A 115,343-nucleotide genomic window follows, 5' to 3' on the forward strand; every position below is an offset into this window, starting at 1 on the left:
AAGGACAGCAAGGCGGATATCGGAGTCGGTTGTGTCATAGTCAGAACGGCGATGCGATCAGGAAGAAGCGTTGCAGCCAGCCCATGGTCTGGACTTCGTCCATGACGCCCTTGCTGCGGTACTCGATGCGGGCGTCGGCCACCTGGGTGGACGACACGGTATTCGTGCCAGTGATGGAACGCGGATCCACCACGCCGGCAAAGCGCACATATTCGCTGCCACGGTTGATGGCGATCTGCTTTTCGCCGGCCACTTGCAGGTTGCCGTTGGACATCACGCCCACGACCGTCGTGGTGATGGTGCCGGTAAAGGCGTTGTTGGCCGTGCTGTCGCCCTTGCCCTGCGACACGTTGCCGCCCTTGGCATCCGTATTCAGGTTCGCGCCCGCCCAACTGTCCATGAAGGACGGCGCTGCGGCGATGCCGAGCGTGGCCGATCCGGTGCGGTTGGTGTTCGTCGCCACGTTCTTGGAGGCATTCGTCCGTTCGTTCAGCACGACGGTGACGATGTCGCCCACGTTGCGCGGACGGCGATCCTCGAACAAGGGGTAATTGCCGTAGGTGGTGGGCTGATAGATCGAGCCCGTGGGCTGGGCCATGGGCATCGGCGGCGGCGGCGGAGCCGCCGTGGTCGGCCCGGTCACGATGGGCTCGGGCGGAATCATGGCGCAACCGGCCACAAGCATAGCCAGGGCCGCACTGAAAACCAGGCGCAGGACAGACATGGGCATCACAGTTGCGTCAGGCGGGCCAACATCTCGTCAGACGTCTTGACGGCCTTGCTGTTCATTTCATAGGCGCGTTGAGTGGTGATCATGTTGACCAGCTCTTCCGCGACGTTCACGTTCGACGTTTCGACGTAGTTCTGCAAGATGGAGCCCGCCCCATCCACACCCGGTTGCAGCAGGTTCGCCGGACCCGATGCATCGGTTTCCAGGTAGAGGTTCTCGCCGATGCTTTGCAGGCCGGTCGGGTTGATGAACGTGGCGATCTGCAATTGCCCGATCTGCACGTTCACGCCAGCCGCACCGGGCTGCGTCACGGAAACGATGCCGTCCTTGCCGATGGAGATCGACAGCGCATTGTCCGGCACGTTCATCGGCGGCTGGATCACGTAGCCGCTGACGGTCGTCAACTGGCCGTTCTGGTCGCGTTGCAGCGCGCCGTCGCGGGTGTAACCCTGGGTGCCGTCAGGCAATTCAATTTGCAGGAAACCACGGCCCTGGATGGCGATATCCATTTCGCCGCCGGTATTGTTCAGGTTGCCTTCGGTGTGGATGCGCTCGGTGGCGGCAACGCGCGCACCCGTGCCCAATTGCAGGCCGGACGGCAGTTGCGTGGCATCGCCCACTTGCGCACCGGGTTGGCGCAAGGTCTGGTACATCAGGTCCTGGAACACGGCGCGGCCGCGCTTGAACCCGTTGGTGGAGACGTTGGCCAAGTTGTTGGAAATCACGTCCATGGAGGTCTGTTGACCTTCCAGGCCCGTTTTGGCAATCCACAACGAACGCATCATGATGAAGTACTCCTGGTGCGGCGGACTGGCCGCACGCGAAAATTGTTTAAATCAGCTTTTGAATCAAGCGCTGATGGCCAGAATGCCATTGGCGCGTTCGGCATTGCGATCCGACTGCTGAATCACCTGCATCTGCTGCTCGAAGCGGCGCGCGTTCTCGATCATGCCCACCATCGCCTTCATGGGATTGGTGTTGCTGCCTTCCAGCACGCCGGACAGCACGCGCAAGCTGGGGTCGGCGGGCGCGGGCGGCGCAGGCTGGCCGTTCACCGGCGCCAGGCGGAACACGCCATCATCGCCATGCACCAGTTGCGCATTGTTCGGATTGGCCAGCTTGATGCGGCCCAGATTCAAGATATTGTTCGGGCCGTCGCCGGCGCCGATGGCGGTGATCGTGCCGTCCGACGTGATCGTCAGCGCGGCCTGATCCGGCACGTCAATAGGGCCGCCCTGGTCGGACAGCACCGGCTGGCCCAGCGAGGTCTGCAACAAACCATTGATGCCAACCTGCAAGCTGCCTCCTCGCGTGTAGGCCTCGCCCTGCGGGGTCTGGACCGCGATCCAGCCATTCTCGCTGGACAGCGCCACGTCGAGGTCGCGGCCCGTGGTTTGCATGTTGCCCATCTCGAAACTGTTGCCGGGCGTGGACGCCACCGTCGAAACGCGCGTAGGCAGACTCACCCCGTCCGTCACCGGAACCGACCGGTACAGCGCGATCTGCTCGCGAAAGCCCGTCGTGTTCACGTTGGCCATGTTGTTGGAGAGCGCGGCCTGATGCTCAGTGATCCGCGCTGCGCCATTCATGGCGGTGTAGATGATTCTATCCATTGCCTATTCCGTCGGTGTCGTCGCTAGCCTGTACGGCTTTACTTCAGGTTCATCAGGACTTGCATGATTTCGTCCTGGGTCTTGATGGTTTGCGAATTGGCCTGATAGGTGCGCTGGGCGATGATCATGTTGACCAGCTCCTTGCTCATGTCGACGTTGGACGCTTCCGTCGCCTGGCCCACGACCTTGGACATACCGTTGGTGCCCGGCTGGCCCAGGATGGGCTGGCCGGAGGCCGCCGTCTCGGTCCAGGCGTTGTTGCCCACCGGCTGCAAGCCTTGCAGGTTGGAGAAGTCGGCCAGCACGATCGTGCCGACGATCTGCGTTTCACCGTTGGTGTAGCTGGCCACCAGGCTGCCGTCGCCGCCGATGTTGATGCCGCTGAATTCGCCGGACGTGTAGCCGTCGGGCTTGGCCACCAGCTTGTAGTTGCTGCCGTACTGGGTCGTGCCGGTGTAGTTCATGGCGATGCTCAGCGGGTCGGCCGGCGTGGTCGTGCCGCCAGGCTGGGCGAAGGTCAGCGTCACGACCGGGGCGCTGGTCAGCGCGCCTGCGTTGTTGAACGTGAACTTCTGCGGGTTGCCCCAGACGCCGCCGACTTCGGTGCTCGGCGCCATGGCTTGGCCGTCCATCGTGTAGTACACGTCATAGACGCTGCCCGACGCATCCGCCGGACGCTTGACGAAGTACTGCATGACCTGGTGCGAGTTGCCCAGCGAATCAAACACCGTCATCGGCGATGCATTCGTATAGCTGCCCGAGATCGTCGGGTCGAACGGCTTGCCGATTTCCGTGACCGCGGCCGTGTAATTCTGGTAGCCCGGGACTTGGGTGATGTCGCCCGTCGTCACGGCGCCTGCCGCGTCAACGGTGATCAGATTGGGCGCGGCGCCATAGGTGCCGGCCGGCGGCGGCGTCACCCAGGTGAGCGTGCCGGTCGCGTCGCGCGTGAAGGTGTATGGCGTGGCGGGCGAAGGCGGCGTGGTGCCGGTCAGCGTGACCGAGCCATTCACTGCCGGCGACGTGATCGTGTCGGTGGTGTAGATGACCTTGGCGTTGGCATCCAGGTTGGCGACGGTCGTGCCCGTGCCGGTTGCCTTGGGCGCCACGTTGGCGGTGGGCAGTTGCAGCTCGGTCGGATTCGCGCCGATGGCGCCGGCGGGATAACCCGTCATGCGGTAGCCCTGGGCGTTCACGATGAAGTTGTTCTTGTCGACCAGGAATTCGCCGTTGCGGGTGTACATCACCGCGCCGCTCTGGTCGGTCACGCGGAACATGCCCTTGGCGCCGTCGATCGCAATATCGTATTCACCGCCGCCGCCCTGCACGGTACCCACCGTGAAGCGCTGGCTGATTGCCGCCACCTTGACGCCCAGACCCACGCGCGAGCTGGCGTAGACGTCAGCGAACGACGCGGTTGCCGATTTGAAGCCGACAGTACCGGAGTTGGCGATGTTGTTGCCGATCACGTCCAGGTTCTGCGATGCGGCGTTCAAGCCGCTCAATCCTTGTCCGAAGCCCATGTTTTCTCTCGCTAATCTTTATCTAGTGAAGCCGTCGCGCGTGCGCCGGCGCCGATTCAAGTTCGCCCGGTTCAGGCGCCGATAACCTTACGCACGTCCAGCATGCTGGTCTGGCCGTCCAGGCCCAGATCCAGACGCAAGCCGTTAGTGGAATACGCCACGCTCTTGACCTGGCCGTAGCTCAGCACTTCCGCATTCACCTTCTTGCCGTCGCCATCGGTCGCCAGGACAGACACGGTGTACGCACCCGCTTCCATCGCCACGCCGCTGTCGTTCTTGCCGTCCCAGTTCAGGGTGTATACGCCCGTCTTCTGTTCGCCCATTTCGATCGTGCGCACGACCGCGCCATTCGCATCCGAAATACGCACCTGCACCTTCTGCGCATCGGCTTGCAGATCCAGACCGTACGGCGTGACCACGCGCTCGGCTGCGTTCTCGCCGTCCACGCCAACCTTGACCTTGGAGCCGGGGATCAGCACGCCCTTGCCGATCATCGCCACGGCGTTCATCGATTGGGACACATCGATCTGGCCGCTGATGGCCAGCATGGTGTTCTTCAGATTGTTGATGCCTTCCACCGTGGAGATCTGCGCCAGTTGCGAGGTCAGCTCGGCGTTCTGCATCGGGTTCAGCGGATCCTGGTTCTGCAACTGCGTCACCAGCAGCTTCAGGAACTGGTCCTGCAAGCCCTGCGCCGTGCTGGAGCCATTGGCGCCGGTTTGCGCGAGGCCCAGGCCGGTGGTGCTCGTGTTTTGATCGACGGTGGTCATGAGTTCACTCTGTCAAGAAATTAGGATTGACCGATGGTCAGCGTCTTCTGCATCAACGCCTTGGCGGTGTTGAGCACCTCGACGTTCGCCTGGTAGGACCGCGATGCCGCGATCATGTTGACCGTCTCGGCCACCGGATCGACGTTCGGCATGCTGACGTAGCCCTGCGCATCCGCCTGCGGATGCTTGGGGTCGTAGATCTGCTTCAAGGGCGACGGATCCTGGATGACGCCGGCCACCCGGACGCCACCGATTTCCTGCCCCAGCGCCTGACCGGCAGGCGGGTTGACCTGGAACACGACCTGGCGGGCGCGATAAGGCTGGCCGTCCGGACCCACGACGCTATCGGCGTTGGCCAGATTGCTGGCCGACACGTTCATGCGCTGCGACTGTGCGCTGAGCGCCGAACCGGCGATATCAAAAATGCTCAACAAGGACATTGCCTGTTGCTCCCTTTATGGATCAATCCTGAATGGCGGCCATCATGGTCCGGATGCGGCCGGACAGCATTTGCATGGTGCTCTGGTAATGCAAGGTGTTGTCGGCGAACTGCACGCGCTCGGTATCCATGTCCACCGTGTTGCCGTCCATGCTGGGCTGGTACGGCAGGCGATACAGCAACTCCGTCGGCCCCTGCGACACGGCCTTGGCGGGTATATGGCGTGCCGAGGTCAGCGTCAGCGACGTGTCCGACAAACGCTTGGACCCTTCCATGGCGGTCTGCATCGCGGTCTTGAAGTCAAAGTCGCGAGCCTTGTAGTTAGGCGTGTCGGCGTTGGCGATGTTCGACGACAGCACTTCCTGACGCTGCGCACGCAGCCCCAGAGCCTGCTGGTAGAACCGGAAATCTTCATTAAGCCTGTCTAGCATCGTGGCGCCTTCGTGCGTTGCAATACGGATAGAGCACGGGAATTCGGACACACCGTTATCCCATTGGATGACGGCATCATAGGGGTCGGCGGCCAAACACAATCAGCCAAATAACCCGCCATTTCTCATCCAATTCACGTATTGCCAACTGCCGCGGACTTCTACAATTCAATCATCATGAAAATCTTCGCACGCTCCCTCCGCGCGCGCGCCAGCTGCCTGATCGCCCTGGTCCTGGCCTTGCCGGGAATCGCGCAGGCCCAGGCGCAGGACGCCACCAGCCAAGCGCCCGAGGCGATTGCCGTCGTGGCGCAAAGCTATTTGCTGGACCAACTTGCCGGGCTGCCCGGGCAAGCCACGGTGGCCATCGACCCGCCGCGCGCCGAACGCCTGGCGCCCTGCGATGCCATGTCCCCATTTATGCCCTCAGGCGTGAAGATGCGTTCGAGGATGACGGTCGGCGTGCGCTGCAATGCCCCCAAACCGTGGACGACGTATGTGCAGGCCACCGTGCGGGTTCCCGGCTACTATTACGTGGCTTCGCGGATGATCGCAGCTGGCCAGGCACTGACGCCGGACGACCTTTCCCCCCGTGACGGCGATCTGGTCGCCCTTCCCCCTGGCGCCATCACCGATCCGCAGACCGTCGTCGGCATGACGGCCGCCTATCGGATCAATGCCGGCCAACCGGTGCGGGGATCGTCGTTGCGCAATGCGCAATCCGTCCTCCGGGGCTCCAACGTCCGGATCAACGCGCGCGGCAATGGCTTCGTGGTCAGCAGTGAAGGCCAGGCGCTGGACAATGCGGCACCCGGCGCCATGGTCCAGGTGCGTACGGCAAACGGCCAGGTGATCAGCGGCGTGGTGAAGAATGCGGGGCTGGTTGAAATGCAACTGTAGGCAATGTTACAAATCGCGCCACAGCATCGGACGACTTGGCCTAAAGTTCGTTCCTGCCCTGCCGTTACAGAGACATAAGTAGGCGGATCCGTCGCAAACCGACCCAGGACGCCCTGCGGAGAAAACCTTGAAAATCAATTCGACCACCAACCGGCCCATTTCGCCCGACGCCGTTGCCCAACGCCCGGATTCCGCGGTTGCGCAAGCCTATGGCGCCAGCAATGGAGGCGGCTCCAGTAGCTCGCAGGTCGCGCTGAGTTCGGCTTCGCGCAAGATGCTTGCCCTGCAAGACGGCTCGAATGACATCAACGTCGAGCGCGTGGCAGCCATTCGCGCCGCGATTGCTTCGGGCCAGTTGAAGATCGATACCGGGCGCATTGCCGACAGCCTGATCGCCAGCGCCCGCGATCTGTTGAAGTAATCCTTTCCTTTCACCGCCCTACCGCCGTAGAAGCCTGACCATGAACCCCGTTGATTCCCTCCAGTCCTGCATGCGGCAGGAAGACGCCCTGATCACCGAGTTCTCGACCGTTCTGGAAGAAGAAACCGAAGTGCTCGTGGGCCCGGGGAACGTCGGTGCGCTACAGGCCATCACCGAGCGCAAGGGGCGCATCGCCCAACAATTGGTCGATCTGAGCGAAACCCGCGATGGCCTGCTGTCCGACATCGGCTTGCCCATCGGGCACGCCGGCACCGAACAGGCCGCCGTGCTGCACCCGCAATTGTCGGGCATCTGGCAAGCGCTGCTGACCAAATCGGCATCGGCCAACGAAATCAATATGCGCAATGGCGCCTTGATCGATGTGCATCTGCGCTATACCCAGCAATCGCTGGACGCGCTGCGCAACATCAACGGCGTGGGCGTTACGTCCACCTATGACGCACAGGGCCGCGGCGCACGCGGCGCTCCGGGCCGCAAGCCGATCGTGGCGGGCTGAATCCGCTCTTCTTATAGTTATAGAGAACACCATAAAAGAAAGGCGGCGCCAAAGCGCCGCCTTTTTCTTGCCTGGCATGCTGTCGTGCAATCACGCGCCGCCGGTCATCTCCAACATTGCGAACATCTTCAGTATCGCCACGGGCAACATGCGGCCCGTCAGTTTCCGCTCTGATCCCACGATGCCCGATAAGGGGCCCCGCACCACATCCGCGGATGGCGAATGCGCCATCTGCCAGCAGGCCGCACCCAGCTGACCGGCCATCAAGGACTGACGTGCCAGCGTATGCGCGCCATCCACCGCCGGCAACGCCTGCCAGGCGTTGGCCATGTAGCGGAAGCCCGCTCGCGCCTCATCCTGCAAGACCAGCCAGCGCGCCACGGTCGCAGCGTCCGCCTGCGATGCGGGCAGATTGGTCAGACCGAACCATTGCGCGGCGATCTCGCCACTGTCCGTGTCGATCACACGAGCGCACACCAAGCGGATGGGCGCACCATTGCCCTTGCCCGGCAAGGTGATTTCCGTGCCCGACGCCCACAGCGCCAGCGGTACCCGCTTGCCGGTCTTCTCGGCCAGCAGACCTGGCATGTCGCCGGGTTGGCCCACCGGCAGATAGCCCACGCTTTTGCCGACCGCGTTCAGATTGGTCGGGCATTCGTCCTGGATCACGCGCATGCCACCCGGGCAGCGCGCCACCCACGACGCGCCTTGTCCGGTCAGCGACTGCCACAAGGCAGCCGTGCCAGCCTCCAGCATGTGGACCAGCGGCAGGCGCGGCAATTGCTCGCCCAGCCAGCGCACGCGAGCCTCCAGCGCCAAGCCGGCATCCGGCTGACCCGGCGCCGCAGGCGCGAACGAGGTCAGCATGCCGTGCGCCAACGCCAGTTGCTGCGCGGGCGCGGCCAACGCGGCGCCGCGATCGCTCATCAACAAGGAGCCCAACAACGTGCCGCCGGGCAGGCCTTCGCCCTTCATGGCAGTCTTGCCGTGCATGGCCAGCAAGTGGCGGTTGCAGGTGGCGGAGAACTCGCGGCGGACCATTGCCAGCGGCTCATCGCCCAGCGCCGACAGGCTTGCGCCCGCGCCGTCGCCGACATACTCGCGCCAGGACGCTCGGGCTTGTGCGCACGCCGGATCGTTATCCAGCATGGCGATCGTGTCATCCAGATTCTGCGCAGCCGTAATCGACGCCGACCCGCCCTGCGGACGCAGGATCGCCGAGGCCAGCAATTGGCGCCGGCGTGCCGGATCCACGGCATCAGGATCGCGCGAGGACGACACCAGCGAGGCCAGATCCGCCTCGCTGGGCGTATACAGCGCGCGCGCACGCTCGACCATAGAGAAAGCGCGGTCGATCAGCACATCGGCGCGGGCCAATTCCATGTGTTCGGGCACCTTCTGCCCGACAGACATGTAGTGGATGGGCAAGCGATGACGAATCGCCGTATCCAGCGCCGCACCCAGCCGCGTGGCTTCGTCCAGCTTGGTGATGATGCAACCAGCCACGTCCTCACCCACCCCGTTGCGGTAAGCGTGTGCCACTTCGTCCAGCGTATCGCCTTGGCTGGCGGCGTTCAGCACCAGCAGGCGCCGTACCGGCTTGCCCGCGTTGCACAGCATGGCGGCCTGCTCCGCCACCAAGCGGTCGCGCTGGCTGATGCCGGTGGTGTCGATCAGCACGATCTTGCGGTTGCCCAGCTCGGTCAGAATGCGGCGCAACTCGCCCGCATCGCGCACCGAGTGCGCCGGCACGCCCATCAGGCGGCCGTAGATCTGCAATTGTTCCAGCGCGCCGATCCGGAACAGGTCCGTCGTCAGCATCGCGACCTGATCGCGACCTTCGCGCGCCACGCACCGGGCCGCCAACTTGGCCAACGTGGTGGTCTTGCCCACCCCGGTGGGGCCGACCAGCGCGTACACGCCACCGGCCAGAAATTCGTCTTCGGACGCCACCACGGGCAAATGCGTCACCAGCTCGTTGCGCGCCCAAGCCTGGGCGGCTTCCGCCGTCATGCCGGCCGGAAGCCGTTCAACCAGCGCACGCACCAGCTTCGTGCTGAAGCCCGCATCCAATAGTCCTCGGAATAGCGCGGCGGCAGCGGGTTCACGGCCCGCCCCCTGACGGCCGCCCCACAACAGGCCGTCCATGCGGGTTTCCATGGCGCCGCGCAAGGCGCTGATCGCGTCTTGCAGACCCGCGGCGGTATCCGTGGGCAGCGCGGCGGCCGGCATCGCCGGCGGCTGGCGCAATGGCGCATCCGGCATGCGGGCCATCGACGGCGCAGCAGCGGCAGACGGGGAAACAGGCGGTGCGTAGGAGACCGGGGCCGGGGCTGCCGCCGCGTGGGCCGGCGGCACGTGGGCCGCAGGCGCGATCGGCGCGGCGTAGCCGGCAGGCGCGGGCGTGGGCGCTGGGACCACGGCGGGCGCCTGCGGAACAGACGGCCGTGCGGGTGGCAACGCGGGCAATTCCACGCGCGTCGCCACGGCGGCGGGTTGCGGCGCCGCAGGCTGAAGCGCGGTGGGATACGGCACGGCCGGCTGGGACACCGCGCTGGCGGCCGGCTCCGTCACCGTCTCGTCTTCGGGCGATGCCGACGACGCATAGGCAGATTGATAGGCCGCGATCGAGCGCGACGGCGCGTAGCCTGTTTGCGCCATGGCGGCCGGCGCCGGATGCGGTCGCTCGACGGGAATCGGAGCACCGAACGGCGAACTCGCTGGCGAACTGACCGACAACGGCGGGCGCGGCTCGGAGGCAGGCAGCGCGTGCGAGGCGGATTCTCGTTGCGGCGTCTCCGACGCCACATCGTCAAACGCGCCTTCGACAGTTGCCAGCACCTCGACACCGCCATCCACGCTGCGGTTCGACACAATCAGCGCATCCGGCCCCAACACCTGGCGCACCTGGCGCATCACTTCACGGCTATTGACGCCAAAAAAGCGGCTTATCTTCATGGCCCATTGCTCCCGCCGATCAACGCGGTCACGCGGACCATGCGTTCATCGGGTATTTCAGTATTCGACAACACGCCCAACTGCGGCAGATGGTGCCGCAAGAAACGCGACAACGGCGCACGCAGCACCGGTGATACCAGCAGCACCGGTGCGTTGCCCTGCGATTCCTGGCGCTCGACCGCGGCCTGCGTCTCGCGCAGCAAGGTGTCCGCCAAGCCGGGCTCCAGCCCGCCGCTGGTGGTCATGGCCTGCGACAGCACGCGCTCCAGCTTCACATCCAGGCCAATCACCCGTAGCTCGCCCTCGCCCGGGAACCATTGCTGTGTGATCGCACGGCCCAGCGAACGGCGGGTCAGCATGATCAATTCGTTGATATCGGGTTGCCCGCCCGCACCGGCCGCCTGCGCCGCCAGGCGCGGGCCGTGCTCGGACAGCGTATCGATGATGGTCCGCATGTCGCGGATCGGCACTTCTTCCGACAGCAAGCCTTGCAGCACCTTTTGCAGCGCGGTCAGGGACAAGGTCTTGGGCACCAGATCCTCGACCAGCTTGGGCGCATCGCGGCCGATGCGGTCCAGCAGCTGCTGCACTTCCTGGCGGCCCAGCAGGTTCGAGCCGTGGCGGTGCATCAAGTGGTTCAAGTGCGTCGCCACCACCGTGCCGGCATCCACCACGGTATAGCCCGCCACCTGGGCCTGATCACGCAGGCCGCCGTCGATCCACAGCGCGGGCAGGCCAAACGCGGGATCGGTGGTGGGGGTGCCCTTGATCTGAATGGTGACGCCGCCCGGGTCGATGGCCAGCCATTGACCCGGCATCGCCACACCGTGGCCCACTTCCACGCCCGACAACAGAATGCGGTAATCGTTGGGCTTGAGTTCCAGGTTGTCGCGGATATGCACGACGGGCGGCAAAAAGCCCACGTCCTGCGCGAATTTCTTGCGCAGGCTGCGGATGCGGTGCAGCAGTTCGCCGTTCTGGGCGTGGTCCACCAGCGGAATCAGCCGATACCCCACTTCCAGCCCCAACTGATCCACCATGGACACGTCGTCCCAACTGGCCTCGGCCGCGGCGGCTTGCGCCTGTGTGATCGCTTGAGGGGGAACCTGTTCGGCGGCCTGCGTCGCAGCCCGCCTCCGCTTGTGCAGTACCCAGCCACCCCAGCCAAGCGCGCCGGCCAGCGTCAGGAACGCGACGTGCGGCATGTTGGGGATCAAGCCCATGATGCCGATGATGCCGGCCGTCAGGAACAGCACGGCCGGGTTCGAGAACAGTTGGCTGATGATCTGCTGGCCAATGTCCTGATCGGTGGACACCCGCGACACGACCACGCCCGCAGCGGTCGAGATCACCAGTGCCGGAATCTGCGCAACCAGGCCATCGCCGATCGTCAGCAAGGTATAGACACGGGCCGATTCGCCCATCGACATGTCGTGTTGGGCCACGCCCACGATCAGACCGCCGATGATGTTGATCGCCATGATCAACAGGCCGGCGATGGCATCACCGCGCACGAACTTGCTGGCACCGTCCATCGAACCAAAGAAGTCCGATTCCTGCGAGACTTCCGCGCGGCGGCGCCGTGCCTCGTCTTCACCGATCAAGCCCGCGTTCAGATCGGCGTCAATCGCCATCTGCTTGCCGGGCATGGCGTCCAGGGTGAACCGCGCGCCCACTTCGGCGATACGGCCCGCACCCTTGGTGATGACGATGAAGTTGATGATGGTCAGGATCACGAAAACGATGATCCCCACGGCGAAATTGCCACCCACCAGGAAGTGGCCGAAGGCCTCAATCACCTTACCCGCCGCGTCCGGGCCCGTATGGCCGTTCAGCAACACCACGCGGGTCGACGCCACGTTAAGCGACAGGCGCAGCAACGTGGCAAACAGCAGCACGGCCGGAAAGGCGGCGAAGTCCAGCGGCTTGCGCGTGAACATGGCCACCAACAGAATCATCACGGACAACGCAATGTTGAAGGTGAACAGCAGGTCAAGCAGGAACGTGGGCAGGGGCAGCACCATCATGCCCAGCACCATCACGATCAGGATGGGGCCTGCCAGCAGCCGCGCATGGCCGGCCCCGCTACTCTTCAACATGGTGAGCAAAGCGCTCATTCCTTAAACTCCTTGTGCTGCGGTTGTTGCTTGCGGGTCCAGTGCGGCGGGCACGGCCAGTCTGGTCGGGGCCGTCGGTTCGACCCCCCATCCTGAACGCCACGAACGCAGCTGGAAGACCCACGCCAGCACTTCCGCCACCGCGGTATATAGCTCGCCCGGGATTTCTTGCCCGAGTTCGACGTGTTGATGCAATGCGCGCGCCAGCGGCGGCGCTTCCAATGTGGGGATGCGGTTCTCGGCGGCCAACTCGCGGATCTTGGCGGCGATCAGCCCGGTGCCCTTGGCCACCACGCGCGGAGCGCCACTCTTTTCCTCGTCGTACTTCAACGCCACGGCGTAATGCGTGGGGTTGGTCACCACGACGTCCGCCTTCGGCACTTCCGACATCATCCGGCGCCGCGCCGCCTGGCGCTGCTGCTGCCGGATCCGAGCCTTCACGTGCGGATCCCCTTCACTTTCTTTGTGTTCCTGGCGCACGTCTTCTTTCGACATGCGCAGCTTCTTCAAATGGCTCCAGATCTGCCACGGCACGTCCAGCAGCACAATCACCAGCAAGGACGCCACGATGAAGGCGCAGCAAAGCGCCACCAGCGACAGCGCCTTGATCAGCGCGGCTGACGGCGCCACGTGCATCAGGCTGAGCATGTCGTCGTGATAGCGCCAGATGACCCAGACGCCCACGCCGCCCACCAGCAGGGCCTTGGCCAGCGCCTTGACCAGTTCCACCACGGTTTGCGACGAGAACATCCGCTTCAGGCCGCCGAAGAGGCTGAGCTTGGAGAAATTCGCCTGCAAGGGCTTGCCCGAGATCACGAAGCCGCCCAGCAGCACGCTGGACAGCACGGCCACCACCGCCAACACCCCGAAAATCGGCAGAATCACCAGCAAGGCATGCCCGAAGCCATTCACGGCGACCTCAACCATCACGCCCGGATCCGTCACGATGCGTTGGTCGAATGCCAGGCCGTTATGCAGCACGCCGCTCAGGCCCTGATAAAGCGACCCTCCGCCCATCCAGATCGCCCCGACACCGGCGGCCAGCATCATGAACGTGCCCAATTCCCGGGAACGCGCAATCTGCCCCTCTTCGCGCGCCTTTTCCAGGCGCCTGGGAGAGGCGGCTTCGGATTTTTCGAGGTCGCTTTCTTCGGCCATGCTCTGCGGTGTCGTTGGGGCTCGCGGATTTTCGGATTACGAGCCGCCCGCCGAGATTCTAGGAGGCGCCGGGGCTTGGCGATAAGCCAAGAAAAGGGGGGAAAGCGGCGCTATTCCCGGATGCGCATCAGGCCGAACCGTTCGTCCCCGCCCGGTTGGCGGCCGCCGCCCCTTCCCGCGCGCCTTCAGCCCGCAGCCGCAAAGGGCTGATGCGAAGGCTGTGCGCCCTCGAGTTCGGCCTGGAATCGCATGTAGTCCAGGCCGATACGCACGGCGCCCCAGTGTTCCGGCCCTAAATACAACGGAATCGAAATATCGTTGACGATTTCGCCGGTGTCCCGCGAATAGGTCTGGAACAGCATCGATCCGGTGTTGGCCGCCAGCCGGGCACCCACGGGGTCGTTGAAGATCCGCTTGTGCCGCACTCGGGCAACATCCAGCGCGACGTCGCCCGTCGGCGCGTGGGAATACCGGCTGTTGTGCGCGGGCGCATACCCCCGGCTATCCACCAGGATCGTATAGATCGCGCCGGGCACCGCCATCAGCACACTATCCAGCAAGCGGGTCAGTGATTCGTCAATCGCCTGGTCATACCGCGTGTGGAATCGCGGCGGTTCGCTGCCAGGAATACGTTGGTAGTGCCGGTCGAACACATCCACCCCACGGCGGCGGGCATCCTCCAGCAGGTGGACGGCTGCGGCCCGGAAATCGTCGACCGCCTCGGACAGTTGATCGAACGCCGTGTCACCAGTGCGCATGTCGGCCAGCACTTCCTGCACACTTTCAGTTTGCCGTCGAATCCGGTCAATTTCGGCCGACATGCTGCCCATGCGAGCCTGGACGTCGGCGCTCAGCGCCGCGATGCGCCCGACCTCCTGGCTCATGCCGTGGTTGGTGACATCGACTTCACCAATCGCCCGCACCACCTCAGTCACCTGACCATTCATGCTGCCGAAGTCGCGCACAAAACGCTGAAAGTCGGCGCACGTCCGGTCCAACACCACCCCGGAGGCCTCCACGTCGTCGCGCAACGTGCCCGTCTGGCGTTGCGTGGTGTCCACCAGTTCCAGCATGTCGGTCGTGTGCCGGCCTATGTCGTTGGTGGCGGCGTTCACGCGCTCGGCCAGGCGGCCGACTTCGCTGGCGACCACCGCAAAGCCCCTGCCCGCGTCCCCTGCCCTTGCTGCCTCAACGCCCGCGTTCAACGCCAGCAACTGAGTCTGCAAGGCGATGTCCTTGATCAGCTTGCTGATGTCGCCCACGGAACGCGCGCGCCCGGTCAATTGGTCCACGACGTCGGTAAAGGCGGCCATTTCGCGCGTCATGCGGTCCACGCGCGCCTTCACGTCCGACAGCTCAGCCAGCGCGTGCTCCGCCGCCAGCAAATTCTGGCCCGACACCGCTGCGATCTCGCGAGCGTGGCTAGACGTGGACGTGGATAAGGCCGCGATCTGTGCGCCGCTGTCGGCCAGTGCGCCGGCCGCCCGCGCCTGCTCCTGCGCCAACAGCGAACAACGATCCGCCTGAAACTGCGTGCGCGCCGCATTCAGTGCGATTTCAATGCTGGATTGCCGCACGGTCATGATTCGCTGGCGGATCTGCCCCAGGAAGCGATGCAGCGGAAAGACTGCGGGACTGACCGACAGGGTGCGTTCCGACAGCGTGGCGTCACCACGGTTAAGCCGGCGCAACAACCCCCACATACCGCCCAGGCGGAATACGAGTCTGGCCAAGATGGAACTCCTTGTGCTGGCCCGGATCGCCTTCTATGGGCATCCGTTGCCGGGCGCGCAAGGCGCGCGCCGTGTCTCCTGCTGCAAGGCCCCGATTTTTCTTATGGCGGAAGTCTATCGATCAGGCGCCGCTTTCGCCCTTAGGGAATACGTTCATGCACAGCGACCACACCGCTGGCGCAAGATCCTGGAGGAATCCTCGCCAGCGATGTGCGGGCCGGGTCAGAAACCCAGGCTGGCCAGCAGGTCATCGACCTGATCCTGGCTGGTCACGACATCCATCTTGCCCTGCGGACTGATCTGCGGCCCGTTGAGCAGGCTGTTGGCCTCATCGCGGCGCTCTTGCGGGACGTTGTCCAGCAACACTTGCAGCAGTTCGCGTTCGATCGCGCCCACCACGTCCATCATGCGCATGATGACCTGGCCCGTCAGATCCTGGAAATCCTGCGCCATGATGATTTCCATCAGCTTGGACTGGGTCTGCTGGGTCTGCTTGGGCACATCCGCCAGGAACGCGCGCGTGTCCTCCACCAATTCGCGCGCTTCGGGCACGTCCAGCGGTTGGTCATACCATTGCTGCCAGCGGCCATCCAACTTCTGCGCGGAGCGCGACATTTGATCCTGGATCGGACCTGCCTGCTCGGTCGCGTTCAGCACCCGGTTGGCGGCCTGCTCGGTCATCTGTGCCACATACCGCAGACGATCACGCGCGTCCGGGATCGCATTGGCGGCATCCTTGATCGCCTGGTCCAGGCCCAGTTCGCGCATGCTATCGCGCAACATGCGCGTCAGCGACGCGATGCGATGGATCAGATCGGGATTTTCCGCTGCGGGTTCAACGTTTTGCGTTGTGCTCATTGCACACCTCAGCCGGCAATTTTCTCGAAGATCTTGGTGAGCTTTTCTTCCAGCGTCGCCGCAGTGAAAGGCTTGACCACGTAACCGTTCGCACCGGCCTGAGCCGCCGCGACGATGTTCTCTTTCTTGGCCTCGGCCGTCACCATCAGCACCGGCAACGACGCCAGGGCGGCGTCGGCACGGATCTGCTTGAGCATTTCCAGGCCATCAAGATTGGGCATGTTCCAGTCGGAAACGACGAATTGGAAGCCGCCGTTACGCAGCTTCTCCAACCCGATCGCGCCATCCTCGGCCTCATCCACGTTCTCGAAACCCAGCTCTTTGAGCAGGTTGCGGATAATTCGCCGCATCGTGGGGAAGTCATCCACCACCAGAATCTTCAGGCCCTTGTCTACCATCTTTCACTCCAGAAAAAATTTGCTTGAGACCGATCGAGGAATCATCCGCGTTAAACGCGGTGTCCTCGGTCGCCCAGGCGAGTCAGAATGCGTTCGCTAATCGCCGACAGCGCTACCACTTCATCCGCGGCGCCCATGGCGATGGCCTCACGGGGCATGCCGAACACCACGCAGCTGGCTTCGTCTTGCGCGATCGTGTGCGCCCCGGCCCGGTGCATGGCCAGCATGCCGGAGGCGCCGTCCTTGCCCATGCCCGTCAGAATGACGCCAATGGCGTTCTTGCCTGCGGCGACGGCGGCGGAATTGAACAACACGTCCACCGAAGGACGGTGGCGGTTGACGGGTTCACTGGCTTCAAGCTCGATCACATAGTTGGCGCCGCTACGGCCCAGACGCATGTGGGTGTCGCCACCCGGCGCCAGGTAAACGTGGCCCGGCAGCACCCGGTCACCGTGGACCGCCTCACGCACCGTCACGGCGCACAGGGCATCCAGGCGCTGCGCGAACGACCGCGTGAAACCCGCAGGCATGTGCTGCGTGATCAGAATGGCCGGGCTGTCCGGCGGCAACGGTTGCAGGACTTCGCGGATGGCCTCGGTGCCGCCCGTGGAGGCGCCCACGATTACCAGCTTTTCCGAACTGGACAGCGGCCGGCGCAGCATTGGCGCGGGCGCCGACTGCGGCGCATGCGGCGTGGGTGCACGCAGCTTGGCGCGCGCGGCGGCACGGATCTTGTCCGCGATGATTTCGGTGTATTCCAGCAAGCCATCGCGAATGCCCAGCTTGGGCTTGGTCACGAAATCGATGGCGCCCAATTCCAGCGCGCGCAAGGTGATTTCACCGCCACGCTCGGTCAAGGACGACACCATCACGACCGGCATCGGCCGCAGGCGCATCAGCTTTTCCAGAAAATCCAGCCCGTCCATGCGGGGCATTTCCACGTCCAGCGTCAGCACGTCAGGATTGTGGCGCTTGATCAGTTCGCGCGCCACCAATGGGTCCGGCGCGGTCGCGACCACTTCCATGTCCGGCTGGCTATTGATGATCTCCGTCATCAGTCCGCGCACCAGCGCGGAGTCGTCCACACACAAAACGCTTATTTTTTTCATTGCTTGCTGCCTCGGCCTGTTCAGGCCTTACTCGCGCATTCGTAAACCGTCTGCCCGCGCAGACGAAAATCCCTGCTGATGTAGGTGAAGTTCTCGGAGTGCCCGGCAAACAGCAGGCCGCCCGGCTTGAGCAGCGGCACAAAGCGCTCCAGAATCTTCGCCTGCGTCGGCTTGTCGAAATAGATCATGACGTTGCGGCAGAAGATCACGTCGAACTTCTCGTTGATCGCCCAGGAAGGCGCCAACAAATTCAAGGTGTCGTACCGCACCATGTCGGCGATTTCGGGACGCACCCGGACCTGGCCCGCATTCGCGCCACGGCCCTTGAGGAAGAAGCGGCGCAGGCGCTCGTCTTCCATCTTCGCCACGCGCTCGGCCGGATACACCGCCGCCCGCGCCCGGTTCAACACATTGGTGTCGATATCGGTTGCGAACACCGTGCTGGTATTGGCGCGCGGACCCAGTGCCTCGACAAGCGTCATGGCGATCGAATACGGCTCTTCCCCAGTGGAAGCGGCACAGCACCACACCGATACCGGTCCACCGCGCTTTTGCGCAAAATCGGCCAGAATCGGAAAGTGGTGCGACTCTCGGAAAAACGCCGTCAGGTTGGTCGTCAGCGCGTTGACAAAGTCTTCCCACTCGGCCGCGTCAGGTTCATTTTCCAGCTGATCCAGATAGCTGCCGAAATCCTGCCGGCCCAATGCCCGCAGCCGCCTGGCCAGGCGGCTGTAGACCATCTCACGCTTGTGCGTACCCAGCGAAATGCCGGCGCGCGCGTGGATCATCTTGCGCACGCGGGAAAAGTCCGCGTCGCGAAAGTCGAATTGGCGGTCCACCGGAATGGACGGCGCCGAAGTTGCCGCGGTTGCCACAGCGATCCTCAGTGCCCAAGCGCAAACGCATCAGGCGCTTGCAATCGGGAGTCGTCATCGGACGAACGCACGGAAGACAGGCGATGCGCCGGCACTTCGATGACTTCGCCCGCATTGATCTTGAAGACAGCGACGGCTTCGGCCAGACGCTGCGCCTGTTCTTGCAGGGAGCCCGCGGCAGCGGCCGCTTCTTCCACCAACGCCGCGTTCTGCTGCGTCACCTCATCCATCTGCGACACGGCGCGATTGACTTGATCGATGCCGCTGGACTGTTCTTCGGACGCCGCCGAGATCTCGCCCATGATGTCCGTCACGCGCTTCACCGATGCCACGATTTCCTGCATCGTCGCGCCGGCGCGTTCCACTTGTTGCGAACCCGCGCCCACCTTCGTCACCGAGTCTTCGATCAGGCCCTTGATTTCCTTGGCCGCTTGCGCGCTGCGCTGCGCCAGCGAACGCACTTCGCCCGCCACCACCGCAAAGCCCTTGCCCTGCTCGCCCGCACGCGCCGCTTCCACGGCCGCGTTCAGCGCCAGGATGTTCGTCTGGAAGGCGATGCCGTCGATCACGGACACGATTTCGGAAATCTTGCGCGAACTGGTGGAAATGCCGTGCATGGTGTTGACCACTTCCGACACCGCTGAACCACCACGCTCGGCCACGTCCGATGCACTGGCCGCCAATTGATTCGCCTGGCGCGCATTGTCGGCGTTCTGCTTCACCGTGGACGCCAGTTGTTCCATCGACGCAGCCGTTTCCTCCAGGGAAGCCGCCTGCTGCTCGGTTCGACTGGACAGATCCGTGTTGCCTGCCGCGATTTCATGCGACCCGACATTGATTTCGTCCACGCCGCGACGCACCGTCGCCACCGTGCGCGTCAAGCTTTCCTGCATGCGCTTGAGCGCCGCGAACAGCTGGCCAATTTCGTTGGTGTTGCGCACGTCCACACGGGCGGTCAGGTCACCCCCAGCGATGCGGTCAAAGTGGTGGCCGGCTTCCTTCAGCGGCAGCAGCACGCGGCGACGCAGGAAGACATAGGTCGCGAACACCAGCAGCGCGGCGATCAAGCCGCCCGCGCCAACGGCGATCAACACGAACTGGTAGCGCACCTGGGCGACCTCATGCGCATCCAGCATCTTGCTGGCACGCCAGAAATCGAAGCCTTCGACGGCCCGGGCAAATCGGCCTTCCAGCGCGTCCTGCACCGTCTGGACTTGCTTTTGGAAGGCCGGCATGTCGGCCTTTTCCAGCGCGGCGGCAAGCGGCGTCAGCCCTTGCTGCACCAGCGCGCCATACGACGCTTCGATCTCTTTCAGCGCCTCGACCGCCTCCGCAGGCTGCGGCAGGGTCTTGTAGTACTCAAACTCAGCCTGGCCCTTGTTCATGGACGCCTTGGCGCGCTCCAGCAGGCCGGTCGCCTCTGAAGACAGCCCTTGCGTCAGCAAGGTTGCCTGGCCGACGTTGTTCACGATGTCCGCGTAGTTGGCGGCCGCAGCCCGGCCCAGGCCGTTCATGGAATCCTTGTAGCTGGACACCACGCGGCCCACCGCGTCGTCCAGTTCCTGGGATTGCTTGATTTCAGCCAGAGTCCCGTTGCTGATCCGCAGGGACAGCACGCCGAGCGCCGCCCCGATCACCAACATGAATGAGAAGAACGCCAGCACCCACAACAGGCTGCTGCGTATCGTCATGTTCGCGAAAAACTTGCGCATCACAAGAACCATCCCTTGACTGCAATCGTTAAAGGAAAGCGCCACATCGGATTGAATATGGCGCCTCTACCCCGCTTTCCGGCCAAACTCCGATCAGGAGGCGGCCTTCTCCACCAGCGCCATTTCATCGCTGGTCATCATTTTTTCGATATCCACCAGGATCAGCATGCGCTCATCCACCGTGCCCAGCCCGGTCAGGTATTCGGTGGACAGCGTGGCGCCGAACTCAGGCGCCGGACGGATCTGGCCCGCGTTGAGCATCAGCACGTCAGACACGCCGTCAACCACGATGCCCACCACGCGGCGGTCCAGGTTCAGGATGATCACAACGGTCTGTTCGTTGTATTCAACACGGTTCAGGTTGAACTTGATGCGCAGGTCGACGATCGGAACGATGATGCCGCGCAGATTCGTCACGCCCTTGATGAACGACGGGACGTTGGCGATGCGGGTCACCGCGTCGGCGTCGTAGCCACGGATTTCCTGCACTTTCAGGATGTCGATGCCGTACTCTTCGTCGCCCAGCGTGAAGACGAGGAATTCGCTGCCGACATCTTCATTGCGCGCGGATTGCGCTTGCGGTTTGGCTGCCATGATTTTTTAGTGCTCCATCAATTCAGAACGGCTTCGGGCTGCGACCAACGCTCACGGTTGGCGCGCGCAAGCGCAAATACATCGACAATCAACGCAACGCTGCCATCACCCAGGATGGTGGCGGCGGAGATGCCGGGGACCTTGCGGTAATTCGACTCAAGATTCTTGACCACCACCTGGTGCTGCCCGATCAGGTGATCGACCAACAGCGCGAAGCGGCGGTCTTCGGCCTGCATGATCACCGCGATGGCCTGCGTGGGATCGGCCTGCGCCCCGCCCACCGAGAACACGCGGTGCATTTCAACCAGCGGCAGGTATTCGCCGCGCACGTGCATCACGCGCTCGTTGCCCGCCACCGAATAGATCTGGTCGTTGGTGGGCTGAAGCGATTCCGTCACATGATTCAGCGGCAGGATGAAGGTTTCTTCGCCCACGCGCACCGACATGCCGTCCAGAATGGCCAGCGTCAGCGGCAACACGATGCGCGTCGTGGTGCCGTTGCCCGGTTCGCACGACAACTGCACGTGGCCGCCCATGTCCTGGATGTTCCGGCGCACCACGTCCATGCCAACCCCGCGGCCGGAAATGTCCGTGACCTTTTCGGCCGTGGAGAAGCCCGGCGCGAAAATCAGCTGCCAGATTTCGTCGTCCGGCGAATTCTCGTTGACCGGCAAGCCCTGGGCGATCGCCTTCTTCAGGATCTTGTCCCGATTCAGGCCGCCGCCATCGTCGCTGACCTCGATCACGATGTTGCCGCCATTGTGCTGGGCGGACAACACCAACTGGCCCACCGGATCCTTGCCCGCGGCCACGCGCTTTTCGGGCGTTTCGATGCCATGGTCCAGGCTGTTGCGCACCAGGTGCGTCAGCGGGTCGATGATGCGTTCGATCAGGCTCTTGTCCAGCTCGGTCGCACGGCCGTAGGTTTGCAGTTCGATCTGCTTGCCCATCTTGCTGGCGATGTCGCGCACCAGACGGGGAAAGCGGCTGAACACGTAGTCCATCGGCATCATGCGGATGGACATCACCGCTTCTTGCAGATCGCGGGCGTTGCGTTCCAGCTGTTCCATGCCGTTCAGCAGACGGTCGTGCAGAACCGGGTCCAGCGTGGAGGCCGTCTGCGCCAGCATGGCTTGCGTAATGACCAGCTCGCCCACCAGGTTGATGACCTGATCGACTTTCTCCACGCCCACGCGAATCGAGGTGGACTCCTTGTCGGCATGCGCAGGCGCCGCCGGACGGGAGGCACGGGCCGCCGCCTGAGTGATCGCTTCGGCGGCAGCCGCCGATTCCGCCACCACGGGCGCAGGCGCCACAGGGGCCACCACCGGGGCAGGCTCGGCCGCGACCGGTGCCGGGGCTTCGCCCGCCGGTGCCGCTTCGCGGCTGATGTTCAGTTGGTCACCGTCAACGATGAAGCAGCACACGGCCTCGATGTCGTCCGGCGTGCAGGTGCTATCCACCCACACCGTCAGGACGCCATCGGCGCGTTCGCTGGCCTTGACCGTACCCAGGTTGCCCATTTCCTCAAGCAAGGACGCCGCGTCCTTGTCGGACACCTTGGTGATCCGGACCTTGAGCGGCAGATTGCCGGCGTCGGCCGCCTGTTGCACGGGCGCGGGCGCCGGAACGGGCGCCGCCACCACCGGCGCGGGGGCCGGCGCCGCGGCGGCAGGATCCTTATGCTCCAGCGCCAACTGCCTCAATACCGCGCAGATACGCTCAAACACGGCTTCATCGGGCTCTTCGGAGGCCCGATAGGCATCCAGTTGGCTTTTGAGCACGTCTTTCGTTTCCAAGAAGATATCAATCATGTCCGTGCGCAGCGCCATTTCGCCGCGACGGATTGCGTCCAGAAGGTTTTCAAGCAAGTGGGTGGTGCCGGCCAACTGCGTGAAACAGCCGAATGTCGCCGCGCCCCCCTTGATCGAGTGGGCGGCACGGAAGATGGCGTTGAGCTGTTCGATGTCGGGCGCACCCACATCCAGCTCAAGCAGCAACTGCTCCATCTGCGCGAGCAGCTCATCCGCCTCGTCGAAAAAGGTCTCGTAAAACTGACTGAGGTCCAAACCAGCACTCATGACCCGTACGCCTTCTTAAATGAACCTGCTTTAAGCACCGGCCTGCTCGTCGAGCAGCTCGGTCGCCAATTCCACCAGCACATCGGGGTCGACCGGCTTGGACAGCCAGCCACAAACGCCCAAATCCCGAGCGGCCATCTTGCTATCCACATCGTCCTCGGTCGTCAGCACCAGCACCGGCACATCCAAGTACTGATCCTGCTCGCGCAGGCCTTGAATCAATTCCAGCCCGCCCATGACCGGCATGTTCCAGTCGCTCACCACGAGATCCACCGGGTGGTTCTTGGCCACTTCCAGCGCTTCCTGGCCATTGCCAGCCGTCAGTACCTTCCATCCCGCGCCCGTCAGCGTCGCCTGCACGATCATCCGCATCGTCGCCGAATCGTCCGCCACCAGAATCGTTGCCGCCATTGCTATCGAACCCCTTCAGCGGGCGGCGCATTCGCCGCTTCGCCTTGTTTGGTTGCCGTCCCGGCCTGGGCGGCGGCTTGCACCGCCTCCACGGCCGTCCCCACCTCGCGGGCATCCTTCGCGCTTACGTCCGCAGCGGCGGCGTTCTCGTTTTCGATGCGCCGCTGGGTGCTCTGATTGAGCACCACGAGGCTGATACGTCTATTAACGGCTGCATACGGATCATCTTTAACCAGGCTCATGCTGGAAGACAGGCCCTGGATGCGCATGACCTTGCTTTCGCTCATGCCACCGGCCACCAATTCCTGGCGGGAAGCGTTCGCGCGGTCGGCCGAGAGCTCCCAATTGCTATAGGCGCGTTCGCCGCGCGCGTACTGCGAGGCGTCCGTGTGACCCGAAATGCTGACCTTGTTCGGCAGTTCATTCAGCACCGGCCCCAATTCCCGCAGGATGTCGCGCATATAGGGCTGCACTTCCGCACGGCCGGTCGCGAACATCGGGCGGTTCTGATTGTCGATGATCTGGATGCGCAGGCCTTCGGTCGTCAGGTCAATCAGCAATTGCGGCCTGAAACTCTTCAGGACCGGGCTGGTATCGATGACGTTCTCGAGGCGCTTCTTCAGGTTTTCCAGGCGGTGCTGCTCGCGGCGTTCCGCGTCGCCCATGGGCTGGGCTTCCACCCGATTGCCCTGTGCGCGTCGCACATCGCCTTCGCTGCGCAGGGGGTCGCGACCGCCGCCCGGCACCGCACTGGTTTCCGCCGAACTGCTGGGCCCGCCCGTGATCGCCACGCGCAACGGCATGCGGAAATACTCTGCGATGCCCTTGAGTTCTTCGCGCGGCACGATGCTGATCAGCCACATCACCAGGAAGAACGCCATCATCGCCGTGATGAAGTCGGCGTAGGCAATTTTCCAGCTGCCGCCGTGGTGCCCGCCGCCCTTGACCTTCTTGCGGCGGATCACCACACGGTGGTTGTTTACCGTGCTCATGGCCCGCTCCGTCAGGCCTTGCCGGTTGCTGTCGACTTGGTTTGCCGGACGTGTTCTTCCAGTTCACCGAAGGTCGGACGCACGGACGAGAACAGCACCTTGCGGCCGAACTCCACCGCCAATTGGGGCGGGTAGCCGTTCATGCTGGCCAGCAACGTGGTCTTGATGCATTCCAGCACCTTCATGGCTTCATCCGTGCGGCGCTCGACACGCGAAGCCAGCGGCCCCACGAAACCGTAGGCCAGCAAAATGCCCAGGAAGGTACCGACCATGGCCTTGGAAATCAGGTCGCCCAGGATCGCCGGCGGCTGGTCAACGGCGGCCAGCGCCTTGATCACGCCCAGCACCGCGGCGACGATGCCGAAAGCCGGCAGGCCGTCGGCCATCTGGTGCAAGGCATGCGCCGGCACTTCGCGTTCATGGCGGTAGGTTTCGATTTCCTCGTCCATGAGCGTTTCGATTTCAAACGAGCTCATGTTGCCGCTAATCATGATGCGCAGGTAGTCCGTGATGAACTCCATGAGCTTCGCGTCTTTGGCGATGCGGGGATATTCGCTGAAGATCGGGCTGGAGGCCGGATCCTCGATATGCGATTCGATGGCCATCAGGCCTTCGCGGCGCGCTTTGTTCAGCAGTACATACAGGAGCGCCATCAGCTCCATATAGACGTCCTTGCCGTAACGCGAGCTTTTCAGCGCGTCAGGCAAGGCCTTCTTCACCAGCAGCAGCGACTTTTTGCTGTTGCCGGCAAGGAAAGCCCCAAAGGCCGCACCGAAAATCAGCGTCAGCTCGAAGGGCTGGTAAAGCGCGCCCAAATGGCCGCCCAGCGCTATGAAGCTACCGACGACCGACACGATCACCACGAGAAAACCGATAACAATCAACACATCAGGCCCCTGCCAACGAAGTCTAAAACTGGCGTCAATGATCCCCTGTCCCCCCCAACCCAAAAAGGCGGGTTACGGGGAGTTTTCCAGGGCTATTGATGTATTTGGATGTAGCCGGCCAAGCGCGGCCGGGCTAGGCGCGAACCGCCGGGCGCGACCGAGTCGCCGCAGCCGGCAGGACGAATCGATCAAGGCCGGGCAGCGTCGACGGCGGGCGCCGGACGGTTGCCTGCGCGTGCCTTGGCCGCCGCGCGCGTCTTGCCGGCGCGAGGTGGCGGACGGCAGATCGCGCACACGAAGTCCGATTGCGGATCGTGGGCGTGGGCAATGAAATGGCCGCCGCACTGGCGGCAGGCGGAGAGTTGCAGCATGCCGCTATCGAAAAAGCGCACCAGCATCCAGGCCCGGGTGAAGCTCAGGACGGGCTCGGTGCTTTCCGCGGCATCCAGGCCCGCGTTCTCAAGATAGAGGCGGTAAGCGTCAATGATGGCGCGTATGCCCTTGCTGCTGGTACGCGCATTCAGGAACGAATACACGTTGTAAAACAGCGAGGAATGGATATTCGGCAGCCAGGTCATGAACCAATCGACCGAAAAAGGCAGCATGCCCTTGGGTGGCGAGCAACCGCGAATTTCGCGATACAAGCGTGCCAGACGGTCGTGGCTAAGGCTGGTTTCAGCCTCAAGCACCTGCAACCGTGCCCCTAGAGTGATCATGGAGCTGGCAAGCAAGATGTCGTCCGCTTCCTGAGAAACGCTTTTCGAGGCCATTGCGCATTATCCGATGTAGGTGCGAGCGGCCGTCAGGCCAGTTCTTCGACAGGTTGCTTGGCCAGCAGGATTGTTGCGTGGGCTTGTTGCAACGCACCACCCAATACGTCATGGGTCAGCGCCGACAACAGGCTGTAATCGTCAAAGCGGAACCGGCACAGCAGCGAGCTGGAGCTGGCCAGCTTCACCAATTGAGCTGGCGACAGTCGCATCAGGATGTCAGCAACTTCGTTGCTGAACCCCAAACGGAACATCGATGCAGCATAGTCATCACGCAACATACGTTGCGCAAGTAACAGATATGACAGATTCACTTCGCGAATATCTGCCAGCAATGAATTTTCGACTTGTTGCACGCCCTACTCCCTATCCCTATCCCACCCACGGGGCTCGATAACCAAAAGCGCCGGCAACCCGAATTGCCTGGCGGCTTGCTGCATCCTGTTTTAATGCGAAATGTATCATTTGTTCGCAATTTAAGTAAAATTTACCACAGGTGATGTCATTTTCTATGACTTATATGACAAATCTTTGTTGATATTGCGCAACTTGTTAAAACAGACACACATTGACATAGAAATTCGTGAGGAATTTACGTCAATTTGCCAAATAAGCATTCAAAACATTGCGTACTTCGAGGAATGAAATGTTGCGCAGTCCCGACAATGACACCTTGCCGATCACTTAATTGCTAGCTTTAGCGAAGCCGCGCGTTTGTCGACAATGTCGCAAATTGACAACGTCCGACAATGCGTCACGATGGACACCGCCTGACATTCCCGCAATGCCCCACGCAGATGACAGCTTGGTCGAATATGCCCCGCTAGTGCGGAAGCTGGCCCTGCAATTGCTCGCCCGGCTACCCGCCAGCGTTGAGCTTGACGACCTGATACAGGCCGGCATGATCGGTCTGCTCGACGCCGTAAGGCGCTATCAGGAAACGGCAGACGCCCAATTCGAGACCTACGCCACGACCCGGATTCGTGGCGCGATGCTGGACGAACTCCGCGGCCAGGATTGGCTGCCGCGCAGCGTCCGGGCCAAGGCACGCAAGATTGAACAAGCCATCCAGCAACTGGAGCAGCGGCTGATGCGCGCGCCCAGCGAGGCCGAGATCGCCCATCAGCTGGATATTCCGCTGAACGAATATCAGACGCTGCTGCATGACGCCCAGGGCGTGCAGATCGTGCATTACGAGGATTTCACGACTGAACCCGATTCAGCCTCCGGGCAGTCCGACTGGACCGCAACCCTGAATCACGGCTCGGCAGGCGGCAATCCGCTGGACGCGCTGCTGGCAGGCGACTTCCGTCAAGCGCTGATCCATGCCATCGATACCCTGCCCGACCGCGAAAAGCTGTTGCTGTCGCTTTGTTACGAGCAGGGCCTGAACCTGAAGGAAATCGGCGCGATCATGAATGTGACCGAAGCGCGGGTGTGCCAGCTGCGTTCACAGGCCACGGCGCGCATCCGCGCCAAGCTGAAGGACCAGGCCTGGCAGGAACTGCCGCAAGAGGGGCAGATTGCGCAGATCATCTAGCCTACCTATATAGAGATCACCCGAGAGGGATCTTTTCAAGCAGTGAAGAGAACGGGCGCCCAGGGCGCCCGTTCTCATTTCCACGCCCAAACGCGGCGCTCGCAGCCGTAACGATGCCCCCGTTGGAGTTCTCGCCGGATACAACAATAAATACGACTTTCGTGAAATAGGGCTAAAGAATGATTTGGGACTGCCGTAATCCTGGCAACGGAGAGATTCCTAGACACCAAGTCGACGAACTTTCCCGTTAACACCAGTGGGCGGCGTCGCTGCCCGGTTTGAAGAAGCCTTTCTCTCTTGGGAGCACCAACATGGCTGCCGTTATCAATACCAACTACCTCTCGATGGTTGCTCAAAACAACCTGAACAAGTCGCAATCGAGCCTGGGCAGCGCTATTGAGCGCCTGTCGTCGGGCCTGCGCATCAACAGCGCCAAGGACGACGCCGCTGGCCAAGCCATCGCCAACCGCTTCACCGCGAACGTCAAGGGCCTGACCCAAGCCGCCCGTAACGCCAACGACGGCATCTCGATCGCTCAAACGACCGAAGGCGCGCTGAACGAAATCAACAACAACCTGCAACGTGTTCGCCAACTGTCGGTTCAAGCCGCCAGCGGCACGAACTCGCCGACCGACCTGGATTCGATCCAATCGGAAATCAAGCAGCGCCTGGACGAAATCGACCGCGTGTCGGCTCAAACCCAGTTCAACGGCGTGAACGTTCTGGCCAAGGACAACAAGCTGACGATCCAAGTTGGCGCCAACGACGGCGAAACCATCACGATCGACCTGAAGGAAGTCACCGCTGACACCCTGGGTTTGACGGGCTTCAATGTATCAGGCCCGAAGGGCACGACTCTCGGCGCCGTCAACGGCGCAGCCCTTCAAAAAGCCTACGGTTCGAGCACCTCCGTTACCAGCACGTCCGTTACGGAAGGCTCGGCTGGTGATTTGGCGGGCCGTCTGGGCGTTAACACAGCAAACGTGACGATCGCCAGCAGCGCCGTTCAGGATGACAATGGCAACTGGTTTGTCGGTGTTCAGGTCAACGCGACGGACGCAACCGAGTCGAGCAACCTCAAGGCAAAGGGCTTCGATGTCGCCAGCGGCGCGACCGGCCAATACTATGTTGCATTGAATCCGAAGGACGCTGACACCTCCACCGCCGCAGCAACCTTCACGCTGGATCCTGCAGATCTGCCGCTTACGAGCCTGACCAAGGGTTCGACCGCTGACCCGCTGGCCAAGCTCGACGCCGCTCTGCAGAACATCGACTCGCAGCGTAGCTCGCTGGGTGCGATTCAGAACCGCTTTGAATCGACCGTTGCCAACCTGAACAACACGATCAACAACCTGTCCGCCGCTCGTTCGCGCATCGAAGATGCCGACTACGCAACGGAAGTGTCGAACATGACCAAGGCACAGATCCTGCAACAGGCTGGTACCTCGGTTCTGGCCCAAGCCAACCAAGTGCCGCAAACGGTTCTGTCGCTGCTGCGTTAATTCCAGCACGCAGGCCATCGGCGTGGAGACGGAAAGCCGTATCTTCCTTCTCCACCGCCGACGCAGTATCGAAAACCAGCCCTCGGGCTGGTTTTTTTTCATCCTTCCCCCATACCTCGGCCTGCCTGCCGAGCAGGCATGAAAAAGGGGCGAAAATCATTCCGCCCCGCTTGGCCTCGCCCTCTTGCCGCATGCTTGATGCGGCGGAACAGTTAGACCGTTGCTGCCACCACCCCCTGCGCCACCAGCGCGGCAACCGCCGCAGGATTGTCATTGATCAGGTCATGCCCACCGCGCACGCGCTCAACGCGGCATCCCAGATCCTTCAAGCGCGCCAGGTCGCCATCATCCAGGCAACACGGAACCGGCGGTAGCTTGCGTTGTGGCGCCATCGGCACATCGCCCGTCACGACCAGAACCGGTTGATCGATGCCATCCAGCAAATGCCAGTACTCCCGCTCGACCGCGGCTGTTGGCGTAACGCCGTAGATGTCCAACGCAAAACTGCGCAGATAGCGGTCATCAGGCCGGCCAGCGATGGCACCACGCAGGAATGCGTGGTTGTGCCAAAGCTTCTGGGCGCTGAATGGCGTATCCAGCAACACCAGCGCCTTGCACAGTGGAGTGCGCCGTGCAAGGGCCAGGCCGACGCTGCCACCAAAAGACGCGCCGATCACGCCGAACCCCTCGGGCAAGGCGGTCAGCAACGCGGGCAACAGCTCATCAGCGAAGCTTTCCACCGACATGTGCGTCGGTGCCGTGCTATTGCCGCAACCCGGCAGATCGACAAATAGCAGATTCGCATCCGGCAGGTGTTTTTCGATGCCTTGCACCGTTGCAATGCTGCCCAGCGATCCGTGCAATACCACCCAGGCAGGACGGCCCGCGCTCCAGTTCGCCGAACGGCGGGCTCGCACCAGGCCTGTACGACCTTGCAGCATCTCGAACGGCGCGCTGACTTCGCCACGCAAACGCGCGTGCCAGGCATCGCGGCCATGCTCCAGCGCATCCAGGGCTTCCGGCGTGCCGCGCATGATGTCGCGCGCGTGACGCTCGATGATGTCCTTGGGCCAATCCCACCACCGCAAGGCCAGCAGGCGCTCCGAGACGGCCTCGTCAAAGCGGCGGCGGCGAAATTGCGCGGGGTTTCCTGCCCAGATTTCATAGTGGCCGACATCGCGTGATACGACCGCGCCCGCGCCGATCACCGCGCCGGTGCCAATCGTGACGCCGGACATGATCTTGGCGCCAGCGCCGATCCAGACATCATGCCCAATGGACACACCACCGCGGGTGCTAGAGTAATCAGAGATATCTTTGGTTGCCGCAAACAGAGTGCCGAAATGCGGTGCCGAAAACGGATAAATCGTATAGGTATCCTGTCGGTGGTAGGCACCCAGAATGATCTCCACCTCGTGCCCAATCGTGCAAAAGTTGCCAATGGACAAGCGTGCCGGTTCGTGCGGCTGATTGTGGGGAAAGACGGAAGGAACGCCATAGGAATAATCGCCGATACTGTAGACCTCAGGGTCTGACAAGCCCAGCGCAGTAAACATCAGCCCGCGCACGCCATGCTCCAGCGCCATGCTGAGATGGCGCGCGCCCTGGTGGGCTGGCCGCGCAGCGTATATCTGGCGGCTGATGTGCTCCGCCTCGGCGCGCCTACCCTCACTCCAATGCCGCACGGCCAGCACAAACGCTTCGTTCAGGCCCATAATTTTAGAACTGGCAGCCCCTTGGCCACCCTTCGCCGACGATGTCATGCAATCACTCCAGGATTATTTAGTGCACTTATTCTTACGATATCGCAACACCGCAGCCGGGTTGCCGCCGATCACCGCGTATTCAGGCCAGGCGCCGCGCAGGACCGTGCCGGCCGCCACGACGCAGCCGCGCCGCAGGATGCAACCATCCAATAGCACGCAGTTGGCGCCGATCCAGCAATCGTCTTCGATGAGGATTCCGCCCTTGCTGGGCATGAAGCGCTGTTCGATGATGGTCTTGTCGCGGTTGCGGTATTCGTGATTGGTTGGCGCCAGAGTCGTGTTGGCCGCAATCAGCGTGCCGCGGCCGATACGAATTCCATTGCCCGAATAGATCACGACGCCCGAGTTCAGATAGACCTGATCGCCGACATGCACATCGCCGTCGCCCCCCGCGAATTTGATCTTCACGAAGCTATCGATGGTGACGTGGTCGCCAATCACCACGGCATTGCCGCGCACCGAGCGTTCGATGTCGGCCAACGGAGAGATCTTGGCCAGCGTGGAAATCCGGTTCATGCCTTGTGCTCCATCAGATGCGCCAACGTCTGGCTCAAGAACGCAGCCATCGCGGCAAGCTCGTCTCCTCGGCGAGGGGGCAAGGATAGGGATTGGAACTGATAGTTTGGCGCCGGGACTTCCTTGGCATCGCCGCATTGCACCGGAACATGCCGGCCCAAGAGCGCGCCAGCCTGGGCCGCCGCCAATTCCGCCACATCCCGAATGCGCCAGTCGGCACCCGCCACATGCACCACGCCGCTTGCCTGTTCCTGCAAGCGTGCGGCCACCACGCTGGCGAAATGCGCCACGTCCAGATAGTTGCGCACGGCCAACCCCTGGCCGTGCAAGACGATCTGGCCATTGGCCACGGCTTGGCGGCAGAAATCGAAGGGAGCCAGCGTCCAGCGGTCGAAACCGTTCCAGGACGCCGGTGCGCCATACAGATTGGCAGGCCGCAGGATATCGACCGATGCGCCCGTGGCGCGCGCCGCCCACTCAAACAGTTGTTCGGCCTGAAGATGGGTCAATCCATAGTCATTGGCAGGCACCGGTGGCGTGGACTCGTCCAGCAGCCCGGCCGGGCTGCCGTACACATGAAACGTGGACACGTAGGCCAGGCGGCGCACACCGGCCCGCTCGCAGGCCTGCAACAAGGCCCGCGTGCCAGCAACGTTGACGACGTATGCGGCTTGCGGGTCGGCTCGGCAACCCACCTCGTGCATGGCGGCGGCATGCACGCAGGCATCGATACCGGCCGGCAGGATCAGGTCCGCCACGCGCCGCGGGTCTGACAGATCCAGCTTCAGGTCATTGACGCCCGATCTGCCAGCGGTAATCACCTGCATGCCACGGGCGCGCAAGCACGCTGCAATCGCGCCGCCCGCGTAGCCATTCGCGCCCGTGACCAGTACGCGCTGGCTCATGCTGCCCCGCCCTGGCTGAAAGGCGAATCAAACTCCGCGAATCGCGGCAACGCGGCATCCCGGGGCGACATCAGGGGTTCACCTATACCAGCCTCGCCCACCCACCAGTCGATGCCCGCGCTTTCCGCATGCACGCCGGCGTCCCGCGCGGGGTCATGGACCGATGTCGTGTAGTACAGCAACGCCGTGCCGTCGCGATGGGCGGCAAATCCGTGCGCCACGCCCCGGGGCACATACACAGCCTGGGGTTCTGCGCCGTCCAGCATCAGGGACAGCGACTGGCCGTATGTCGGCGACCCTCGGCGCAAGTCCAGCAAGCCGTCGCGCGCGCGCCCCGTCAAGCAGGAAACCAGCTTGGCGTGATCGGACGGCGGCAACTGGAAATGCAGGCCGCGCAACACGCCACGGTGCGAGACCGACACATAGGACTCGACGAAATCGGTCTCCAGGCCCAGCGCCTGCAACGACGGCGCATGCAACAGCTTGCGAAATTCGCCGCGCGCATCCGGAAAACAAGGAAGCGTCAGCAGATAGCAGCCTGGAATCGCCAAGGCCTCGGCACGCATGTCAGAAGCCCGCGCCGAAGAACAGTTCAATCCGGCTGGCGGCGTAGTCCAGCATCTCGGGCGTCAACGCGGGCTGCACGCCGATCCAGAAGGTGTTTTGCATGACGATTTCGGTGTTGGTCAGTTCGCCCGACACGCGGTAGTTCTGGCCCACCATGGAAGGCTGCCGTGTCAGGTTGCCGGCAAACAGCAAGCGCGTGCCAACCTTGTCCTGATCCAGGTACGTGAGCAGATCGACGCGGCGCGCGTCGGCTTCCGGTCGCAACGTGATGGGGAAGCCAAACCACGATGGGTCCGACCCGGGCGTGGCCTCCGGCAAGATCAGGAATTCCTCGCACGAGGCCAGCCGTTCCTTCAGGAACCGGAAATTCGCCTTGCGCTGCGCCACGAACTCTTCCACCCGGTCCAACTGCGCCAGCCCGCAGGCGGCCTGCATGTCGGTGATCTTCAGGTTGTAGCCGATGTGCGAATACGTGTATTTGTGGTCGTAGCCTTCAGGCAGGCTGCCCAGCTTCTGACAGAAACGACGGCCGCAGGTATTGTCCTTGCCCGGTGCGCAATAGCAATCGCGGCCCCAGTCGCGGAACGACTCGGCAATCAGCTTCAGATGCGGATCATTCGTGAAGACCGCCCCTCCCTCGCCCATCGTGATGTGGTGCGCGGGATAGAAGCTGAGCGTACCGATGTCGCCAAAGGTACCGACCATGCGGCCGTTGTAGGTCGACCCCAGCGCATCGCAACAGTCTTCGATCAGCCACAGTCCGTGCTTCTTGCACAGCGCCGTGACCACATCCAGGTTGTACGGGTTGCCCAGCGTGTGGGCCAGCATGATGGCCTTGGTGCGCGGGGTGATCGCGGCTTCCAGGCGGCTGGCATCCACGTTGTAGGTGCCAAGTTCCACGTCCACGAACACCGGCACCGCACCAAATTGCAGAATGGGATTCACGGTGGTGGGGAACCCCGCCGCGACGCCGATCACTTCGTCGCCACGGCGGATCGCGCGTTCGCCCAATTTCGGCGACGTGAGCGTCGAAAACGCCACCAGGTTGGCGGACGAGCCCGAATTGACGGTGATCAGATGCTTGACGCCCAGATACTGCGCCAGCCGCCGCTCGAACTCATCATTGAAGCGGCCGGTCGTGAGCCAGCCGTCCAGCGACGCTTCGACCATTGCCTTCAGCTCGGCCGCGCCGATCAGCTTGCCCGAGGGCGGCACCGCCATCTTGCCCGGCACAAAGGCCGCGCGATCGCGTTCCTGGGCCTCGTGATACTGATCGACCAATTGGGCGATCTGCGCCCGGATTTCGTTAGGATTCATTGCTTATCTCTAAAACCGTTATGTTCTTGACGCGGCTGGCGGTCTGTTCAGACCGGGCCGTAGGCCGCGATTTGCGCATCGCACAGCGCGCGGGCGTCCGCGCCCTCATGCCAGGCGCGATACCACTGCATGGTTTCGGCGACCCCTTGCGCCAGCGTCCAGCGCGCCTGCACGCCCAGTACGGCACGCGCACGGGAGGTATCCAGGGCCAGCAAACCTGCTTCATGCGGGCCGTTGCCGGATTGGCCGTAGCTCACGTCACCCGACCCGTAGGCGGCGCGCGCCAGCTCGACCACGTCGTGCACCGTCGCCGTGTCTTGCGATGGCGGCCCGAAATTGTAGGGACCCGCCAGTTCCGGACGTGTCCACAGCGACTGAGCCAGACGCAGGTAGCCCGCCAGGGGTTCCAGGACATGTTGCCAGGGCCGCACCGAATCCGGACTGCGTATCTCCAGCGTCCGCCCGCCCTGCCAGGCCCGAACCGCGTCGGGCAACAGCCGATCGTCCGACCAGTCCCCGCCGCCAATGACATTGCCCGCCCGCGCCGTGGCCAGCGCCACGCCCTGCTGCTTCAGAAAGGCGTCCCGATAGCTCGCGGACACCAGCTCGGCGGCCGCCTTGCTGGCGCTGTAGGGATCGTGCCCGCCCAAAGCATCGCTCTCACGATAGGGGTGCGGCCACTCTTCGTTGCGATATACCTTGTCCGTCGTGATGCTCAGCGCCACACGGACGTCTTGCAAGCCGCGCAACCCATCCAGCAGATTCGCGGTGCCCATCACATTGGTCTCGAAGGTCAGCAAGGGCTCGCGGTAGCTGGCACGCACCAGCGGCTGCGCTGCCAGATGCAGCACGATCTCGGGACGCGCGCGGCGCACAATGGCGGCCAGGGCTTGCGCGTCGCGGATATCGCAGAAATGGCTGTCGGCAACGCCTGCGATCGCGGCCGCCTGGAACAGGCTCGGGCGATCCGTGGCGGGCGGCAACGCCACGCCCGTCACCTGCGCGCCCAGCTTATGCAGCCACAAGGCAAGCCAACCGCCTTTGAAGCCCGTATGGCCGGTCAGCAGTACACGCTTGCCGTGCCAGAAGGCGCCGGACCCGTCGTTCACCACATTCTCCAGGGCGCCTTGTTGGTTTCCCACAAGGATTCAAGCATGCGCTTTTCCCGCAACGTGTCCATGGGCTGCCAGAAGCCCATGTGCTTGTAGGCCATCAGATCGCCACCGCGCGCCAACGATTCCAGCGGCTCCATTTCCCAGGAAATATGGTCGGCCTCGATCAGGGGCAGCACCTTGGGCGACAGCACAAAAAAGCCGCCGTTGATGAGCCCGCCGTCGCCGCGCGGCTTCTCCGTGAAGCCGGCCACCAGATCGTCTTCCATCTTCAAGGCGCCGTAGCGGCCGGGGGGTTGGACCGCCGTCACCGTCGCCAGCTTGCCGTGCTGGCGATGGAAGGCGATCAATGCCGAGATATCCACGTCCGCGACCCCGTCGCCATAGGTGAAGCAAAACGCCTCTTCGTCCTTGACGTAACTGGCGACACGTTTCAGGCGGCCGCCGGTCATGGTGTCGTCGCCCGTGTCCACCAGCGTCACGCGCCAGGGCTCGGCGTGACGTTGATGTACTTCCATCTGGTTATTCGCCATATCGAACGTCACGTCCGACATATGCAGGAAGTAGTTGGCGAAGTACTCCTTGATGACATAGCCCTTGTAGCCGCAGCAAATGATGAAATCATTGACGCCGTGGGCCGAATACATCTTCATGATGTGCCACAGGATCGGCCGTCCGCCGATCTCGACCATGGGCTTGGGCTTGACGTGGGTTTCTTCGGAGATGCGGGTGCCCAGGCCCCCGGCAAGAATGACGGCTTTCATACGGATCCTTCGCACCACTTCTTGAACATGTCGCGGTAAGCCTGCTCGACCTTGCGGGCAAAGCCTGGCTCATCCATCAAGGCGCTGGCCTGCATTTCCTGGCGCAAGCCGGCGCGGATGCGCGCCAGCTCGGGAATATCCGTTGCTAAGGCAACGATTTTCTCGATGTATTGCGACTCAGTCTGCGCAACCCAATCCGGGCGCCCCAATCCTGTAAGAATCGACATTCCAATCCGCCCCACCCCTGGATTTCCAGCAAGAGTAATTGCCGGAAGCCCCATATATAGACTCTCAAAAATTGTCGTGCCAGAATTGTGTGGGAAGCAATCCAAGGCAATATCGGCGCTCCTAAGCAAGTCCCAGGGCGGAGAATGGTAGCCCATCTCAATACGTGCCGCGTCTACACCTTGATGCGCAAAGCGTGCAATGATGTCGGCTCGAATCCGGAGGTCAACATAGCTCGAACTGTCCAATACTAGGCGAGATCCAGGCACACGCCGAAGCAACTCCGACCAAACTCGAATGAGTTGGTCGTTAAGACGAATTGCTCTGGATAGAGACACATACCGGATGTAACCATTCCGCAATGCAGGAAGAGTATTTACATCGCCCATCGGCAACATGGGCCTGTAAACAAAATTAGTTTTTGATAAGCGCCACGGCACCTCAGTCAACAAATGCTCGCGGCCGATCGGAGCCATCGAGCTGTCGGTAAGGATATAATCCATTTCGGGCACACCAGTTGTTGTGCCAAATCCCAACCAAGTCAATTGCACTGGGGCCGCTCTACGGGCGAAAACTTGCAAGCGATTTCGGCCTGTATGACCTGCCAAATCAATCAGAATATCAATACCATCTTCTCGAATTCGATTGGCCAAAATCTCATCCGACATTCCATTAGTCAATTGCCAGTGATCAATATACACACGTAGTTCTTCGGTCGCATCATCGGCGCGGTCAAGCTCTGCATATGCGAAAACTTCTACGGCCGCTCGATCATGGTTTGCCAACAGTGGCAAGAGAAATAAACTGACAGGATGTCGCCGGAGGTCCGGAGATACGTAGCCTACTCGCAAGCGCCGTTCAGGATCTCTATTATTCAGGAACCGTCTTTCAAGTCGCCTGACCGACGATGCAAGCGTTGCTCCGTATTCCAAATAGGCGGCGTGAATCTCCTCTGCGGAGCGTCCCGGAAAATAATTCATAGTAAAAAATCGGTTGCTACGCGCTGCCGAGTGGTTTGGATCACGCTCTAGCACATCACGATACACGACCTCGGCAGCCTCAAAATGTCCCAAATCACCTAAGCAACTCCCTAGGTTGACACGGGCGTCATTACTCTCGGGATCCAACTTAAGCGCACGACGGAACCGAACCTCTGCTTCATGAAAACGAGCGGCTTTCTGCAAGAGGACGCCCATAAGGTTCAACATAGGAACATAGTCACTTTCTAGTCGGCGAACGTAGCGATCACATGATTCAACTTCATCCCAGCGACGACCGAGAAAACGAAACGACCCAACCAATGATGTATAGCGATCCGGTGAATGGGGATCAAGCACAATCCCTTTCAATAGATATTCCAACGATTCTTGAGCTTTACCACGCCGCCGCGCAGCCATCGCCAGCAAATCCCAGGCTGATGGGTGGTTTGGCGCACGTTTAGTCAGTTTTTTTGCACGTGCTTCAAGATCAACTGCGGCATTTGTGTTGATCATTCTTACTAGCTCTCTACCTTCTTTCAAAACGGCATCGTTTGTGGAGCTCGATGCACGCCAAGAGGGAATCGACGAATCGGATTCTGAGTCTACCCGCATGAGCGAGTCTATATAGAGAGCCCAAAAAGGGGCAATTCCACGTGAGGCAACCAAACCATCTTGCAGATAGTCTCGCCAATCTCTAGCTCTACTTCGAAGCAAGCCCGCATGTTTTAGCCGCCCCAAAACACATGCCAACCTGCTGCCAGGAATCCCATCTTCGACATCCCGCTTTCCTTCCATGGCAACCAAGGAAATCTGCTCGATGCTAATTTTTCGATCCACTTGTTCTAGGTATTCAAGATCAACTTCATTCAACGGGCAATCGACAGCCTCGTGCCACAAGTTGAATTGCGTCTGGAACCCTGAAAGATATGAAGGCACCCGTGCACCGATGACTGCCCCCCATTGGTTCGGTGCTAAATCGTCATAAGGGCTGCTATCAAGGCAAAAGCGCGCCGCACCCAACAGAAATAGCGTTTCGATAACCTTCTTTACCGAATCCGCTGGGGTCATACCGCGGAGCTTCGACCCGCTCGCTTTGCCAAGCTTCACCAGATTTTTATAAGATAGCGACGCAGGCCAAACACAACCAAGCGCATCCAAAATGCGCTCCATGACTTCTGAGTCCGCAACCACCATGTTGCCATGATGATTCAAATAGTAGGATTTCTCGGGATCAGCGGCCCCACAAGGAACACGCTCGAACATTCCGGCCCAACGCAACGAAGTCAATACGTCAAGGTTTGGCTTGAGGTTTAACTCCGACTGTCGCTCATGGTGCGTCAAAAGAGCGTGACGCCTCTCCCTACCAGTCGCAAAATCCAAATATTGTTGCCTCAACTCTGCTGGCTTTCCAAGCGCAAGCATGCTATGCGACAGAGCTACTGATGTCCCGAACGTCGTCGCCAGTTCGCTTTGAGGATTAGCATCCCCAGCACATACCATTCCATACTGACCCGCAAAGTCGGCAAATTCGGCATAATAATAAGGCTGCCGTTGCAACGATCGAAGCGCATATATACCCCTACGGTCGAGATCTCTCGCCACCTGCCTCGCCGCCACACGCAGCGCAGGCGCCATAGGATTTACCGTCGAAACTCCATCACCAAAGAGTTCAAGCGCCGCCCTAGCAGCGGCGATTTTATCAACTTCATTAGTGATCGAAAGAGTATGCAAGAGTACTGCATCGCGCACAATTTCAGCGGATTTTGCCCCGGGGTAAGTGTCGTATTCCACATACGCCACGCCCTCGTAAGCCAAATTTAAACGACAGATCCTTAACACCTCTGCGGCAGCATCCCTGTCCAGAAAACTAAACGAATCTGCGACGATTACATAGTCAAACTCACCGAAATCCTGAGTAATCTCGGAAAAATCGCTATTAACAAACTTAATGTTGGCTATACCCCAAGCATCCCTGGATTGACAAGCCGTTTCGATTTTCGTCGGATCAGGATCAATACCGACTATTTTCGCTTCCGGATAGGCAGCTGCAAAAGGAAAAAGATTGGTGCCGCTACCGCATGCAAGATACAGAACGCGTGCAGTCTCCAACGGCACAGTAGTCAAGCCATACAACTGTGCCACCGCCCGAAGATGAATTGGGGACGATTGATAACTGAGGGCCAGATCAGTCACTGGGCAAGCGACGTCAATGGCAATGGTGTCCTCAGGGACTCGATCAGGCGCGTTCAAACCAACCTCCACGGGCACGGTAAATACGAAGGAGCATAGCAGCGGGTTTCACGGCGGAAATGGGCGAAATGACGGCCTTTTTTACCGGTTCTTGAGTGATGAATGAAAACCTGCCTTTGGAGACGTAAGGGGAGTGACGGCTTTTTGCACGCTTATTCCTTTTTTTGACCGCCCCGTCTCGCGGTCATAATGGCGGCGCAGATTTTGTATCATTTTCTTTCAGCACTATGACCGCCACGCCCCCAGATCCACTCGCTATGCAGCACGACGGCACTCCGGATCCAGACTCTCAGGCGCCGGTGGATCCACAGACCCTGCGTCTGCGTGAAGAAAACCGCGCCTTGCGCGAGTTGTTGGCCGCCCAGGTGCAGGCCACGCATCCCCCTCCCCAACCGGGCTGCCTACGCCGGTTCGGTTGGTGGTTGATCTCTGCCCCGGGCGCCGCAGTTGTCAGCTGGCGCACCTTGCTGGGCCGCGACGATGCGCCCCCCATCACCGGGCGGCGCGTGGGTTCGGCCACGTTGACCGTGCTCTATACCCTGGCCATCTATGGTGCGCTGGTGTTGCTGGTCGTCTCCTGGAACGCGCCGAACAACGGGATCACCGGAAACACCGCGGCCAGCCCGATCCGCGTACCGCTGCTGCCCTTGCCCGCGCTCACGCCCGAAGACGAGCCATCCGACTGGGAGCATGACCCAGACGACAAGGCCGCATCGCCTCCCGCTCAGCCTGAACCCGCCGCGACGCCAGAGGCCGAGCCTACCGTCGCGCAGGAGCCCACGGCCGACACGCCCCGCACAACGCATCCTGAAACGGCAACGGCGCCGCCCCCACCCGCGACTGCGGGGGCCGTGGAACCCGCGCCCGTCACCACCGGGCCGCAGTCCACGCTGCGCATCACTGAAATCCCGGCTCAGAATCCAATGGCGTGGGTGGATTCGCTGAAGGACGAATTGGCCCGCTGCGCCCAGTTGGGCTTTTTCGAGCGGCCGGATTGCGCCTGGGCGGCGCGCAAGCAGTTCTGCGAGCCGAATCATGGCTGGGGCATCGTCAAGGAATGTCCGGCACAACCTTGAACCAACGGCCATGCCTGTCACGGGATGGCCACGAAAGCGGGTAACAATGCTTTGCATCGAACCCAGAACCTGCGCAATAATGCGATGACTTTGGGCTTGGCCCGACCTTTTCCTGCTTAGGACACCGCGACATGGACTCCGTCAATAACACCGTCAATACCGCCCTGGCCCTGAAAGACGCAAACGTCATGCAGGAAGTCCAGGCCCGGGTATTGAAGAAAGCCTTGAATGCCCAAGCGGACACCATTGCGACGCTGATGCAGTCCGTGCCTCCGATGGCCATCGACAGCACGCTGGGTTCGCGCATCAATACGCAAGCCTGATATCCAGACGCCGCGCGTTGCGGCATGGGATAAAAAAAGCGCCGGCCCCTGATCAGGGCCGGCGCTTTTGTTTGGGAAGCAGGCGGCAGAAACCGCCCGGCAACCTTACTTCTTCTTCATCGGCGGCAAGTCGGTGCAGACGCCTTCAGCCACTTCGGCTGCCATGCCCACCGATTCACCCAAGGTCGGATGCGGGTGGATGGTCTTGGCGATGTCGACGACATCCGCGCCCATTTCCACGGCCAGGGCCAGTTCGCTGATCAGGTCGCCAGCGTGGGTGCCCACGATGCTGCCGCCCAGGATGCGATGCGTTTCCGCGTCGAAAATCAGCTTGGTGAAGCCCTCGTCGCGGCCATTGGCGATGGCGCGGCCGGAGGCGGCCCACGGGAACACGCCCTTCTCGATCTTGATGCCTTGCTTCTTGGCTTCGTCTTCGGTCAGGCCCACCCACGCCACTTCCGGATCGGTGTAGGCCACCGACGGAATGACGCGCGCGTCGAAGAACGACTTCTGGCCGGCTGCGGCTTCCGCCGCGACGTGGCCTTCATGCACCGCCTTGTGCGCCAGCATCGGCTGGCCGACGATGTCGCCAATGGCGTAGATGTGCGGCACGTTGGTGCGCATCTGGCGATCGACCTCGATGAATCCGCGGTCGGTCACGGCGATGCCAGCGCGGTCGGCGCCGATCTTCTTGCCGTTGGGGCTACGGCCCACGGCTTGCAGCACCAGATCGTAGCGTTGCGGCTCTTTGGGAGCGCCCTCGCCTTCAAAGGTGACGTAGATGCCGTCCTTCTTGGCTTCGGCGCCCACGGTCTTGGTCTTCAACATGATGTTGTCGAAGCGGTAGGCGTTCTTCTTCTGCCATACCTTGACCAGATCGCGGTCGGCGCCCTGCATCAGGCCATCCAGCATTTCCACGACATCCAGGCGCGCGCCCAAGGTCGAATACACCGTGCCCATTTCCAGGCCGATGATGCCGCCGCCGACGATCAGCATCTTCTTGGGCACTTCACGCAGCAGCAACGCGCCGGTGGAGTCGACGACACGGTCGTCGGCAGGCATGAACGGCAGCTTCACTGACTGGCTGCCAGCGGCGATGATCGCCTGCTTGAAGCGCAGCGTCTGGGTCTTGCCGTCGGCCGCTTTCACGGTCAGGTGATAGGGGTCGGCGAACTCGCCCACGCCATGCACCACGGTGACCTTGCGGGCTTTGGCCATGCCGGCCAGGCCGCCGGTCAGCTTGGCAACCACGCTGTCCTTGTAGCCGCGCAGCTTGTCCAGGTCGATCTTGGGCTCACCGAAGCTGATGCCGTGTGCGGCCAGCTCGCGCGCTTCATCGATGACCGCGGCGTTGTGCAGCAGCGCCTTGGACGGAATGCAGCCCACGTTCAGGCAGACGCCGCCCAGCGTTTGGTAGCGTTCGACCAGGACCACGGACAGGCCCAGATCGGCGGCACGGAAGGCGGCGGAATAGCCGCCAGGGCCGGCGCCCAGCACCAGTACGTCATATTCGCCATCGGCCGAACCCTTGAAGCTCGACGCGGCAGGAGCCGCTGCGGCTTGCTTGGGCGCTTCGGCAGCCTTGGGGGCTTCCTTGGCAGAGGCTTCCTTGGCAGGCGCTTCCTTGGCGGCGGGCGCGGCAGCGGCGCCCGAGGCGGCCGCTTCCACTTCCAGCACCACGGCGCCTTCGGCCACCTTGTCGCCGACCTTCACGGCGATGGACTTCACCACGCCGCCTTGCGACGCGGGGATTTCCATCGAAGCCTTGTCGGATTCCACGGTGATCAGGCTTTGCTCGGCCTTGATCGTGTCGCCCACTGCCACCAGCACTTCAATGACTTCCACTTCCTTGAAGTCACCGATGTCCGGCACTTTGATTTGAACGGTATTGCTCATAGGGCTCCCCGTTTACAGCGCGATGCGGCGGAAGTCGGCCAGCAAGGCGCCCAGATAGGCGTTGAAACGCGCGGCGGAAGCACCATCGATGACGCGGTGGTCATATGACAGCGACAGCGGCACGATCAGGCGCGGCACGAATTGCTTGCCGTCCCAGACCGGCTTGTGAGCCGAACGGGACACACCCAGGATGGCCACTTCAGGCGCGTTGATGATCGGCGTGAACGAGGTGCCGCCGATGCCGCCCAGGGACGAAATCGAGAAGCAGCCGCCCTGCATGTCAGCGGGCGAGATCTTGCCGTCGCGCGCCTTCTTGGACAGGTCCGTCATTTCCTGCGCGATCTGCAAAATGCCCTTCTTATCGGCATCGCGAATCACCGGCACCACCAGCCCGTTGGGCGTATCGGCGGCGAAACCGATGTGGTAGTACTGCTTGAGCACCAGGTTGTCGCCATCCAGCGACGCATTGAACTCGGGGAACTTCTTCAGGGCCGCAACCACGGCCTTGATCAAGAACGCCAGCATCGTGACCTTGATGCCCGACTTCTCGTTTTCCTTGTTCAGCGTGACGCGCAGCGCTTCCAGATCGGTGATGTCCGCTTCGTCATTGTTGGTGACGTGCGGGATCATGACCCAGTTGCGGTGCAGGTTCGCGCCGGAAATCTTCTTGATGCGCGACAGCGGCTTCGCTTCGATCGGACCAAACTTGGTGAAGTCGATCTTCGGCCACGGCAACAGACCCAACGCGGCGCCATCGCCCGAACCGCCTGCGGCGGCAACGGGACCGGCGGCCAGCGCCTGCTTCACGAAACCGCGCACGTCGTCGGCAGTGATGCGATCCTTCGGACCCGAGCCCTTGACCTTGCTCAGGTTCACGCCCAGTTCGCGAGCGAACTTGCGCACCGACGGCGAGGCGTGCGGCAACTGGCCGGGCTTCAGGTTGGCGTCTTCCAGCGCGACGGCGGGAGCCGGACGCGAAGCCGGTGCCGCGGCAGCAGCGGGCGCTTCAGCCTTGGCTTCCGCTTTCGCGGCCGGAGCAGCGGCGGCTTCAGTCTTGGCGGCAGGAGCCGCCGCACCCGCGGCGCCTTCCACCACGACCACGACCGAACCCTTGGCGACCTTATCGCCAACCTTGACCTTCACTTCCTTGACCACGCCACCTTGCGAGGCCGGGATTTCCATCGAGGCCTTGTCGGACTCGACGGTAATCAGGCTTTGCTCGGCCGTGATGGTGTCGCCCACGGCGACCAGGACCTCGATGACTTCCACTTCCTTGAAGTCGCCGATGTCCGGCACTTCCACATTGACCGGACCACTTGCCGCAGCGGCCGGCGCGGCAGCTTCGGCCTTGGCGGCGGGGGCAGCGGCAGCGGCTTGCTTGGGGGCTTCCTTGGCAGCGGCCTTGGGGGCCTCTTCCTTGGCGGCGGGTGCAGCGGCGTCGGCGGCTTCCAATTCAAGCACCACGGCGCCCTCGGCGATCTTGTCGCCGACCTTGACGGTGATCGACTTCACCACGCCGCCTTGCGACGCGGGGATTTCCATCGATGCCTTGTCGGACTCCACGGTAATCAGGCTTTGTTCGGCCTTGATCGTGTCCCCCACTGCCACCAGCACTTCAATGACTTCCACTTCCTTGAAGTCACCAATATCAGGAACCTTGATTTGCACGATGTTGCTCATGTCTCTTTACCCTCAGGCGTATTGCGGGTTGGCTTTGTTCGGGTTGATGCCGTATTTCTTGATGGCTTCCACCACCTTGGCAACCGGAACCTTGCCTTCGTCTGCCAGCGCGCGCAGGGCGGCAACCACGACAAAGTGACGGTCCACTTCAAAGTGCTCACGCAGCTTCGAGCGGAAGTCCGAGCGGCCGAAACCGTCGGTGCCCAGCACCTTGTATTCGCGGCCCTTGGGCACGAACGGACGGATCTGGTCCGCAAACAACTTCATGTAGTCGGTCGACGCGATGATCGGGCCTTCCGTCTTGGCCAACTGCTCGGTGACGTAGGCCACTTGCGGGGCCTTTTCCTCGGGGTGCAGCATGTTGTGGCGTTCGGCGTCCAGACCGTTGCGGCGCAGTTCGGTGAAGCTGGTGACGCTCCACAGATCCGATGCCACGCCCCAGTCGGCTTCCAGCAGTTCTTGCGCAGCCATGACTTCGCGCAGGATCGTGCCCGAGCCCATCAGTTGCACGCGGTTCTTGCCCTTGCCGTGCGACTTCAGCTTGTACATGCCCTTGATGATGCCTTCCTCGTCGCCCTGGGTCAGACCGGGCTGCGGGTAGTTTTCGTTCATCACCGTCAGGTAGTAATAGACGTTTTCCTGATTTTCCACCATGCGCTTCAAGCCATGCTGGATGATCACGGCCAGCTCATGGCCGAACGTCGGGTCGTAGGACACGCAGTTCGGGATGGTGGAGGCCAGGATGTGGCTGTGGCCGTCTTCGTGCTGCAAGCCCTCGCCGTTCAGCGTCGTGCGGCCGGCGGTGCCGCCCAACAGGAAGCCGCGCGCCTGCATGTCACCCGCTGCCCAGGCCAGATCGCCAATGCGCTGGAACCCGAACATCGAGTAGTAGATGAAGAACGGAATCATGATGCGGTTGTTCGAGGAATACGACGTGGCCGCCGCGATCCACGAGCTCATGGCGCCCGCTTCGTTGATGCCTTCTTGCAGAAGCTGGCCGTCGGCCGCTTCCTTGTAGTACATCACCTGGTCCTTATCGACCGGGGTGTACTTCTGGCCTTCCGGCGCGTAGATGCCGATCTGGCGGAACAGGCCTTCCATGCCGAACGTGCGCGATTCATCGGCCAGGATCGGCACGACGCGCGGACCCAGTTCCTTGTCGCGCAGCACCTGGTTCAGGATGCGCACGAAGGCTTGGGTGGTCGAGATTTCGCGGCCTTCGGCGGTGGGCTCCAGGACGGCCTTGAAGGCGTCCAGCGCCGGGGCCTTCAGGTGCTCATCGGCCTTGGCGCGGCGACGCGGCAGATAGCCGCCCAGTTCAGCGCGACGCTCGTGCAGGTACTTCATTTCCGGCGAATCTTCGGCCGGCTTGAAGTACGGCAGGTCTTCCAGCTGGTCGTCGGGAATCGGGATGCCGAAACGGTCGCGGAATTCGCGGATCGAGTCCAGCTCCAGCTTCTTTTGCTGGTGGGTCGGGTTCTTGGCCTGGCCCACGTGGCCCATGCCGTAGCCCTTGATGGTCTTGGCCAGGATGACGGTGGGTTGACCGGTGTGGGTGGTCGCGGCGTTGAACGCGGCGTACACCTTGTGGGGATCGTGGCCGCCACGGTTCAGGCGCCAGATGTCCTCGTCGCTCATGCGCGACACGGCTTCCAGCAGCTTCGGATGCTTGCCGAAGAAGTGTTCACGGACGAACTTGCCGTCGTTGGCCTTGTACGCTTGGTACTCGCCATCAACCGTGTCTTCCATGATCTGACGCAGGATGCCTTCCTTGTCGTGCGCCAGCAGCGGATCCCAGTAACCGCCCCAGATCAGCTTGATCACGTTCCAGCCGGAACCACGGAAGTCGCCTTCCAGTTCCTGGATGATCTTGCCGTTGCCGCGCACCGGGCCGTCCAGGCGTTGCAGGTTGCAATTGACCACGAAGATCAGGTTGTCGAGCTTTTCACGAGCCGCCAGGGCGATGGCGCCCAGCGATTCGGGTTCGTCCATTTCGCCGTCGCCGCAGAATACCCAGACCTTGCGGTTGCTGGTGTCGGCAATGCCACGGGCGTGCAGGTACTTCAGGAAGCGAGCCTGGTAAATGGCCATCAGCGGGCCCAGACCCATCGACACCGTCGGGAACTGCCAGAAATCCGGCATCAGCTTCGGGTGGGGATAGGACGACAGGCCCTTGCCGTCCACTTCCTGGCGGAAGTGGTTCAGCTGTTCTTCGGTCAGGCGGCCTTCAAGATAGGCGCGGCCGTACATGCCGGGCGAGGTGTGGCCCTGGAAATACACCAGGTCGCCGCCGTGGCCTTCATCTTCCGCGTGCCAGAAGTGGTTTTGGCCGCAGCCGATCATGGTGGCCAGCGAGGCGAACGACGCGATGTGGCCGCCCAGGTCGCCACCGTCCGGCGGATTGTGCTTGTTGGCGCGAACAACCATCGCCATGGCGTTCCAGCGCACATACGAGCGAATGCGCGATTCCAGCTCCAGGTTGCCCGGATGCGCCGGCTCCAGACCGGGGGGAATCGTGTTGACGTAAGCGGTATTCGGCGAAAACGGGATGTGGGCACCCGAACGACGGGCTTCGTCGATCAAGCGTTCCAGCAGGTAGTGCGCGCGCTGCGGCCCTTCGCGATCAAGGACTGCCGCCAGGGCTTCGAGCCACTCCTGGGTTTCAAGGGTGTCTTCGTCGTTGGCAGCCTGCGGGGCGCCAGCCTGGGCGAAAGAGGACATCGTGTGTCTCCTGTTGGGGTTCGTTCGTGACCACACCCGCTTGATTGTCTACTCGCGGACTCTGCATGGTAGCCGGGATCATCCGGGCTACCATGTCAGGCATGGGTCGGGGCGTTTTTCTAGAGACCTGCTTTGGGTCGGTTCCCTATCAGCCGGCATTCTAAGAAAGAAGATTAACCGGTCGCAAGGAAAATTTCATGTTGCGGTACGGCATTTCATAATATGAAATTATGAATGCAAGCTGAACGCCTCCTGACCGTACTTTTTAGGCCATCCGCCAAAAGCAGGCGTTGATTCCCGGCAATTCCCTTCCAACACGCACTAAAATGCGCGGTCTATCTGGCCCGAATTCCATGTCCAGCGCGCCCAAGTCCAATATTCCTACGCCGTTCCACGATCACGCCCGCACCCGCCGCCGCGGCGTGTACTGGGTCACGCCTGCGATGGTGCTGATCCTCTACATCTGTGTGATGGCGGTGTTCTTCTGGCTGCAACGCATTCATGACGATAGCGTCATGTTTGTCACGATCGACCAGGAAATGCGTCAGCAACGCCTGATATGGGTGGTGCTGGCCTTGTCCTGCGTGATCGTCATCAGCCTGTTGATGCTGTGGCGCTATACCCGCTTCCGCTCCGCCGCCGAGGCCGCCCTGATCGCCGAAACCGGTTTTCGCCGTGCCATGGAGAATTCCATGTCCACCGGCATGCGCGTATTGGATATGGAAGGACGCATTGCCTACGTGAATCCAGCGTTCTGCCGCATGATCGGCTGGAACGAGGCCGACCTGATCGGCCGCAGCCCCCCCTTCCCCTATTGGGTGCCTGGCCGCCACGAACAGCACCAGCACACGCTGGACGTGCTGATGTCGGGCAAGACGCCCAGCAGCGGCCTGGAAGTGGAAGCCCAGCGCCGCGATGGCTCGCGCTTCACGGCGCGCATGTATGTGTCCCCGCTGCTGGATCCCAACGGCAACCAGATTGGCTGGATGACGTCGATGACCGACATCACCGAGCCCAAGCGCATCCGCGAGGCCCTGACCGCCGCGCACGAACGCTTCATGACGGTGCTGGAAGGCCTGGACGACGCCATTTCCGTCACGGCCGACACCCATGACGGCCTGGAACTGCTGTTCGCCAACCGCACCTACCGCCGGGTTTTCGGCGCGCAGACGGGCGGCCACGACGAACTGCTGGCGGGCCGCCGCGGCCGCTTCACCGACGAATCGGTGGAAGTGTTCGCGCCGTCCGTGCAGCGCTGGTTTGAAGTCCATCACCGGATGCTGGCCTGGACCGATGGCCGTCGCGTGCGCATGCAGGTGGCGCGCGACATCACCGAGCGCCGTGGCCACGAAGAGGCATCCCGCGTGCAGCAGGAAAAGATCCAGCTGACCAGCCGCCTGACGACGATGGGCGAAATGGCCTCGTCGCTGGCGCACGAACTGAACCAGCCGCTGACCGCCATCGCCAACTACAGCATGGGCGCGGTGGCCTTGGTCAAGGCCGGCCACACCAGCCCCAACATGCTGCTGCCTGCGCTGGAAAAGGCGGCGGCACAGGCCGAGCGCGCCGGCAAGATCATCAGCCGCATCCGCGAATTCGTGAAGCGCAGCGAACCGCGCCGCCAGCGCGTGGCCATCGGCCGCATTGTCGACAATGCCATCGGCTTTGCCGAAATCGACGCCCGCAAGCGCCGCATCCGCATCGACAGCTTCGTGCCGTCGAACGCGCCGGATGTGCTGGCCGACCCGATCCTGATCGAGCAGGTATTGCTGAACCTGCTGAAGAACGGGTTGGAAGCCATGGAAAATAGCGAGTCCGACGAACTCAAGGTGGCGGTCATCCTGCATGACCAGCATATCGAGGTTGCCGTGGTGGACCGCGGCCATGGCCTGGCCGAACCCGAACGCCTGTTTGAACCTTTCTTCAGCACCAAGACCCAGGGCCTGGGCATGGGGCTGAATATCTGCCGTACCATTATTGAATCGCACCACGGCCGCCTGTGGGCGGATCCCAACCCCGCCGGCGGTACTATTTTCCGCTTTACCCTGCCCTGCGCTGCGTCCCAGACGCAGGCCCAGAATGATCAGTCCGAGGAGTTGCACGCATGAACACGCCCCACCTGTCGAGCACGGTATTCATTGTTGACGACGACGAAGCTGTCCGCGATTCGTTGCGCTGGCTGTTGGAAGCCAACGGCTACCGCGTTCGCGCCTACGCCAGCGGCGAATCCTTCCTGGAAGACTACGACGCCAGCCAGGTCGGCGTGCTGATTGCCGACGTGCGCATGCCCGGCATGAGCGGCCTGGAACTCCAGGAACAGTTGATCGCCCGCAACGCGCCGCTGCCCATCGTGTTCATCACTGGCCACGGTGACGTGCCCATGGCCGTGTCCACGATGAAGAAAGGCGCGATCGATTTCCTGGAAAAACCCTTCAACGAGTCCGACTTGCGCGAGATCGTCGCCCGCATGCTGGAACAGGCCACGCAGCGCGTCAGCAAGCATCAGGCCCAGAAGGATCACGAAGCCATGCTGGCGCGTCTGACCGCGCGCGAGCAGCAGGTGCTGGAGCGCATCGTCGCCGGCCGCTTGAACAAGCAGATCGCCGACGACCTGGGCATCAGCATCAAGACCGTCGAGGCGCACCGCGCCAATATTATGGAAAAACTGGAAGTGACCACCGTTGCTGATTTGATGAAAGTGGCCTTGGCCAAACCCGAGGCACATGCATGACCGCTAGGATTATTGACGGCGCAGCACTGTCGCTGCGCATTCGCGAAGACGTTGCCCAGCGCGTGACCGCCCTGGCGGCCAAGGGAACGCGCCCGGGTCTTGCCGTGGTGTTGGTAGGCGCGGACCCCGCGTCGCAGGTGTACGTTCGCAACAAGGTTGCCGCTTGCGAGAAGGCCGGCCTGCATTCCGTGAAGGAACAGTACCCGGCCGAGATGACCGAGGCCGAATTGCTGGCCCGCATCGCCGTCCTGAACCAGGACCCGACCATCCACGGCATCCTGGTGCAGTTGCCCCTGCCCAAGCACATGGACTCCCACAAGGTCATTGAGGCCATCGCGGCCGACAAGGACGTGGACGGGTTCCATATCAGCAATGCGGGCCTGCTCATGACCGGCCAGCCGCTGTTCCGCCCCTGCACGCCCTATGGCGTGATGAAGATGCTGGACTCGGAAGGCGTGACGGTGCGTGGCGCTGAAGCCGTGATCGTCGGCGCCAGCAACATCGTCGGCAAGCCGATGGCCATGCTGCTGCTTGCCGCCGGCGCCACCATCACGATCTGCAACTCCAAGACCCGTGACCTGGCGGCCCAGACCCGCCGCGCGGACATCCTGGTGGTGGCCACGGGCAAGCCCGGCATGATCGACGGCTCCATGATCAAACCCGGCGCCGTGGTCATCGACGTGGGCATCAATCGTGGCGAAGACGGCAAGCTGTGCGGTGACGTGGACTTTGCGTCCGCCCGCGAAGTCGCCGGCGCCATCACCCCCGTCCCGGGCGGCGTGGGCCCCATGACCATCGCCATGCTGCTGGTCAATACGGTTGAAGCCGCGGAACGGGCTGCCGCCTGATCCCCTCAAGGCAAGCCTGGGCGCCTGCCGCCCGCGCTTGCCCCAGGCGCCCTTTGCGGGCGCCGCCTCGCCCTTGCATTCGGGCGAATCGCCCTTACCTGACCCTTATGAACTTCGCCGGCACCCAAGCGCTCGCCCTGGGTGCCGCCCGCTATTGCTCAAGCCGGTAACACCATGACCCAGAACCCCCTGCTCGCTCCCGTCTCCGACCTGGTTGACTATGCGGCCGTCAAGCCCGGGCATATCGTGCCCGCCGTCGAGGAATTGCTGGGCATCGCTCGCCTGGCCGTCGACCATGCCGCCGATGCAGCGCTGGCGCCCACGTGGGAAGCCGTGGTGGAACCGCTGGACACCGCATCCGAACGCCTGTGGCGTGCCTGGTCCGTGGCTGGCCACCTGAATGCGGTCGTCAACACACCGGAACTGCGCGAAGCCTATAACGCCGCGCTGCCGCTGATCACGGAATTCTCGACCTGGGTCGGCCTGCATGAAGGCCTGTACAAGCAATACCAGCGCCTGGCTGCCGCCCCCGATTTCGCGTCGTGGTCGCCCGTGCGCCGCCGCATCGTCGAGATGGCGCTGCGCGACTTCCGCCTGAGTGGCGTCGAACTGCAAGGCGCGGATCGCGAGCGCTACGCCCAGATCTCCGACCGTGAAGCGCAAGCCTCGCAGAAATTCTCTGAAAACGTGCTGGATTCCATCGACGCCTGGTCGTTGCTGGTGGAAGACGAAGCCCGCCTGGCCGGCATCCCGGCGGACGTCCTGTCTGCCGCCCGCTCCGCCGCCGAAGAAGACGGCAAGCCGGGCTGGAAGCTGACGCTGAAAATGCCGTGCTACCTGCCCGTGATGCAGTACGCGCAAGACCGGTCTCTGCGTGAGGCGCTGTACCGTGGGTACGGCACGGTGGCCTCCGAGCTGGGTGATGCCAAGTTCGACAATTCCCCGCTGATCGAAGAGTTGCTGGCCCTGCGCGCAGAAGAATCCGGCCTGCTGGGCCTGGGCACCTTCGCCGCGCTGCGCCTGCAAACCCGGATGGCTCGCGACGCCAGCGAAGTCACCGTATTCCTGCGCGATCTGGCCGCTCGCGCCAAGCCCTACGCCCAACGCGACCTGGCCGAACTGACCGCCTACGCTACCGGTGAACTGGGCCTGGACAGCCTGCAACCCTGGGACGTGGCGTTTGCCTCGGAACGCCTGCGTGAATCGCGCTATGCCTATTCCGAAGATGAAGTGAAGCAGTACTTCACCGAACCTCGCGTGCTGGCCGGCCTGTACGAAGTGATCGAAAAGCTGTTCGACGTGCGCTTGACGGAAACGCCCGTGTCCACGTGGCACGCTGATGCGCGCGGCGTGCGGGTGGAAAATCCTTCGGGCGGCCTGATCGGCTATCTGTACCTGGACCTTTACGCCCGCGCCGGCAAGCAAAGCGGCGCCTGGGTCGACAGCGAGCGCACGCGCCGCGTCGTGGCCGGCCATGTGCAGACGCCGGTTGTCTACCTGACCTGCAACTTCTCGCGCCCCAATGGCGATCGCGCGGCCGTGCTGACGCACGACGACGTCATCACCCTGTTCCACGAAACCGGCCACGCGCTGCATGCGCTGCTGTCTGAAGTGGACGAGCCCGGCGCCGCGGCATTCGCCAGCGTGGAATGGGACGCCATTGAACTGCCTTCGCAATTCATGGAGAACTTCTGCTGGGAATGGGCAGTCGTGCAAAAGTTGTCGGCCCATGTGGATACCGGCGAGCCGCTGCCGCGCGCCCTCTACGACCGCCTGGTCGCTGCCCGCAACTACCAGAGCGGCATGCAGACCGTGCGCCAGATCGAATTCGCCTTGTTTGACATGCTGATGCATGACCGGGCTCGTGGCGCCACCATCGCCGAAGTGCTGGCCCTGCTGCAAGAAGTGCGCCAGGAAGTGGCCGTGCTGTTCCCGCCGGCATGGCATCGTTTGCCGCACGCTTTTTCGCATCTGTTCGCGGGCGGCTACGGGGCGGGCTACTACAGCTACAAGTGGGCCGAAGTACTGTCCGCCGATGCCTACGAAGCCTTCGAGGAAGCGGCGGCCAAACAATCCGGTAACGCCCTGGGCACGTTGGACGCCGCCACGGGCGCGCGCTTCCGCCGCGAAGTGCTGGCCGTGGGCGGCTCACGCCCGGCAGCCGAGTCGTTTGCCGCCTTCCGGGGCCGTCCCCCGCGCATTGACGCATTGCTGCGCCATAGCGGAATGAGCGGCAACTAAGCGCGCGATTCCCCTACCCCACGGCCCGCCACGCGCGGGCCGTTATTTTTCCTCGGCCGGCTTGCGCGCCGAGACCACCAGCCAGCGGCCATGCACCGATTGATCGGACCCCGCTTGCTTCCAGAATTCGCGGACTTCCTCGGTTTCCGCGCGCTTGATCCGCCGCCGGTAATACAACCGCGATGGCACCGCCAGCAGATGCTCGATCATCCGCTTGGGCTTGGCCTCGTCGACCTCGTGCAACGTGATGTTCGCAAAGCCATAGTGCGACAACAGCAAATGCAGTTGCGGAAAGCTCCAGGGGAAATAGGTGATGTAGTCCTCTCCCCGCTGGCGGCCGATCATGGGGCGGAAACCCGAATGGAAGCCGCGCAGAAGAAATTGCAGCCGCGACCGGAAATACCACGTGTTCGGTGTCGTAATGATCAGCGTGCCGCCCGGACGCAACGCTTTGTACAGGCTCTGCACCAGCACGCCGGGATTGGTCATCAAGTGAATGGCCTCGCAGCAGACGGTGGCGTCATAGTGTTCAGCGACGGTCAGCGGCGTATCCAGGTCGTGCTCGGTCACGGACTGATAACCCGCGCTTGCAGGCGGAAATTGCCATAGGCCAACGCCGTCCAGCACCACCTGCCGGCCACTGGCGCCAGGCAGCGTGTCGCCCAGCCACCCCTGCCCGCAAGGCGCGTCCAGCACACGGTCGGCCAGACGGCTGCGCAAAATATCCACAACGACCGGGTAGTACGGATAGTACGGATAACGAAGGGCGGTGCCCACGGCCATGTCCACGATTTGATTCCCCTTGAGACACCAAGTACTGCCAAGGCGCTGAATGTAGAGCGTCAGCGTGTCCCGGTGGGGCGAAATTGCCAGTTCTCCAACAATATCCAGACAAACTTTCACAAGTCGGTTCGCCCCAGCGGCATCGGATCTTTGCGCCAGGTCAATCAGCGGGCAGGCGCGAGGCGCGCAACGACTCGGGCACGCCAGGGGCACACCGGCCTTGCGGGTAGAATCCAAGGGTCTGTCCCGGCTTTCTCCATCCAACCCTTTCAGCCCTTGGACTTATGCGACACCTCATTACCGGCCGCGCCTGGCGTGGCCTGCTGCTGGCCCTGTGCGTATTGCTTGCCGCATGCGGCGACCGGAATGTCGACTGGACGCTCTATAACGTGAAGGGCCACTTGCCCGACCTGAAATTCTCGCTACCCGGCGCCGGCGGCAAAACAGTCAGTAGCGACGACTTGAAGGGCAAGACGGTATTGCTGTTCTTCGGCTATGCCAGTTGCCCGGATATCTGCCCCACCACGATGGCGCAACTGACGGCCGTACTGCAAAACCTGGGCGACAAGGCCCGCGACGTGCGCATCCTGTTCGTCAGCGTGGACCCCCACCGCGACACGCCCGACATCTTGCAGGCCTACGTCAATGCCTTCAATAACAACGCGATTGGCGTGACCGGCAACGAGAAGCAGATTGCCGACCTGGCCCGACGCTACCGCGTCGCGTATCAGATCGAAAAACCCCGCCCGGGCGACGACGCCGACATGTATGAAGTCACGCACAGCCGTGGCGTGTACATTTTCGACAAAGAGGGCAAAGCCCGCTTGCTGGCGTCCGACACCGACAGCATCGATGCGCTGACCAAAGACGTGCGCCAATTGATCGATCTGACCTCCTGACCCCGGGCTGTGGCGACGATGCGACGACCGGGCGGTGCGCTGCAACATGTTGCGGCCCTGCCCGAAATATGTTGCGGCCTTGCGCCAAATATCCGTACCGCATACCAGTTGTTACAGCCGCGCGATTCCCAGGGTGGGTATCATCAGTGCACATTGCCCCCTTTCCCCTAGTAAGGAGTACGCGCATGAGCTTCATCATCATGATCATTGTCGGGTTCATCGTGGGCCTGATCGCCCGGGCCATCATGCCCGGAGACCAGAACATGGGAATCATCATGACTACCATCCTGGGCATCGTCGGCGCCGTCGTCGCCGGGTTCCTGGGCCAGACGATGGGCTGGTATGCGGAAGGCGAACCCGCCGGCTGGATCGCATCCGTCGTGGGTGCCATCATCGTGCTGTTCGTGGTTGGGATGATCGCCAAGAAGCGCACCTGACGTTCTGTCAGGCATGCATCAATGAGAACGGGCCGATCTTTCGATCGGCCCGTTTTTTTTCGCCCGTGGGGTGTTGGTGATGGGTTGCGCGCGTTTTTGGGCGGCTTTTTCATGGCTGCCTTCCGCGCGCTACACCCCTCCTACGATCCGCTGGCGGGGGTTGCCTGCGCCGTTGCGGTGCGCTCGGTCCAGCCGCCGCCCAGCACCTTGTACAAGGTCACCAGGTTGGAAAGGCGAGCCAATCGCGTGTCCACCAACGCCTGCTGCGAGGTGTACAGCGAACGCTGGGAATCCAGCACGCTCAGGTAGTCGTCGATCCCTTGGCGGAAGCGCTGGTCGGACACATCGTAGGCGCGCTGATTGGCATCCACCAACAAGCGCTGCGCCTGTATCTGCTCGTCCAGCGTGCCCCGGCCAGCCAGGGCATCCGCCACTTCACGAAAGCCCGTCTGGATGGATTTTTCGTATTGCGCAACCTGGATGTTCTTCTGCACTTTCGCCAGATCCAGCCCTGCCAACAGCGAGCCGCCGGCGAAGATCGGCACGGTGATCTGAGGCACGAAGCTCCAGGCGCCGGAGCCTCCCTCGAACAGACCGCCCAAGCTGGCGCTGGCGGTGCCCGCCTGGCCTGTCAGGCTGATCGTCGGGAAGAACGCGGCACGCGCCGCGCCGATATTGGCGTTGGCGCCCTTCAACTGGTGCTCTGCCGCACGGATGTCCGGACGGCGGGCCAGCAGATCCGACGGCAGCCCCGAAGGCAGGGTGGTCGGCAGCATGCTGTCATCCAGCTTGACCGCCTGATCCAGCGCCGCCGTGATTTCGGGCGACATCGGCTGGCCCACCAGCAGCACCAGCGCATTGCGGTCCTGCGCGGCCTGGCGCGTGTATTGCGACAGGTTGCGCTGGGCCGTGCGCAGCGACACTTCCGCCTGGCTCAAGTCCAACGCGGTGGACAGGCCCTGGTCGTAGCTTTGCTGCGTGAGCTTGAAGGAATCTTCCTGGCTCTTGAGCGTGTCGCGCGTCAGGCTCAACAATTCCTGGTCGGCACGCAGCGTCAGATAGGCATTGGCCACCTCGGCGATCAGCGTCAGCTGCGTCGCCGTGCGCGTTTCATCCAGCGCCAGGTACGATTCCAACGCCTGGTCGCTCAGGCTGCGGATACGGCCAAAGAGATCCAGCTCCCACGAGGACACGGCTGCGCCCACCTGATAGCTGTGGCTGGTCGTGGCCCGGCCGCTGGCGGACAGGTCCGCCGGCGTACGCTGCGCCGTCTCCTGGCCCGCGATGCCCACGCTGGGCAACAGATCGGAACGCTGGATACGGTACTGCGCACGCGCCGCTTCGACATTCAATGCCGCCACGCGCAAATCGCGGTTGTTCGCCAGAGACTGTTCGATCAGCTGTTGCAACAACGGGTCGCCGAAGAAATCGCGCCAGCCGATATCGGCCGTCGACAGTCCCTGGGCGGCCTGGGCCGCTTCACCCTTGTACGCCGGACCCGAAGGATAGGCGGCGTCGACCGGCGCGTCCGGCCGTTCGTAGGTCGGAGCCAGCGAGCAGCCCGCCAGGGCCGCCGCCAGGGAAACAGACAATAAAGTTCTCATCTGAAGTTTCATTACGGTTGTCCTTCGGCGGACACTTCCTGCGAGCCGTTGGCGCTGGGGTCGTGCTTGTCTTGGTTTTCGCTCATGCGCTTCACCTTGAACATGCGAAGCATGATCACGAAGAAGGCCGGGACGAAGAAGATCGCCAGGAACGTGCCGGTCAACATGCCGCCGATCACGCCCGTGCCGATGGCGTTCTGGCTGCCCGAACCGGCGCCCGACGAGATCGCCAGCGGCGTCACGCCCAGGATGAATGCCAGGGACGTCATCAGAATCGGACGCAGACGCTGGCGGGCGGCGTGAATGGCCGATTCCGTCAGGCTGGCGCCGGATTCAAAGTGCTCTTTGGCGAACTCCACGATCAGGATGGCGTTTTTGGCCGCCAGCCCCACTGTGGTGAGCAGCCCCACCTGGAAGTACACGTCGTTGGACAGGCCCCGCATCAAGGTCGCCAGCAGCACGCCGATGATCCCCAGCGGCACCACCAGCATGACGGCGGTCGGGATGGACCAGCTTTCATACAACGCGGCCAGGCACAGGAACACCACGATCAGCGATATGGCGTAGAGCGCCGGCGCCTGCGAACCCGACAGACGTTCTTCAAAGGACAAACCGGTCCATTCAAAGCCCACGCCCACCGGCAGCTTGGCCGCCAGCTTTTCCATTTCGTTCATCGCCGCGCCCGAGCTATAGCCCGTCGCCGCCTGGCCCTGGATGTTGTAGGACGGCACGCCGTTGTAGCGGTTCAGCTTTTGCGGGCCGAAGCTCCACGTTGCCTTCGAGAACGCCGAGAACGGCACCATGTCGCCCGCGCTGTTGCGCACATACCATTTGTTCAAGTCTTCCGGCAGCATGCGCGAGGATGCCTCGCCCTGCGCGAACACCTTTTTCACCCGGCCGCGGTCGATGAAGTCGTTGACGTACGACGAACCCCAGGCGGTGGCCAGCGTGCTGTTGATGTCCGACACGGCGACGCCGAGCGCGCGTGCCTTCTCGCGGTCGATGTCCAGCTGGTACTGCGGCGCGTCCTCGATGCCATTGGGACGCACGCCCATCAGCACCGGGCTTTTCGCCGCTTCGCCCAGCAACTGGTTGCGCGCGGCAAGCAGCTTCTCATGGCCCACGCCTGCGCGGTCCATCAGTTGGAAGTCGAAGCCGGTGACGTTGCCCAGTTCCATCACGGAAGGCGGCGGCACCACGAACAGTTGCGCACGGCGCTCGGTCTTGGCGAAGTGCGCGTTGGCACGCCCCGCCACGGCGGCTGCCTTCAATTTGGCGTCGCCGCGTTCTTCCCAGTCGCGCAGCTTGATGAACAGGATGGAAGCGTTCTGACCGCGGCCGCCGAAGTTGAAGCCGTTGACGGCGAACACCGAGGTGACGGCGTCTTTCTCTTCGGTCAGCAGGTACTTCGTGGCGTCGTCAATAACGGCCTTGGTGGCTTCCGCGGTGGCGCCTGCGGGCGTCTGGATCTGGGCGAACAAAATGCCCTGGTCCTCGCCCGGCAGGAAGGCGGTCGGAATGCGCGTGAACATCCAGCCCATCGCGATCACCAGGGCCAGGTACACCACCATCAGGCGCTTGGTGCGGTTCAAGCCGCGCGCCACGGAGTTGGCATAGCCATTGCTGCTGCGTTCAAACGTGCGGTTGAACCAGCCGAAGAAGCCCTTCTTCGAGCCATGATGGCCCTTCGGAATAGGCTTGAGCAGCGTCGCGCACAAGGCCGGCGTGAAGACGATGGCCACCAGCACGGACAGCACCATGGACGACACGATGGTGATCGAGAACTGGCGATAGATCACGCCCGTGGAGCCGCCGAAGAACGCCATCGGGATGAACACCGCGGCCAGCACCATGGCGATGCCGATCAGCGCGCCGGTAATCTGACCCATGGACTTGCGCGTGGCCTGCTTGGGCGTCAAGCCCTCTTCGGCCATCACCCGTTCAACGTTTTCCACCACCACGATGGCGTCATCCACCAGCAGGCCGATGGCCAGCACCATCCCGAACATGGTCAGGGTGTTGATGGAATAGCCAAATACCGCCAGCACGCCGAACGTGCCCAACAGCACCACCGGCACCGCCAGCGTGGGGATGATGGTGGCGCGGAAGTTCTGCAAGAACAGGTACATCACCAGGAAGACCAGGATGATGGCTTCCACCAGCGTCTTGAACACTTCGTGGATCGACAGGCTGACGAACGGCGTCGTGTCATACGGATACACGACGTCCATGCCCGGCGGGAAGTACGGCTTCAGGTTGTTGATGGTGTCACGCACCGCCTGCGCCGTGTCCAGCGCGTTTGCCCCCGGCGCCAGCTTGATCGCCAGACCCGAGGCCGGGTTGCCGTTGTAGAAGCTGTCGATGGCGTAGGTCTGCCCGCCCAGTTCAATGCGCGAGACATCGCCCAGACGCACTTGCGAACCGTCGGCATTGACCTTGAGCAGGATGCGGCCGAAGTCTTCCGCTTTCTCCAGGCGCGACGGCCCGATGATGGTGGCGTTCAGTTGCTGGCCGCGCACGGACGGCAGGCCGCCCAACTGGCCGGACGACACCTGCACGTTCTGTTCCTTGATCGCCGCCACCACATCAACGGAGGTCAATCCGTAATTGACGAGCTTGGCCGGATCCAGCCAGATACGCATGGCGTACTGCGAACCGAACAACTGGAAATCGCCCACGCCCTGCGTGCGGCTGATGGGATCCTGGACGTAGGACGCGACGTAATCGGACAAGTCGTCCTTGTTCATCGTGCCGTCGGTGGACACGAAGCCCGCCACGATCAGGAAGTTCTTCGTGGCCTTGGTGACGCGGATGCCCTGCTGCTGCACTTCCTGCGGCAAGAGCGGCTGCGCCAAGGCCAGCTTGTTCTGCACCTGCACCTGCGCCGTGTCCGGGTTGGTGCCCTGCTTGAAGGTCAGCGTGATGGACATGCTGCCGTCGGAATTGCTTTCCGACGAGATGTACTGCAAGCCGTCCAGCCCGTTCATCTGCTGTTCGATCACCTGCACCACGGTGTCCTGCACCGTTTGCGCGGATGCGCCCGGGTAGGTCACGGCGATGCTGATGGCCGGCGGCGCGATGTTGGGGTATTGCGAGACCGGCAACTGCAAGATGGACAGCGCGCCGGCCATCATCAGCACAATCGCGATCACCCAGGCGAAAACCGGCCTATCGATAAAAAACTTTGCCATGCATGGCTCCCTGATTACTGCTTAGCCGGCGCGGCATTCGCCGCCTGCGGCTGCTGCGCATTGGCGCCGGCTTCGGTGGCTACCACCTCGGCGCCCGGACGCACCATTTGCAGACCTTCCACGATGACCTTGTCGCCAGCAGCCAGGCCATCGGTGACCAACCACTTGTCGCCAATGGCACGATCAGTCTGCAATTGACGCAATTCGACCTGGTTCTTGGCATTGACGACCAGTGCCGTCGGCTGGCCGCGCTGATTGCGCGTCACGCCGCGTTGCGGCACCAGCAAGCCGTCGGCGGCCACGCCATCGGCCAGACGGGCGCGCACGAACATGCCCGGCAGCAGGCGGCGGTCGGGGTTAGGGAACACCGCGCGCAGCGTGATCGAGCCAGTTCCCTGGTCCACGGTCACTTCCGAGAACTGGAGCTTGCCGGGTTGCTTGTATTGCGAACCATCTTCCAGGGTCAGCGTCACCAGCGCGGCCTGTTCGCCGTCTGCCTTCTTCAACTGGCCGCTGGCCAATGCGTCTTGCAGGCGCAGCAGCTGGACGCTGGATTGGGTCACGTCGACATAGATCGGGTCAATTTGCTGCACCGCAGCCAACGCCCCGGTCTGATTGGCCGTCACCAGCGCGCCTTCGGTCACCGACGAGCGGCCGATGATGCCGTCGATCGGCGACAACACCTTGGTATAGACAAGGTTGATGCGCGCGGTGTCCAACGCGGCCTTGGCCGACAACACGTCGGCTGCGGCCTGGTCGCGCGAGGCAACGGCGTTGTCATAGGTCTGTTGGCTGACGGCGCGGGTAGCCACCAGCGGCTTGTAGCGTTCAGCCAGCAGGGCCGCCGTCTTTTGCTGCGCCTGCGCACGCGCCAAGGCGGCCTTCTGGCTGTCCACGCTGGCCTGATAGAGCGCGGGGTCGATTTGATAGAGCTGTTCGCCCGACTTGACCTCGCCGCCTTCCGTGAACAGGCGCTTCTGGACGATACCGTTGACTTGGGGACGGACTTCGGCCACGCGGAATGCGGACGTGCGGCCCGGCAATTCGGTGGTCAGGGAAACGGGCTGCGTGGTCAAGGTCACGACTGAGACTTGCGGCTTGCCCGCCTGCGGCGCGTCTTGCTTCTTGCCGCAAGCGGCCAGGGTCAGGGCCGATGCCGTCAGCGTGACGACCGCCGCGCTACGCCACATAGCGCTTTTCTTGTTCATAGATTGCATTCCCGAAAAATTAAAAGGCCCCACGCTGCACCCGCTTTTGCGGGCTTGCTGCCCCCCCCCGGGGGGGCGTTTCTTGCCTTGGGACAGTGCGGCGGCAAAAAAAACGCCGCGCCGCGCCCGAATGGGGCAAGGCAGTGCATCAACGGGGTGGATTCGCGTTGAACACGCAGGTTGGGCTTTATCGAATTGCTGCATTGCAGAACTCGCATTCTGCGTTATCCCGCCCAAGAAACAAAGGGGCGCAATGAGAAAACATCATTCCATTTATGGGACAATTTCAACACCCCTGCATATGACAGAATCTAGCCATGAAACGCTTACAAGGCATGGAACTCTTCGTTGAAGTGGCCAAAACGCACAGTTTTAGCCGCGCAGCGGCGACGCTGGGTGTCCCTAAGTCCACCTTGTCTCGCCAGGTGGCCGAACTGGAACGGTCTGTCGGCCTGCGGCTGCTCAGCCGCACGACTCGCAAGGTGGAGCTCACCGACGCCGGCCGGCTGTATTTTGAACGCTGCCAGCGCATCGTCGCCGAAGCCCAGATCGCCCACGAAGAGCTGCAAAAACTGGTCGACACGCCAGCGGGGCCGCTTAGGGTGAACATGCCTGCGGATTTCGGCACGGATTTCCTGGCTGAATCGTTCATGGAATTCTCTCGCCGCTACCCCGACGTCACATTTTTCCTGGATTTGGCCAATCCGGATCACGCTTCACGTGTGTTCCAGACCTGCGACATTTCCATCGAAATCGGCGACCTGCCCGACTCGACGCAGATTGCAAGGCTGCTGGGCATGCTGCCCGCCCACCTGTATGCCTCGCATGACTACCTTGAGAAGCACGGTGAACCTCGGCACCCCAGCGACTTGACCCGCCACGAGTGCATCGAGTTCCGCGCCGAAGGCGCCGGCCGCGTTACCCGCTGGCCCTTGAGCAACGGCGACCAGCACATTGAATTCACCCCGGGCAACCGGTTTTCAGTCAATGGTGTCGCCATGGCACGCCGCTTGGCCATGCTGGGCGCTGGCATCGCGGTGCTGGTGGGCGGCCAAACGGCCGAACAGCAATCCGGCCAGTTGCAGCGTGTGCTGCCGGACTGGCAACTGGGGCCATTCCCTGTCTACGCGGTCACCGAAACCCGGCTCCTGCCCGCCAAGACCCGGATCTTCATCGAATTTCTGATGGAGCGCCTGGGCAGCAACGGGCAAGCGAAGAATACCCCCGCTTTCATGAAATAGCGGTGTCGCAGAAACAGACTGAAAAATCTGCTGACCGCCGACATCACTTGTCGGCCAACGGAACAATCACGTTTTTGGGTGCGGATCCGGCTTAAAAGCCTTCGTCGTCGCGCAGATAGCGCCACTGGCCCAGAGGCAGGTCGCCCAGCGACACCCGGCCGATGCGCACGCGCTTCAGCCCCACCACTTTCAGGCCAACCAGTTCACACATGCGGCGGATCTGGCGCTTTTTGCCTTCCCACAGCACAAAACGCAGCTGGTCGTGGTTCTGCCACCGCACATGGGCGGGTTTAAGCGCTCGGCCGTCCAGTGACAAACCGTGGTTCAGGAGTTCCAGCCCGCGATCGGATAGGTCGCCCTGCACGCGGACCAGGTATTCCTTGTCCACGCTGGAGTCCTCGCCGATCAGGTGCTTGGCGATGCGGCCGTCCTGCGTCAGCACCAGCAGCCCCTGGGAATCGATATCCAGCCGGCCGGCCACGGCCAGCCCGTCCAGATGGGCGCGCTCGAAACGCAGCGGCGAGCGGTCGCCGGCAAAGCGCGAGCGCGAATCGATCAGCGCAACCGCCGGGGTGTAGCCCTTCTCGGCCTGGCCCGACACATAGCCCACCGGCTTGTTGATCAAGATGGTGACCCGCGAGGTCTGACGCGCCTGCGCGGCGCGCTCAAGCGTGATGACCTGGTCGGGATAGGCTCGGGCGCCCAGCTCGGACACCACGATGCCGTCCACGCGGACCCAACCGCGTTCGATATAGCTGTCGGCCTCGCGGCGCGAGCAGAGTCCGCGCTCGGACATGAGCTTGGAGATGCGTACTTTTTCCATGGCCGATATTGTATGCGGACGCCAATCGGCCTGCCGGTCAAGCCGCCGGATCGTAGTCTGACAGCGCCATGGGATCCAGCGGATAGAGCGGACGGCGCCGGCGTTCATAGGGAAATAGCGAAAAATCCGAGCTGGTCACGCCCGCACTGCCACATTCCACCAGCGCTTGGGATATCGGTTCAAACACCGGCCGGCAATACATGCGGGACTTCACCAGGACAAAGCGAGCCCGGCGAGGATCCAGCCCCATGCTTTCAAACACCCCCAAGTCCCAGGGCTCGTGGGTCTTCTCGGTAATCACCAGTTGCGCGGCGCCAATATCCAGCACCGCGCTGCGGCCCATGCTGGCCGTCTGGCCGGTGTAGGTTGGACCCGTGATGACATATTGGCCGTCGGTCACCGCTCCAACCACGCCACGCAACAGCACCGGCGCCGCGGGCCGCCCGATGGCGGGGATGGGCCGTTTGTTGCCCACCCAGAGCTCCACCCGCGTGCCCTCGCCCGCCTGGGTCAACGCCTCCACGGCTTCAGGGTCGCAATACAGGCCCGCGACAATGCCCGTCAAGCCGGCGTCGACGGCGGCCATCAACACCTCCATCGTGTCGCACGTGCCGCCCGACATGCAGTTGTCGCCGTGATCCAGCAGCAGCACCGGTTTGCTGGCGCCGCAGGACAGTTCGACGGCGCGAGCCAACGAGTCGGCCAAGGGCTCGCCCTCATAGAAAAAGCCGTCGCGCGCCGCCCAGATGTCCCGCGCCATGTCGGCGGCCACCTGCTCTGCCTGCACCTGCCCACCCGCCCCCGCCACCACCACCACGCTCAGGCAAGGGTCCGGAATGTCGGCCAGGGCGAATCCCGCCAACACGGACACCCCCAGCGCGCCCGCGGCCTCCGCCTGCCGGGCGGCCTGCACGGCGTCGCGCATGGCGCCCTGCGCCGTGGCGCTGCGCAGCGTATGCGTCATCAATGGCAGGCGGCGCCATGCCATCACTGGGCGCGACCCGCCGTTGAGCCAATCAAACAAGATGCGGCCCGCGTGTTCGCCTGTTTCATACATGTCCACGTGCGGGTAGGTCTTGAAGCTGACGATCACATCGGCATTGGCCATCATCTTGGGCGTGACGTTGCCATGCAGGTCCAACGCCACGGCGATGGGGACATCTGGCGTCTGCTGGCGCAAGCGTTCAAGCAGATCGCCTTCGCCATCATCGGTGCTTTCCACGGCCATCGCGCCATGCAGGTCCAGGAAGATCGCGGCGCATCCCTGCGCGCCCGCCACGATGGCATCGCAGAGTTCGCGATAGGCCTTCGCGTCCACCCGGCCACTGGGGTAGGCGGTGGCGGACACCGGCGTGGCCAGCGACGCGCCGTTCGCTTCGGCCAGATCAATGAAAGCCGACATCGCCGTGCGCTTGCCCTTGTTGTCGTCGTAGGCCTGCGCGCCAAACACGGGGCCGTCATTGCCAAACGCGGCCAGCGGCGTGGGCACGGGCGAAAACGTATTGGTTTCGTGATTCAAGCGGGCGATCATGACTTTCATTGTTTTCCTCTTTGAAATCGGGCGCTTAGCCGTTTTGGGATGGGCCCGGGCGGATGCCGCCCAAGCCGACCTTTTCCATGGCCTCGCTGGCCTCGATGATCATTGCGGCCACTTCCGCCACGCTGACGCGCAAGCCCGTGGCCCGCGTGCGCATGTGTTCGTAGGCCGCGCGCTCGTCCAGCCGCTGATGATCCATCAGCACGCGGATCGCCTTCTCGATGACACGCCGGGCCTTGATGGTGTTCTCCAGCTTATCGATCTTGACCTGTTGCCGGCCTTGGAACTGCTTGGCCGACCGCGCCAGCACCAAGGTGCTGAGAATGCCCGCCGAGCGGAAGGGCCGCGTCAATACCCCGTGCGCGTTGGTCTTCAGCAATTGCTTCAGCGTGGTGGGGGTTTCGTATTCGGACAACGCGATCAAGGTGGCCTCGACTTCGCTGGCCGACCAGGCAGCACTATTCTGCACGCATTGCGACACCTGGAAGAAGATGACGTCCGCGCCCGCGGGCGGGGCATCCGGGAACGGCCAATGCAAATGAATGCGGCAACCGATGCGCTTGAGTTGCTCAACCAGCACGTCGCGGTCTTCGCCCGGGGGATACACCACCGCGACGGCCACACTGCGCAGGTCCTCATAGAGGCGGCGTAGGCTATGGTCCATGCTCATTTCAACCAGAAGTCGTCCAGGCCGAACGCCGTGAGATAGGGGTCCGGCTTCACCGGCTCATCGCTTTCCCACACGATGTCGAAGCGTCCGTCCGCGCGGCACACACCGATGCGCGGCGTCAGCACGCAGTGGTTATTGGCTGCCAGGATCGACATCCGGCCGTCCGGCGCGTCGAATTGCACCTGATGCACCGCTTGAACCAGCTTGCGGGTATCCATGCCGCCCACGCGCTGGAGCGCGCGCGCGAACAAATGCACCTGGCTGTAGCAGGTCTCGGCATAGACACTGGCGGGATGGTCGCCGAAACGCTCGCGCCAGCGCGCCAGGAAGTGTTGATTGGCGGGCGTGTCGACGGTATTGAAATAGGTGGCGGCGGTGATGTGGCCCACGCAACGTTGCGGCCCGATCTCGGCCACCTCGGATTCCGCCATGGTCAGGCTGGCGATGGGAATGTGCGCGGTTTCCGCGCCCGCGTCCTGGCAAGCCTCGTGGTAGCGCTGGTAGAAGCGTTGCGCGTCCGCGCCGATCAACGTGGAAAACACCACATCGGGCTGGATGCGGCGGATGTCCGCCACGACATCGATGATGTCGCTTTCGTCGCAGCCCAGGGGCAGATAGGTTTCATCCAGGATCTCGCCGCCATGCTCTTCCACGGTTTCGCGCATGATGCGGTTGGTCTCGCGGGGGTAGATGTAGTCCGCCCCCACCAGGAATATCCGCGAACCGCAGTTCTGAATCAGATAGGCCGCCAGCTGCATGCTGCCCTGATTGGGCGCCGCGCCGGTATAGATGACATTGGGCGAATACTCGAAGCCTTCGTAGACCGACCCATACCAAAGCAGGGAGTTGGTGCGCTCCACCACGGGCAACATCGCTTTGCGGCAATGCGAGGTGCACCCCCCGAAAATAACGCTGACTTCATCGTCCAGCAACAGGCGGGCCGCCAGGCGGCGGTATTCCTCGGCGTCGCTGCCGGGGTCGTACACCACCGGCTCCAACGGCCGGCCCAGCACGCCGCCCAGGGCGTTGATCTCTTCCACCGCCAGCACCGTGCCAAAGAAATGCTGCGATTCGGTCGTGCCCGTGACGCCGCTGCGCGAATACAGCACGCCGATGCGCCAACCGGGCTGGTCCGCGTCCCTGTCCCGAAGCAAGGTCATGATGACGTCCTTAAGCGTGAATCCTGCGTGCCGGCCGTGCTGAGAGCAGAAATAGAAGCGGCGGCGTTCATACCTTGAGATGATCAATGATATTGCCGATGGCCTGGGGGGCACCAGCATCGCCTTCATCCACGATACCCCCTTGTTTCAGCACCAGGTAGCGGTCGGCCACGTCCAGGGCAAAAGCCACGTTCTGCTCGACGATGAACATCGTCGTTCCGCGCCGCTCGCGTTCCCAGTTCAACGCGCGGCCCAGCCGTTCGATCACCGACGGTTGCAGCCCTTCGGTGATTTCGTCCAGCAGCAACAGATCGGGCCGCTGCATCAGCCCGCGGGCGACCAGCAGCATTTTTTGCTCGCCGCCCGACAAGGTGCCGGCATGCTGGCGCAGCCGGGTCGCGAACACCGGGAACAGCTCGGCGACTTCGGCAAAACGCTCGTCAAAGAGATTCTCGCGGGGCAGGCCCAGCCGCAGGTTGTCGCGTATGCTGAGGTCCGGGAACAACGGCTGTTCCTGGGCCGCATACGCAACGCCGCAACGCGCCACTTCGTGCGGACGCAAGCGCGTGGCGTCGACGGCGCCCACGCTGACGCGGCCTCGCAACTTCGGCAGGTAGCCCATGATGGTCTTCAGCAGCGTGCTCTTTCCCATGCCGTTCTTGCCCAGCAGCGCCACGCAGGTGCCGCGCTCGACCGACAGCGAAATATCGTTCAGCACCACCGAGCCCTTGTAGCCGCTGGACACGCCTTCCAGGCAGAGCGCTGGCACGGTTCTCGTCATTGTCCTGCTCCTTGCGCGGCCGGCGCGCTGCCTGCGTAGATGGTGCGCACCAACTCGGATTCCACGACATCGCGGAAACTGCCGTCCATGACGATCCGACCTTGATGCAAGACCACGATCCGCGTCGCCACTTCCTTCACGAAATCCAGATCGTGCTCTACCAGCAGGCAACACAAGCCGTACTTGTGCGCCAGCGCTGACAGCATCTGACCGATCCGCGCCCGCTCGGCCTTGCTAAGGCCTGCGGTGGGTTCGTCCAGCAGCACGATGCGGGGTTCCAGCGCAAGCACCATCGCCAGTTCCAGCGCCTGTTGCTGCCCGTGCGACAAGTCGCGAGCCACGCTGCCCAGGGATTGGTCCAACCCGGTCACTTGCAGGACTTCCAGCGCGTAAGGCGGCAAGTCCAGCGTGTCCGAGCGCCGCCACCAGGAAGGTTGTTCCCGCAAAGTCGTGGCGATACGCAGGCTTTCCGCCACGGTCATCGTGTCGAATACATTGGCGTTCTGGAATTTTCGCCCCAGCCCGTGGCGCACGCATTGTTCAGGGCCATCGCGCAGGATCGGATGGCCATAGAGTTCCAGCGTGCCTTCCGAGCGTTCCGCGCCATCGGCGATGCAGCGCATCAACGTGGTCTTGCCCGCGCCGTTGGGGCCAATCAGGCCCACCAGTTCCCCGCCGCGCGCCTTCAGGTCGATGCCTTCCAGCACCTTCAGGCTGCCAAACCGCTTGGCCACGCCGGCCAGGTTCAACGCCCAGGACGCGCCACTGGCCGGCCGCGGTTGTCCGGCGCGCACGCCAAGCGCCGGCACCGACGCCACCGCGCCGCGCCGGCGGAACGGCGCCGTCAACAAGGGCAGCAAGCCACGCGGCAACAGCAGAATCACCAGAATGAACGTCACGCCCAGCAGCAACTGCCAGACAAATGGCATGTTGCCACTGAGATAGGAACCCGCCACGTTGATGAGGATGGCCCCCAATACCGGCCCCCAGATGGTGCCGCGTCCGCCCAGCGCCACCCAGATGATCAATTCCGTGCCGAATACGAAGCCCGTCAACTCCGGCGCCACCACGCCGCTGAAGGCGCCATAGCCAAATCCCGCCAGGCTGGCCACCGCGCCGCACACCACCAGCAGCACAATGCGCCAATGCGCCGTGTTCAGGCCCAGGTAGCTGCACCGCGCTTCGTTGTCGCGCAGCGCCACCAGGATGCGGCCGCCATCGCTGCGCATCACCACCCACGCCAAAATCGCCACCACCGACAGTGTCCCCGCCGCGACCACATACCAGGCCTCAAGCGACAGATCGAAGGTCTCGTAACCGGTCAGGCCCGAAGACGATCCGGTGTAGGTGCCGCCGGCCAGCACCAGCTGCATCAGCACAATGGGCAGCACCAGCGAAATGACCGTCGCGAAGAATGGCGACGCCCCTCTGTAGAACGACAACCACCCCGTCACCAACGCCAACAGCACCGCGCCCGCCACCGCCGCCAACGCGGCCAGCACCGCCGTCGTGGGTGAAAAGCCGTAGTGCGTGAACGCCAACCCGGCGGCATAGGCGCCCACGCCGAAAAAGGCGGACTGGCCGAATGTCAGATGGCCCGTGTAACCCCACAGCACGTCCACCGTCACCGCCGCCACGGCGAAGAACATCGCCTTGATCAGCACGTTCAATAGATAGGTATCAAACAGCCAGGGACCCGCCACGGTCAGCGCCAGGCACGCGCCAGCCAGCCACGGCAGCGCGCGGGCGCGCACAGCAGGTGTCGCGCGTCCCTCGGACTGGGCGGCGGCCGATCCGGGTCGGACAAGTGATTGATCAGTCATGGGCGAATCCTTGGGGACGCAGGCGCAGCGTCAGCGCGGCCAGCACGGCGATGGTGACGCCGCCCAGAATCGGACTGACGTAGATGCTCACCAGCACCTGGCAGGCGCCATAGACCAGGCAGGTCAGCAACAAGGCGGTGATCGAATGGCCCGACACCATGACCAGCATGAAGGCGCTGACCAGCCAAGGCAGGCCCATGTTCGGATCAACGCTGGACAGCGGTGTGATCAGCGCGCCGGCAAGCGCCCCCAACCCGGCCCCCAGGCCGAACGTGGTGAAGCGAATGCGCTCGGCGTTGATGCCCAAGCCACGCGCCAAGTCTTCATTCATGATGACCGCACGGGTCCGCACGCCGAAGCGCGTGCCATTGAGCAGCAAGGTCATGGCGGCATACATCAGCAACGCGCCGGGCACCAGGAACAGGCGGTAGGCCGAATACTCCACGCCCAGGAACGACACGGCGCCCTGGATAGGCGAATCCACGAACTGCACCTCGCGCCCGAATGCCACGGTGATGAGCTGGCCGATCACGATGCCCAGCCCCCACGTGGCCAGAATGGCGTCCAGCGGCCGCTTGTACAGCGGCTGCACGATCAGGCGTTCGACGCCCATTCCCACCACCACGCCAACAACCAGCGCGAATGGCAGCGCCAGCCAGGGATTCAAGCCCAGTTGGGTCACCACCAGACTGGCATAGCTTCCCAGGGTAAGAATGGCCCCATGCGCGAAATTGACGATCTTCATCACACCAAAGATGATCATCAGCCCCGCCGTCACGATAAACAGCATGGCAGCCGTGCTCAAGATGTCCAGCAGCAAACCCATATCGGTCTCCGGCGCCGCCGGACGGGCCGGCGGTGCTTGTCTCGTGTTACCGCAGCGTCACTTCAGGTCAGGGCATTGTGCGCCCGGATCCACCTGATTGAACGTCTGAAGGATCTTGATGGAGCCGTCCTGTTGCACCTGCCCCAAACGCATGGTCAGCGCCGCATGCCGCTGCCGATCCATCTTCACCGGGCCGCGCGGGCCATCGAACGACACTTCGCTCAACGCCTGCACCACCTTCTGCGGATCCATGCCGCCGGCCTTCTCGACCGCCGCCTTGTACAGATAGAAGGCTTCGTACTGCGGCCCGGAAAACTCGTTGGCGGTCTTGGCGTCGTTGCCGAACTTCGCCTTCAGGCCGTCCAGGAATTTACGGTTCTGGGGCGTATCGATGCTGGTCAGGTACGACGCGGATATGTACATGCCCACCGCCGTATCGCCCATGGTCTTGGCCGTGCCTTCATCGATTGCCAGATTGCCGTAGGGCATGGACAGCCCCGCTGCCTTGATCTGCTTGGCCAGGCTGACGTTCGGCCCGCCCCCCGCCGTTGAACTGATCAGCGCATCGGGATTGGCAGAACGGATCTTTGACACCACCGGCGTCCAGTCCGAGCCATCCATGGGCAGATATTCCTCGCCCACCACGCGCCCGCCCTGCTTTTCGATGTATTCCCGCGTGAACTTCAGCATCCCTCGACCGAACGCATAGTCGCTGCCGACCAGGAAAAAGGTCTTGGCGTTGCGCTCTTTCATGAAGTGGTCGACCACCGGCGCGACCTGCTGCTCGGGCACCCAACCGTTCACATGCATCCAGCGGTTGCACGAACGGCCTTCGTAGAACGAGGTGTAGATGTAGGGCACCTTTCCGCGCGACACGATGGGCAGCGCGGCGTTGCGCGCCGCACTGGTTTCCATGGCGATGATGGCATCCACCTTCTTCTGGAAGACCAGCGTGTCGTACGCCTTCTGGGCGCCCACGGCGCCCGAGGCGTCGTCCGCGATTTCCAGCACGATCTGGCGGCCCAGAATGCCGCCGGCCGCGTTGATTTCGTCGGCGGCCAATTGCGATGCCTGCACCACGCCGGGCGCCACGACGCTATTGGCGCCGGACAGGCCGACCGGCACACCGATGCGCAAGGGCTCCGCGGCATGCACGGCGCCGGCACCCGCCAATAATGCGACAAGCGACAAGCGGATACGGAAGCTGCTGAATGGGATTTTCATGAGATTGCTCCTTGGGGGCGCGACTATTAGCCGTCGCTTAACGTTGCCGCAGGGCGTCGACCGCGCCCAGTTGCTCTTCGTAGATGTCGCAGCGCCTATCGCGCAGCACATGGTTGAAATCATTCAATTGACGCGCCCGGCGCGACGCCTTCACGTCGATGGGCGCCAGCAGGACCTCTTCCTGATCAGCGCTGGCGGGGCCGGCAGCTGTCCAACCTTGCGATCCCACGATCAGGCTGCGGCCCACGAACGGCTGGCCGCGTTCGACGCCCACGCGGTCGGCGCAGACCACCGTCAGGCCATTGCTATGCGCGGCACCGATGGTCAAGGCATGCGCCATGACTGGCCCGTCGGGCGTCTGCCCCGGCATCGGTACCCAATTGGTGGGCACCGCCACGATGTCGGCGCCGCGTACCGCCAAGAGCCGGTACACCTCGGGAAACCAGCCGTCGTAGCAAATGGCGACGCCCAGGCGGCCCAGCTCAGTATGGAACACCGGCAAACCCAGATCGCCCGCTTCAAAGTACAGATTCTCATCGCCCCACAAGTGCAGCTTGCGGTAAGTGCCGATATAGCCGGCGGGTCCGGCGATCAGCGCGGCGTTGTACAAGCGGTCCCCGCTGCGTTCGGCAATGCCCGCGACCAGATAGATGCCCAGCCGCTGCGCCAACGCGATCCAGGCCTGCGAGGTGACGCCGCTGGGCACGGGTTCCGCCAGCGCATAGGCCTCTTCGCGGCTTTCAAACACGTAGCCCGTGTTCGCCAGTTCGGGCAGCACCACCAGCCGCGCGCCCTGGGCGGCCGCCTGTTCGACCAATTCCGCCGAACGGGCCACGTTGGCGGCCACCGCCCCCATCACGGGGGCCATCTGCACACTGGCAACCCAGGTCGCCACGTCCGGGGAACACTGCGGGTCTGACGCTTGCATGGGATCTCCCTCATCAAAATTTGAAAACAAAAAAGCCCCCGACCACGCATAGCGTGCAAGTCGGGGGCTTTCATAGCCAGACACATGTTCAAGCAGCAATTATTGCTGCGGGGACTGCATGCCTGCCCAGGAAGCGCGAAGCCCAATCATGGGGTCCGCCAAGGGAAACAAGGCATTCAGGTCAATACTGACCGTGGGCAAATAATAGAGAGGCGCCCGCGCCGGGGACAATAAGTGCTTTCCCGGACGATCGGATCAACATGCCAGACGTTTGCCCCCACCGCCCTTTTTTGCACTGCGTCACTGCGACGCATTGGGGCCGTCAGCCGGGCTTGGCATAATACGCAGCCATGATGAAACCCGCAGCACATCACCCCCCTCTTGCCACAGGCTGGCTGACGGACGCACCGCCCATCCTGCCCCCTGCCCTGCGCCACTGGCTGTTTCGCCCGGGCGCGCTGACCGCTGGCCTGCGTCAGGTGGGTCAAGTGCGCCTGCGCGTGTTGGCCGAATATGCCGATGGCGCTCCGCTGGATGAAGCCCGCGCGATGGGCATTGCCCCCGGCACGCCGGTCTGGATACGAGAAGTGCTGATGTCAGTGAATGGCGTGGACAGCGTCCCTGCCCGCAGCCTGACTCCGCTTGGCGCGTCTCACGGCGCCTGGCAAGGCATGCGCCGCCTGCTGACCCGGCCGTTGGCCGACATGCTGTACCACGACAGCACCGTCATCCGCTCACCATTCGCCTGCCGCCGACTGGCCTCGCCGGTCCCGTTCCACGCCACGGCGCGCAGCGTATTGCCAGTCGAACAGCGCGACCGGGACGCTGCCCGCATCTGGGCTCGTCGTTCCGTATTCTGGCGCCAGGGCCAGCCCCTGCTGGTAGCCGAGTGCTTCCTGCCGAACTTCTGGGAACTGATCGCCGCTCAGCCCGTGCCGCCACTGGTGCCGCACCAGCGTACGCCGCGCTGACGGATTCGTCCCGCGCTGCACGGCGCTTTTCGTCTGTGGCCGGACCCGCGACGCGGGGCTAGCCTTCGTACCGGCGTCCCGCCTCCAGCAATTCCGGCGTGCCGATCACATCGTTCAGGCCGTCGAAATCCAGCATCCGTTCTTTCCAGGGTGCGGTCGTGCCGTGCTGGCGCAGGCTGCCGTAATAGCCCTGCAAGGTGTGCGCCACCGCGCGCGCCGTGCCGCCGGGAAAGATCACGATGCGAAAGCCCAGTGCGGTCAGCGCGTCGGCGCTTTGCACGGGCGTCTTGCCGCCTTCGACCATATTGGCCAGCAGCGGCACGCGCGCGGCAAAGCGCGCGCAGGCGGCCTGCATCTGCGCCGGCGTGCGCAGCGCTTCGATGAACAGCGCGTCGGCGCCCGCTTCCAGATAGGCTTCGGCCCTGTCCAGCGCGGCGTCCAGCCCGTCCACCGCCAGCGCATCGGTGCGCGCCAGAATCAGCGTGGACGCATGAACGCGCGCATCCACCGCCGCGCGCAGCTTGCCGCACATTTCGGCGGCGGGAATCACCGTCTTGCCATCCAGATGCCCGCAGCGCTTGGGAAAGGTCTGATCTTCCAGCTGGATCATCGCCGCGCCCGCGCGCTCGAAGCCGCGCACGGTGCGCTGGGTATTCAGCGCATTGCCAAAGCCCGTATCGGCATCCACGATGACCGGCGTGGCCACGCGCTCGGTGATGCGGGCCAGCGTGTCCTCGACCTCGGAATAGGTGGTCAGGCCGATGTCCGAGCGGCCCAGCCGCGTGTAGGCGATCGAAGCGCCGGACAGATATAGCGCAGCAAAGCCCGCCTGCTCGGCGATCAAGGCCGACAAGGGGTCATAGATGCCTGGGGCCAGCACGGCGCCGTTGGCCAATTGGGTTTTCAGCGATTGCGTCATGGGGTTGCCTCATGGGTTTCGTGTCCAAGCTCGCGCCCGAGCAGCGCGGCCGCGGTGGCGGCGGCGATATGGCCGCCCGCCACCGCGCTGAGCAAGCCGTTGCCGGACAAGTAGCCCGACACGTCGTTGCCCGACACGCCACGCGCCGCGCCGCCCGCGGCGAGCAGATTGGGCAAGGCCTGGCCGTGAGCGTCCCGCACGCGGCACTGCGCGTCGATATCCAGCCCGCCTTGCGTGTGAAACAGCGCGCCGGTCACTTTGATGGCGTGATACGGCGCTTGCAGCGCGCGTTCAAAGCGGCGGCCGTGAAGGTCGGACGCGCCGGGGGCCACGCTGTGCAGCGTCTGGCGCAAGGTCTCGGCATCGCAGCCGATCAGCGCCGCCAGCGCGGCGGCGTCGGCGCAAGTCTTGCGTGCGTGGCCGGCTTCGGCCGCGACGAAGTCGGGAAAGCCGCGCGCCAGCGCCAGCGTGCGGTCATCGAATACGTTCCAGGCCACGCCGCCCGGCTGCGCCAGCACGTGGACCGCGGCTTCGGAGTAGCCGTGCGTCTCGTCATGAAAGCGGCGTCCGTCACCGTTGATCTGCACGCCGCCGTCCATCATGACGGCCCACGAGATCAGCGCGCCTTGCGGCGTCGCCCATGACCCATGGCCTTGATAACCGCCCAGGTCGGCCAGGCCCGCGCCCAGCTGGGCGCCCCAGGCGATGGCGCTGCCGTCATTGCCCACATGGCCGCCGTAGACCGCGTCACGCATCGCGGGCAGGTGTTCGGCCACCATGGCGGCGTTGCCGCCAAAGCCGTTGCACGCCAGGATCAACACGTCGCAGCCGATCAGGTCGATCGAACCATCGGGCCGTTCGCATCCCACCGCGGTGACGCGGCCCGCCTCATCCACCCAGATCTCACGGGCCAGCGCGCGCGTCAGCAGATACGCGCCCGCTTGCGTCGCCGCGCGCTCCAGCGCGGCCACCAGCGCCGCGCCCGTGCGTTCGGGCAAGGTGTGCATGCGGCGCGCGGTATGGCCGGGATACAGAAAGCCGTCCAGCACTTCAAACGCCAGGCCATGGCCCGCCAAGGCGTCCATGGCCGCCGCGGCGGCTCCGGCATAGGCGGCGACCAGATGCGGCGCGGCCGCGCCCTGCGCCTTGGCCTGGATGTCGGCGGCAAAGCGCCCGGCGTCGTCATCGATGCCGGCGGCGCGCTGCACCGCTGTCCCGGCGGCGGGGATGAACCCCGACGACAAGGCCGATGAGCCGCTGGGCGCGGCATCGCGTTCGATCAGCACGGTGTCGATGCCGGCGTCCGCCAGCCGCAAGGCAGCAGTCAGTCCGCAAGCACCCGCACCGATGATGGCCACCGGCACGTGCATGGCGTCGGCATCTGGCTCGCCGCGTTTGACGACGGGCGCGCTCACCGGCCCAACCTGTCCAGAAAGTCCTGGCACGACGTCACGTCGGCCACCGTGCGCAGGTCAGCCAGCGCGGCGTCGTGCATGGCGGGCGTGGGCGCGGCGCAGCCGTCCGCCAGCACGGTCACGTGATAGTCCCGCATGTGGGCGTCGCGCGCGGTGCTGGCCACGCCGCCATTGGTGACGATGCCCGCGATCACCACGCTTGAGATGCCGGCGCGGCGCAGCACCCAGTCCAGCTGCGTATTGAAGAAGGCGGAATACGCCACTTTCCAGACCGACACATCCACCAGCCCGTCCAGTTCGGCCACGTTGTCCTGGCCGCGCGACCCTGCGGCGAAATCGCCTTTCGCCAGGAACGGACGCAGCTGTTTCAGGTGCGGCGAGATCATGGGCTCGCCATGCGCGTCGGGCCACAATGTGAACTGGCTGGCGGCGACAAAGCCGCCCTGCCCCTTGAGCTTGCGGGCCACCGGCGCCACGCGGGCCGGCAAGGCGCGCGCCTCCCGGCTGACCGCGCCGCCCCGGTCATAGGCGCCACCCGGCGTCAGGAAATCGTTTTGCAGGTCGATGACGAGCAAGGCGGTCGTGCGGGGATCCAAAACATGCATGGCGGTCTCCTAGGCGTCCTGGCGGGTAACCAGCAGATTGCCCAGCGCGTCGACGCGGCCGGCAAAGCCGGGTTCGATCCAGATGGTGGTGTCGGGCTGCTCAAGAATGGCGGGGCCGGCCACCTCGGCGTCCACCGGCAGGTCCAGACGCGCATACCGCACGGCGTCGCGCCACTGGCCGGCGTGGAAGACGCGCTGCGTGCCCAACGACGGCGGCATCTGCTGGCATGTTGGCGCCAGCAGGGCCAGGTCGAACTTGGGACGCTGGCCGATGCGCGCATAGCGCAGATTCAGGATGCGCACGGCAATGCCGGTCAGGCTGCGGCCAAAGGCGGCGCGGTAGGCGTCTTCGAACGCGGCGGCGATGCCGGCGCGGTGCAGCGCGTCCCGCGTGACTTCCACCCGCAATGTGTGGCTTTGGCCTACGTAGAGCATGTCCAGCTCAATGACCTCGCGGATGCCGTCAAAGGCCACGCCCGCCGAGTCCAGCCGTTCCTGGCAGGCCGCCGCCAGGCCGTCGATGCGCGCCAGCAGATCGCTGGCGTCCAGTGCGTCCAGCGCGGTGTTCAACGTCTGCACGCCGTCGTGCCGCATGTCGGCCATGACGCAGCCCAACGCGGAGGTGACGCCCGGGTACCGCGGCACGATGCCATGGGCCGCGTCCACTTCATTCATCATGGCGCACACGTGCAGCGCGCCGCCGCCGCCAAACGGCATGTAGGCGAATTTGCGCGGATCATGTCCGCGTTCGATGGACACGACGCGGATCGCGCCCGCCATCTTGGCGTTGGCCACGGTCAGGATCGCCTCGGCCGCCGCATGCACGTCCAGGCCCAGCGGGCGCGCTACGTGCTCGTCGATGGCGGCGCGCGCCAGCTCGACGTTCATGGTGGCAAGCAGGCCACCGCCCAGGGGGCGCTCTGCCGAGATGCGGCCCAGCAGCACGTTGGCGTCGGTGACGGTGGGCCGCGTATTGCCGCGGCCGTAGCACGCCGGGCCGGGTATGCTGCCGGCGGACTCGGGGCCCACCTGCAACAGGCCGCCCGCATCCACGCTGGCGATCGACCCGCCGCCCGCGCCGATGGTTTCGATCTGGATCATCGGCGCGCGCACCACCATGCCGAAGTCGATGGCTGTCTGCGCCGACAGCGAGGCTTCGCCGCCCGCCACCAGCGACACGTCAAACGAGGTGCCGCCCATGTCGCCGGTCACCACATTGGGAAAGCCCGAGGCGCGCGCGATGGCCGCGCAGGCGATCACGCCTGCGGCTGGCCCGGACAGCGCGGTGCGCACGGGCACATCGCAGGCAGTCTGGCGCGACATCACGCCGCCGTTGCTCTGCACCACCAGCAGCTCGCCGTCAAAGCCCTGCTGTTGCAGGTCGGCTTCCAGCCGGGTCAGGTAGCTGCCCACCACCGGCTGCAACGCGGCATTCAGCACGGCCGTCGAGCAGCGCTCGAACTCGCGGATCTCCGGCAGCACTTCAGTGGCGGCCGTGACGTGGCCATTGGGCCAGATGGCGCGCACGCGGGCCACGGCCTGCGCTTCATTGACCGGATTGGCATAGGCATTGACGAAGAACACGCAGACGGCGTCGCAGCCCTGCTCCAGCAAGGCGCGCGCGGCGGCCTCGACGTGATCCAGGTTCACGGGCGTGTGCACCGTGCCATCGGCCAGCACGCGCTCACTGACCTCCAGGCGCAGGTCTCGCGGCACCACCGGCACATAGTTGCCGCGCAGGCCCCAGGTCTGGGGACGGTCGCGCCGGCGCATTTCCAGCACATCGCGAAAGCCTGCCGTCGTGATGATGCCGGTGCGCGCCACCTTGCGTTCCAGCAGCGCATTGGTGCCCACGGTGGTGCCGTGCACGATGGTGGCGATGGCGCCCGCGCCGTCGGCCGCCTGGGCGATGCCGTTCATGAAACCGCGCGCCTCTTCGCCGCGCGTGGACGGCACCTTGACCACGGTGGCCGTGCCGCTGGCCTCATCCAGCACGAACAGATCCGTGAACGTGCCGCCCACGTCCACGCCGACGACCAAGCCCGTCTTCGTGTGTTCCCCGCCCCCGCCGCGTTTCTCTTCGCGTTTCTCTTGTGCCGCGCTCATGCCACCTGCTCCTTCTTGTTGTCGCCGACATAGCCCATCTTGCGGTCGTGCTCAAGCGCCGCCGGCGCCCGCCCGGCCGGATCGCCATAGCCGCCCCCGCCCGGCGTCTCCAGCCGCACGCGGTCGCCGCGCTGCAACTGGATGCCCAGCATCTTGGAACTCATGGGCGGGCTGTGCCATTGCCCGTCCTGCTGATACCGGAAAACGTTCAACGCCGCCTCGCCGCCACCCGCGATGCCCTTGGGCGCGCTGCGTCCGCGTTCACCGAAGATGAAGGCCTCGGCGCTGTCTTCCAGCAGCTCGATTTCATACACGGCGCCCAGCCCGCCCCGGTGCGTGCCGGCGCCCGCCGAGTCCGGGCGCAGCGCCCATTGCGTGAAGCGCACGGGGTACGCGGCCTCCAGGATCTCCAGCGGCGGAATGGTGGCGGTGGAGATCGGCGCATTGCCGTGGCTGAGCCCGTCGCCATCCGAATGGCCGCCATGGCCACCGCCAAAAAAGCTGAACATCACCCAACGCTGCCCCTTGCGCGCCGCGTCGCTGCGGTACCCGGCAATGGATAGCGCGTTGATCGTGCCGTAGGCCTGCGCCATGGCGCGCTTGGGCGCCGCCCGCGCCATCGCGCAGAAAATCACGTCGATCATGCGCAGGATGGTTTCGGTGTAGCCGCCGACCGGGCGCGGACGGTCGGCCGAGATGACCAGGCCATCCGGCAGCACCACGTCCACCGCGTCCAGCACCCCGGCGTTGGCCGGCACGTCCGGGAACAGATGCTTGAGCGCCACGTAGCAGGCGGCAATCGCCGTGGCGCGGGAAATATTGACGGGGCCCGCGCAGGCGGGCGACGTGCCGTTGAAGTCCAGCGTCAGCCGCTCGCCTTCGATCTTCAGGTTCAGCGCGATGCGCAAGGGCGTATCGCGCACGCCGTCGTTGTCCAGCATGTCTTCAAAGGCGTATTCGCCATCGGGCAAGGCCGTGATGTGGTCACGCATCAGGCGGCGTGCACGCGCGCGCAAGGTCTCCAGGGATTCCAGCACCGTGGCGTCGCCGTATTCGTCCAGCAGGCCGTCCAACCGGCCCGCGCCCAGTTCCAGCGCGGCCAACTGGCCGTTCAAGTCGCCCCACAGGCTGTCGGGCAAGCGCGTGTTGGCCTTCAGGATGGCCAGCACGTCCAGGTCCAGGACGCCGGCGCGCACGATGCGCACGGGCGGAATCTGCACCGCTTCCTGCCAGCATTCGGTGGCCGCCGGGTTGTAGTTGCCAGGCACCGCGCCACCCACGTCGTGCCAATGGGCGGCCGACGCCAGATAGCAGAACAGCTGGCCGGCCCGGAACACCGGGCGCACCAGCTTGAAGTCATTGGCGTGGGTGCCACCTTCGTACGGGTCATTGAAGAGCCAGACGTCGCCATCCACCATGCCGCCCCGCTCGGCGGCCACCCGCGCCGCCGCCTTGACGGCAAAGGCCATCGCGCCCACGAACACGGGCAGCCCGGATTTGCCCTGGATCAGGGTGGCGCCGGTGGCCGCGTCGTACATGCCGTGGCAGGCGTCATGGGCCTCGGCAATGATGGGGTTGAACGCGCTGCGGTACAGCGTCGCGTCCATCTCATCGGCAATCTGTTCCAGGCGGCCCTTCAGGACCGCCAGGGTGACGGGATCAAGCATGATGTTCTTCCTAAGAGGTTTGACGCTGTTTCAGCAGATTCAGCAGTCCGCCGGCCCGCACCATTTCCAACAGGAAGGCGGGCACGGTCTCGCAATGCAATGCAGAAGGGGCCGCGCCGTCCGCGCGGCCAATGCGGCCCGCAGCGGGGTCAACGGTGATGCGTTCGCCTTCGGCCAGCGTCTCGGCCTGGGCACAGGTCAAAAGCAGCAGGCCGACATTGAAGGCGTTGCGGAAATACAGGCCGTTGAACGACGGCGCGATCACCGCGGCCACGCCCAGGCGCACCAGGGCGGCGGCGGCCTGCTCGCGCGACGAGCCAATGCCGAAATTGGGTCCGGCCACCAGCACATCGCCCGGTTGCACCTGCGCCGCAAAGTCCGGCCGCACCCGTTGCAGGCAATGGCGTGCAATCTCGTCGATGCCGAATTTCATGTAGGCGCCGGGCGCGAGCGCGTCGGTGTCGATGTCCGCGCCCACGCGCCAGACACGGTGCGGGGCGGGTGGGTGTTGATCCGTCATGCCGTGAACTCCCGGGGGTCGGCGATGCGCCCGGCCACCGCCGAGGCCGCCACGGTATAGGGCGACGCCAGATAGACCTGCGCCGTCTCGGATCCCATGCGGCCTTTGAAATTGCGCGCTGTAGTCGAGATGACGCTGGCGCCATCGGGAATGGACCCGCCATACCCCGCACAGGCGCCGCAAGAGGTGGGCAGCACGTCCGCGCCGGCCTCGCGCAGCACCTGCATCACGCCTTCCTGGTCCGCCTGTTGCTGGTCCTGCTGGCTGGCGGGCGCCACCATCAGGCGCATGCCGGCCGCCAGCCGGCGGCCGCGCAACACGCTGGCCGCCGCGCGCAGGTCCTCCAGCTTGGCGCCCGTGCACGCGCCGATATACGCCACTTGCACGGGCACGTCGCCATACTGGTCCACGTCGCGCGCGTTGGCCGGGCTATGCGGCGCGGCCACCTGCGGCGCCAGCGTGGACGCATCGAAGTCGTGCCATTCGGCGTCGGCGTCCGCATCGCTGTGCCAGCGCGTCAGATCCAGTTCCTGCGTCACGCCCGCGGCGCGCAGATAGGCCTCGGTGGTCTCGTCCGGGGCGATCAAGCCCACCTGAGAGCCCAGCTCGGCGCTCATATTGGACAAGGTCATGCGTTCCTGCATGGACAGGGCGCGCACGGCCTCGCCACAGAATTCCACCGCCTGGTAACGCCCGCCGTTCATGCCGTAGCGGCCGATCATGCGCAGCATCATGTCCTTGGCCGTGACGCCGGGCGCCAGCCGTCCGCGCCAGCGCATCATCAGTGTCTTGGGCACCTTGACCCAGATCTGGCCGGTGACGGCCACGCCCAGCATTTCCGTGCTGCCGATACCGAACATATACGCGCCGAACGCGCCGCCGGTGGGCGAATGCGAATCCCCGCCCACGCAGAACATGCCGGGGCGGATATGGCCATGCTGCGGCACGACCACGTGGCAGATGCCCACGGAGTCGTACACATTGGGCAGTTGCTGCCCCGCCGCCCAGTCGCGCGCAATGCGCACGATGCGGCGGGATTCGTCATCGGATTCCGGTACATAGTGATCAATGACCAGCACCACCTTGGACGGGTCCCACAGCGTGGCGCCCAGCTCTTGCAGCATGGGCTGCAAGCGCCGCGGGCCGCTGGAATCATGGAACATCGCCAGGTCCACCGCACAGGTGACGATCTCTCCTTCATCGACGGCGGCGCGGCCGCAAGCGGCGGCAATCAGCTTCTGGGCCAGGGTTTGGGGCCGAGGGGATTGATGCAGGACGGGTTGCTGCGCAGTCATCGCTACATCCCCAGGTAGGCGCGGCGCACGTCGTCGCTGGCCATCAGTTCGGGGCACGATCCGCTAAAGCGCACCGCGCCGTTCTCCAGCACATAGGCGCGCTGCCCCGTTTCCAGCGACTGGCCCACATTCTGCTCGACCAGCAGAATCGCCAGCCCGTCGGCATGCAGGCGCTGTATCAAGCCAAACAGCTCTTCCACCATCAACGGCGACAGCCCCAGCGAAGGCTCGTCCAGAATCAGCAGCCGGGGTTCGGCCATCAGGCCTCGACCAATCGCCAGCATCTGCTGCTCGCCGCCCGACATGGTGCCGGCCAGTTGCGTCAAGCGTTCGCGCAGACGCGGGAAGATCTCCAGCACCTTGTCCAGATTGGACGCGCGGCGCTCGCGCGCCCGCGTGAACGAGCCCAGCTCCAGGTTTTCGCGCACGCTCAGGTTCGGGAAGATGCGCCGGCCTTCGGGCACCTGGATCAGACCCGCCTTGACCACGTCGCGGTAATGGCGGCCGGTCAGGTCCTGGCCTTCGAAGCGGATCGAGCCGCCCCAAGGCTTGCACAACCCGCACACCGTGTTGTTCAGCGTGGACTTGCCCGCGCCGTTGCTGCCCAGGAGGACGACGATCTCGCCCTCGCCCACCGCCAGGTCCACGCCACGCAGCACTTCCATGCGCCCGTAGCCTGCGCGCAGGCCGGAGACTTCCAGCAGCGCGCTCATGCCGGCGCCCCTTGCGCAGCCAGCCGCGCCGCCGCGCCATGCCCCAGATAGGCTTCCACCACCGTCGGGTCACGGGTGACTTCGCCGGGCGTGCCCGAGGCGATCAGCCGGCCTTGCGCCAGCACCCACACATGTTCTGCCAGGCTCATCACCGCGCGCATCACGTGTTCGATCATCAGCACCGTGACGCCATCGTCCACCAGCTTTCTCACCACCGGAATCATCTCGTCGATCTCACTCGGGTTCAGCCCGGCCAGCACCTCGTCCAGCAGCAAGAGGCGCGGGCGCGTGGCCAGCGCGCGGGCCAGCTCCAGGCGCTTGCGCCCCGCCACCGTCAGGTCGGCCGCGGGCTTGTCCAGCGACGCCTGTAGGTTGACGCGCGCGGCGATGGCTTCCGCCGCGGCCAGCGCTTCCTGCCGGTCGGCCAGGCGCAAGTGCGCGCCCACCGCGATGTTCTGCCGCACCGTCTGCGCGCCAAAAGGCTGCACGATCTGGAAGGTGCGGGTCAGGCCCAGCCGCGCCGACTCATGCGGGGCGCGTCCGGTAATGTCCTGCCCGGCAAAATGCACCGACCCCGCGCCGGGCTTCAGGAAGCCGGACAGCAAGGCGAACAGCGTGGTCTTGCCTGCGCCGTTGGGGCCGACCAGCGCGGTCAACGAGCCCTGCGGCACGGCCAGGTTGACGTCTTGCACGGCCTTCAGGCCGCCAAACGAAATGGAAAGATTGCGCGCTTGCAACAGGATCTCAGGCACGGGCGCGCTCCTTGATGCCGAACAGCCGGCCCAGCGATTGGCCGCTGCCGCTGATGCCGCGCGGCAGGAACATCACGATCAGAATCAGCACCACGCCGTAGATCACCATGCTGATGCCCGGCAGTTCGCCGAACAGGTTGCGCGTCAGGTCGGCCAGCCCGTGCAGCGCGATCGCGCCCAGCACCGGCCCCCACAAGGTGCCCATGCCGCCCACGATGGCGCCCACCAGCGCCTCGACGGACACGGCCGAACCGAACGCGATGCCCGGGTCGATGTACTGGAACACCTGTACATAGAACGCCCCCGCGGCGCTCATGAAGGCGGCCGACAAGGCAATGCCGCCCAGCTTCACGCGCAGCGGATTCACTCCGATGGCACGCGCCGCGTCCTCGTTGTCGCGCACCGCTTGCAGGTAGGCGCCAAAGCGCGAGTGACGCAGCCAGGCCGTGACGGCCAGCGCCAGCACCACGAAAGCCAGCAGCAGATAGATATAGCCCCGGCGCGACGCGAACTGCATGTTCGCCACCCCTTCTTGCAACGGCACCATCAGCCCCACCCCGCCACCGGTAAACGAGGCCGACAGCGCCAGAATGCGGAACACCTCGGCAAACGCCAGCGTGACGAGCGCAAAGTACGAGCCCTTCAGCCCGTAGCGGAACGTCAGCCCGCCCACCGCCATGCCGGCCAGCGCCCCCATTGCAATGGCCATCGGCAATACCAGCCAGGGGTTGAGGCCCAGGTTCAGCTGGCCCAGCGCCTGCGCATACGCGCCCACGCCAAAGAACAGCGCGTGGCCGAAAGACAGCTGGCCCCCGTAGCCGCCCAGAATGTTCCAGGCCTGCGACAGCAAGGCCGCGTACAAGGACATCATCACGAACGTCAGCAAGACGCCCGACTGGGCGAACGCCGCCACGGCGGCCAGCGCCACCCCAAAAAGCGCGATTGCGCAAAGATCCCGGTTCATGTCAGCCCCTGGCCCCGAACAGCCCCTGCGGGCGAAACAGCAGCACCGCGATGAAGATCGCGAAGATACCCATCTGGCCCAGCGAGTCGCCCAGGAACAGGCCCCCAATGGACTCAACCACGCCGATCAGCAAACCGCCCACCAACGCGCCCACGAAACTGCCCATGCCGCCCAGCACCACGATGGTGAAGGCCACCAGCACGAAGCCGCTGCCCACCTGCGGGTTGACGTAGTAGGCGGGCAGCAGGAAGCAGGCGGCCGCGCCCAGGCAGGCCATGCCGATGCCGAACGACAAGGCATAGACCTTTTCAACGTCTATGCCCATCAGCTTGGCGCCCTGCTTTTCACGCGCCACGGCGCGGATCGCCCGGCCCAGGTCGGTGCTGCGGATGATCCAGAACAACACCGCCGCCACCGCCAGCGCCCCGCAAAAGGCGATGACCTTGGGCAGCGCGATCATGGCCGGCCCGATCTCCACCGTGGACAGCGTGTAGGCCGTGTCGATGCTGCGCGTGTCCGACTTGAACCACACCAGCGCCAGGTTCTCCAGCACGATGGCCAGGCCCAGCGTGACCAGCAGGATGTTCTCGTCCTTGCCATGGCTGGCGCGATTGATCACAAAGCGCTGCAAGGCATAGCCCAGCGCGAACATGCCGGCCATGACCAGCGGCAAGGCGGCGTAAGGGTCGATCCCCAGCCGCTCCTTCAGCAGATAGACGGCGTACAGGGCCACCATCAGCGCTGCGCCGTGGGCGAAGTTAATGATGTGCAGCACCCCGTAGATCAGGGTCAGCCCCAGGGCGATCAGCGCGTACACCGCGCCGGTCGTCAGGCCATTGAGCACCGATGAAAAAAGGATGGCGGGATCCAGCATGCTTGCGTCAGGCCTTCAACGGGAAAACGGCGTCGGCCTGGCGGTAGTCTGCCGGGATGATCACCTTGATGTCGCCGCCGATCACCTGCGTCAGGAGCGGCTGCGCGCCCGTGTTCTGGCCGTTGACGAACTTGGTCGGGCCATAGGGCATCAGATTGTCCTGGAAGGTGCTGGCGGCCAGCGCCTCGATGATGGCGGCGCGGTCTGCGGACTTGGCGCGTTCGATGGCGTCGGCCAGCAGTTGCACCGACACATAGGTCATGAAGACTTCATAGCTGAAGTACGCGCCCTTCTCCTCGACCCGCGCGCGCAGCGGCGCCACGCGCGCATCCTTGGGATTGAACCAGTGGTTGCAGTCGATGATGCCGTTGGCGATGTCGGGAAATTCCTTCAGGAACTTATAGCTGGACGCCGCGCCCCCCAGCACCGAATAAATGGCCTTGGGCTGCACCTTCTGCTGCTTCATGGCGCGCAGCAACAGCGCGTATTCGTTGTAGTAGTTGGCGGGAATGACGATGTCCGGGTTCATCGACTTCATGCGCAGCACGATGTTGTTGAAGTCGCGCGTGGGGTTGGGGTGCTTCACCACGCTCATCACCTCGAAGCCGTGCTCGGGCAGCGCCTTGGACAACAGCGCCGCGGTGCCGGTGCCGAACAGCGAATCCTCGTGCACGATCATCACGGTCTTGGCGGGTTTGCCTGCGGCGTCGTTCAAGGCGGCCAGGTCGGTGATGGCGCGTTCGCTACAGGCGCGGTAGCCGGGGCCGAAGCGGAAGGTGTTCTTCAGGCCACGTTCGACGATCTGATCCGCCACGCCCACGTCCACCACATGCGGCAGGTTGTACTTGGCGGCGGTCTGCGTCGTGGCCAGGCAGATGGCGGACGCATACGCGCCGACGATGGCCGACACCCCCGCCTCGTTCATCTTTTCCACTTCCGCCGAACCGGCCTCGGGCCGCGATTGCGCGTCGCCCAGCACGGCCGCCAGCGGCGCACCGCCCAGCGATTTGATGCCGCCCGCCTTGTTGATGTCTTCAATCGCCAGCAAGGCGCCCAGCCGGCACTGCTGGCCCGAATACGCCAGCGCGCCCGTCACCGGGTGCAGCACGCCGATCTTCACGGGCGTGGCGCCCTGCGCGCGCGTCACCCAGGGCGCGGAGACCAGGGCCGCGGCAGCGGCGGATTGATAGAGAAAAGTGCGGCGCGAATTCATGGGAGATCTCCGAAGGGTTCAATGAAATTGGGCCGACAGCTCTTCGCTGACCCAGACCTTGGCGTCAATGCTGCCGACGCGCGACAGCTGCAATTGGTATTGATAGCGATCGGGCCGGTACAGACCCTGCAAGAGTTGGACCGGGCGGTCGTTCACGTCGCGCACGACGCGGGTGACGGCCAGCAACGCAGACCCCACCGACACATCCAGATGGCGCGCGACCTGCGCATCGGCCAGACGCGCGGAAATGGTCTGGGTGGCGCCGCCGAATTCCACGCCGGCCGCCTCCAGCAGCATCAGCAAGGGTTCGCGTTCCAGATCTTCGCGGGTGAAATCGGCCACCGCCTGCGGCACATACGTCGTGATGTGGGACAGCGGCCCGGCCTCGGTGCTGCGCACACGCAGGCTTTTGTGGACCGGCGTGCCGGGCGGAATGCGCAAGGACTCGGCCACGGTGGCGGGCGCGAACACCAGCGTGCTGTCCAGCACCTGCACCGAGGTGCGCAGCCCCATGTTGACGATGTTTTCCAGCAGCCCGGTCAGATGCGCCTTCTGCGGCGCGTTGACCGCGGGCGCGGTCTGGGCGCTGGATGCGCCGCGCAGGGGCCACGTTCCCAGGCCGGGACGCCGCGACACCAGCCCGTCGGCCACCAGCATTTCCATCGCCTTGCGGATGGTGATGCGGGCCACGTCGAACTGATCGGCCAGCGCGTGCTCGCCCGGCACGCCGTCCTGATCAAATCGCCCTTCCTGCAACTGCTCGCGCAGCACAAGGTAGATCTGGTGGTACTTCGGCAGAGGTAGTGAGGTTCCCATGGCGGGAACTCTAGGGGTGTCCTAATGTACCGTCAATGGAACAAATACCCTTGCGGGTTGTTCCATCGGGAAAACACCGACCCGCTTTCCAATGACAATCTGTCACGTTCGCGTGCAAATCAGCATCATTTGAGGCGATATCATCGCTCCCCTATGCGCACACATTCCTGCATGACCCAAGTCTGGTTCGCCCTTTGGTTGCGGCGCTTTTGGCTGCTTGCGGCAACGGCCGCGATCGCTCTGCATGCGGGCGCCAGCCATGCGCAGGCGTTCGACCGCCAGTTGGAAAACCAGCGCTATCAGCAATGGCTTGCAGACTTCCGCCAGGACTTCCAGCGCCTGCGCCAATCGCCGGACCCCGCCCAAGCCGATGTGAACAGCGTGTTCGCCAACACCTTGGTGCCGAACTCGCGGGCCACGCAGCTGGTAAGGGAACTGGCCAAGGCGCCGGGCGGCAGCACTCACGGTGAAATCCACTTCGTGGGCATCGCGCGCGTGTTCATGGCCGCGCTGGCCGACTCGGTCGTGGCAGGCGACGGCGGCATCTTTCCCGAAACCCACGCCACCTATCAGGCGCAGGACTTGCGCGTGCGCTACATGCATGTAGACGGCGGCGGGCGCCTGGAACGCTATTTCAACAACCCCGACCATTTCAAACCCTATCGGCTGCCCGAAGCCGGTCAGTCCGTGCGCGAGGCCTACCCCTTCCTGCTGTTCGAAGACACGCAAGGCAAGTTGCGCCTGGGCGGCATCTCGAAGGAATTCTGGGACTTGGTCAAATTCATGGACGCGCTGCAATATGCGTAAGCGGCTGATGTTCCCGCCCCGCCCTCTGCTGACCGCCGCGGCCATGACGCTGAGCCTGGCGGCCGCCGCGCCCGCACTGGCGGACTGCGGCCCCGCGCCCCTGGATTTCGGCGCCGCCCCCACGCTGCCCGCGATGCCCGTGTCCGTAGCGCTGGACGGCGAACGCGTGCTGCTGGGCAAGCAAGGCGAGCGGATCGCCCTGCAACGCAAGCTGGTCTGGGCCGATAAAGCCGGCGACCTGAGCCCGCGCACGTGGGCCGACAAGGTGGACTGGTCGGCCTATGCCACCCCGGCCAAGGCCAGCAAGCCCGCGCCCACGCGCCTGTACTTCAGTCCTGAAGGCCAGCTGTGCCGGATGGAGCAGTATCTGTCTATCCGGGGCCAATCGGTGCTGGTGGGCGGCTACACGCTGGACTACGACGCCGGCGGCGCGCTGGCGGGCTACACGGAATTCACCGAGGCCTCGGACGCTGCGGCGCAACCCTATCGGGTATCTCGCCGCGCCTGCCTGCAACGCGATGCGCAAGGCTTGCTGACCACCTTCATCGACGACGGCTGCGACGATCCCAAAGGCCCCGGCGCCAGCCGGCATTACGTGCGCAACGCGCAGGGCCAATTGTTGCGGGTGATCGACACCCTGTCGCCCGGCGCACCGCAGGCCGTCCAGACTTACAACGCCCTGGGTGAACCGGGGCCGCGCTATGTCAGCCAGCCCTCCAATTACGTCACGGCGGGCGACAGCCGGGCGCCCTATGCCTATGCCGCGCCCACGCAGCACATTGATCGCGTGTACCCGCGCCTGCGCGAGGACCTGGCGGCCTTGCCCAGCGAAATTCCCGGCATCGAATGGCGCATCGTGCGCATTGCCGATGAGGTGCCGATGAATGACCGTGACGATCAATCGTCCTGGGATCCCAACGTGCAGACCGTGCTGGCCCAGGGCGAGACCGATGCGCAAAGCATGGCACGACTGACGCCCGCCGCCCAGGATGCCGTGTGGCAAGCCATGCAGGCGCACCCGGGGCGGATCCTGTTCTACTTCGATCCGATGGGGCGCGTGCTGCTCACGTCCGCCATCACGCCGGCGCAGTGGGAAGCGTGTGGCGATCCCACCAACCTGGCGCCGGATGCCTGCGGCAAATAGGCGCCTGCATCCGTCTGCCTGCATGCGTCATGCCTGCGCGCCAACGTCAGCCCTTGCCCGGCCGTGTATCCACCGCCAGGCATAGCAGCGCCGTCAGCACCGCCAAGCCGACATGCCCCAGATACAGCGGCGAGAAATCGGCGTGGCTGACCGCGCCGTGCCCCAGCAGCAACACCGTGATCGCCACGCCCATCACCCCGCCAATCTGCCGCGTCGCCTGATTGACGGCGCTGCCCACCGCATAGTGCTGGGCCGGCAGGCGGCTGACGGCCGCGCCTGACAACGAAGGCATCACCATGCCCACGCCGATGCCGCTCAGCAGCAGACCAGGCAGCCACTGCGTCAGATACGCCGGCTGTTCGCCCGGCATCAACAGGAACCACAAGCCGCTGGCCGCGTAGATCAGCGAACCGGCCACCAGGAACGGCCGATGACCCATGCGTGCCGCCAGCCGCCCGGTCAGGATGGCCGTGGGCATGACCAGCAGCGGCCCCGGCGTCACGGCCAATCCGGCGCGCGGCAGGCTGTAATGCCAGACACCCGTCATATAGAAGAAGAACGCAAAGAACATCATCGCAAAGGCAATGCCGAAGCTCAGGGTGGCCAGGTTCACGTAACGATAGGTGCGGTGCTTGAACAACGACAAATCCACGAGCGGATGCGGCGTGGCGCGCGCCCAGGCCACGAAAGCCGCCAGCGACACCACGCCAACCGCTGCCACCACGCCCAGTTCCAACCGGCTCCAGGTCGGCGACTCCGACTGCACGATCGCCAATGCCAGCGCGCCCACGGCCACCATCAGCAAGGCCATGCCCACGCCATCCACCCGACGGCGCGCATCAGGCTTCACGGACTCCTTCAATAGACCTGCGCCGTACCAGAGCGACAACGCACCCAACGGCAGATTGAGATAGAACGCCCAAGGCCAGCCTGCCGTGTCCACGACAAACGCCCCCAGGCTGGGGCCCACGGCCGCCGCCAGGCCGCCGACGGCGCCCCACAGGCTGACCGCAACCGTGCGCTGCGAAGCCGGGAACGCCGCCAGCACGATCGACAGCGAGGCTGGCGTCAGCAGTGCCGCCCCCACGGCTTGCAGCACGCGGGCGGCGATCAGCCACGCCACGCTGCCCGCCAGGCCGCAAGCGGCGGAAGCCGCCAGGAACAGCACCACCCCCACCATGAACATGCGCTTGCGGCCATGCGTGTCAGCCAGGCCGCCTGATGGGATCAACATGGCCGCAAAGACCACCGTATAGGCGTTCAGCACCCAGGACATGTCCGCGGCCGAGGCCTCGGGAAAGCCGGCGCGCAAGGCGCCGAACGCCGCGTACAGCATCGTGCCGTCCAGCGACACCAGGAACACCGCGATGCTGGCGACCCAAAAGATGGGCCACGGAGACGCTGTGGCAGGCGCGGGGGTCGTGCCGTGTGCCGCCCCGTGGATGGAGCCGTGGTTGGACCCAGGGTTGGACCCATCCGAGGGCGCGATGGCGGCCTCGTTGGCGGACTGGATTGCCGGCGTGGCAGCCGGTGCGGAGCGGGCGGTAGCGTGCATGATGATCCTATCCCAGCGCCTTCAGATACACCGCGGGCTCGGCGGACAGGCCCTGCTTGACCTGGCGCGTCCCTTCGTCGGCCAGCACTTCCTCGGCGCCCGCTTCCAGACCGTCGAACGTCTGACTGACGATCGATTCCGGCGTGGACTTGGGAGCGTCCAGCCCCTTGGTCAAATCCGTGTCGACAAAGCCCATGTGCAAGCCCATCACCTGCGTCTTCTGCTCCCGAAGCTCGGCGCGCAGGCCATTTGTCATCGCCCACGCGGCCGATTTGCTCATGGCGTAGACGCCCAGCAAGGGGCCGTTGATCCAACTGGCGATCGACAGCACGTTGAGCAACGCGCCGCCGCCATTGGCGGCCAGTACCGGCGCGAACGCCTGGGCGACACGCAGTGAGCCGAACAGGTTGGTGTCCAGATGGCGCTGCGCCGATTCAATGCTGCCCTCGGCGATGAAACCGCCCATCGCCGCGATGCCTGCGTTGTTGATGACCAGCGTCACGTCGGAAGCCCGGGCCGCAGCCGCTGCCACGTCCTGCGGGTTCGTGACGTCCAGCTTGATCGCCTCTACCCCAGCCAGCGTGACGGTCGACGGGTCGCGAGCGCCGGCATAGACCTTGCGCGCCCCGCGCGCCAACGCCTCGCGGGCGAATGCCAACCCTAAACCACGGTTGGCGCCGGTAATCAAAACCACTGCATTCTTGAGATCCATGATGGATGTCCTTGATGTGAATACCGCTATGGGTTCAGTCAAAATATGACGATCATCATATTTGTGGCCGGTAAAAAGACCGCGCAATGCGGCCTGGGAATAGGAATGGGATTGGGGTCAGCGCGGTGGGAGGCTGCCCTCGTGGTCATACTGCGCCAGGATGGCATGGCGGGCGGATGCCAGCACGGCACGCCCCTCGGGGTTATCGCCCAAGGCCCGAGCCAGTTGCAGCGCGCCGACCAAGGTGCTGGTCACGGCTGCCGCAGCGTGTTCGCCCGCGCTGGCCGGCAACGCCTGCTGCACGGCTTCCATCAAGCGCTGCACCCGAAGCGCCGAGGCTTCGCGCACTTCAGACGACTGGCGCGGCATCTCGGAAGCCAAGGCCGACACTGGGCAGCCCCCTTCGCAACCGGTCAGATGCCCGTCGCCCAGATACGCTTCCACCCAGGCGCGCAAGGGGCTGGCGCCCTCTGCCCGGCGTTGCGCCATGTTCTTGGAGATGCGCGCGGCGCCATCGCGGCCGGCGCGTTCCATCGCGGCGGCCAGCAGCGCATCCCGCGACGGGAAATGCGCGTAGAAACCGCCGTGAGTCAGGCCAGCCTCTTTCATGACGTCGGCGACACCAACGCCCGCATAGCCTTCACGCCGGATCGCGCGCGCTGCGGCGTCGACGATGCGTTCGTGAGAAAGCGCTTTGCGGGAGGATGGGCCGGACATGATCAATGACCTGAAATATGATGATCATCATATTAATCCTGCAAAAATGCGCCACGCAAGAAGAATCTCAAGCAAATTTGTAACGTGGCTTTCGGGACAAGGCGCCTAGCGCCACGTCTCCGGTTCAACGCTGACTTCGCCCTTGTCGGCCGAGAAATACACGATGCCGTCCGAGATATTGGCGTTCAGCTGCATCGTCCGTTCAGCCAGCTTGGCCAAGGCTCGGGATTGATCCGACGGCAGGTTGATGACCTTCAGATTGCGGGTGCGCTCCAGCTTGTTGCGCACGCCGTCCCACCAGATCTTGCTGGCCGAACCGCCGTAGCAATACACAATCACTTCGTCAGCGCGGCCACAGGCGCGCAGGATGCGGCGTTCTTCGGGCTGGCCGACTTCGATCCACAGCTTGACGGCGCCGGTCAGGTCTTTGACCCACAGGTCCGGTTCGTCGGTGTCGCTCAGGCCCTTGGTGAACGCCAGTTCTTCCTGCGCATGCAGGGCAAAGGCGACCAGACGCACCATCAGACGCTCGTCGGTTTCCGAGGGGTGACGGGCGACGGTGAGCGAGTGGCTGCCGTAGTAATGACGGTCAGTGTCGGCGACGTTGAGTTCGGCCTTGTAGATGGTGGCGCGCAGGGCCATGGCTTGGGGATCCGTTGAGTATTGCTTATTGCTTGAAGGGCGCAATGATAACGCTTGTGGGGGCGGGTGGCGGGAGGGCTGCTGGTTCGTAGGTCGCCCATCGTCGCGGGCGCCATGGCCGCTCGCGCCCACGATTGCGGTCCGGCGCGCAGGCGCCGGACTGCCCCGTTGTCATCCTCGTACGCCTTCGGCTCCCTACGGATTCCCTCGGGCGCATCGAGGTTGCTCGCGTCCATGGCGCCCGCGCCGACGGGCTGTTGCCGTCTTGGCTTGAGGCGCTGCTGGAGCCGTGGTGGGTGTCGCGTCTGGCGTTGCCCGCTGAATGCGGCCGCCCGGGCGGCCGCATTCAGCATACGTGGCGTGCGTCGTCGGGGCGATGAACGCTTACGCGATTGCGGGGGTGAATTTGGTGTCGTAGCCACTTTGGGAGGGATAGCGGCCGGCGCATGGGGAGCGGCTTTGCTGATGGGTACCTGTTGCGCGCCGCCCAACGTGCGAGGGCACCATTTATCCCGTGTGCACGCGGCGCTACACTGCTGCGTGCCCCTCTCCCGCCCTATTGTTTTCCCCAAATCATGACCGCCACCGCCGCCCTGCTCGCCTTTACCCTGACCGCCGCCATTTTGACCATCACGCCGGGCATCGACACGGCGCTGGTGTTGCGGACTGCCGCGGTTGAAGGCGCGCGGCGTGCGTTGATGGCGGGGTTGGGGATTTGCGCCGGTTGCCTGGTGTGGGGCGCCATTGCCGCGTTCGGGTTGGGGTCGTTGCTGGCGGTGTCGAGTTTGGCGTACGACACGCTGCGCATCTGCGCGGCGGCGTATCTGTTTTACCTGGGCGCCAAATTGCTGTGGCGCACCCTGCCCGGCCGCGCGGCCAGCAGAGGTGACCAGCCCGCTGCGGCGGCCGCTGCACCGGTCCCAGCCAACACCAGCGCCGCCGGCTGGTTCCTGCGTGGATGCCTGACCAATGCGCTGAATCCGAAGGTCGGCATCTTCTACATCACGTTCCTGCCCCAGTTCATCCCAGCCGGCGCCGATGTGTTGCGCTTCAGCCTGCTGCTGGCCGCCATCCACGCCCTGCTGGGCGTGCTGTGGTTCGCCCTGCTGGTCGCGGCCACCCGGCCGCTGGCCAAGTGGCTGTCGCGGGCGGCGGTGATGCGTGGGCTGGACCGGATGACGGGGGCCGTGTTTATTGGGTTTGGATTGAAATTGGCGCTGGAGAAGCGTTAAGCACCCTGGGCCCGCCGCGCGCTACTTCAGATAGTCGTACACCACGTCGCCCAGCGCCAAGGTCAAATCCGCCACGATGTGACGGGCCTCGATCACCTCTAGCACCGGCAGGTCCGCAACCGGCGCCAGGGCATGGGGAAACAGCGCCAGGCTGGACGGCCCGCTCCATGCGCCATGCACCGTCACGTCCTGCAAGTAAAAACGCACGAGCTCGCAGATTCGTGCGGTGCCATCAACATGGGGAATGATCTTCAGCAGGAAATTCGGCGTCGCCGCCATGCCCTGCCGTATGGCGGCACCATCCAGCGCACGATGCTTGTAGCCCATCGTGGCTTCCGCGATCCGGACGGGTCCGTAGTCCAGCTCACCCACCAGCGTATCGGTATGCACGTTCAACCGCGGCGTCGCCAGCTTCTTGGGGAACCCCCACAACTCTCGTCCGCCCGCAATCGGCGGGTGATCGTTCAGATACATCGCGTGGGTATAGTTGCCCGCCACGCCGTCCAGCGTGACCGGTATGACCTGACCACTTTCGGTGTAATCCCCGAAGCCGGTGGAGTCCGGCATCCGGATGAATTCAAAATTGACGATCGGGGACGTGATCTGCAACGGTTCGGGCACCACCGCGCGCAGGCGATCGGGATCGGTGCGATAGCTGATGATGAAGAATTCCCGATTGATGAACCGATACGGGCCGCGGGGAAATGCAGGATTCGTGAACGGCATGGCAAAGGCTTGCTCACGAATGGTGCGGATATCCATGTCTACGGCACTCCCTGGTAAGAGGCGCTGAGCGTCGCACGACGAGATGACGACAGCGCGTCAGTGCGGGTGATGGGGGTCATCGTGGCGTGCCGGGCCGCCCGAGATCGATCTTCTGCAAATTAGCATGAAACCCAGGCTTGCGCGGCCGACATTGGCGGCCCCGCAAGCCCTTCCCCCGCGCCGGGCGCGTCGAGGAGACAGCCCCCTCAATACACCCCGATCGCGTGACGGGCCACGAAATGCCCCTCCCCCACCGCGACCAACGGCTCCACCAGCGGATCGTCCCCCAGCTTACGCATCGGGCTCGGAATCTCATCCACCAGCAACGACCGTTCGCGGTGGCGCCGCTGCGGGTCGGCGATCGGCACCGCCGCCATCAGCTTCTTGGTGTATGGATGCTGCGGGTTTTCAAAGATCGCCCGGCGCGGCCCGATCTCGACGATCTGCCCCAGGTACATCACCGCCACCCGGTGGCTGACGCGCTCCACCACCGCCATGTCGTGCGAGATGAACAGGAACGACACGCCCAGTTCACGTTGCAGGTCCAGCAGCAGGTTCACGATCTGCGCCTGGATCGACACGTCCAGCGCCGACACCGATTCATCCGCGATCACCACCTTGGGATTCAGCGCCAAGGCCCGCGCAATGCAGATGCGCTGGCGCTGGCCGCCCGAGAATTCGTGCGGATAGCGGTCGATCATTTCCGGCAGCAGCCCGCACTTGTCCATCAGCCAGCGCACCCGATCCTGCGCCGCGCGGCCACGCGCCACGCCGTGGATCAGCAGCGGTTCCATGATGGAATAGCCCACCGTCATCCGGGGGTCCAGCGACGCGAACGGGTCCTGGAAGATGAACTGAATATGCTGGCGCAAGGTCTGCATGGCGCTGCCGCGCAGGGCGCCGATATTCTTGCCGTCGAATTCAATCGTGCCGCTCTTGCTCTTGACCAGTTGCAGCAGCGACCGGCCCGTCGTGGTCTTGCCGCAACCGGACTCGCCCACCAGCGACAGCGTTTCACCCGGGTACAGGTCAAAGCTGACCTTTTCCACCGCGTGCACGCGCTTTTGCACCCGGCCCAGAATGCCGCCGGTGATGTCAAAGCTGGTGGTCAGGTCACGCACTTTCAGCACCGGGCCGTTTTCACGGCGCACGGTGCTGGGCGCCGCCACGGGCGTGTCCACCAGCCGGGCGGGGTCGGCCACATGAGCGGCTTCTTCCACCTTCAGCAGCGGGAATGGCGCGGGTTCGTCGGTGCCGTGCATGGCGCCCAGGCGCGGCACGGCCGACAGCAAGGCGCGCGTATAGGCGTGTTGCGGGCGCGCGAAAATCTCGTCCGAACCGCCCTCTTCCACCTTGTCGCCGCGATACATGACCAGAACGCGGTCAGCCACTTCGGCCACCACGCCCATATCGTGCGTGATGAAGATCACGCCCATGTCCATCTCTTCCTGCAACTGGCGGATCAGTTGCAGGATCTGGGCCTGGATGGTGACGTCCAGCGCCGTGGTCGGTTCGTCGGCGATCAGCAACTGGGGCTTGCACGACAGCGCCATCGCGATCATCACGCGCTGGCGCATGCCTCCGGACAGTTGATGCGGATAACGGTCCAGGATGGCGCGCGCCTCGGGGATGCGCACGCGCTCCAGCATGCGCAGCGTTTCCGCGCGGGCCGCGGCGGCGTCCAGCCCCTGATGCAACTGCAAGGCTTCGGCGATCTGATTGCCCGCCGTGAAGCTGGGGTTCAGCGACGTCATCGGCTCTTGGAAGATCATCGCCACGTCGGCGCCGCGCACACGTTGCAGCGTGTGGTCCGGCGCATGGGCCAGGTCCAGCACATCGCCGTTGCGGCGGCGCAGGAACATATCGCCGCCGGCGATCTTGCCGCCGCCGTACTCCACCAGGCGCATCAGCGCCAGCGACGTCACGGACTTGCCAGAACCGGATTCGCCCACAATCGCCAGGGTTTCGCCGCGATCGACGTGGAACGACACGTTGCGCACGGCTTCCACCGTGCGATCGGGCGTTTTGAAGCGCACGGTCAGGTCATTGACCTGGACGACACGTTTGGGATCCATTGTTGCCATAGTGATTACTTTTCCTGACGCGGATCGAGCGCATCGCGCAGCCCGTCGCCCAGCAGATTGAAGCCCAGCACCACCAGGAAAATGGCCGATCCGGGGAAGATCGACATCCAGGGCGCCTGGGTCATGAAGTTCTTGGCCGTGTTCAGCATCGAGCCCCACGATGGCGTGGGCGGCTGCAACCCCAGGCCCAGGAAGGACAGGCTGGCCTCGGCGATGATGGCGGTGGCGATGGTGATCGTGGCCTGCACGATCAACGGCGGCATGACGTTGGGAAACACGTGCCGGCCGATGATGCGCAGGTCGGACGCGCCCAAGGCGCGGGCGCTTTGCACGTAGTCCTCGTTCTTCACCGCCAGCACCTGTCCGCGCGTCAAGCGCACGAATTTCGGCGCTGCCGACACGCCGATGGCGATCATCGCGTTGGTCAGGCTGGGCCCAAGAAACGCGGCCAGCGCAATGGCCAGGATCAAAAACGGAATGGCCAGCAACGCCTCGGTGGCGCGCGAGATGCAGCTGTCGGTCCAGCCGCCGAAGTAGCCGGCAGCCAGCCCGAACGGCACGCCCACCACCAGTGCGATCAGCACCGACACCAGGCCCGCCATCAGCGAGGCGCGGGCGCCATAGACCATGCGGCTGAAAATGTCGCGGCCCAGTTCATCCGTGCCCAGCCAGAAGGACGCCGACGGCGCCTTGCGGATGGTGGTGAAGCTGGTCTGCAAGGGGTCGTGGGTGGCGATGAACGGCGCCAGGATGGCCAGCAGAACAAAGAACAGCACGATGCCCAGACCCAGCATCGCGATGTGGTTGCGTTTGAATTTTCCCCAGGCGCGGTTGCGGCTGCGGGACGGCGGGACGGCTGCGGCCGTTGCAGGAAGTGCGCTCATGAGTGCCTCAGGCGGGGATTGACCAGGATGTACAGGATGTCGGCCAGCAGGTTCATCAGGATGAAGCCCACCGCCACGCAGAGCACCACGCCCTGCACCACCGCGTAGTCGCGCGTGAAGACCGCGTCCACCACCAGCTTGCCGAAACCCGGAATCGTGAAGACCTGTTCGGTCAACACGGCACCCGCCAGCAATTCACCGAACAACAACGTCACCAGCGTGACGATGGGCATCAAGGCATTGCGCAAGGCATGGCGCAGCACCACGCCGCGCGGCGACACGCCCTTGGCGCGCGCGGTGCGCACGTAGTCGGCCGACAGCGCTTCCAGCATCGATGAGCGCGTGTGGCGCATCAGATAGGCCGCAATCGCCGTGGACAGCACCAGCGACGGCATCAGCATGGTCTTGATGGACAGCCAGAAGTCCTCGGCGGGCGACACATAACCCGAGGCCGGCAACAACCGCCACTGCACCGACACCACCATGATCAGGATGATCCCCAGCCAGAAGTTGGGGATCGACATGCCGGACAGCGCCGCGATGTTGGCCCCCATTTCGATGGGTTTTCCCTTGCGCACCGCGGCAATAATCCCCATCGGGATACCGATCAGCAGCGCGAAGAACATGGCCATCGCGGCCAGTTGCAGGGTGACGGGCAGCTTTTGCGCGATCAGTGTCGTGACGGGCACGTCGGTACGGAGCGACTTGCCCAGATCGCCTTGCAGCACCTGCCCGGCCCAGGCCGCGTACTGCACGGGCAAGGGGTCGTTCAGGCGGTATTTGTCGCGCAGATAATCCAGGACGGCCGGGTCGCGCTCTTCGCCGGCCAAGGTCAGCACCGGGTCGCCGGGCAGGATTTTTTGCAGCATGAAGACGATCATCGACACCAGTATCAGTGTCGGTATCGCGACGATCACGCGGCGCAAGATAAGTTTAAGCATGTGGGGAAAACCGTAGAACAGGAACGGCGGACGGCGTCAGGCCAACAACACCTGGCGCGCGGCCGCCGCAAAGAACCATTGGATGCGTCACCGCATCCAACGTGCGCGGCGCCCGCAGGCGGCCGCGCGCCGTCATCACTTCTGCGCGAACGTCACACCCTTCAGGCGGATCATGCCATCGGGATACGGCGTAAAGCCCTTGACCTTCTTGGCCATCACGAACGGCCACGGCTGGTAATAGTTATACACGCCGGGCAGTTCGTCCTGGATGATCGTCTGCGCCTTGTCGTAGATTTCCTTGCGGCGGGCCTCATCCGGCACGGTGCGTGCTTCATTCAGCAGCTTGTCCACTTCCGGGTTGCAGTAGTGGCCATCGTTCAGCGCGCCCTTGCAGGTCACGAAGGCGTGGATGTTGCCGTCGGGATCAACGCGCCCCGACCAGCCCAGCATCACGATCTGGAAGTTGCCGCCCGACGATTCCTTCTGCAAGGCCGCGTATTCGGTCGGACGCAAGGACAGGTCGAAGCCCGCCTCGGACGCCATCGCCTGGACGATCTCGGCGATGGAGGACGTGGTGGTGTTGTTGCCAAACACCAGCTCGGCCTTCACGCGCTCGAAGCCCGCCTGCTTCAGTAGTGCCTTGGCCTTGGCCACGTCGCGCTGGGTGACGGGGAACTTGTCGCTGTGATAGGGGCTTGCCGGCGGGAACGGCTGCTGGGCGGGCACGAAGATGCCGCCGCCCGCCACGTCGTTGATGGCGTTGCGGTCCAGCGCAAACTGGAACGCCTGGCGCACCAGCTTGTTCTTGAACGGATTGTCCTCGGCGCGCTTGCCGTTGCCCACGTTGAACATGAATTGCTGGAAGCCCAGGCCCGCCACCGGCGCAAACGTCAGGCTGGCGTCGTTCTTGACTTGCGGCGCATCGGACGGGTTCAGGCGTTCCAGCATGTCCAGGTCACCGGCGCGCAGGTTCGACAAGCGAACCGTGGTGTCAGGAATGGGCAGGAAGGTCAGGCGCTTGAAGGCGTAGTCCTTGGCGTCGTAGTACTGATCAAACTTTTCCAGCACGATGCGGTCGTTCTGGATGCGTTCGACGAACTTGTACGGACCCGAGCACACGGGTTTGCGGCCCACGGCGGCCACATCGGCATCCGTGAAGGACTTGGGCGACAGCATCATGCCGGCCCGGTCGGACAGCTGGGCCAGCAAGGTGGCGTCCGGCTTCTTCAAGGTCAGGACCAGCGTGGCCGCGTCCGGCGCGTCCACTTTTTCAACCGATGCCAGTTCGCCCTTGCGCAGGCTGTCCGGCAGCGTCATGGCGCGTTCCAGGTTGGCCTTGGCCGCGGCCGCATCGAACTTGCTGCCGTCATGGAACAGCGCGTCTTCGCGCAGCTTGAAGGTCAGCACCTTGTTGTCGGGGCTGAACGACCACGACGTGGCCAGCTGCGGGACGAAATGCAGCTTGGGATCGATGTCCACCAACTTGTCGCACAGCGACGTGAACACGATGCGGCCAACGTAGGTGCGGGCGCGGTGCGGGTCCAGGACATCCGGGTCTTCTTGCAGCCCGATGCGGATGTTCTGGGCGCACGCGGCGCCTGCGGCCAGCGCCAGCACGCTGGCGCCGAAGGTCAAGGTCAAGCGTTTCATTGTGTTGTTTCCCCTTGTAGCTTGCGAGCTTTGTGTTTAGAAGCCGACTGCCTGGCCGTCGCGGCGGCTATCGCTGGCGGCGACATAACCCAGTTCGTTGTCGTTTTCCGACATGCGCCAGATGAACTGCCCGGCGCCGAAGTCCATGTACGGATCGTCAACAGACTTCAAAGCATGCCCCAGGTCTTTCAAGCCCGCAATGGTGGAAGCCTGCATGTTGGTCTCGATATCCAGCGTGAAGTCGCGGTTGACCTTCCAGCGCGGCGCGCAGCAGGCAGCCTGCGGGTTCTGGTGATAGTCGATCATGCGGACCACCGTCTGCATGTGGCCTTGCGGCTGCATGTCACCGCCCATCACGCCAAAGCTCATGACCGGCTTGCCACCGCGCGTCAGGAAACCCGGGATGATGGTGTGGAACGGGCGCTTGCCGCCTTCGACCACGTTGGCAGACTTCGGGTCCATCGAGAAGCCCACGCCGCGGTTCTGCATGCTGATGCCGGTGCCCGGCACGACCACGCCCGATCCAAAGCCCATGTAGTTGGACTGGATGAACGAGATCATCATGCCGTTTTCGTCGGCGGCGGTCAGGTAGATGGTGCCGCCCGCATGCGGACGGCCTGCCTCGAAATGGGTGGCCTGGTCCAGGCGGATCAGCTTGGCGCGGCTGTCCAGGTAGGCGTCCGACAGCATTTCCTCAGGCGTCACCTGCATGGCGCGCGGATCGGCCACGTACTTGTACAGGTCCGCGAAGGCCAGCTTCATGGCTTCGATCTGGATGTGCTGCGATTGCACGGAATCCACGGGAATGTCGGACATGTCGAAGCGTTCGACGATGCCCAGCGCGATCAGCGCGGCAATGCCCTGCCCGTTGGGCGGGATTTCGTGCAGTTCGTAGCCCCGGTACGACTTGGAGATGGGTTTGACCCAGTCCGGGCGGTAGTTGCGCAGGTCTTCCAGCGTCATCGCGCCACCGCACTCCTTGCTGAAGGCGGCGATGCGTTCGGCCAGTTCGCCTTCATAGAAGTCGCGGCCCTTGGATTCGGCGATGCGACGCAGCGTGTTGGCGGCATCCGGGAAACGGAAGTGCTCGCCGACCTTGGGCGCGCGGCCTTCCGGCAGGAACGCCTGGGCGTAGCCCGGCTGCGACTTCAGTTCTTCGGCAGCGGCGGCCCATTTGTGCGCCACCACTGGCGGCACGGCGTAGCCGCGCTCGGCGATTTCGATGGCGGGTTCAAACAGTTGTTCAAACGGCAGCTTGCCCAGCTTTTCGTGCAGGGCGGCCCAACCGGCCACCACGCCCGGCACCGTCACGGCATCCCAGCCGCGCTTGGGCTGAATGGCCAGGCCATCGGCGCCCACGCCGTACTTGCGCTTGAAGTATTCCGTGTTCCAGGCGGCCGGCGCCACGCCCGACGAATTCAGGCCATGCAGTTCCTTGCCGTCCCAGACGATGGCGAAGCAATCGCCGCCCAGGCCGCAGGACACCGGTTCGACCAGGACGATCGTGGCGGCGGCCGCGATGGCGGCGTCCACGGCGTTGCCGCCCTTGAGCAGCATGCGCAGCCCCGCTTGGGCCGCCAGCGGGTGCGACGTGGAGACCACGTTGCGCGCGAACAGCGGGATGCGTACGGAAGGATACGGGTTGCCCCAGTCGAAGGATTTCATGTGGCTTGTCTCATAACGGTTAAGCAGGCGAAGGTACTCTCGTGATCTAATTAAATCAATTTGATTTTTTGTTCCGTCATAAAAGAAAATTTTATGAGTACCATCCGATTTTTGCGCACTTTCCTGGCTGTGGCTCACCACGGCTCTTTTTCCGAAGCCGCCGAGCAAGTGGCCCTGACCCAGGCCGCCGTCAGCTTCCAGATGCGCTCACTGGAGGCGGAACTGGGCCGGGAACTGTTCGACCGCAGTGGCCGCCTGGCTATTCTTAACGCAGCCGGTCGGGAATTGCTACCCGAAATCAAGCATTTACTGGATTTATACGACCGAATGAGATTGCCGCGCACCGTGCCCGGCGAACTGGCGGGCGCGGTCTCGGTGGGCAGCATCGTGTCCTGCATGGGAACCCTGTCCAAGGTCGTGTCAGGGCTGAAGAAAGCGCATCCCAAGCTGGACGTGCGCATCCTGTCGGGCAAGGCCAGCGAGCTGGCCGGCAAGGTCGAGGACGGTGAACTGGACGCGGCATTCCTGGTGGAAGCCGGCCGCAAGATGGCCAGCACGCGCTGGACCGCACTATATGAAGAGCAATTGGTCGTGATCGCCCCGGCCTCGGCGGCGGGCAAGGATGCCCGTCAGGTATTGGCGAACAACCCCTTCCTGCGCTTTGACCGCACGCAGCGCACGGGCTTGCAGATCGACCGGCTGCTGCGGCGCCTGGCGGTGCCGCTGAATGAATTCCTGGAACTCAACGCCATCGAGACGTTGGTGGAACTGGTACGGCAGGAAGTGGGCGTGACCCTGCTGCCCCTGATCAACGGATCCAACTGGCAGCACAGCCCGGAACTGCGGATCCTGACATTGCCGGAAGATTTAGGCCCGCTTTCGCGGGCCATCGGCATGCTTGAACGGCGCGAGCACGCGCGCCAGGGCATCACGGCGGCGATCTGCGAAGCGTGCGCCACGGCCTTCCGGGCGCGCGAACCGCAAACCGCCGCCTAGGGCTCAAGTCGCCATCGCCGGGTCGGTTACCGACGCCTTGCCGGTTTCGACGCGGCCCGCAAAGCGGCGCAGGTAGGATGGGTCTTCAGCCAGACGCACCGTGAAATCGTACCAATGGCCGCTTGACTCCAAGGCCCAGTGCTGCTCGACCTTATTGCCTGCGGGCACGGTCAGCGTCCAACGCTCGTTGTTGCTGTAGTAAGCATTGGGCGTGACTTCAAACGTGCAGGCGTCCTTGCCGCTGTTGATGAAGCTGACATAGACGTCGCCGTTGGCGATGTCGTAGCAGACGCGGATTTCGGGGTCCAGCTCCGACGTGCGCGCCAAGGCCAGATCACCCGCGAACTGGCGGTGATAGCCGTTGGGGCCCAGCACCCACAGGTCGTACTTGCCGCCGTCGGCCGCCGTGTCCCAGCTGCCTTCCAGTTGCTTGTCCGCTTCCACGGTATAGCGGCGCGGCATGCGGTCCAGATGCAGACGGTCATAGACGTGGAACACCGCTGCCTGCTTGCCCGTGTTGGAGAACACCAGCCACATGTTGCCCGTGCTGGGCTGGCTGCGGCCGCTGGTGTGCAATTCGTAGGGCAAGGCGCGCGAGTAACGCACGCCCTTCTCCTGCACCGGCTTGGCCTGGGTGCTGGGATCGGGCAGCGGCACTGCGGTCAGCGCCTGCTGGTCGGCCCGCACCTGGTCCGCGCCCGTGCGGGTCAGGATGTTCAGGTCGGGCAGCTTTTCGTCATTGGGCGTGGCGAAATTGAAGGCCGAGGTCATGTCGCCCAGCACGGCGCGGCGCCACGGGCTGATGTTTTCTTCCGCCACGCCAAAGCGGGCTTCCAGGAAACGCAGCACAGACGTGTGATCGAACGCCTGGGAATTGACCCAACCGCCACGGCTCCACGGCGACACCACATACATCGGCACGCGCGGGCCGGGACCGTAGACGCGGCCGTCGAACTTATCCTGCGCCGAGCTGTGCGTGTGGCGTTCCAGATCCGTGTTGACGGTGGAGGCGCCTATCATGGCGTCCTCGTCAGTCAGCGACGGTGCGGCAGGCGGCGGCACGTGATCGAAGTAGCCGTCGTTCTCGTCGAAGTTGATCAACAGGACGGTCTTGCTCCAGACGTCCGGGTTCGACGTCAGCGCATCCAGCGTTTCCTGGATGTACCACGCGCCCTGGACGGGGCTGGAAGGACCGGGGTGCTCGGAATAGGTGGCGGGCGCCACGATCCACGACACCTGCGGCAGCCTGCCGTTGTTGACGTCGTCGCGCAGGGCTTGCAGGAAGCCGCCGTCGGGCATGGTGTTCGCCGTGCCCTTGTACAGCGGGTTGGCGGCGTCCATGCTGGGCGTCCAGGCCGGATACGGCGCACCGCTGGCGGCGTTGCCGGCCTGCTCGTTGGCGCGGCGGTACTGCTGGAACCCTGCCAGCGGGTTGTCGCCAAAGTTCTCGGGCAGGTTCTGGTACACCATCCAGCTGACGCCGGCTTTTTGCAGCCGTTCCGGATAGGTCATCCAGGTCCAGCCGGTGGTGGACGCGCCCAGGCTGTCCCATTGGTTGCGGGTGGACGGGCCGTTGCCTTGCGCCAGCGGATCGTTGGTGCCGGTCCAGTGGAACAGGCGGTTCGTGTTGGTGCCGCCGTGCGTGGAACAGTGATAGGCGTCGCACAGGGTAAAGGCTTCAGCCAGCGCGAACTGGAACTCCACCTCTTTCTGGCGGTAGTAGCCCATCGATTGGTTCTGCTTGTAGCGCGGCCACTCAGACATGCGGCCACCGTCCCAGGCCAGTTGCGCATCCAAGTAATCGTGCGGCGTGCCGGAGACGCGCTGGGCGTTGCCCTGCGTGCTGTCCAGGTGATACGGCATCACCACGCGGGTGCCGTTGGTCTGTTCCCAGACCGAGCGGTTCTGCGGCAGCGGGATCGTGAAGCGGTCGCCAAAACCGCGCACGCCCTTGTAGGTGCCGAAATACATGTCGAACGAGCGGTTTTCCTGCATCAGGATGACCACGTGTTCAACGTCATTGATCGTGCCGGTGCGGTTGTTGGCCGGGATGGCCAGCGCGCGACGGATGGCGGGGGGGAACATCGACAGCGCGGTCAAGCCAGCGGTCGAGGCCGCGGCATTGCGCAGGAAGCGGCGCTTGCCAGCGTGGATCGGGTCTTTTTCGGACGTCACGGATGCTATTCCTAGGGATCTGAGGGGAGCGCGGCTCAAGGCGCGCAACGCAATTCGGGCTTGACCGGGGTGGGCGGCACGGGCGTGGGCGTTTCGGTGCCGCCGCCGTTGTCGGGCTTCTCGTCATCGCCGTCATCGCCGCCGCACGCGGCCAGGGTGGCGGTCAGCATCAGCACCGCGCCGATGCGCAGGAAACCGCGCAGGATCATGGACTTGCTCATGGTTTTTCTATCCTTGGAACATCAGGGAAACAGTTCGGAAACGGACTTGCCGGACATGGACAGGGACTTCACTTCGTCCTCGGTCAGCGCCCGCGACCAGAAGGCCAGGTCATCGAAATTCATCGTGTAAGGGCCCTTGGTGCCTGCGCAGCAGATGCCGTAGGTGCCGCGGCCGTCTTCGTTCAGGCCAATGTGCGGGCCGAACACGCCAGCCACTTGCGCCAGGTTCACCGAACCCGTGCCGACCGAGCGGCGCGAATAACCGATGTCCTTGTCATAGACGTAGGCGGTCATGGTCTTGGCCGTCTTGTCGATGGTCATGGCGATGTAGACCGGCTTGTTGGGCGTGAACTTGACCCCGTTGATATCCACCCGCGAACCGCCGCCCGCCAGGTTGAAGCGCAGCTCGGGGCCGGCCCACTGGGCGATGGTGATGCCAGGATTGCCGCCGGAGTTGTAGTCCTTGTTGCCCAGGATGGAGCGGTCGTTGGCCGTGCCGTCGGACTGGTACCAGAAGCCGATCGTGAAGACCTGCAAGGTATCGAGCAGACCTGCGGGGTAGTCCAGCTTGAAGGCGCCCAGGGCGGCCGAGCCGCGCTCGTTCTGGAACATCTTGCCGAAGATCCCGGTATTGGCGTAGGCCGGAACCTGCACGCCGTCATACGGCGTGATCGCGCCGCCACCCGCCGCCACATCAGTCACATTGCCTTCAAACGGGAACAGCATCGTCAGGCCGGTGCGCAGCGAAGCCAGCAGCGGCACGGGCTTGGCATAGACCACCGTGGCGCGCGTGGCGCTGACGGCATCACCCGCCGACACCGTGTAGTTCAGGCTATGCACGCCTTCGGTATCGAACGAATATCCCGTGTCGGCATATTCGGTGGCGGTGCCAGGAACGCGAGCCACTTCGACGCCATCGCGGCTGACCACGATGTCGCCTTCCGGTTCGCCCACGCGGATCCAGGTAAGCGTCACGGTCTTGTTATCCATCGACGTGCGGGCGGCCACGCGGCGCAGCGCCAGGGATTCCGAGAGCGCCGTGCCGGCCATGTCGTACTTGCCCGCAGCGGGCAACGCGCTCAGGTGGGCCAACACCGTCGGCGCCACATCGGCTGCGCTGGGCAGCGCATACCAGTTGCTGTCCCACACGCCGTCGAACGACGCATCATCCGACGTGCCGCCCAGGATCGTCGGCTGGTTCGTCGCCAGCATGATGGTCTTGTTGGCCGACAGCGGCAGGCCGTCAGCCACGCCCGTCTTGCCCAAGCCATGGCTCGTGGCCACCACAATCAGCCAGTTCTCGTTGGGATTCGCGGCACGGCGGTCGGCGATCTGCTTGGTCAAGACGCCCACGGCAGCGTCCGTCTGGCGGATCACGGCCTGGTAGTTCGTGCCAAAGCCGTTATCCGAAGCCGCGCGCGCCGGCGCTCCAAACTGAGCCACGACCACGTCATAGCCTTCCGTGATGCGATCGCGTGCCTGCGTGGCGACGCAATCGTCAACGCCCGCGCAATCCGTCAAGGCTTGCAGATAACCGGCATCGCGGTCGTTGGCGACCAGCCCGGCGACCAAGGGCGAATTGAAGGCGCCTGCCATGCGGGCGTCGGGGTGCGCCGTCTTCACGCGCTGGAACAGGCTGGGCGCCTTGACGGCCTGGGCCGTGGCGTTGGACCGCACGCCGTGCACGTCGGCCCACTGGCCGGTCAACAAGGTGGCCCAGCCGGGCACTGTCAGGGTGGGCTGTTGTGTGACGCCACCCGTCACGCCGCCTGTCCAGGCGCGCGTGACGGTCAGTTGGCCGATGTTGGGCAGGGTATTGTCGACCACGCCACGGCGCATGGCGTCGTACGTCAGGCCATCGACGCCAATGAACAATACCTTCTCGACCGCCGGCTTGCCCGGCTCGGTCACCGGTGGCGTCGTGGGAGGAACCGGGGTGTCCTCGTCATCGTCGCTGCCCCCACAGCCCGCCAATGCGCTGGTAGCCAGCAACATGGCGCACCATCTTCTCCAATTCAATGCTTGCATGCTTGTCTTCTCGTTTCATGGACAGGGTTTTACGCTGCGCACATAGTGGCGGTTCAACGTGAAGGCGCCATGAAACGAAGAGCAGAAAGCTTGATCGACGGATCAGGATTCTTTTGCGAAAAAAGCAGGATCGCCGGCCATGAAAAAGGACCGGCAAGCCGGTCCCGAAAACTGAAGCCGGAGCGGCACTTGCGGCCGCCCCGTATTGCCTGTGGCGACGCGCGCCGCCCGGCGCGCTCAGGCGCCGATCTTCACGCCGGTCAGGTAGCCGACCGATGCGCCGAAGCCGTCCTTGTAGTTGGCCTTGACCAGCGGTTCAAGCGTCGGCCGCACCACGGCGTGGATGCCGCCCCAATCGGCCGCATGCTGGAAGTTGCTGGTGATGTAGGTCCAGCCGTTGATCTCGTCCACGGCTTGCAGGCCGGTGGATTCCGCCGCCACCGGGCACGACAGCAAGCGCGACAAGGCCTTGGTGTCGACGTTGTACGCCCACATGAAGTTGTTGACGTGGCCGCCACTGTCTTCACCCACGAACAAGGTACGCAGCTTTTCCGAGAACTTCAGGTTGTCGGGATTCGAGATGAAATTGGCATCATGCGTGTTGCCCAGTGCATCCGGCGTGGCCAGCGGCTTGCCGATCAGTTCCGTCACGGCGCCCATGTCCACCGGCACCCATTCGCTGTCGATCGCGCCGCCATCGGTATCCACCTGCCCTGCTTTCATGTGCAGCTGGTAGACCGCGCCTGCGGAGTTGGCTTCGACCTTCAGGCCCGGGACCTTGCCGTCGATCATCGACGATTCGACGCGGGACATGGCGCTGTAGGCGATCTTGTCCTTGGCATTGACGGTCGTGCCTTCCATCTTGGTGAAGGCCAGCGTGCCGCCCACCAGCGCCGCATAGCGGTGCGTTTCCAGGAAGGCCGCGGCCTGGCGACGGCCCGGTTGCAGCTTGACCCAGTTGTCCTTGCCGCTGTAGCGGATCTTGGTGAACGCGGCATCCAGCGGATCGGCGGTGCGCACGTCCATGATGTCGGCGGCCGCCAACTGATCCGCCAACTCCTTGACTTCGGCGCTGGTGGCATGGCCCAGCTTGATCCACTTCAGCGTGCCGGCGCCCGGGCCCGTGCCCGACGTCTGCGTCCATTGCGCCACGTACAGCGAGCCCGCCGACAAGTCGGCCTTGCGATCGGCCACGAACATGAACAGACCGCCGTTGGTGGCGTCGTCGCCCATCAGCGCGGTGCGTTGGTCAGGCATCACCTGCACCAGTTCGTGCGAGATGCGGCCCATGCAGTAGTGCTTCTTGATCGAGCCCGTGCCGTCGGGAAGCACCGTCACTTCGGGCATGTGGCCGTAGTGGTACGGGTTTGCCTTGGTGGGGTCGCCGTAGACGTTCTGGCTATAGGTCTGGAACGACGCCGTCGTGCGGGCGGTGGTGGCGTCCGGTTCGTACTCTTCGCTGGACAGGTGGGTGCCCCAGGGCGACAAGCTGGCGCCACAGGTGATCCACAGGCCATGCACCGATGCGGTGTCCACGTTGCTGTACTTCACCAGGCTGAGCTTGCCCGTATTCGGGTCTTGCGACAGGGTCAGCACGGCGATCGGCGACGGCAGCAGGCCGTACATATCGTTGCCCGCCTGATCCATCGACTGGTATTCAAATTGCACCACGGCGTAGACCGCGTTGCCTGCCACGCCGGCGACCTTGGTCGGCTCGGACAACGCCAGCAACGACGTGCCGTCAGGACAGTTCGAGAAGAACTGGCGCACCTTGGCGGGCACCGAGTTGTCCATGATGGGTGCGCCAGCCAGGTTGAAGTAGCCGCCAGCGACCATCGTGCCGCCCTTGCCGTCCGGCACGTTGTCGCCGGTCATGAAGAAGGACTCGTAACCCAGTTCGACGTTGCGCTTGGAGCCGTCGCTGAAGGTCAAGGCCAGCGCCGAGCTTACGGTCGTGCGGGCCATCAGTTCCGGCGTAGCCAGCGTCGGCGCGGGCATCGACGTGAACGCGGCGGACGTGAACGTCACCGGCGTCGTGGGCGGATTGGGATTGGGATTCGGGTTGGGCGAACCATCGCCATCATCGTCGTCGTCGCTCGAATTACAGCCGGCCAACAGCGCAGCCATGCTGACACCGCCGATCGGCAGCATCGGCGCACCTCCCAGCATCTTCAGGAGTCGGCGGCGATTGGCTTGATTCGTATCTTGCATGCGGGTGTCCCAGTTGGATCGGATGGATGCTCGCCCGGAAGGGTTGAGCGTTGCCCCGCATGCTAGATAAGCGCCGTGTAAGCGCAGTGACAGAAAGCTGTATGGAAGCTGAATCAAAGAGGAATTTCTTATCTCGGTGTTGTCATGAACAACCGCTATAGTCGGGCGCGTCGCTTTCTGCATCCGCTACGGCCCTCATGTCTTTTTCCTTGCGCCTTTCCCCGCCTTCCGCGCCCGCCACGTTGCGCGTCCTTGCCGTGCTGGCGCTTGCCGCCGGCCTTGGCGTCTGGGCCGCCGTGCTGCTGGCGCCGCGCCCCGGCCCGCTGCCGCCCGCCGTGTCGGCCGCCGCGCCACGCGCAGCCGACAACACGCCGGTGGCGTTGTGGTTTGGGAAGGATGAAGTGATGCGCACACAGATCAGCGTGCTGGGCTTGATCGCGGCCGGACCCGATGGCGCGGCCGTGCTAAGCGTGGATGGCGGCCCGCCGCAGGCTTATCGCGCAGGCGGCGAAGTGGCCCCGGGCATCGTGCTGCGCGAGATCACGGTCGACGCCGTGACGGTGGAGCAAGGGGGAAGATTGAACCGCCTGGCAACGCCCGCCGCGTTGGCGGCGCCGGCGGGGATTGCAAAAGCGAATTGAACGTCAGTGCGTGGTGGCAATGCCTGCGGATTCGGCGGCGCTTCCTTTCAAGCGCCCGTCGATCAGCGCTTGCGGCCGGCCGGTCGGCCCATTTGCTTGCGGCCTGCCAGGTTTGCCAGGGATGACCCTGCCGGCTTTTGGGTGGCGGCAGCCTGCTTCTTCTGTTGAAGCGCCTTTTCAACCAACGCCGCCAATCCAGTCGAAGACTTCTCTTTTGTAGCCATTACCGCTCCTTGTAGAAGGGCCATGGTAGCAGGCGGGCGGCGGGGCAACGCATTACTGTCATATTTCATGTCCACAATTCCGTGCTTCTACTGAAGACCGGAGTTGCAAAGTGCGTCAGTTACCGCGTGGGCTCGCCCGCCAGCAAGGTTTCACCCTGATCGAAATCATGGTGGTGATTGTGATCATGGGGATCCTGGCGGCCCTGATCGTGCCTCGCGTGCTGGACCGCCCCGACCAGGCCCGGCAGGTCGCCGCGCGCCAGGACATCGCGGGCATCATGCAAGCGCTGAAACTGTATCGGTTGGACAACGGCCGCTATCCCACCACGGCGCAAGGCTTGCGCGCGCTGGCAGAGAAACCCGACGGCGCCAACAACTGGCGCGGCTATCTGGACAAACTGCCCAATGACCCCTGGGGCCATCCGTACCAATACCTGAGCCCCGGCGTCAAGAGCGACATCGATGTGTTCTCGTTCGGCGCCGACAACAAGCCCGGGGGAGAAAACGGCGATGCCGACATTGGTTCCTGGGAGCTCTGAACGCGGCTTCACGCTGGTGGAAGTGCTGGTGGTGTTGGTGATCGTGGCCATCGCGGCCAGCATGGTCAGTCTGTCCATCGGCAAGCGCGACAACGGCCTGCGCAACGATGCCCAGCGCCTGGCCGACGCCTTCACGGTGGCGCAAAGCGAGGCCCGCAGCGACGGGCGCCCTATCCGCTGGCTGGCCAACGGCCAGGGTTGGTCGTTTGAGCGTCAGGGGCGCCTGCCCGGCCCCAGCGCACAGGAAGACACGCCCGTGCCCGTCGACCACCTGGAACAAGATGAGATGCTGCGCCCCCAAACCTGGCAGGCGGGCGCGGTCCAGCTGCGGCTGGACCCCGACCGCCCGCTGGTCTTCAACACCGAATGGGTTGCCGCTCCGATGACGCTCGTTTTGCGCTCGGGGGACACCAGCGTCACCCTGCAACGCGATGCCGCCGGCCGCTATGACATCCGCTGAACCGCCCCGCCCCGCCAACCGCCAGCGGGGCTTCACCCTGATCGAGGTGCTGGTGGCCCTGGCCATCATCGCCGTCGCGATGGCCGCCGCCTTGCGCGCAACCGGCATCATGTCGGCCAACAACCGCGCCTTGCAAGACAAGACGCTGGGGCTGCTGGCCGCGCAGAACGCCTTGACCCAACTGCGGCTGGAACAGGCGCTGCCGCGCGCGGGCTCGCAAACGGTGCCCTGTCCGCAGGGCGGCCGCGCGTTGCAATGCGAACTGGTCTTCACCAATTCCATGAACCGCAGCTTCCGGCAGGTCTCGGTGAATGTCCACGACGCGGCGTCCCCGCATCCGGACACCGTGCTGGTGCAGCTGGACGGCCTGCTGTCGAACCTGCGATGACCGTGCGCCGCGCATCCCCTTGCCGCCCCCGGGCCACCCAGGCCGGCTTTACGCTGATCGAAGTGCTGGTGGCCCTGGCCTTGATGGCGCTGGTCAGCCTGATGGCCTGGCGCGGCCTGGCCAGCGTGTCCAGCGCCCGCGACTGGATCGAGAAAGAGGCCGAGGACACGGACGCCATCGTCCGCACTCTGGGCCAAATGGGGCGCGATGTGGATCTTTCCTACACCGGCCCCGCTTTTGATTCCGCAGGCAAGGACGCGCTGACCTTGACCAGCGGCCTGCGGCTGCTGCGCCGGACCAGTGGCGGCCAGACCCTGGAACTGCTGCGGCCCGATCCTGACGGCAACGGCTTGTGGCAGCGGGTGCAATGGCAGGTGCGGGCGGATGGCTTGTGGCGTGCCAGCGGCGCTGCGGCGCCGCGCAGCCCGCTACCGGCCGCGGTCAATGGCGTGCTGCTATTGCCCGGGGTGCGTACGCTGAGCGTGCGTGCCTGGATACCCGGCACCGGCTGGGTGGACGCGAATGCAAGCTTTGCGACGGCCCCCACCGGCATCGAGATCACCCTGGAGCGCGGCTCCGCCAGCGCCCCTCAGCGCTACACCCGCATCCTGGAGCTGCCATGAAGTCCAGCCCCTCGGTCCACGAGCGCGGCGCGGCGGTCATCAGCGCGCTGATCATCGTCGCCATCGTGGCGGCGCTGACCACCAGCCTGTTCCAGCGTCAGACCGCCAGCACCCGCCGCGTGGAAAACGAACTGGCCCGCGTGCAGGCCCGCGTGATGCTGGCGGGCGGCATCGACTGGGCGCGGCTGGTCATCCGCGATCACGGCAAACGCGAATCCACCACGCGGGGCGATCAGATCTGGGCAACACCCGTGCTGGATACCCGCATCGAACGGCCAGGCGATGATCGCGTGGCGGTGTTCTCCGGCAAGGTGCAGGACGAGCAGGGGAAATACAACCTGAGCAACCTGGCCCGCAACGGCGTCCCGCAACCCGAGCAGGAAAAGGTGCTGCGGCGGCTCTTGAACGTGCAGCAGTTGCCCGACTCCCTGGCTGGGCACATCATCGACATCATCGCCGCGGCCCAGCCGCCGGCGCAGTCGGCTGACTCACCGTCATCATCAAACGGGCAACCCATTTCGGCACCCGATGCACGCGCGCCATTGCCGCGCGGCGTGGACGAGATCGCTGCCCAGTTGGGGCTGGAACCGCCCGCACGCAATGAGATGCGCCGCACGATGACCGTGCTGCCGGTGGCCACCAGCATCAACGTCAACACCGCCCCCGCCGAGGTCATCGCCGCGCTGGTGCCCGGCCTGTCGCTCAGCCAGGCACGCGCCATGACCGGCGAGCGCGACCGCGGCAACTGGTTCAACAATGCCGGCGACTTCGCCAACCGCTTGAGCGGCACCGGCGTGGACACGCCCGCGCCCACCGTCACCACTGCCAGCGGCTGGTTCATGGCCAGCGGCACCGTGGTCTACGAACGCGCCCGCGTATCCATGCAAGCCCTCGTGCGCAGCGCCCCGCCGGCCGCCCCCGATACGATCTGGACAAGAGAAATCCCTTGAAAAACACCCCCACGCCACGCACTCTGCGCATCGCGCTTCCGGCCCTGGAGGAATTCAGCGCCGACTCGCCCTTGCCTTTTGCCTGGTTCGACCGGCGCGGCCATTGCGCGCAACAGGGCGAGTTGACGTTGCGGGCCATGGGCAATGCCTATCCGAACGCGGCGTGTGAAGCCGTGCTGCATCCCACGGACGTGATCTCCACCCAGGTGCAGATCCCTGCCGTCGCCCGCGCGCGCTTTGCGGCTGCGGTCCATAGCGCCTTGGAACCCCTGGTGCTGAGCGAACTGGACGCGCTGGCGATCGGCCACGGGCCGCGCGGCGCCGACGGCAAGGTCGCGTTGGCCTGGGCGCCGCGTGAACCCGTGCGCCGGGCATGGAGCCTGCTGAATGCGCAAGGCCTGCGTGCGCATGCGCTGATCGCCCCGCAGACCCTGGCGCCAGAATCCGATGCCCCCTTGCGTGATCCGGCCGACCCGCGTTGGCGGGCGCCCTCGCCCTCATGGTCGCTGGCCATGCCGCAACTGGCGCCCGCCCGCGTATCGCGCTGGCGGCCCGTCTGGCGCTGGGGCGCGGCGGCGGCCGTCGTCTGGATCGCCGGACTGAACATTCATGCCTCACAACTGGCCGCCGAAGCCGACGCCTTGAAGAACGGCATGCGCCAGCAAGTGTTGGCGGCCTTCCCCGAGCTGCCCGTGGTGCTGGACCCGGCCCGCCAGGCCCAGCAAGGCCTGGATGCGTTGCAGGCCAATCGCGGCTCGGCCAGCGCGGCCGACTTCCTGCCTCTGGCGCGCGCCGCCGCGCAGACGCTGCCCTTCGCGGCAGACAAAGTCGCCCGCCTGACCTATGCCGACCAAGCGCTGACCCTGCAACTGGCCGACACCGGCGAACAGGCCCAGCGTGTTTCTGAAACGCCCGCGCTGATCCAACAGGCCGCCGCGTTGGGCCTGAAACTGGAACGTGGCGACACCGACAACACCTGGCGCATTCTGCGCAAGCAACCATGACCTTGATTCAACGCCTGCAACACGCCTGGCAATCCGTTCGCAAACCCGTGGAGCCCGCGCTGGCCAGCGCGCGCCAACGCTACGCAGCCCTGGCCCCGCGCGAACGCCGGCTGGTGGCGGGCGCGGCCGGCCTGCTGGGCGCGGTCGTCGTCTTCGTCGGCCTGATCGAACCGCCCTTGAACACGATGCGCAAGCTTCAGGCTGAACTGCCGGCCTTGCGCACCCAGGCTGCCACCGTCGCCGACCTGACGACCCAGGCCCGATCCCTGCGTCAACGATCCGCCACGCCCACGGCCGCCTTGCCCACGCCATCGGAACTGGGCGCGAGCCTGGAGCGCGCAGGCCTGCCGCCGGGCGCATGGACGCTGGGGCAGCCGGAATCCGGCGCCGGCGTGCAACTGAGCTTGAACGAAGCGCCGTCATCCGCGCTGCTGCGCTGGCTGGATGGCGCGGGCCGAGACTGGGGTCTGGCCACGCCCAAAGTCGAACTGACCCGCGCCACCAACGTCAACGGCCGCCCGTTGCCCGGCCTGGTCAATGGCCAGGTGACGCTGGCCTTGCCGGAAAAGGCAGGAGCCCGCTGATGCCGCTGCCCCGAATCAACAAGCGGGCTGCCGCCCTGCTGCTGGCCAGTGGCGCCTGTGCCCTGGCCGCCGCCGTCAGCGTGCTGCCTGCGCGCTGGCTGCTGGCCCTGCAATCCGACACCTCCCTGGTGACGCTGGCCGATGCCAGCGGCACCTTGTGGCAAGGCAGCGCCTGGATCGCACTGGGCGCCAAGGGTGCGCAGCGGGTGCTGCCGCAAGCCGTGCACTGGCAATGGCGCTGGAATGCGATGGCGCTGGAAGTCTCGCACCCGTGGCTGCAAGGGCCCTTGCGCGCCCGCGTGGGCTGGACGGGGCTGTCGTTGCCGGCGCAATCCCTGCGCGTGCCCGCGTCGGTGCTGCCTGCCTTGGGCGCCCCCTGGAACACGCTGGCGCCCGAAGGCATGTTGGAAATCAGCTGGCAGCCGTTGCGCCTGGGCGGCGACCTGCCGTCCGGCCCCATCGCCGATCTGCGCTGGCGCAATGCCAGCACGGCGCTGACCTCGATTGCGCCGGTCGGCACCTATCTGCTGCGGGTGCAGGGCACCGGCAAGCCGGGTGCGACGCTAACGCTCAGCACCG

Annotated in this window: 104 protein-coding genes (2 of these 104 running past the window's edge); 28 read left to right on the forward strand and 76 right to left on the reverse strand. The window is 64.1% G+C overall.

Annotated features, from left to right (window positions below):
• From HV753_RS05725 to flgB, 8 genes are all read right to left on the reverse strand, one after another.
• Positions 1-38: the 5' portion of a flagellar basal body P-ring protein FlgI gene (locus HV753_RS05725; RefSeq protein WP_175173420.1), read on the reverse strand. It extends 1,099 nt beyond the left edge of the window; the window shows 38 of its 1,137 coding nt (coding positions 1-38); the start codon lies at positions 36-38; its stop codon lies beyond the left edge, outside the window.
• Between the two features lie 2 nt (positions 39-40).
• A complete protein-coding gene (locus HV753_RS05730; protein ID WP_175173421.1) occupies positions 41-730 on the reverse strand; it encodes a flagellar basal body L-ring protein FlgH in 690 nt (229 codons plus the stop codon).
• Positions 730-1,515: a flagellar basal-body rod protein FlgG gene (gene flgG / locus HV753_RS05735; RefSeq protein WP_175173422.1), complete on the reverse strand. Its 786-nt coding sequence runs from the start codon at positions 1,513-1,515 to the stop codon at positions 730-732. Before flgG ends, HV753_RS05730 begins: the two co-directional genes overlap by 1 nt.
• Positions 1,516-1,578: 63 nt before the next feature.
• On the reverse strand, positions 1,579-2,343 hold the full coding sequence (locus HV753_RS05740) for a flagellar basal body rod protein FlgF (protein ID WP_175173423.1): 765 nt from the start codon (positions 2,341-2,343) through the stop codon (positions 1,579-1,581).
• Positions 2,344-2,381: 38 nt separating this feature from the next.
• Positions 2,382-3,866 (reverse strand): flagellar hook-basal body complex protein, encoded by a 1,485-nt coding sequence (locus HV753_RS05745; protein ID WP_175173424.1) that lies wholly within the window; start codon positions 3,864-3,866, stop codon positions 2,382-2,384.
• 71 nt (positions 3,867-3,937) lie between these two features.
• Entirely contained in the window at positions 3,938-4,636 is a 699-nt protein-coding gene (locus HV753_RS05750) for a flagellar hook capping FlgD N-terminal domain-containing protein (RefSeq protein WP_175173425.1), read from the reverse strand.
• Positions 4,637-4,656: 20 nt separating this feature from the next.
• Entirely contained in the window at positions 4,657-5,076 is a 420-nt protein-coding gene (gene flgC, locus HV753_RS05755; RefSeq protein WP_175173426.1) for a flagellar basal body rod protein FlgC, read from the reverse strand.
• A 22-nt stretch (positions 5,077-5,098) separates the two neighbouring features.
• Positions 5,099-5,506 (reverse strand): flagellar basal body rod protein FlgB, encoded by a 408-nt coding sequence (gene flgB / locus HV753_RS05760; RefSeq protein WP_175173427.1) that lies wholly within the window; start codon positions 5,504-5,506, stop codon positions 5,099-5,101.
• 177 nt (positions 5,507-5,683) lie between these two features.
• Here flgB and flgA point away from each other — a divergent pair, with 177 nt between their 5' ends.
• The 3 genes from flgA (at position 5,684) to HV753_RS05775 (ending at position 7,344) form a co-directional block, all read left to right on the forward strand.
• On the forward strand, positions 5,684-6,406 hold the full coding sequence (gene flgA / locus HV753_RS05765; protein ID WP_175173428.1) for a flagellar basal body P-ring formation chaperone FlgA: 723 nt from the start codon (positions 5,684-5,686) through the stop codon (positions 6,404-6,406).
• A gap of 127 nt (positions 6,407-6,533) precedes the next feature.
• The gene (flgM, locus tag HV753_RS05770; protein WP_175173429.1) at positions 6,534-6,827 is read left to right on the forward strand and encodes a flagellar biosynthesis anti-sigma factor FlgM; all 294 of its coding nucleotides are present in this window, start codon (positions 6,534-6,536) and stop codon (positions 6,825-6,827) included.
• A gap of 40 nt (positions 6,828-6,867) precedes the next feature.
• Positions 6,868-7,344: a flagella synthesis protein FlgN gene (locus tag HV753_RS05775; RefSeq protein WP_175173430.1), complete on the forward strand. Its 477-nt coding sequence runs from the start codon at positions 6,868-6,870 to the stop codon at positions 7,342-7,344.
• Between the two features lie 90 nt (positions 7,345-7,434).
• On the opposite strand, the gene flhF is transcribed toward HV753_RS05775, so the two are convergent.
• The 16 genes from flhF to flhD all read right to left on the reverse strand — a co-directional run bounded on the left by flhF (position 7,435) and on the right by flhD (position 26,353).
• A complete protein-coding gene (gene flhF / locus HV753_RS05780; RefSeq protein WP_175173431.1) occupies positions 7,435-10,302 on the reverse strand; it encodes a flagellar biosynthesis GTPase FlhF in 2,868 nt (955 codons plus the stop codon).
• Positions 10,299-12,419 (reverse strand): flagellar biosynthesis protein FlhA, encoded by a 2,121-nt coding sequence (flhA, locus tag HV753_RS05785; protein ID WP_175173432.1) that lies wholly within the window; start codon positions 12,417-12,419, stop codon positions 10,299-10,301. The genes flhF and flhA overlap by 4 nt, the downstream gene beginning before the upstream one ends.
• Positions 12,420-12,422: 3 nt before the next feature.
• Positions 12,423-13,577, reverse strand: a complete 1,155-nt coding sequence (gene flhB / locus HV753_RS05790; protein WP_175173433.1) for a flagellar biosynthesis protein FlhB — start codon at positions 13,575-13,577, stop codon at positions 12,423-12,425.
• Positions 13,578-13,762: 185 nt separating this feature from the next.
• On the reverse strand, positions 13,763-15,310 hold the full coding sequence (locus HV753_RS05795) for a methyl-accepting chemotaxis protein (protein ID WP_425485877.1): 1,548 nt from the start codon (positions 15,308-15,310) through the stop codon (positions 13,763-13,765).
• Between the two features lie 222 nt (positions 15,311-15,532).
• Positions 15,533-16,168: a protein phosphatase CheZ gene (gene cheZ, locus HV753_RS05800; protein WP_175173434.1), complete on the reverse strand. Its 636-nt coding sequence runs from the start codon at positions 16,166-16,168 to the stop codon at positions 15,533-15,535.
• A gap of 8 nt (positions 16,169-16,176) precedes the next feature.
• Entirely contained in the window at positions 16,177-16,566 is a 390-nt protein-coding gene (gene cheY, locus HV753_RS05805; protein ID WP_006224583.1) for a chemotaxis response regulator CheY, read from the reverse strand.
• 50 nt (positions 16,567-16,616) lie between these two features.
• Positions 16,617-17,675 carry a protein-glutamate methylesterase/protein-glutamine glutaminase gene (locus HV753_RS05810; RefSeq protein ID WP_175173435.1) on the reverse strand — a complete coding sequence of 353 codons (1,059 nt, stop codon included), beginning with the start codon at positions 17,673-17,675 and terminating at the stop codon, positions 16,617-16,619.
• Positions 17,676-17,695: 20 nt separating this feature from the next.
• Positions 17,696-18,550: a CheR family methyltransferase gene (locus tag HV753_RS05815; protein WP_175173436.1), complete on the reverse strand. Its 855-nt coding sequence runs from the start codon at positions 18,548-18,550 to the stop codon at positions 17,696-17,698.
• An 8-nt stretch (positions 18,551-18,558) separates the two neighbouring features.
• Positions 18,559-20,262 (reverse strand): methyl-accepting chemotaxis protein, encoded by a 1,704-nt coding sequence (locus HV753_RS05820; RefSeq protein ID WP_175173437.1) that lies wholly within the window; start codon positions 20,260-20,262, stop codon positions 18,559-18,561.
• Between the two features lie 93 nt (positions 20,263-20,355).
• On the reverse strand, positions 20,356-20,856 hold the full coding sequence (gene cheW / locus HV753_RS05825; RefSeq protein ID WP_175173438.1) for a chemotaxis protein CheW: 501 nt from the start codon (positions 20,854-20,856) through the stop codon (positions 20,356-20,358).
• A 17-nt stretch (positions 20,857-20,873) separates the two neighbouring features.
• Positions 20,874-22,937: a chemotaxis protein CheA gene (cheA, locus tag HV753_RS05830; RefSeq protein WP_175173439.1), complete on the reverse strand. Its 2,064-nt coding sequence runs from the start codon at positions 22,935-22,937 to the stop codon at positions 20,874-20,876.
• A gap of 30 nt (positions 22,938-22,967) precedes the next feature.
• Positions 22,968-23,348 (reverse strand): response regulator, encoded by a 381-nt coding sequence (locus tag HV753_RS05835; RefSeq protein ID WP_175173440.1) that lies wholly within the window; start codon positions 23,346-23,348, stop codon positions 22,968-22,970.
• Positions 23,349-23,350: 2 nt separating this feature from the next.
• Complete coding sequence (gene motB, locus HV753_RS05840; RefSeq protein ID WP_175173441.1) at positions 23,351-24,340, reverse strand: flagellar motor protein MotB; 990 nt, start codon at positions 24,338-24,340, stop codon at positions 23,351-23,353.
• Between the two features lie 11 nt (positions 24,341-24,351).
• A complete protein-coding gene (gene motA / locus HV753_RS05845; protein WP_175173442.1) occupies positions 24,352-25,227 on the reverse strand; it encodes a flagellar motor stator protein MotA in 876 nt (291 codons plus the stop codon).
• Between the two features lie 188 nt (positions 25,228-25,415).
• Positions 25,416-25,997 carry a flagellar transcriptional regulator FlhC gene (gene flhC, locus HV753_RS05850; RefSeq protein ID WP_175173443.1) on the reverse strand — a complete coding sequence of 194 codons (582 nt, stop codon included), beginning with the start codon at positions 25,995-25,997 and terminating at the stop codon, positions 25,416-25,418.
• A 32-nt stretch (positions 25,998-26,029) separates the two neighbouring features.
• Positions 26,030-26,353: a flagellar transcriptional regulator FlhD gene (gene flhD / locus HV753_RS05855; protein ID WP_006219025.1), complete on the reverse strand. Its 324-nt coding sequence runs from the start codon at positions 26,351-26,353 to the stop codon at positions 26,030-26,032.
• Between the two features lie 428 nt (positions 26,354-26,781).
• On the opposite strand from flhD, the gene HV753_RS05860 reads away from it, so the two are divergent.
• Together HV753_RS05860 and HV753_RS05865 are read left to right on the forward strand one after the other, a co-directional pair.
• The gene (locus tag HV753_RS05860) at positions 26,782-27,537 is read left to right on the forward strand and encodes an RNA polymerase sigma factor FliA (RefSeq protein ID WP_175173444.1); all 756 of its coding nucleotides are present in this window, start codon (positions 26,782-26,784) and stop codon (positions 27,535-27,537) included.
• A 311-nt stretch (positions 27,538-27,848) separates the two neighbouring features.
• Positions 27,849-29,039, forward strand: coding sequence for a FliC/FljB family flagellin (locus HV753_RS05865; protein ID WP_175173445.1), 1,191 nt, complete (start codon positions 27,849-27,851; stop codon positions 29,037-29,039).
• Between the two features lie 212 nt (positions 29,040-29,251).
• Here HV753_RS05865 and HV753_RS31210 read toward each other — a convergent pair whose 3' ends face one another.
• The 8 genes from HV753_RS31210 to HV753_RS05905 all read right to left on the reverse strand — a co-directional run bounded on the left by HV753_RS31210 (position 29,252) and on the right by HV753_RS05905 (position 39,441).
• Positions 29,252-30,322 carry an alpha/beta fold hydrolase gene (locus HV753_RS31210; protein WP_281370965.1) on the reverse strand — a complete coding sequence of 357 codons (1,071 nt, stop codon included), beginning with the start codon at positions 30,320-30,322 and terminating at the stop codon, positions 29,252-29,254.
• 495 nt (positions 30,323-30,817) lie between these two features.
• The gene (locus tag HV753_RS05875) at positions 30,818-31,321 is read right to left on the reverse strand and encodes an acyltransferase (RefSeq protein ID WP_175173447.1); all 504 of its coding nucleotides are present in this window, start codon (positions 31,319-31,321) and stop codon (positions 30,818-30,820) included.
• The gene (locus tag HV753_RS05880) at positions 31,318-32,226 is read right to left on the reverse strand and encodes an NAD-dependent epimerase/dehydratase family protein (protein WP_175173448.1); all 909 of its coding nucleotides are present in this window, start codon (positions 32,224-32,226) and stop codon (positions 31,318-31,320) included. Before HV753_RS05880 ends, HV753_RS05875 begins: the two co-directional genes overlap by 4 nt.
• Positions 32,223-32,792, reverse strand: coding sequence for a dTDP-4-dehydrorhamnose 3,5-epimerase family protein (locus HV753_RS05885; protein ID WP_175173449.1), 570 nt, complete (start codon positions 32,790-32,792; stop codon positions 32,223-32,225). Before HV753_RS05885 ends, HV753_RS05880 begins: the two co-directional genes overlap by 4 nt.
• 1 nt (position 32,793) lies before the next feature.
• On the reverse strand, positions 32,794-34,110 hold the full coding sequence (gene rfbH / locus HV753_RS05890) for a lipopolysaccharide biosynthesis protein RfbH (RefSeq protein WP_175173450.1): 1,317 nt from the start codon (positions 34,108-34,110) through the stop codon (positions 32,794-32,796).
• Between the two features lie 47 nt (positions 34,111-34,157).
• Positions 34,158-35,219: a CDP-glucose 4,6-dehydratase gene (rfbG, locus tag HV753_RS05895; protein WP_246288159.1), complete on the reverse strand. Its 1,062-nt coding sequence runs from the start codon at positions 35,217-35,219 to the stop codon at positions 34,158-34,160.
• Complete coding sequence (gene rfbF, locus HV753_RS05900; protein ID WP_175173451.1) at positions 35,216-35,986, reverse strand: glucose-1-phosphate cytidylyltransferase; 771 nt, start codon at positions 35,984-35,986, stop codon at positions 35,216-35,218. The genes rfbG and rfbF overlap by 4 nt, the downstream gene beginning before the upstream one ends.
• Positions 35,983-39,441 carry a bifunctional class I SAM-dependent methyltransferase/glycosyltransferase gene (locus tag HV753_RS05905; protein ID WP_175173452.1) on the reverse strand — a complete coding sequence of 1,153 codons (3,459 nt, stop codon included), beginning with the start codon at positions 39,439-39,441 and terminating at the stop codon, positions 35,983-35,985. Before HV753_RS05905 ends, rfbF begins: the two co-directional genes overlap by 4 nt.
• A 299-nt stretch (positions 39,442-39,740) precedes the next feature.
• On the opposite strand from HV753_RS05905, the gene HV753_RS05910 reads away from it, so the two are divergent.
• Positions 39,741-40,517, forward strand: coding sequence for a hypothetical protein (locus HV753_RS05910; protein WP_246288160.1), 777 nt, complete (start codon positions 39,741-39,743; stop codon positions 40,515-40,517).
• A gap of 131 nt (positions 40,518-40,648) precedes the next feature.
• Positions 40,649-40,840, forward strand: coding sequence for a putative motility protein (locus HV753_RS05915; protein WP_175173454.1), 192 nt, complete (start codon positions 40,649-40,651; stop codon positions 40,838-40,840).
• Positions 40,841-40,945: 105 nt separating this feature from the next.
• On the opposite strand, the gene lpdA is transcribed toward HV753_RS05915, so the two are convergent.
• From lpdA to aceE, 3 genes are read right to left on the reverse strand one after another with little or no spacing between them, the layout of a single operon-like run.
• Positions 40,946-42,736: a dihydrolipoyl dehydrogenase gene (lpdA, locus tag HV753_RS05920; protein ID WP_175173455.1), complete on the reverse strand. Its 1,791-nt coding sequence runs from the start codon at positions 42,734-42,736 to the stop codon at positions 40,946-40,948.
• Positions 42,737-42,748: 12 nt separating this feature from the next.
• Positions 42,749-44,416, reverse strand: a complete 1,668-nt coding sequence (gene aceF, locus HV753_RS05925; RefSeq protein WP_175173456.1) for a dihydrolipoyllysine-residue acetyltransferase — start codon at positions 44,414-44,416, stop codon at positions 42,749-42,751.
• A 12-nt stretch (positions 44,417-44,428) separates the two neighbouring features.
• Entirely contained in the window at positions 44,429-47,137 is a 2,709-nt protein-coding gene (aceE, locus tag HV753_RS05930) for a pyruvate dehydrogenase (acetyl-transferring), homodimeric type (protein ID WP_175173457.1), read from the reverse strand.
• Positions 47,138-47,490: 353 nt separating this feature from the next.
• On the opposite strand from aceE, the gene HV753_RS05935 reads away from it, so the two are divergent.
• From HV753_RS05935 to HV753_RS05950, 4 genes are all read left to right on the forward strand, one after another.
• Complete coding sequence (locus HV753_RS05935) at positions 47,491-49,245, forward strand: PAS domain-containing sensor histidine kinase (protein WP_175173458.1); 1,755 nt, start codon at positions 47,491-47,493, stop codon at positions 49,243-49,245.
• Positions 49,242-49,868, forward strand: coding sequence for a response regulator transcription factor (locus tag HV753_RS05940; RefSeq protein ID WP_175173459.1), 627 nt, complete (start codon positions 49,242-49,244; stop codon positions 49,866-49,868). Before HV753_RS05935 ends, HV753_RS05940 begins: the two co-directional genes overlap by 4 nt.
• A complete protein-coding gene (gene folD, locus HV753_RS05945) occupies positions 49,865-50,716 on the forward strand; it encodes a bifunctional methylenetetrahydrofolate dehydrogenase/methenyltetrahydrofolate cyclohydrolase FolD (RefSeq protein ID WP_175173460.1) in 852 nt (283 codons plus the stop codon). The genes HV753_RS05940 and folD overlap by 4 nt, the downstream gene beginning before the upstream one ends.
• A 174-nt stretch (positions 50,717-50,890) precedes the next feature.
• A complete protein-coding gene (locus HV753_RS05950) occupies positions 50,891-52,957 on the forward strand; it encodes a M3 family metallopeptidase (protein ID WP_175173461.1) in 2,067 nt (688 codons plus the stop codon).
• 42 nt (positions 52,958-52,999) lie between these two features.
• On the opposite strand, the gene HV753_RS05955 is transcribed toward HV753_RS05950, so the two are convergent.
• Positions 53,000-53,740: a class I SAM-dependent methyltransferase gene (locus HV753_RS05955; protein WP_175173697.1), complete on the reverse strand. Its 741-nt coding sequence runs from the start codon at positions 53,738-53,740 to the stop codon at positions 53,000-53,002.
• 284 nt (positions 53,741-54,024) lie between these two features.
• Between HV753_RS05955 and HV753_RS05960 the strand changes: the two genes are divergently transcribed.
• Together HV753_RS05960 and HV753_RS05965 are read left to right on the forward strand one after the other, a co-directional pair.
• Complete coding sequence (locus tag HV753_RS05960) at positions 54,025-54,639, forward strand: SCO family protein (RefSeq protein ID WP_175173462.1); 615 nt, start codon at positions 54,025-54,027, stop codon at positions 54,637-54,639.
• A 185-nt stretch (positions 54,640-54,824) separates the two neighbouring features.
• Positions 54,825-55,076, forward strand: a complete 252-nt coding sequence (locus HV753_RS05965; protein ID WP_006227402.1) for a GlsB/YeaQ/YmgE family stress response membrane protein — start codon at positions 54,825-54,827, stop codon at positions 55,074-55,076.
• A gap of 140 nt (positions 55,077-55,216) precedes the next feature.
• Here HV753_RS05965 and adeC read toward each other — a convergent pair whose 3' ends face one another.
• From adeC to HV753_RS05980, 3 genes are read right to left on the reverse strand one after another with little or no spacing between them, the layout of a single operon-like run.
• Entirely contained in the window at positions 55,217-56,692 is a 1,476-nt protein-coding gene (adeC, locus tag HV753_RS05970) for an AdeC/AdeK/OprM family multidrug efflux complex outer membrane factor (protein WP_175173463.1), read from the reverse strand.
• Complete coding sequence (locus HV753_RS05975; RefSeq protein ID WP_175173464.1) at positions 56,692-59,871, reverse strand: efflux RND transporter permease subunit; 3,180 nt, start codon at positions 59,869-59,871, stop codon at positions 56,692-56,694. Before HV753_RS05975 ends, adeC begins: the two co-directional genes overlap by 1 nt.
• Before the next feature lie 14 nt (positions 59,872-59,885).
• Positions 59,886-61,061, reverse strand: a complete 1,176-nt coding sequence (locus HV753_RS05980; RefSeq protein WP_175173698.1) for an efflux RND transporter periplasmic adaptor subunit — start codon at positions 61,059-61,061, stop codon at positions 59,886-59,888.
• Between the two features lie 353 nt (positions 61,062-61,414).
• Here HV753_RS05980 and HV753_RS05985 point away from each other — a divergent pair, with 353 nt between their 5' ends.
• Positions 61,415-62,320: a LysR family transcriptional regulator gene (locus HV753_RS05985; RefSeq protein WP_175173699.1), complete on the forward strand. Its 906-nt coding sequence runs from the start codon at positions 61,415-61,417 to the stop codon at positions 62,318-62,320.
• Positions 62,321-62,411: 91 nt separating this feature from the next.
• On the opposite strand, the gene HV753_RS05990 is transcribed toward HV753_RS05985, so the two are convergent.
• The 9 genes from HV753_RS05990 to HV753_RS06030 all read right to left on the reverse strand — a co-directional run bounded on the left by HV753_RS05990 (position 62,412) and on the right by HV753_RS06030 (position 72,092).
• Positions 62,412-63,143, reverse strand: a complete 732-nt coding sequence (locus tag HV753_RS05990) for a pseudouridine synthase (RefSeq protein WP_175173465.1) — start codon at positions 63,141-63,143, stop codon at positions 62,412-62,414.
• 37 nt (positions 63,144-63,180) lie between these two features.
• Positions 63,181-64,683 carry a M81 family metallopeptidase gene (locus HV753_RS05995; RefSeq protein ID WP_175173466.1) on the reverse strand — a complete coding sequence of 501 codons (1,503 nt, stop codon included), beginning with the start codon at positions 64,681-64,683 and terminating at the stop codon, positions 63,181-63,183.
• A gap of 25 nt (positions 64,684-64,708) precedes the next feature.
• Positions 64,709-65,344 (reverse strand): ANTAR domain-containing response regulator, encoded by a 636-nt coding sequence (locus tag HV753_RS06000; RefSeq protein WP_175173467.1) that lies wholly within the window; start codon positions 65,342-65,344, stop codon positions 64,709-64,711.
• A 2-nt stretch (positions 65,345-65,346) separates the two neighbouring features.
• Complete coding sequence (locus HV753_RS06005) at positions 65,347-66,510, reverse strand: transporter substrate-binding domain-containing protein (protein WP_175173468.1); 1,164 nt, start codon at positions 66,508-66,510, stop codon at positions 65,347-65,349.
• 67 nt (positions 66,511-66,577) lie between these two features.
• Positions 66,578-67,291: an ABC transporter ATP-binding protein gene (locus HV753_RS06010; RefSeq protein ID WP_175173469.1), complete on the reverse strand. Its 714-nt coding sequence runs from the start codon at positions 67,289-67,291 to the stop codon at positions 66,578-66,580.
• Entirely contained in the window at positions 67,288-69,114 is a 1,827-nt protein-coding gene (locus HV753_RS06015) for a branched-chain amino acid ABC transporter ATP-binding protein/permease (RefSeq protein ID WP_175173470.1), read from the reverse strand. The genes HV753_RS06010 and HV753_RS06015 overlap by 4 nt, the downstream gene beginning before the upstream one ends.
• Positions 69,107-69,940, reverse strand: coding sequence for a branched-chain amino acid ABC transporter permease (locus HV753_RS06020; RefSeq protein ID WP_175173471.1), 834 nt, complete (start codon positions 69,938-69,940; stop codon positions 69,107-69,109). The genes HV753_RS06015 and HV753_RS06020 overlap by 8 nt, the downstream gene beginning before the upstream one ends.
• Before the next feature lie 57 nt (positions 69,941-69,997).
• Positions 69,998-71,164, reverse strand: coding sequence for a substrate-binding protein (locus HV753_RS06025; protein ID WP_175173472.1), 1,167 nt, complete (start codon positions 71,162-71,164; stop codon positions 69,998-70,000).
• Positions 71,165-71,201: 37 nt separating this feature from the next.
• Complete coding sequence (locus HV753_RS06030; RefSeq protein ID WP_175173473.1) at positions 71,202-72,092, reverse strand: nitrilase family protein; 891 nt, start codon at positions 72,090-72,092, stop codon at positions 71,202-71,204.
• A 350-nt stretch (positions 72,093-72,442) separates the two neighbouring features.
• Here HV753_RS06030 and HV753_RS06035 point away from each other — a divergent pair, with 350 nt between their 5' ends.
• Complete coding sequence (locus HV753_RS06035; protein WP_175173474.1) at positions 72,443-73,063, forward strand: chorismate--pyruvate lyase family protein; 621 nt, start codon at positions 72,443-72,445, stop codon at positions 73,061-73,063.
• Between the two features lie 58 nt (positions 73,064-73,121).
• Here the strand turns inward: HV753_RS06035 and HV753_RS06040 are convergent, their stop codons facing one another.
• From HV753_RS06040 to HV753_RS06100, 13 genes are read right to left on the reverse strand one after another with little or no spacing between them, the layout of a single operon-like run.
• Complete coding sequence (locus HV753_RS06040) at positions 73,122-73,982, reverse strand: isocitrate lyase/PEP mutase family protein (RefSeq protein ID WP_175173475.1); 861 nt, start codon at positions 73,980-73,982, stop codon at positions 73,122-73,124.
• Positions 73,979-75,397 carry an FAD-dependent oxidoreductase gene (locus HV753_RS06045; RefSeq protein ID WP_175173476.1) on the reverse strand — a complete coding sequence of 473 codons (1,419 nt, stop codon included), beginning with the start codon at positions 75,395-75,397 and terminating at the stop codon, positions 73,979-73,981. Before HV753_RS06045 ends, HV753_RS06040 begins: the two co-directional genes overlap by 4 nt.
• Entirely contained in the window at positions 75,394-76,002 is a 609-nt protein-coding gene (locus HV753_RS06050; protein ID WP_175173477.1) for a cysteine hydrolase family protein, read from the reverse strand. The genes HV753_RS06045 and HV753_RS06050 overlap by 4 nt, the downstream gene beginning before the upstream one ends.
• A gap of 9 nt (positions 76,003-76,011) precedes the next feature.
• A complete protein-coding gene (locus HV753_RS06055; protein WP_246288161.1) occupies positions 76,012-78,108 on the reverse strand; it encodes a hydantoinase/oxoprolinase family protein in 2,097 nt (698 codons plus the stop codon).
• Complete coding sequence (locus HV753_RS06060) at positions 78,105-79,775, reverse strand: hydantoinase B/oxoprolinase family protein (RefSeq protein WP_175173478.1); 1,671 nt, start codon at positions 79,773-79,775, stop codon at positions 78,105-78,107. The genes HV753_RS06055 and HV753_RS06060 overlap by 4 nt, the downstream gene beginning before the upstream one ends.
• Positions 79,776-79,785: 10 nt before the next feature.
• The gene (locus HV753_RS06065; protein WP_175173479.1) at positions 79,786-80,295 is read right to left on the reverse strand and encodes a LeuD/DmdB family oxidoreductase small subunit; all 510 of its coding nucleotides are present in this window, start codon (positions 80,293-80,295) and stop codon (positions 79,786-79,788) included.
• Entirely contained in the window at positions 80,292-81,590 is a 1,299-nt protein-coding gene (locus tag HV753_RS06070) for a 3-isopropylmalate dehydratase large subunit (RefSeq protein WP_175173480.1), read from the reverse strand. Before HV753_RS06070 ends, HV753_RS06065 begins: the two co-directional genes overlap by 4 nt.
• Positions 81,591-81,592: 2 nt before the next feature.
• Positions 81,593-82,303 (reverse strand): ABC transporter ATP-binding protein, encoded by a 711-nt coding sequence (locus HV753_RS06075; RefSeq protein WP_175173481.1) that lies wholly within the window; start codon positions 82,301-82,303, stop codon positions 81,593-81,595.
• On the reverse strand, positions 82,300-83,055 hold the full coding sequence (locus HV753_RS06080) for an ABC transporter ATP-binding protein (RefSeq protein ID WP_175173482.1): 756 nt from the start codon (positions 83,053-83,055) through the stop codon (positions 82,300-82,302). Before HV753_RS06080 ends, HV753_RS06075 begins: the two co-directional genes overlap by 4 nt.
• Positions 83,048-84,019: a branched-chain amino acid ABC transporter permease gene (locus HV753_RS06085; RefSeq protein ID WP_175173483.1), complete on the reverse strand. Its 972-nt coding sequence runs from the start codon at positions 84,017-84,019 to the stop codon at positions 83,048-83,050. The genes HV753_RS06080 and HV753_RS06085 overlap by 8 nt, the downstream gene beginning before the upstream one ends.
• Position 84,020: 1 nt before the next feature.
• Positions 84,021-84,893: a branched-chain amino acid ABC transporter permease gene (locus HV753_RS06090; RefSeq protein ID WP_175173484.1), complete on the reverse strand. Its 873-nt coding sequence runs from the start codon at positions 84,891-84,893 to the stop codon at positions 84,021-84,023.
• Positions 84,894-84,900: 7 nt separating this feature from the next.
• On the reverse strand, positions 84,901-86,106 hold the full coding sequence (locus HV753_RS06095) for an ABC transporter substrate-binding protein (RefSeq protein WP_175173485.1): 1,206 nt from the start codon (positions 86,104-86,106) through the stop codon (positions 84,901-84,903).
• A gap of 18 nt (positions 86,107-86,124) precedes the next feature.
• The gene (locus HV753_RS06100; protein ID WP_175173486.1) at positions 86,125-86,922 is read right to left on the reverse strand and encodes a GntR family transcriptional regulator; all 798 of its coding nucleotides are present in this window, start codon (positions 86,920-86,922) and stop codon (positions 86,125-86,127) included.
• A 171-nt stretch (positions 86,923-87,093) separates the two neighbouring features.
• On the opposite strand from HV753_RS06100, the gene HV753_RS06105 reads away from it, so the two are divergent.
• Positions 87,094-87,729 (forward strand): hypothetical protein, encoded by a 636-nt coding sequence (locus tag HV753_RS06105; protein ID WP_246288162.1) that lies wholly within the window; start codon positions 87,094-87,096, stop codon positions 87,727-87,729.
• 7 nt (positions 87,730-87,736) lie between these two features.
• Complete coding sequence (locus tag HV753_RS06110; RefSeq protein WP_246288163.1) at positions 87,737-88,873, forward strand: hypothetical protein; 1,137 nt, start codon at positions 87,737-87,739, stop codon at positions 88,871-88,873.
• Positions 88,874-88,919: 46 nt separating this feature from the next.
• Here the strand turns inward: HV753_RS06110 and HV753_RS06115 are convergent, their stop codons facing one another.
• The 4 genes from HV753_RS06115 to HV753_RS06130 all read right to left on the reverse strand — a co-directional run bounded on the left by HV753_RS06115 (position 88,920) and on the right by HV753_RS06130 (position 92,499).
• Positions 88,920-90,428: an MFS transporter gene (locus HV753_RS06115; RefSeq protein ID WP_175173488.1), complete on the reverse strand. Its 1,509-nt coding sequence runs from the start codon at positions 90,426-90,428 to the stop codon at positions 88,920-88,922.
• A 7-nt stretch (positions 90,429-90,435) separates the two neighbouring features.
• On the reverse strand, positions 90,436-91,140 hold the full coding sequence (locus tag HV753_RS06120; RefSeq protein WP_175173489.1) for an SDR family oxidoreductase: 705 nt from the start codon (positions 91,138-91,140) through the stop codon (positions 90,436-90,438).
• A gap of 117 nt (positions 91,141-91,257) precedes the next feature.
• Entirely contained in the window at positions 91,258-91,857 is a 600-nt protein-coding gene (locus HV753_RS06125) for a TetR/AcrR family transcriptional regulator (RefSeq protein ID WP_175173490.1), read from the reverse strand.
• A gap of 105 nt (positions 91,858-91,962) precedes the next feature.
• Positions 91,963-92,499 (reverse strand): YaeQ family protein, encoded by a 537-nt coding sequence (locus HV753_RS06130; RefSeq protein ID WP_175173491.1) that lies wholly within the window; start codon positions 92,497-92,499, stop codon positions 91,963-91,965.
• Positions 92,500-93,074: 575 nt separating this feature from the next.
• Here HV753_RS06130 and HV753_RS06135 point away from each other — a divergent pair.
• A complete protein-coding gene (locus HV753_RS06135; protein WP_175173492.1) occupies positions 93,075-93,731 on the forward strand; it encodes a LysE family translocator in 657 nt (218 codons plus the stop codon).
• Between the two features lie 21 nt (positions 93,732-93,752).
• On the opposite strand, the gene HV753_RS06140 is transcribed toward HV753_RS06135, so the two are convergent.
• The 6 genes from HV753_RS06140 to ggt form a co-directional block, all read right to left on the reverse strand.
• Positions 93,753-94,493 (reverse strand): acetoacetate decarboxylase, encoded by a 741-nt coding sequence (locus HV753_RS06140; RefSeq protein WP_175173493.1) that lies wholly within the window; start codon positions 94,491-94,493, stop codon positions 93,753-93,755.
• A gap of 209 nt (positions 94,494-94,702) precedes the next feature.
• On the reverse strand, positions 94,703-96,571 hold the full coding sequence (locus tag HV753_RS06145; protein ID WP_175173702.1) for a dipeptide ABC transporter ATP-binding protein: 1,869 nt from the start codon (positions 96,569-96,571) through the stop codon (positions 94,703-94,705).
• 14 nt (positions 96,572-96,585) lie between these two features.
• Complete coding sequence (locus tag HV753_RS06150) at positions 96,586-97,464, reverse strand: ABC transporter permease (RefSeq protein WP_175173494.1); 879 nt, start codon at positions 97,462-97,464, stop codon at positions 96,586-96,588.
• Positions 97,461-98,405: an ABC transporter permease gene (locus HV753_RS06155; RefSeq protein WP_175173495.1), complete on the reverse strand. Its 945-nt coding sequence runs from the start codon at positions 98,403-98,405 to the stop codon at positions 97,461-97,463. The genes HV753_RS06150 and HV753_RS06155 overlap by 4 nt, the downstream gene beginning before the upstream one ends.
• 135 nt (positions 98,406-98,540) lie before the next feature.
• The gene (locus HV753_RS06160; protein ID WP_175173496.1) at positions 98,541-100,055 is read right to left on the reverse strand and encodes an ABC transporter substrate-binding protein; all 1,515 of its coding nucleotides are present in this window, start codon (positions 100,053-100,055) and stop codon (positions 98,541-98,543) included.
• Positions 100,056-100,091: 36 nt separating this feature from the next.
• Positions 100,092-101,720, reverse strand: a complete 1,629-nt coding sequence (gene ggt, locus HV753_RS06165; protein ID WP_175173497.1) for a gamma-glutamyltransferase — start codon at positions 101,718-101,720, stop codon at positions 100,092-100,094.
• A 93-nt stretch (positions 101,721-101,813) separates the two neighbouring features.
• On the opposite strand from ggt, the gene HV753_RS06170 reads away from it, so the two are divergent.
• Complete coding sequence (locus tag HV753_RS06170; protein WP_175173498.1) at positions 101,814-102,716, forward strand: LysR family transcriptional regulator; 903 nt, start codon at positions 101,814-101,816, stop codon at positions 102,714-102,716.
• Between the two features lie 3 nt (positions 102,717-102,719).
• Here HV753_RS06170 and HV753_RS06175 read toward each other — a convergent pair whose 3' ends face one another.
• The 4 genes from HV753_RS06175 to HV753_RS06190 form a co-directional block, all read right to left on the reverse strand.
• Positions 102,720-104,891, reverse strand: a complete 2,172-nt coding sequence (locus tag HV753_RS06175; protein ID WP_175173499.1) for a phosphocholine-specific phospholipase C — start codon at positions 104,889-104,891, stop codon at positions 102,720-102,722.
• A gap of 35 nt (positions 104,892-104,926) precedes the next feature.
• Positions 104,927-105,112 (reverse strand): hypothetical protein, encoded by a 186-nt coding sequence (locus HV753_RS06180; protein ID WP_175173500.1) that lies wholly within the window; start codon positions 105,110-105,112, stop codon positions 104,927-104,929.
• Between the two features lie 21 nt (positions 105,113-105,133).
• Positions 105,134-107,140: an alkaline phosphatase family protein gene (locus tag HV753_RS06185; protein ID WP_246288164.1), complete on the reverse strand. Its 2,007-nt coding sequence runs from the start codon at positions 107,138-107,140 to the stop codon at positions 105,134-105,136.
• Between the two features lie 237 nt (positions 107,141-107,377).
• Positions 107,378-109,351: a PhoX family protein gene (locus HV753_RS06190; protein ID WP_175173501.1), complete on the reverse strand. Its 1,974-nt coding sequence runs from the start codon at positions 109,349-109,351 to the stop codon at positions 107,378-107,380.
• 197 nt (positions 109,352-109,548) lie between these two features.
• On the opposite strand from HV753_RS06190, the gene HV753_RS06195 reads away from it, so the two are divergent.
• Positions 109,549-109,992 (forward strand): type II secretion system protein N, encoded by a 444-nt coding sequence (locus HV753_RS06195; protein ID WP_175173502.1) that lies wholly within the window; start codon positions 109,549-109,551, stop codon positions 109,990-109,992.
• A gap of 62 nt (positions 109,993-110,054) precedes the next feature.
• On the opposite strand, the gene HV753_RS06200 is transcribed toward HV753_RS06195, so the two are convergent.
• Entirely contained in the window at positions 110,055-110,285 is a 231-nt protein-coding gene (locus HV753_RS06200) for a hypothetical protein (RefSeq protein WP_175173503.1), read from the reverse strand.
• Positions 110,286-110,326: 41 nt separating this feature from the next.
• Between HV753_RS06200 and gspG the strand changes: the two genes are divergently transcribed.
• The 8 genes in view from gspG to gspN are tightly spaced (each overlapping or abutting the next) and all read left to right on the forward strand, a layout consistent with a single transcriptional unit that may run on beyond the window.
• Positions 110,327-110,755 carry a type II secretion system major pseudopilin GspG gene (gspG, locus tag HV753_RS06205; protein ID WP_175173504.1) on the forward strand — a complete coding sequence of 143 codons (429 nt, stop codon included), beginning with the start codon at positions 110,327-110,329 and terminating at the stop codon, positions 110,753-110,755.
• Positions 110,727-111,215 carry a type II secretion system minor pseudopilin GspH gene (gene gspH, locus HV753_RS06210; protein ID WP_175173505.1) on the forward strand — a complete coding sequence of 163 codons (489 nt, stop codon included), beginning with the start codon at positions 110,727-110,729 and terminating at the stop codon, positions 111,213-111,215. Before gspG ends, gspH begins: the two co-directional genes overlap by 29 nt.
• Positions 111,202-111,603: a type II secretion system minor pseudopilin GspI gene (gene gspI / locus HV753_RS06215; protein WP_175173506.1), complete on the forward strand. Its 402-nt coding sequence runs from the start codon at positions 111,202-111,204 to the stop codon at positions 111,601-111,603. The genes gspH and gspI overlap by 14 nt, the downstream gene beginning before the upstream one ends.
• Positions 111,600-112,226 (forward strand): PulJ/GspJ family protein, encoded by a 627-nt coding sequence (locus tag HV753_RS06220; RefSeq protein ID WP_175173507.1) that lies wholly within the window; start codon positions 111,600-111,602, stop codon positions 112,224-112,226. Before gspI ends, HV753_RS06220 begins: the two co-directional genes overlap by 4 nt.
• Positions 112,223-113,176, forward strand: coding sequence for a type II secretion system minor pseudopilin GspK (gene gspK / locus HV753_RS06225; protein ID WP_175173508.1), 954 nt, complete (start codon positions 112,223-112,225; stop codon positions 113,174-113,176). Before HV753_RS06220 ends, gspK begins: the two co-directional genes overlap by 4 nt.
• Entirely contained in the window at positions 113,173-114,180 is a 1,008-nt protein-coding gene (gspL, locus tag HV753_RS06230; protein WP_246288165.1) for a type II secretion system protein GspL, read from the forward strand. The genes gspK and gspL overlap by 4 nt, the downstream gene beginning before the upstream one ends.
• Entirely contained in the window at positions 114,177-114,764 is a 588-nt protein-coding gene (gene gspM, locus HV753_RS06235; protein ID WP_175173509.1) for a type II secretion system protein GspM, read from the forward strand. Before gspL ends, gspM begins: the two co-directional genes overlap by 4 nt.
• Positions 114,764-115,343, forward strand: partial view of a type II secretion system protein N gene (gene gspN / locus HV753_RS06240; RefSeq protein ID WP_175173510.1) — the 5' portion only. It continues 182 nt past the right edge of the window; only the first 580 of its 762 coding nucleotides appear in the window; it begins with the start codon at positions 114,764-114,766; its stop codon lies beyond the right edge, outside the window. The genes gspM and gspN overlap by 1 nt, the downstream gene beginning before the upstream one ends.

Origin of the sequence: Achromobacter pestifer (assembly GCF_902859625.1) — a bacterium.
Classification (GTDB): domain Bacteria; phylum Pseudomonadota; class Gammaproteobacteria; order Burkholderiales; family Burkholderiaceae_B; genus Achromobacter; species Achromobacter pestifer.

Bases quoted from the DNA above. Each gene is read 5' to 3' on its own strand.
- HV753_RS05740 (WP_175173423.1), bottom strand. From the start codon at position 2,343: ATGGATAGAATCATCTACACCGCCATGAATGGCGCAGCGCGGATCACT.
- HV753_RS05965 (WP_006227402.1), top strand. From the start codon at position 54,825: ATGAGCTTCATCATCATGATCATTGTCGGGTTCATCGTGGGCCTGATC.
- HV753_RS06025 (WP_175173472.1), bottom strand. From the start codon at position 71,164: ATGAAAATCCCATTCAGCAGCTTCCGTATCCGCTTGTCGCTTGTCGCA.
- HV753_RS05940 (WP_175173459.1), top strand. From the start codon at position 49,242: ATGAACACGCCCCACCTGTCGAGCACGGTATTCATTGTTGACGACGAC.
- folD (WP_175173460.1), top strand. From the start codon at position 49,865: ATGACCGCTAGGATTATTGACGGCGCAGCACTGTCGCTGCGCATTCGC.
- HV753_RS05775 (WP_175173430.1), top strand. From the start codon at position 6,868: ATGAACCCCGTTGATTCCCTCCAGTCCTGCATGCGGCAGGAAGACGCC.
- HV753_RS06020 (WP_175173471.1), bottom strand. From the start codon at position 69,940: ATGGGTTTGCTGCTGGACATCTTGAGCACGGCTGCCATGCTGTTTATC.
- HV753_RS06120 (WP_175173489.1), bottom strand. From the start codon at position 91,140: ATGGATCTCAAGAATGCAGTGGTTTTGATTACCGGCGCCAACCGTGGT.
- HV753_RS06130 (WP_175173491.1), bottom strand. From the start codon at position 92,499: ATGGCCCTGCGCGCCACCATCTACAAGGCCGAACTCAACGTCGCCGAC.
- HV753_RS06015 (WP_175173470.1), bottom strand. From the start codon at position 69,114: ATGACTGATCAATCACTTGTCCGACCCGGATCGGCCGCCGCCCAGTCC.
- HV753_RS06050 (WP_175173477.1), bottom strand. From the start codon at position 76,002: ATGCATGTTTTGGATCCCCGCACGACCGCCTTGCTCGTCATCGACCTG.
- HV753_RS06200 (WP_175173503.1), bottom strand. From the start codon at position 110,285: ATGAAATATGACAGTAATGCGTTGCCCCGCCGCCCGCCTGCTACCATG.
- HV753_RS06140 (WP_175173493.1), bottom strand. From the start codon at position 94,493: ATGGATATCCGCACCATTCGTGAGCAAGCCTTTGCCATGCCGTTCACG.
- aceE (WP_175173457.1), bottom strand. From the start codon at position 47,137: ATGTCCTCTTTCGCCCAGGCTGGCGCCCCGCAGGCTGCCAACGACGAA.
- HV753_RS06220 (WP_175173507.1), top strand. From the start codon at position 111,600: ATGACCGTGCGCCGCGCATCCCCTTGCCGCCCCCGGGCCACCCAGGCC.
- HV753_RS06115 (WP_175173488.1), bottom strand. From the start codon at position 90,428: ATGCACGCTACCGCCCGCTCCGCACCGGCTGCCACGCCGGCAATCCAG.
- HV753_RS06090 (WP_175173484.1), bottom strand. From the start codon at position 84,893: ATGCTGGATCCCGCCATCCTTTTTTCATCGGTGCTCAATGGCCTGACG.
- HV753_RS05960 (WP_175173462.1), top strand. From the start codon at position 54,025: ATGCGACACCTCATTACCGGCCGCGCCTGGCGTGGCCTGCTGCTGGCC.
- HV753_RS06125 (WP_175173490.1), bottom strand. From the start codon at position 91,857: ATGTCCGGCCCATCCTCCCGCAAAGCGCTTTCTCACGAACGCATCGTC.
- HV753_RS05935 (WP_175173458.1), top strand. From the start codon at position 47,491: ATGTCCAGCGCGCCCAAGTCCAATATTCCTACGCCGTTCCACGATCAC.
- HV753_RS05880 (WP_175173448.1), bottom strand. From the start codon at position 32,226: ATGAGCCAGCGCGTACTGGTCACGGGCGCGAATGGCTACGCGGGCGGC.
- cheZ (WP_175173434.1), bottom strand. From the start codon at position 16,168: ATGAGCACAACGCAAAACGTTGAACCCGCAGCGGAAAATCCCGATCTG.
- motB (WP_175173441.1), bottom strand. From the start codon at position 24,340: ATGAGCACGGTAAACAACCACCGTGTGGTGATCCGCCGCAAGAAGGTC.
- HV753_RS06000 (WP_175173467.1), bottom strand. From the start codon at position 65,344: ATGGACCATAGCCTACGCCGCCTCTATGAGGACCTGCGCAGTGTGGCC.
- flhB (WP_175173433.1), bottom strand. From the start codon at position 13,577: ATGGCCGAAGAAAGCGACCTCGAAAAATCCGAAGCCGCCTCTCCCAGG.
- HV753_RS06055 (WP_246288161.1), bottom strand. From the start codon at position 78,108: ATGAGCGCGGCACAAGAGAAACGCGAAGAGAAACGCGGCGGGGGCGGG.
- flhC (WP_175173443.1), bottom strand. From the start codon at position 25,997: ATGGCCTCGAAAAGCGTTTCTCAGGAAGCGGACGACATCTTGCTTGCC.
- HV753_RS05835 (WP_175173440.1), bottom strand. From the start codon at position 23,348: ATGGCGGCAACGATTCTGGTGGCGGACGATTCGGCGACGATGCGGATG.
- HV753_RS05820 (WP_175173437.1), bottom strand. From the start codon at position 20,262: ATGCGCAAGTTTTTCGCGAACATGACGATACGCAGCAGCCTGTTGTGG.
- HV753_RS06035 (WP_175173474.1), top strand. From the start codon at position 72,443: ATGATGAAACCCGCAGCACATCACCCCCCTCTTGCCACAGGCTGGCTG.
- ggt (WP_175173497.1), bottom strand. From the start codon at position 101,720: ATGAAATCCTTCGACTGGGGCAACCCGTATCCTTCCGTACGCATCCCG.
- HV753_RS06195 (WP_175173502.1), top strand. From the start codon at position 109,549: ATGTCTTTTTCCTTGCGCCTTTCCCCGCCTTCCGCGCCCGCCACGTTG.
- gspK (WP_175173508.1), top strand. From the start codon at position 112,223: ATGAAGTCCAGCCCCTCGGTCCACGAGCGCGGCGCGGCGGTCATCAGC.
- gspH (WP_175173505.1), top strand. From the start codon at position 110,727: ATGCCGACATTGGTTCCTGGGAGCTCTGAACGCGGCTTCACGCTGGTG.
- HV753_RS06060 (WP_175173478.1), bottom strand. From the start codon at position 79,775: ATGCTTGATCCCGTCACCCTGGCGGTCCTGAAGGGCCGCCTGGAACAG.
- HV753_RS05860 (WP_175173444.1), top strand. From the start codon at position 26,782: ATGCCCCACGCAGATGACAGCTTGGTCGAATATGCCCCGCTAGTGCGG.
- HV753_RS06170 (WP_175173498.1), top strand. From the start codon at position 101,814: ATGAGTACCATCCGATTTTTGCGCACTTTCCTGGCTGTGGCTCACCAC.
- HV753_RS06075 (WP_175173481.1), bottom strand. From the start codon at position 82,303: ATGAGCGCGCTGCTGGAAGTCTCCGGCCTGCGCGCAGGCTACGGGCGC.
- HV753_RS06005 (WP_175173468.1), bottom strand. From the start codon at position 66,510: ATGACCTTGCTTCGGGACAGGGACGCGGACCAGCCCGGTTGGCGCATC.
- HV753_RS05980 (WP_175173698.1), bottom strand. From the start codon at position 61,061: ATGTGGCGTAGCGCGGCGGTCGTCACGCTGACGGCATCGGCCCTGACC.
- HV753_RS05885 (WP_175173449.1), bottom strand. From the start codon at position 32,792: ATGCGTGCCGAGGCCTTGGCGATTCCAGGCTGCTATCTGCTGACGCTT.
- HV753_RS06085 (WP_175173483.1), bottom strand. From the start codon at position 84,019: ATGAACCGGGATCTTTGCGCAATCGCGCTTTTTGGGGTGGCGCTGGCC.
- HV753_RS05975 (WP_175173464.1), bottom strand. From the start codon at position 59,871: ATGGCAAAGTTTTTTATCGATAGGCCGGTTTTCGCCTGGGTGATCGCG.
- HV753_RS06185 (WP_246288164.1), bottom strand. From the start codon at position 107,140: ATGCAAGCATTGAATTGGAGAAGATGGTGCGCCATGTTGCTGGCTACC.
- HV753_RS06030 (WP_175173473.1), bottom strand. From the start codon at position 72,092: ATGCAAGCGTCAGACCCGCAGTGTTCCCCGGACGTGGCGACCTGGGTT.
- HV753_RS06010 (WP_175173469.1), bottom strand. From the start codon at position 67,291: ATGACGAGAACCGTGCCAGCGCTCTGCCTGGAAGGCGTGTCCAGCGGC.
- flgA (WP_175173428.1), top strand. From the start codon at position 5,684: ATGAAAATCTTCGCACGCTCCCTCCGCGCGCGCGCCAGCTGCCTGATC.
- HV753_RS05995 (WP_175173466.1), bottom strand. From the start codon at position 64,683: ATGAAAGTCATGATCGCCCGCTTGAATCACGAAACCAATACGTTTTCG.
- HV753_RS06100 (WP_175173486.1), bottom strand. From the start codon at position 86,922: ATGGGAACCTCACTACCTCTGCCGAAGTACCACCAGATCTACCTTGTG.
- HV753_RS05745 (WP_175173424.1), bottom strand. From the start codon at position 3,866: ATGGGCTTCGGACAAGGATTGAGCGGCTTGAACGCCGCATCGCAGAAC.
- HV753_RS06155 (WP_175173495.1), bottom strand. From the start codon at position 98,405: ATGCTTAAACTTATCTTGCGCCGCGTGATCGTCGCGATACCGACACTG.
- HV753_RS05810 (WP_175173435.1), bottom strand. From the start codon at position 17,675: ATGAAAAAAATAAGCGTTTTGTGTGTGGACGACTCCGCGCTGGTGCGC.
- HV753_RS06070 (WP_175173480.1), bottom strand. From the start codon at position 81,590: ATGACTGCGCAGCAACCCGTCCTGCATCAATCCCCTCGGCCCCAAACC.
- flgB (WP_175173427.1), bottom strand. From the start codon at position 5,506: ATGCTAGACAGGCTTAATGAAGATTTCCGGTTCTACCAGCAGGCTCTG.
- HV753_RS06065 (WP_175173479.1), bottom strand. From the start codon at position 80,295: ATGACGGATCAACACCCACCCGCCCCGCACCGTGTCTGGCGCGTGGGC.
- rfbF (WP_175173451.1), bottom strand. From the start codon at position 35,986: ATGAAAGCCGTCATTCTTGCCGGGGGCCTGGGCACCCGCATCTCCGAA.
- HV753_RS06145 (WP_175173702.1), bottom strand. From the start codon at position 96,571: ATGGATCCCAAACGTGTCGTCCAGGTCAATGACCTGACCGTGCGCTTC.
- flhF (WP_175173431.1), bottom strand. From the start codon at position 10,302: ATGAAGATAAGCCGCTTTTTTGGCGTCAATAGCCGTGAAGTGATGCGC.
- gspI (WP_175173506.1), top strand. From the start codon at position 111,202: ATGACATCCGCTGAACCGCCCCGCCCCGCCAACCGCCAGCGGGGCTTC.
- HV753_RS06190 (WP_175173501.1), bottom strand. From the start codon at position 109,351: ATGCAAGATACGAATCAAGCCAATCGCCGCCGACTCCTGAAGATGCTG.
- cheA (WP_175173439.1), bottom strand. From the start codon at position 22,937: ATGAGTGCTGGTTTGGACCTCAGTCAGTTTTACGAGACCTTTTTCGAC.
- HV753_RS05985 (WP_175173699.1), top strand. From the start codon at position 61,415: ATGGAACTCTTCGTTGAAGTGGCCAAAACGCACAGTTTTAGCCGCGCA.
- adeC (WP_175173463.1), bottom strand. From the start codon at position 56,692: ATGAAACTTCAGATGAGAACTTTATTGTCTGTTTCCCTGGCGGCGGCC.
- flgC (WP_175173426.1), bottom strand. From the start codon at position 5,076: ATGTCCTTGTTGAGCATTTTTGATATCGCCGGTTCGGCGCTCAGCGCA.
- flgG (WP_175173422.1), bottom strand. From the start codon at position 1,515: ATGATGCGTTCGTTGTGGATTGCCAAAACGGGCCTGGAAGGTCAACAG.
- aceF (WP_175173456.1), bottom strand. From the start codon at position 44,416: ATGAGCAACATCGTGCAAATCAAGGTTCCTGATATTGGTGACTTCAAG.
- HV753_RS05875 (WP_175173447.1), bottom strand. From the start codon at position 31,321: ATGAACCGGATTTCCACGCTGGCCAAGATCTCTCCGTTGGCCGACATC.
- HV753_RS05865 (WP_175173445.1), top strand. From the start codon at position 27,849: ATGGCTGCCGTTATCAATACCAACTACCTCTCGATGGTTGCTCAAAAC.
- gspM (WP_175173509.1), top strand. From the start codon at position 114,177: ATGACCTTGATTCAACGCCTGCAACACGCCTGGCAATCCGTTCGCAAA.
- cheY (WP_006224583.1), bottom strand. From the start codon at position 16,566: ATGGTAGACAAGGGCCTGAAGATTCTGGTGGTGGATGACTTCCCCACG.
- HV753_RS05915 (WP_175173454.1), top strand. From the start codon at position 40,649: ATGGACTCCGTCAATAACACCGTCAATACCGCCCTGGCCCTGAAAGAC.
- HV753_RS06040 (WP_175173475.1), bottom strand. From the start codon at position 73,982: ATGACGCAATCGCTGAAAACCCAATTGGCCAACGGCGCCGTGCTGGCC.
- HV753_RS05990 (WP_175173465.1), bottom strand. From the start codon at position 63,143: ATGGAAAAAGTACGCATCTCCAAGCTCATGTCCGAGCGCGGACTCTGC.
- HV753_RS06160 (WP_175173496.1), bottom strand. From the start codon at position 100,055: ATGAAACGCTTGACCTTGACCTTCGGCGCCAGCGTGCTGGCGCTGGCC.
- rfbH (WP_175173450.1), bottom strand. From the start codon at position 34,110: ATGAATCCTAACGAAATCCGGGCGCAGATCGCCCAATTGGTCGATCAG.
- HV753_RS05950 (WP_175173461.1), top strand. From the start codon at position 50,891: ATGACCCAGAACCCCCTGCTCGCTCCCGTCTCCGACCTGGTTGACTAT.
- lpdA (WP_175173455.1), bottom strand. From the start codon at position 42,736: ATGAGCAATACCGTTCAAATCAAAGTGCCGGACATCGGTGACTTCAAG.
- cheW (WP_175173438.1), bottom strand. From the start codon at position 20,856: ATGGCAGCCAAACCGCAAGCGCAATCCGCGCGCAATGAAGATGTCGGC.
- HV753_RS06095 (WP_175173485.1), bottom strand. From the start codon at position 86,106: ATGAATTCGCGCCGCACTTTTCTCTATCAATCCGCCGCTGCCGCGGCC.
- HV753_RS06135 (WP_175173492.1), top strand. From the start codon at position 93,075: ATGACCGCCACCGCCGCCCTGCTCGCCTTTACCCTGACCGCCGCCATT.
- HV753_RS06110 (WP_246288163.1), top strand. From the start codon at position 87,737: ATGTTCCCGCCCCGCCCTCTGCTGACCGCCGCGGCCATGACGCTGAGC.
- HV753_RS05730 (WP_175173421.1), bottom strand. From the start codon at position 730: ATGCCCATGTCTGTCCTGCGCCTGGTTTTCAGTGCGGCCCTGGCTATG.
- HV753_RS06105 (WP_246288162.1), top strand. From the start codon at position 87,094: ATGACCCAAGTCTGGTTCGCCCTTTGGTTGCGGCGCTTTTGGCTGCTT.
- HV753_RS05750 (WP_175173425.1), bottom strand. From the start codon at position 4,636: ATGACCACCGTCGATCAAAACACGAGCACCACCGGCCTGGGCCTCGCG.
- HV753_RS06150 (WP_175173494.1), bottom strand. From the start codon at position 97,464: ATGAGCGCACTTCCTGCAACGGCCGCAGCCGTCCCGCCGTCCCGCAGC.
- HV753_RS06180 (WP_175173500.1), bottom strand. From the start codon at position 105,112: ATGAGCAAGTCCATGATCCTGCGCGGTTTCCTGCGCATCGGCGCGGTG.
- HV753_RS05955 (WP_175173697.1), bottom strand. From the start codon at position 53,740: ATGGCCGTGGGCACCGCCCTTCGTTATCCGTACTATCCGTACTACCCG.
- flhA (WP_175173432.1), bottom strand. From the start codon at position 12,419: ATGAGCGCTTTGCTCACCATGTTGAAGAGTAGCGGGGCCGGCCATGCG.